Here is a 115,343-nt window from a genome sequence, read left to right on the forward strand (position 1 = left end):
GCCACCCAGCTGGCCAAGCCGCTGGGCGCCAAGGCCGCACAAAAGGAAGTCGAGCAAGCACTGCGCGACCTCTACCTGCCGTTCGACGAACGCCGCCCCTATGCCCTGCGCCGCCTGCGCGACCGCATCGAAGCCAACTTGTCCGGCCTGATGGGGCCGAGCGTCGCCCAGGACATGGTCGAGACTTTCCTGCCGTACAAGTCCGGTAACGAAAACTACGTGACCGAAGACATCCACTTCATCGAAAGCCGCCTGGAAGACTACCACTCGCGCCTGACCGGGCTGGCGGCCGAACTCGATGCCTTGCGCCGCTACCATCGCCAGACCCTGCAGGAATTGCCCATGGGCGTCTGCTCACTGGCCAAGGACCAGGAAATCCTGATGTGGAACAAGGCCATGGAAGAGCTCACCGGCATCGCCGCCAAGCATGTGGTCGGCTCGCGCCTGGTCACCATCGACGAGCCTTGGCGCGGCCTGCTGCAAGGCTTCATCAACGTGCCCGACGAGCACCTGCACAAGCAGCGCCTGGCGCTGGACGGCCAGCCACGCTGGCTGAACCTGCACAAGGCAGCCATTGACGAGCCACTGGCACCCGGTAACAGCGGGCTGGTATTGCTGGTGGAGGACCTTACCGAAACCCAGGCACTGGAAGACAAGCTGGTGCACTCCGAACGCCTGGCCAGTATCGGCCGCCTGGCCGCCGGCGTGGCACACGAGATCGGCAACCCGATCACCGGCATCGCCTGCCTGGCGCAAAACCTGCGCGAGGAACGCGAAGGCGATGGCGAAATCATCGAGTTGTCCAGCCAGATCCTGGACCAGACCAAGCGCGTATCGCGCATCGTCCAGTCGCTGATGAGCTTCGCCCATGCTGGCGGCAGCCACCAGAACAGCGAGGAACCGGTGTGCCTGGCCGAAGTGGCACAAGACGCCATCGGTCTGCTGGCGTTGAACCGGCGCAATTTCGAAGTACAGTTCTTCAACCTTTGCGACCCGGACCATTGGGCCGAAGGTGACCCGCAGCGCCTGGCCCAGGTGCTGATCAACCTGCTCTCCAACGCCCGCGATGCCTCGCCGCCCGGTAGCGCCGTGCGCGTGCGCAGCGAGGTTAACGAGCACACCGTCGACCTGATCGTCGAAGACGAAGGCAGCGGGATTCCGAAGAACATCATGGACCGCCTGTTCGAACCCTTCTTCACCACCAAGGACCCGGGCGAAGGAACCGGACTGGGGCTCGCTCTGGTCTATTCCATCGTGGAAGAGCATTATGGGCAAATCACCATCGACAGCCCGGCCGATATCGAACGGCAACGTGGCACCCGGATCCGCGTGACCCTGCCCCGGCATGTCGTAGCGACGTCCCCTGAAATTCGAGACCGTCGAGAGAATTGAATCAATGCCGCACATTCTGATCGTCGAAGACGAAACCATCATCCGCTCGGCCCTGCGTCGCCTGCTTGAGCGGAACCAGTACCAGGTCAGCGAGGCCGGCTCGGTGCAGGAAGCCCAGGAACGCTTCAGCATTGCCACTTTCGACCTCATCGTCAGCGACCTGCGCCTGCCAGGCGCGCCTGGCACCGAGCTGATCAAGCTCGGCCAGGGCACCCCGGTGCTGATCATGACCAGTTACGCCAGCCTGCGCTCAGCGGTGGACTCGATGAAAATGGGCGCGGTGGACTACATCGCCAAGCCCTTCGACCATGACGAGATGCTGCAGGCCGTAGCGCGTATTCTGCGTGACCGGCAGAACGCCCCCGCTGCTGCACCGCCTGCCGAGCCACGCGCCAGCAATGGCAAGGCTACAGCGCCCGACAAAGGCAGCGCGGCAACGGCCAATGGCGAAATCGGCATCATCGGCTCGTGCCAGCCCATGCAGGACATGTACAGCAAGATCCGCAAAGTCGCGCCTACCGACTCCAATGTGCTGATCCAGGGCGAGTCCGGCACCGGTAAAGAGCTGGTGGCCCGCGCCCTGCACAACCTGTCTCGCCGGGCCAAGGCACCGATGATCTCGGTGAACTGCGCGGCCATCCCCGAAACGCTGATCGAATCCGAGCTGTTCGGCCACGAAAAAGGCGCGTTCACCGGCGCAAGCGCCGGGCGCGCCGGCTTGGTGGAGGCCGCCGATGGCGGTACGCTGTTCCTCGATGAAATTGGCGAACTGCCGCTCGAAGCCCAGGCTCGCCTGCTGCGTGTGCTGCAGGAAGGCGAGATACGCCGGGTAGGTTCGGTGCAGTCGCAAAAGGTCGATGTGCGCCTGATCGCCGCGACCCACCGTGACCTGAAGAACCTGGCCAAGGCCGGCCAGTTCCGTGAAGACTTGTATTACCGACTGCACGTCATCGCCCTGAAGCTGCCGGCCCTGCGCGAGCGTGGCAGCGACGTCAACGAGATCGCCAACGTCTTCCTCGCCCGCCAGAGCGCTCGCATCGGCCGCGACGACCTGCACTTCTCGGCCGAGGCCGAGCAAGCCATTCGTCACTACAGCTGGCCCGGTAACGTGCGAGAACTGGAAAACGCCGTGGAGCGCGCGGTGATCCTCAGCGAGAGCGCAGAAATTTCCGCCGAGCTGCTGGGCATCGACATCGAGCTGAGCGACCTGGAAGAGGATGACCTCCTCGACAATGCCCTGGTGGTGGCCAACGCGGGCAATGCCAGCCACGAGCCGACCGAAGACCTGTCGCTGGAAGACTATTTCCAGCACTTCGTGCTTGAACACCAGGACCACATGACCGAGACCGAACTGGCACGCAAGCTCGGCGTCAGCCGCAAGTGCCTGTGGGAACGCCGCCAGCGCCTGGGCATCCCACGGCGCAAGAGCAACGCTACCAGCGAATAACCCACCTGCGCACCGTACGCCGCAGCCTATGCGGCGTCGGTGAGATCGAGCGCCGCCCGCGCGGCGCTTCGCGGCTAAAGCCGCGCCTACATTTGTTTCGGGCCAGTCCCTCCTGTGCCACGCGCGCGCGACCACCTTGTTGTACGACGCAATCTCGAGCCATGCGCCAAGGCATTCGCGCGCAAATCCCACAGAAAAAATTGGCCCGAACACATGTAGGAGCGGCTTTAGCCGCGAAGCGCCGCGCGGGCGGCGCGCGGTCTCACAGGCGCTGAACGTGTCACGGCGAACACCCCAGGTAACACCTCACCTCCCGTAAAAATCTGTTACCCAAGCTTTCCGCCGTAACAGTCCCCGAGGCGTACGGTAACGAAATTGCGACATTTTCGACCTGCCAAAAATTGCAGAACCCGCTCAAGCCCTTGATTTTACTGAGTTTTGAAAAGTTGGCACGGCACCTGCTATATGTTTGGTACAAGAACAATAACAAGCACTGCAACTCAGAATAAGAACAAGACGAAACGGCTCACGCACAATAAAAACAAGATGGCGGAGGCGCAGCTAACTGATTCTTTTGGAGAGGATGCGTGTTTGGGGCTTGCCCCACAACCAGGCAGAGAACAACAAAAACTGCACTAAAAGCAGCGCCTGAACTGGTTGGATCGACAGATCAACGTGTCATCAGCGGCCAAAGCAATCCGTTTGCTCTTTACCCCCGGTTTGGGGGTCGTCCACAAGTTTCGAGATTTGTGGGCAGGGCACTCAACAAAAACAAGAAGCCCAGCAAAAAAACAATAAGAGCACGCAACGACTTCTTGGGGAGCTTAGGCTCCCCTTGTCGTTTTCTACCCTTCTGGCAGGCATCCTGCTACCCGCCTACACCATTCCCCGAGTAAATGCTAGAATCCCCGCCCATCATGCGGCCATTCTCCTATTCTTGGCCGAACATTCCTTCACACAGTGCATCCCATGCTGAAGAAGCTGTTCCAGTCTTTCCGCCCGCCCGTACCGGGCCCGCACCACAGGCGCACCACGCCCGAGGTGATCAACAAGAGCCAGCACTCGCTGCAGCGCCACCAGTTCAGCCGTCATGCGGTGAACATCGTGGAGCGGCTGCAAAGCGCCGGCTACCAGGCTTACCTGGTCGGTGGCTGTGTCCGCGACCTGATGCTGGGCATCACGCCGAAGGACTTCGACGTCGCCACCAGCGCCACCCCCGAACAGGTCCGTGCCGAGTTCCGCAACGCCCGCATCATTGGTCGTCGCTTCAAATTGGTCCATGTGCATTTCGGCCGTGAGATCATTGAAGTCGCCACCTTCCGCGCCCACCACTCCGAGGACGACCAGGGCGATGCCCACCGTTCGTCGCATAACGCCAGTGGCCGCATTCTGCGAGACAACGTGTACGGCACCCTGGAAGAGGACGCGCAACGCCGCGACTTCACCATCAACGCCCTGTACTACGATCCGGTCAGCGAGCGCATTCTCGATTACGCCAACGGTGTGCACGACGTGCGCAACCGCCTGCTGCGGCTGATCGGAGACCCGACCCACCGCTACCAGGAAGACCCGGTGCGCATGCTGCGCGCGGTGCGCTTTGCCGCCAAGCTCGACTTTGGCATCGAAAAGCACACTTACCTGCCGATTCGCGGTCTGGCCCCGATGCTGCGCGAGATTCCACCCGCGCGCCTGTTCGAGGAATGCCTCAAGCTGTTCCTCAGTGGCCAAGGTGCCATCGCCTTCGAAATGCTGGTTGACCTGGAGTTGTTCGAACCGCTGTTCCCGGCCAGTGCCCACGCGCTGGATGAGCGGCCAACCTACACCCACACGCTGATCAGCCAGGCACTGAACAACACCGACCTGCGCGTGAAGCAGGGCAAGCCAGTGACGCCAGCCTTCCTGTTTGCTGCTCTGCTCTGGCCAGCCCTGCCGGCCCGTGTGCTGCACCTGCAGAACCAGGGCGTGCCGCCGATCCCGGCCATGAACGGTGCAGCCCACGACCTGATCGCCGAGCAGTGCGCGCGCATTGCCATCCCCAAGCGTTTCACCCTGCCGATCCGCGAGATCTGGGACATGCAGGAGCGCCTGCCACGCCGCAGCGGCAAGCGCGCCGACATGCTGCTGGACAACCCGCGTTTCCGCGCCGGTTACGACTTCCTGCTGCTGCGTGAAAGCGCCGGGGAAGAAACCGACGACCTGGGCCAGTGGTGGACCGATTACCAGGAGGCAAACGACAGCGAGCGCCGCGAGATGATCCGCGAGCTTGGTAGCCGTGACGAAAGTGCCGGCCCGCGCAAGCGCAAGCGCAGCGGCAGCAAACGCAAGCGCAGTGGCGACGAGGCGTTCGAGTGACCATTCGCGCCTACGTAGGTCTGGGCAGCAACCTGGACGCACCTGCCGAGCAGCTGCGTAGCGCCTTGCAGGCGCTGGACCAGGTCGAAGCCACGCGCCTGGTAGCCGCCTCGGCCCTGTACACCAGCGATTCGCTGCTGCCCGGCCAACCGCGCTACACCAATGCTGTCGCCGCCCTGGACACCGCCCTGGCACCACTGGCATTGCTCGATGCGCTGCAGGCCATCGAAAACGACCAGGGCCGCGTGCGCAAAGAGCGCTGGGGCCCACGCACGCTGGACCTGGACATCCTGCTGTTCGGTGACCAGATGCTCGACCAGCCACGCTTGAAAGTGCCGCATTACCACATGCATGCCCGCCCGTTCGTGCTGTATCCGTTGGCCGAACTGGTACCGGAGGATTTCCGCCTGGCCGATGGTCGCGCCCTCGCGCAACTGCTCGACGAATGCCCGTTCGTCGGCCTGGAACGCCTGTAGACCGGGCGTTCCAGCCTGCATTGCCACCTCGGTAACGCCAGTAACACCCTGATCGTAACAATGCGGTAACAGGGTGATTGACTTCCCCCACCTCGCTCACGACTATAGGCGTCCCGTGTGGCACCAAAGTGCCGCATACCCGTATTTAGGCCCGGACGGACCTGTGCCCGAACATCACGCGCGATGATGTGCCGCTCCGGAAGATGACTACACGCGTTGAATGCAGTCGTTTTTTACAGCGCCTGAACGAGGAATTTCCTACATGCCTGAAGTAACCCTTACCACCCTTAACGGCCTCAAGGCCAAGGGTGAAAAAATCACCATGCTGACCTGCTACGACGCGACCTTCGCCAAGGCCGCCAGCCAGGCCGGCGTTGAAGTGTTGCTGGTGGGCGACTCGCTGGGGATGGTCCTGCAGGGCCACGACAGCACCTTGCCGGTCACCACGGCGGAGATGGCCTACCACACCGCCAGCGTCAAACGCGGCAACGACGGCGCGCTGATCCTCACCGACCTGCCGTTCATGGCCCACGCCACGCCGGAGCAGGCCTTTGCCAACAGCGCCACACTGATGCAGGCCGGCGCCCACATGGTCAAGATCGAAGGCGCAGCCTGGCTGGCCGAAACCATCCGCTTGCTGGCCGAGCGTGGTGTGCCGGTGTGCGCGCACATGGGCCTGACCCCGCAAACCGTCAACGTGCTGGGCGGCTACAAAGTGCAGGGCCGCCAGGAGGCCCAGGCCCGGCAGATGCGCGCCGACGCCATTGCCCTGGAACAGGCCGGTGCGGCCATGCTGCTGCTCGAGTGCGTACCCAGCGAACTGGCGGCGGAAATCACCAATGCCGTTGGCATCCCGGTAATCGGCATTGGCGCCGGCAGCGCCACCGATGGCCAGGTACTGGTACTGCACGACATGCTCGGCCTGTCGCTGAGCGGCCGGGTACCGAAGTTCGTGAAGAACTTCATGCAGGGCCAACCGGATATCCATAGCGCCCTCGTCGCTTACGTCGAGGCAGTCAAGCAAGTCAGTTTCCCAGGCAGCGAACACGGGTTCAGTGCATGAATACAGTCAAGACCGTCCGCGAACTGCGCGCGGCAGTGGCCCGCGCGCGCGGTGAGGGCAAACGCATCGGTTTCGTGCCGACCATGGGCAACCTGCACAGCGGCCATGCAGCCTTGGTGACCAAGGCTGCCCAGCGCGCCGACTTCGTGGTCGCCAGTATCTTCGTCAACCCGCTGCAGTTCGGCGCCAACGAAGACCTCGACAAATACCCACGCACCCTGGCAGCCGACCAGGAGCGCCTGGTGCAGGCCGGCTGCAACCTGCTGTTCGCGCCCACGGTGGAAGAGATGTACCCCGACGGCATGAGCGTGCAAACACGCGTCAGCGTGCCCCGGCTTTCCGAAGGCCTGTGCGGCGCCAGCCGGCCTGGGCATTTCGAGGGCGTGGCCACCGTGGTCAACAAGCTGTTCAACATGGTCCAGCCAGACCTTGCCGTGTTCGGCGAGAAGGACTATCAGCAGTTGGCGGTGATCCGCGCCATGGTGCGCGACCTGAACATGCCGATCCAGATCATCGGCGAACCCACCGTGCGTGCCGAAGATGGCTTGGCGCTGTCGTCGCGCAATGGCTACCTCACGCCAGAGCAGCGTACTGCTGCGCCAGCGCTGTACCGCACACTGCAGCACATTGCAGCGGGCATCGGCCGTGGCCAGCGGGATTTTGCCGCGCTGGTCGCTGAAGGCCAGGCGCAACTGAGCGCAGCGGGTTTCCGCCCGGATTACCTGGAAGTACGCCATGCCGTAAGCTTGCGCCCGGCAGTGATCGATGATCGAGACCTGGTGGTGATTGCGGCGGCTTACCTGGGTAACACACGGTTGATCGACAACCTCTACCTGCATTTGGAAGAGAAGACCGCATAACGGTCTTGGGCTGCCTTGCAGCCCATTCGCGGGCAAGCCCGCTCCTGCACGTTTACCTGTAGGGGCGGGCTTGCTTGCAATGCCCCACCAAAATCCCCCTGCCATACCCATTCCCAGCACGTGGCCTTTGCCTATAATGGTGCCAGCCTGAACCCGGCAACGACTGCCGTGTCCAAGCCCTCACCACGCACCAAGGGAACCCCGCGCAATGGCGTATTACCGTACACCCCACGATGTGACGGCCCTGCCCGCCTGGCAGGCGCTTCAGAAACACCGCGACGCCATGCAAAGCTTCAGCATGCGCGAAGCCTTCGCCGCCGATGCCAAGCGCTTCGACCAGTTTTCCCTCAGCGCTTGCGGCCTGTTCCTCGACTACTCAAAAAACCTGATCACCGAGCAAAGCCGCGACCTGCTGGTCAGCCTGGCCAATGAAGTGGGCCTGCAAGACGCCATCAAGTCGATGTTCAGCGGTGAGATCATCAACGCCTCCGAAGGCCGCCCGGTGCTTCACACCGCCTTGCGCCGGCCCGTAGGTGACAAACTCAGCGTCAACGGCGTGAACGTCATGCCGGAAGTGCACAAGGTGCTCAACCAGATTACCGAACTGGTCGGCCGCATTCACGATGGCCTGTGGCGCGGCTACAGCGAAAAACCGATCACCGACGTGGTCAACATTGGCATTGGCGGTTCGTTCCTCGGCCCCGAGCTGGTGTCCGAAGCGCTGCTACCCTACGCCCAGCGCGGCGTGCGCTGTCACTACCTAGCGAATATCGATGGCAGCGAGTTCCACGAACTGTCGGCCAACCTGCGCGCCGAAACCACCCTGTTCATCGTCTCGTCGAAGTCGTTCAACACCCTCGAGACGCTGAAAAACGCCATGGCCGCGCGTACCTGGTACCTGGCCCAAGGCGGCTCGGAAGCCGAGCTGTACCGCCATTTCATTGCAGTTTCCAGCAACAAGGCCGCTGCTGTAGCGTTCGGTATCCGCGAAGAAAACATCTTCCCGATGTGGGACTGGGTGGGCGGGCGCTACTCGCTGTGGTCGGCCATCGGCCTGCCGATCGCCCTGGCCATCGGCACTGCCAACTTCAAGGAACTGCTGTCCGGCGCCTACACCATGGACCAGCACTTCCAGACCGCACCGTTCGACAAGAACATGCCGGTGCTACTGGCCCTGCTGGGCGTGTGGTATGGCAACTTCTGGGACGCGAACAGCCACGCGATCCTGCCGTACGACCACTACCTGCGCAACATCACCAAGCACCTGCAGCAGCTGGACATGGAATCCAACGGCAAGAGCGTGCTGCAAGACGGTACCCCGGTGAAGACCGACACCGGGCCGGTAATCTGGGGCGGCGTGGGCTGCAACGGCCAGCATGCCTACCACCAGTTGCTGCACCAGGGCACCCAGTTGATTCCGGCCGACTTCATCGTGCCGGTGGTGAGCTTCAACCCGGTGGCCGACCACCACCAGTGGCTGTACGCCAACTGCCTGTCGCAGAGCCAGGCGCTGATGCTGGGCAAAACCCGCGAGGAAGCCGAAGCCGAATTGCGCGCTAAAGGCCTCAACGAAGCGGACATCGAAAAGCTGGCCCCGCACAAGGTAATCCCGGGTAACCGCCCGAGCAACACGTTGGTGGTCGAGCGCATCAGCCCGCGCCGCCTGGGCGCGTTGGTGGCGATGTACGAGCACAAGGTGTTCGTACAGAGCGTTATCTGGGGTATCAACGCCTTCGACCAGTGGGGTGTTGAGCTGGGCAAGGAACTGGGCAAGGGCGTTTACCAGCGCTTGGTCGGCAGCCTGGAAGACAGCGCCGAAGACGGTTCCACCCAAGGCCTGATCAACTACTTCCGCGGCCGTCACCGCGGTTGATCCGAAGCCTGTACCGGCCTCTTCGCGGGTAAACCCGCTCCTACCAGGCAACGCGTTACCTCGTAGGAGCGGGTTTACCCGCGAAGAGGCCGGCCCAGGTTGAACACCGCTCCCAGCTACACTGTCCTATCGAATAGCCGTTGCAGTCCATCGCCCCTTACAAGAGCAGGACCACCCGCCATGTTCGATATCCGCAAATACCCCCAGGCCCTGGCCGTCAGCCAGTCCGCCGCCCTCACCCCCGAAGACTACCGCCGCCTCTACCGCCAGTCGGTCGAAGACCCAGACACCTTCTGGGCCGAACAGGCCAAACGCCTGGACTGGATCAAGCCTTGGTCAAGCGTGCAGCAATGTGACCTGCATACCGGCAAGGCCCGCTGGTTCGACGGTGCGCAACTCAACGTCAGCTACAACTGCATCGACCGTCATCTGGCCCAGCGCGGCGAGCAAACGGCCTTGCTGTGGGAAGGCGACGACCCCAAGGACTCCAAGGCCATCACCTACCGCGAACTGCACCGTCAGGTCTGCCGCCTGGCCAATGCAATGAAAGCGCGCGGTGTGAAGAAAGGCGACCGGGTGTGCATCTACATGCCAATGATTCCCGAGGCCGCGTTCGCCATGCTCGCCTGCACCCGCATCGGCGCCATCCACTCGGTGGTGTTCGGCGGTTTCTCCCCCGATGCCTTGCGAGACCGTATTCTCGATGCCGACTGCCGCACCGTGATCACCGCCGATGAAGGCGTGCGTGGCGGTAAACGCATCCCACTGAAACAGAACGTCGACAAAGCCCTGGCCAGTTGCCCAGCGGTCAGTAGCGTATTGGTGGTGCGCCGCACTGGCGGCGATGTTGCCTGGGCCGAGGGCCGCGACCTCTGGTATCACGAAGCGACGAAAGAGGCCGGTGACGACTGCCCCCCTGAACCGATGGAGGCCGAAGACCCGCTGTTCATCCTCTACACCTCCGGCAGCACTGGCAAACCCAAAGGGGTGCTGCATACCACCGGCGGCTACCTGCTGCAGGCAACGATGACCTTCAAGGTGGTGTTCGATTATCGTGACGGCGAGGTGTTCTGGTGCACCGCCGATGTCGGCTGGGTGACTGGCCACAGCTACATCGTCTACGGCCCGCTGGCCAATGGCGCAATCTCGCTGATGTTCGAAGGCGTGCCCAACTACCCAGACACCTCGCGCTTCTGGCAGGTGGTGGACAAACACCAGGTGAACATCTTCTACACCGCCCCGACCGCCCTGCGCGCACTGATGCGCGAGGGCTCTGCGCCACTGCAGAGCACCTCACGCAAAAGCCTGCGTCTACTGGGCAGCGTCGGCGAGCCGATCAACCCGGAAGCATGGGAATGGTATTTCGAAGAGGTCGGGCAGAAGCGCTGCCCGATTGTGGATACCTGGTGGCAGACCGAAACCGGCGGCATCATGCTCACCCCACTGCCCGGCACACAGTCACTCAAACCCGGCTGCGCCACCCAGCCAATGTTCGGCGTGCAACCGGTGCTCCTGGACGAAAAAGGCAAACTGATCGAAGGCCCAGGCGCCGGCGTGCTGGCCATCAAAGCCAGCTGGCCCGGGCAGATCCGCAGCGTCTACGGCGACCACCAGCGGATGGTCGACACCTACTTCAAGCCCTTGCCCGGCTACTACTTTACTGGCGACGGTGCCCGCCGCGATGCCGATGGCGACTACTGGATCACCGGGCGCATCGACGATGTGATCAACGTTTCCGGGCACCGCATCGGCACCGCTGAAGTGGAAAGCGCACTGGTTCTGCATGACAGCGTGGCCGAAGCTGCGGTAGTCGGTTACCCACACGACCTCAAGGGCCAAGGCGTCTACGCCTTCGTCACGACCATGAATGGCGTGACACCAGATGACACGCTAAAGGCCGAGCTGCTGGCCCTGGTCAGCAAGGAAATCGGCAGCTTCGCCAAGCCTGAGCTGATTCAGTGGGCGCCAGCGCTACCCAAGACGCGCTCAGGCAAGATCATGCGGCGTATACTGCGCAAAATCGCCTGCAATGAGCTGGAAAACCTGGGCGATACCTCGACCCTGGCCGACCCAAGCGTGGTACAGGGCCTGATCGACAAACGCCTCAACCAGTAACCGGCGGCCGCAAATCTGGCCGCCCTGTACAGCAGGTCGCCATGGAAGCCCTTCGTCGCCGTATCGAAACCCAGGTCATGAGCCTCACCGGGCTGGCCCTCGGCCAGCTCGACCTGGAATCGCCCAAGGGCGACCCCGGCCTGTTCGGCCCGCACAGTATTAGCTGGCGGGTACATGGCGACTTCCCGAGCATGCTGGTCGGTGGCATCAGCGCGCTGATGCTGCAGTTGTTGCATCCCCTGGCCTTGGCCGGTGTGTGGGACCACTCCAATTTTCGTGAAGACCTGCTCGGCCGCTTACGCCGCACCAGCCAGTTCATTTCCGGCACCACCTTTGGCGCCACTGGCGATGCCGAGTGGCTGATCGACAAAGTGCGCACCATTCACCTGCAGGTCGCCGGCACTGCACCGGATGGCCGCCCTTATGCGGCCAGCGACCCGGATCTGTTGACCTGGGTGCATGTAGCGGAGGTCAGCCGTTTCCTCGCCGCCCACCTGCGTTACCGCAACCCACACCTGCCACGCGCCGAGCAGGATGCCTATTACAACGAAATCGCCCTGATCGCCGAGCGCCTTGGTGCCCGTGACGTGCCGCGCTCGTGCCAGCAAGTTGAAGACTATCTGCAACACATACGCCCGCAGCTGCACTGTGATGCGCGCAGCCATGAGGTCATGCGAATCCTGCTCGACGCCCCTGCCCCCAGCCGCCTGGCACAGCCGGTTGGCAAACTGATGCTGCACGCGGGTATCGACTTGCTGCCCGGCTGGGCCCAGGCCCTGCTCGGCCTGCAGCACGGGCCCCTGCAGCAGCGCCTGATCCGCCTGGGCCTGCGCCGCACCGCGCCGGTACTGCGCTGGGCAATGCGCGACGGTTCGGCACACCGAGCCAAACGGCGCATGGGCATTGATTGAGCGCAAAGGGTGGCCCCTGCGGAACTGATTTAACGTGCCATACTCCAAGCACTCCTGCTTAGACTGACGAAGCGACACATGTACAAAGGATTGACTCGCGCCGCTGGCGCAATCGTGGCCTTGGTAGCCCTGTATAGCCTGCTCGGCTTTCTCATTCTTCCCGGTGTCGCACTGCGCATTGCCAACCAGCAGTTGGCCCAATACGCCACCGTGCCGGCCCACCTTGAACGGATCGAACTCAACCCCTTCAGCCTCGAGCTGACGCTGTGGGGCCTGCAGGTCGGCGAGCCGGGCAAGGAGCAGGTCGGTTTCGAGCGTCTTTACGCTAACGCCTCACTCGACAGCCTGTGGACAAAAGCCCTGCATCTGGAAGCGGTGGAACTCGACAAACCGCGCAACGAAGTGCTGTTCGCCAAGGACGGTACCCTCAACCTGACCGGGTTGTTCAAACTACCGGCCAGCGAAGCCAAACCCGAAGAGCCGCCCAGCGACCCGTTCCCGCTGCGTATTGGCAGCATCAAACTCGTCGACGGCTACCTGCACTTCGAGGACCTGCGGCCCAGCGAGCCGATCGAGTTCCTCTACGACAACATGAATCTGGAGCTGAAAAACCTCAGCACCCTGCCCAACGACAATGCCGACATGACCTTGGTGGCCAGCGGCCCCAATGGCGGACGCATCGACTGGAAGGGCCACCCTGAGCCTGTCGCCGATCGCCTCCGAAGGCACACTGAAGGTCACTGACGGTAAGATGAAGCTGTTCTGGCCCTACGTGCGCGATGCCGTGCCACTGGTGCTGGAAGACGGCGTGGTAAGCCTCGATACGCATTACAAGCTCAACCTCGCCAAACAGACCGAGCTGCTGCTGGATAACGTCTCCGTGCGCATCGCGCCATTCGCCATCAAGGCGCCGGATGGCCGACCGTTGGCACGCCTGGCCAGCCTGGAGGTTAGCGAAACCTCCATTGATCTGGTCAAGCAGCAGGTCACCGTGGGCAAGGTTCGCAGCGAAAAGCTCGAAACCTGGGCGGCGCTGGAAAAAGATGGCCAGCTCGACTGGCAGAAGCTGTTTGCCAGCCAACCCACCAAGGCCACGCCGAAGGAAAAGGCCGAGCCGGCTGCCGCAGAACCTACGCCTGAAGAGAAAGCTGCCAAAGAGCCAAGCAAACCCTGGCAAGTGCTGCTCAAGGACGTGCAGTTGCGCAACTACCTGGTGCATCTGGCAGATCGCAGCCAGAAGGAACCGGTAGCCTTGGACATTGGCCCCCTCAACGCCGACCTGCAAGGTTTCGACAGCCTCAACCAGTCGCCCTTCACCCTCAAACTCGATACCGGTGTGGGCAAGCAAGGCAAGCTGCAGGCCGCAGGCCAGGTCAACCTGGCACCGATATGGGCAAAACTGGATGTGAGCACCCGCGACATCGACCTGCGTGTGGCCCAGGCCTACATCAGCCCGTTCATCCTGCTGGAGCTGCGCAGCGGCATGCTCTCGAGCGACCTCAAGGTCGACCTGAAGAACACCGCGCCGCTGGCCTTCAATGTGATCGGCAAGGCGCAGGTCAGCCAGTTGCACACCCTCGATACCATCAAGAGCCGCGACTTCGTCAAATGGCAGCAGGTGAACGTCGACGGCTTGTCCTACGTGCACGGCGATGCTCTGTCGATCGACAAGGTGACCCTGCTGCAGCCCTATGCACGCTTCATCATCAACGAAGACCGCACCACCAATGTCAATGACCTGCTGATCCCGCAACCGGCCGACGCCCCGGCGAGCAGCCAGCCCAAGCCGACCACGGCCAGCAACAACAAGCCGCTTGGCATCCATATCGGGCAGATTGACATCAACGACGGCTCGGCCAACTTTGCCGACCTGTCGCTTACCCCCAACTTCGCCACGGCCATCCAGCAACTCAACGGGCATATCGGCACCATCGACAACCGCAAGCCACAGCCGGCCAAGGTCGACGTCAAGGGCAAGGTAGACCGCTACGCACCGGTCACCATCAAGGGCGCACTCAACCCGTTCAACCCACTGGCCAGCCTGGACATTGCCACCAGCTTCAAGCGTGTCGAACTGACCACGCTGACGCCCTACTCCGGCAAGTTCGCCGGTTTCCGCATACGAAAGGGCCGGCTGAACCTGGACCTGCACTACTTGATCACCAACGGCCAACTCAAGGCCGAGAACAAGGTAGTAGTGGAACAACTGCAGCTGGGCGAGAAAGTCGACAGCCCGGATGCGGTCGACCTGCCGATCCGCCTGGCGGTGGCATTGCTGAAGGATACCGAGGGCAAGATCTCGATCGAACTGCCGGTGTCTGGCGACCTCAACAACCCGCAATTCAGCGTGATGCCGATTGTTTGGCAAACCCTGCGCAACCTGGTGCTGCGCGCGGCGCAGGCGCCATTCAAATTCATTGGCGGGCTGATCAGCGGCGGCAGCTCGGAAGACCTTGGCAACGTGGCGTTCGCCCCCGGCTCCAGCGAACTCAGCGGCGAGGCCCAGTCGTCCTTGGACAAGCTGGCATCCGCGCTGAAAGAGCGCCCGGAACTGCGCCTGGAAATCGAAGGCACCAGCGCCCAGGCCAGTGATGGCCCGCTCATCGCGCAACAACGCCTGGAGCGTGAGTACCAGGCCACCTGGTACAAGATCCTGCAGCGACGGGGTGACAAGGTGCCGGCTAATGCCTCGATGCTGGTGGTTGACGACAGTGACAAACCGGCGATGCTCGAAGGCATCTACCGCACCCGCCTGAAGCAGCAGCCGCCTGCCGAATGGGAGCAGTTGGGCCGTGACGAGCGCGCCGCCAAGCTGCGCGAGGCCGTGATCAAGTCGTGGGCCGAGAGTACCGCCTTGCTGCGTACCTTGGGGCAGGAGCGGGCCAGCAGCATCAAGGACTACCTGGTCGACAAGGGCAAGCTGGAAGACGACCGGGTGTACTTCATCGATACCAGCCTGGGGCAGCCTCAAAGCGATGGCCGGGTGGTGACACCGATGCACCTGGATGCCGAGTAATCCCCTCTGGCAGGCCTGGCCTGTTCGCAGGCACGCCTGCCCCCACAGGCCTGCGCACTAACTGTGGGAGCGGGCGTGCTCGCGAAGAGGCCAGCACGGGCTTTAAACCAAGCGCTGCCCCGACACCGCCGGGTGATACAACGGTTGAACCTTGTTCCCGGCCGGGTCCAGCAGGTGGAAGCTGCGTGCGCCGTCACCATGGTTGAACGGCCGGTCGAGCAAGGTCACGCCACGGGCCTTGAAGTAGGCATACCAGGCCTCCAGCTCCTCCACACTGTCGACAACGAACCCGTAGTGATCCAGGGTCTGCAACCCGTTGGCCGCCCCTGCCCCACGTCCCAATGACAGGTTGTCGTTACCGCAAGTGAGGTACACCAGGTCCTCATTGGCGCGATTCAGCACTTCCATGCCCAGCACATCGACGTAGAAGCGCTCACACTCTTCCAGGTTAGGCACCAGCAGGGCGATGTGGCGCAAGCCATTCAGGCGGCCAGGGCGTGCAGGCAATTCGGACATTGGCGAAGCTCCATTTTTGTATACAATTCATTATTGAATTTAAAACAAAAGGAGAGATTTGTGTATAGCCTGTTCATCAAGACCCGAGTGAAGCCTGGATGCGCCGACGCTTTCCTGAGTGCAATCAAGGTCAATGCTGCAGCTTCCGTGGCGAGTGAGCCTGGCTGTCTGGTGTTCGATGTGTCGCAGGACCGGGTCGATCCGGAGGTGATCTACCTGTACGAAATCTACCGCGATGATGCTGCGTATGAAGCGCATACCCAGACCGCGCATTTTCGCGACAGCCGCCCATTGGTGGAGCCTCTGATCCTTGAGCAGGAATGCTTCGAAAGCGATGTGATCGCGCGCAACCCGGTGTATTGAGCGCAAGAAAAAGCCCTGGCACGGGCCAGGGCTTCGATGAAAGTGGCCAAATCCATTTGGCCGACGGGACATTCCTTATTCGGCTTTCAGGCCGTCAGACATTACGCTCTTGACGCCTTTGATGTTCTTGGTAATGCGCACCGCTTCGGCTTTCTGCGATTCGGTAACCTTCACATCAGAAGACAGCGAAACAACACCTTGGCTGGTCTCGACTTTGATGTCGCTGCCTGGGATGCCTTTTTCAGTCAGCAGATCAGCTTTGACCTTGGTAGTGATCCAAGTGTCGGAGCCTTCTTGCTTGGCGTTGTCGACGGTGTTGGCCGCCAACATGACTGGAGCCTGGGTTGGCTCAGCGGCGAATGCACCGTTAGCCATGGTCAGGGTCAGAGCGGTAGCAGTAGCGGCAGCAATGGCGAACTTCTTCATGTGGGTCACTCCTGTTTTTCGAAGGGTCTGCGCCGTATGTCCTGGCGTCAGGTATGAAGGTAGTTGCATGGGCTGTGCCAGCTTAGCCTCTCCGTTTATTTCCTTTTAAATCAATAAGTTAGCAAAGCACCGTCACTGCTGGGGTCGTGCATTTTGCAATCTGCGCGGTAAACCTGCATGCAAGATGCAAGTCCGCAAAAGGTTCCCGTCCCCATGAAAAAAGGGCCCCGAAGGGCCCTTTCTCTATTGCGTGACGGTCGCTTAGACGCCCGAGGCCTTGGCCGCAGCGACGTCTTTGATCGACAGCTTGATACGGCCGCGGTTGTCCACGTCCAGTACCAGCACTTCGACTTCCTGGCCTTCTTTGAGGATGTCGGTGACTTTCTCGACGCGAGCATCGCTCAGCATGGAGATGTGCACCAGGCCATCCTTGCCAGGCAGGATGTTGACGAAGGCGCCGAAATCGACAATGCGCTCGACCTTGCCGACGTAGATCTTGCCGATCTCGGCCTCGGCGGTGATGCCCAGGATGCGCTGCTTGGCAGCATCTGCCGCTTCCTTGGTTTCGCCGAAGATCTTGATCGAGCCGTCGTCTTCGATGTCGATCGAAGCCTTGGTCTCTTCGCAGATGGCGCGAATGGTGGCGCCGCCTTTACCGATGACGTCACGGATCTTGTCGGTGTCGATCTTCATCGCGATCATGGTCGGGGCGTTGGCCGACAGTTCGGTACGCGACTGGCCAATGATCTGGTTCATCTGGCCGAGGATGTTCAGGCGCGCTTCCAGGGCTTGGCCCAGGGCGATTTCCATGATCTCTTCGGTGATGCCGTTGATCTTGATGTCCATCTGCAGCGCGGTGACGCCTTTGGCGGTACCGGCTACCTTGAAGTCCATGTCGCCCAGGTGGTCTTCGTCACCCAGGATGTCAGTCAGGACTGCGAACTTGTCGCCTTCCTTGACCAGGCCCATGGCGATACCGGCAACTGGCGCCTTCATCGGCACACCGGCGTCCATCAGGGCCAGGGAAGCACCGCAGACCGAAGCCATGGAGCTGGAACCGTTGGATTCGGTGATTTCCGAAACCACACGGATGGTGTACGGGAACACGTCAGCAGCAGGCAGCATGGCCTGAACCGAACGGCGGGCCAGACGGCCGTGGCCGATTTCGCGACGGCCAGCACCGCCCATGCGGCCACACTCACCTACCGAGAACGGTGGGAAGTTGTAGTGCAGCATGAAGGGGTCTTTCTTCTCGCCTTCGAGGGTGTCCAGCAGCTGGGCATCACGGGCAGTACCCAGGGTCGCAACGACCAGGGCCTGGGTTTCGCCACGGGTGAACAGTGCCGAACCGTGAGTTTTCGGCAGCACACCCACTTCGATGTTCAGCGGGCGTACAGTCTTGGTGTCGCGGCCGTCGATACGTGGCTTGCCGTTGACGATGTTTTCGCGAACGGTGCGGTATTCGATTTCGCCGAAGATGTCTTTTACTTCGGAAGCCGAAGGCTGGCCTTCTTCACCGGAGAACTTGGCAACCGCCTGGTCACGCAGCTCACCCAGACGCGCATAGCGGTCGGCTTTGACGGTGATGGTGTAACCCTGCGAAACCGCTTCGCCGAACTCGGCGCGGATAGCATTGAACAGCTCGGTGTTGGCAACGGCAGGTTTCCAGTCCCAAGTCGGCTTGCCAGCTTCGGCAGCCAGCTCTTTGACAGCCTGGATAACAGCCTGGAATTCGTCGTGGGCGAACAGTACGGCACCCAGCATCTGGTCTTCGGTCAGCTCTTGAGCTTCCGATTCAACCATCAGTACGGCGTCGGAGGTACCGGCAACGACCATGTCCAGGCTCGAGGCAGCCAGTTGCTCATAGGTCGGGTTCAGCAGGTAGCCAGTGCTTTCGTGGAAGGCAACGCGGGCAGCGCCGATCGGGCCTTCGAACGGAATACCGGAAATGGCCAGGGCAGCCGAGGTACCGATCATCGCTGCGATGTCCGGGTCGGTCTTCTTGCTGGTGGAAACCACGGTGCAGACGACCTGCACTTCGTTCATGAAGCCTTCCGGGAACAGCGGACGGATCGGACGGTCGATCAGGCGCGAGGTCAGCGTCTCTTTCTCGGAAGGACGGCCTTCACGCTTGAAGAAGCCACCTGGGATCTTGCCAGCGGCGTAGGTCTTTTCCTGGTAGTGAACCGACAGCGGGAAGAAACCCTTGCCTGGATCAGCCTGTTTGGCGCCTACCACAGTCACCAGCACGGTGACGTCGTTGTCGACGGTAACCAGCACGGCGCCGGTTGCCTGACGGGCAATACGGCCCGTTTCGAGAGTGACGGTCGATTGACCGAACTGGAAAGTCTTGATTACCGGGTTCACGGTTTCCTACCTTTTTCAGTGGCTCTTGGGGGAACTGGTTTCTTGCGAATTCTTGGGCAGAACGGGGAATCGGCCCCATTGACCGTCCAGATACAACACGAGGCTGGGAGCCTGGCACCAAGCGGAAAAACCGCTCAGCATTGCCAGGCTGCCAACCTCGGAGATACGCGTGAAGTGCCCAACGGCAGCGCTGCAAAACAGCCCTGCCGAAGCCTGCGACACCCCACGCACACCACTGACCAGGCCGCTATTAGCGACGCAGGCCCAGGCGACCGATCAGGGCGCTGTAACGAGTGGTGTCTTTGCCCTTCAGGTAATCCAGCAGCTTACGACGCTGGTTGACCATACGGATCAGACCACGACGGGAGTGGTGGTCTTTATCGTTGGCCTTGAAGTGGCCTTGCAGCTTGTTGATGTTGGCGGTCAGCAGAGCAACCTGCACTTCCGGGCTACCGGTATCGCCGGCGGCTTGCTGGTATTCGGCAACGATCTGAGCTTTTTCTTCAACGCTGAGGGCCATTTGGCTTCTCCTGATAACGGATCCCGCATGCGGGGTCCAATAGGCCAGGGACAAATCCCTGTATTAATAAAAAAGGTGTGACCGTGCCTACTGACAGCCACCCTTGATGCCGTGGGGCTCGGCAACTGCCTGACCCCGCGGTTTCGGTCATTCCGACCGAATCAGCCGACGCGGCGCAATGCGCCCGTCTTCGCTCACTTCACCGATACCGATGAAGCGTGCGTTGTGATCCTGTACCCGAACCATGCCAAATTGTGGCGCGTCCGGCGCGCGTACCGCCTGGCCATGCAGCCAGTAGAACGCACTGTGTTCCGACAGGCTGACCAACGGCCAGTCCTGCAGCCCGCTGTCCGATGGCATCAGGAAGCGGTCGAGCGCTTCGTTACCACCTTCGGCATGGGCCTGTTCGAGTTCCTCGAGGGTGACCGTCTGTGCCAGCGCAAAGGGCCCTGCCTGGGTCCTGCGCAGCTCGGCGACATAGGCGCCGCAACCAAGGGCTTCACCGATATCCTCCACCAGCGTGCGGATATAGGTGCCTTTGCTGCATCCTACGCTCAACCGTGCACGGGTGCCTTCGCACTCGAGCAACTCCAAGCGGTTAATAGTAACAGAACGCGCCTCGCGCTCCACTACCTCTCCTGCACGTGCCAGCTTGTACAACGGCTGGCCGTCACGCTTGAGCGCCGAGTACATAGGCGGTATCTGGCTGATCGGGCCGCGAAAACGTGGCAGCAGTGCTTCGATGTCGGCGCGACCAACGGTCACGTCGCGGGTCTGCAGCACCTCACCCTCGGCATCGCCGGTGTTGGTAGTCTGCCCCATCTGCATGACGGTTTCGTAGCCCTTGTCGGAATCCAGCAAGTACTGCGAAAACTTGGTCGCTTCACCGAAGCACAGCGGCAACACGCCGGTCGCCAGCGGGTCGAGGCTACCGGTATGGCCGGCCTTTTCCGCGTTCAGCAGCCAACGCACTTTCTGCAAAGCGGCATTGGACGTGAAGCCCAGCGGCTTGTCGAGCAGGATGATGCCGCTGACATTGCGGCGGATACGTTTGACCTGGGCCACCGCTTACTCCTTGGTGTCCGACTCGTCGGCATCCTTGTGCAGGCGGTCTTCGGCCACTGCACGCTCGATCAGCGCCGACAGGTGCACACCACGGCTGACACTTTCATCGAAATGGAAGTGCAGCTGCGGCACGCTGCGCAGTTGCATCGAACGCCCCAGGTGCAGACGCAGGAAGCTGGCAGCGCTATTCAATGCCTTGAGCGATTGCTGCACGGCATCCGGGGTTTCCTCGCCCATGACGGTGATGAACACCTTGGCATGGCCCAGATCACGGCTCACGTCCACGGCGGTGATAGTCACCAGACCGACACGCGGGTCCTTGACTTCGCGACGGATCAGCTCGGCCAGCTCGCGCTGCATCTGATCGCCAATACGTTGGGTACGGCTATATTCTTTGGCCATTCTTGCTACCTGTAACTTAAAGCGGCAAACGCCCGGACAGACGAATGCCTGACCGGGCGCTACCTGAAGAGGTACCGCAAGCCGCCCTGTAGCAGGCGCTTGCGGCTCGCTCGCCCTTAAAGGGTACGAGCCACCTGGACTTTCTCGAAGACTTCGATCTTGTCGCCGACCTTGACGTCGTTGTAGCTCTTGACGCCAATACCGCACTCCATGCCCGAACGGACTTCGGAAGCATCGTCCTTGAAGCGACGCAGCGATTCCAGCTCGCCTTCGAAGATCACAACGTCATCACGCAGTACGCGAATCGGACGGTTGCGGTACACGGTACCCTCGATGACCATACAGCCAGCGATGGCGCCGAACTTCGGCGAACGGAACACGTCACGTACTTCGGCGACACCCAGGATGTTCTCGCGAACATCGCTGCCGAGCATGCCGGTCAGGGCCTTCTTGACGTCTTCGATGATGTCGTAGATCACGTTGTAATAACGCATATCCAGACCTTCCTGCTCGACGATCTTGCGCGCACCGGCATCGGCACGCACGTTGAAGCCGAACAGTACTGCATTCGAAGCCAGCGCCAGGTTGGCATCGCTCTCGGTGATACCACCGACGCCACCACCAATCACGCGCACTTGCACTTCGTCGTTGCCCAGGCCGCCGAGCGAACCCTGCAGCGCTTCCAGAGAACCACGCACATCGGTCTTGAGAACGATGTTGAGGGTTTTCTTCTCTTCCTGACCCATGGTCTCGAAGATGTTTTCCAGCTTGCCGGCGTGAGCACGGGCCAGCTTGACCTCGCGATACTTGCCTTGACGGAACAGGGCAACTTCACGGGCTTTCTTCTCGTCGGCAACCACGGACAGCTCGTCACCGGCTTCCGGAGTACCGTCCAGGCCGAGGATCTCGACCGGGATCGACGGGCCAGCTTCCTTCACAGGCTTGCCGTTCTCGTCGAGCATGGCGCGAACGCGGCCATAGTTGGAACCGCACAGGACCATGTCGCCCTGACGCAGGGTACCGTCCTGAACCAGGATGGTCGCCACCGGGCCACGGCCCTTGTCCAGGCGCGATTCGACAACCACACCACGACCTGGCGCGGTTGGGGTAGCGGTCAGTTCGAGGATCTCGGCCTGCAGCAGAACGGCTTCGAGCAGCTCGTCGACACCGGTACCCATCTTCGCCGAAACCTTGACGAACGGCGTGTCACCACCCCAGTCCTCGGAGGTAACGCCTTCGACGGACAGCTCGTTACGGATGCGATCGAGGTCAGCACCTGGCTTGTCGATCTTGTTCACTGCAACGACCAGCGGAACACCGGCTGCCTTGGCATGCTGAACGGCTTCGCGGGTTTGCGGCATCACACCGTCGTCCGCCGCCACCACCAGGATGACAATGTCGGTCGCCTTGGCACCACGGGCACGCATCTGGGTAAACGCAGCGTGACCTGGGGTATCGAGGAAGGTGACCATGCCGCGGTCGGTTTCCACGTGGTAGGCACCGATGTGCTGGGTGATACCACCGGCTTCGCCAGCGGCAACCTTGGCACGACGGATGTAGTCGAGCAGCGAGGTCTTACCATGGTCAACGTGACCCATGACGGTAACCACCGGCGCACGCGACTCGGTCTGGCCTTCGAACTTCAGCGATTCGGCCAGGGAGTCTTCCAGGGCGGTGTCGCTGACCAGCGTGACCTTGTGGCCCAGCTCTTCTGCGATCAGCTGAGCGGTTTCCTGGTCGAGCACCTGGTTGATGGTGACCGGGGTCCCCATCTTGAACATGAACTTGACCACTTCAGCGCCCTTGACGGACATCTGGTTGGCCAGCTCGGAGACGGTGATGGTCTCGCCGATGGTCACGTCACGGATGACGGGGCCGGTCGGGTTCTGGAAGCCGTGCTGATTACGCTTTTTCAGCTTGCTCTTGCCACCACGACCACGACGAGCGCCATCGCTCTCTTCGTCGGTAGTGCGCGGAGCGGCACGCGGAGTCGGCGCCTTTTCCTTCTCCTTGACCTTGACCTTGATCGACACACGAGGTGCCTCGCCACGACGACGGTCGTCATCACGGGTACGGCTTTCGTTGCGACGGGTCTCGTCTTTCTTACGCTCGGCAGCACGGGCTGCGGCGTCTTCAGAGGCCGGGGCGTCTGCGACTACCGGGGCCGGAGCAGCGACCGGAGCAGCGGCAGGAGCCGGCTCTGGCTTGGCAGCAGGCGCAGGGGCGGCGGCTGCGGAGCCGGCGGCCTGACGGCGAGCCTGCTCTTCGTTGCGCTGGCGAACTTCGGCCTCGACCTTGTCGCGAGCGGCATTTTCAGCCGCGCGGCGCTCATCCAGCTCACGCTTCTGCTCAGCCTGGATTTCTTCAGGGCTGCGCTGAACGAAAACTTTCTTCTTGCGTACTTCTACGCTGATGCTCTTGCTACCGGCGACACGCAGGGTGCTGGTGGTTTTGCGCTGCAAGGTAATCTTGCGCGGCTCTTCCGCCTTGCTCTTGTGGCTGCTTTTCAAATGAGTCAGCAAGGTCTGCTTCTCATTGTCGGTCACTACCTGACCGGCGTCGGTGTGCGGCAGACCTGCCTCACGCATCTGCTGCAGCAGGCGCTCTACCGGTGCCTCGACCTCTTGGGCCAGTTCTTTCACCGTGACTTGCGTCATGCACTTCTCTCCTCAGGCCGCGCCTAATTACTCGAACCAGTGGGCTCGGGCGGCCATGATCAACTTGCCGGCACGCTCTTCGTCGATGCCGTCGATGTCGAGCAGATCGTCGATCGACTGCTCGGCCAGGTCTTCGCGGTTAACCACGCCGCGCACCGCCAGTTCAGCCGCCAGGTCTTTGTCCATGCCCTCAAGGGAGAGCAGGTCTTCGGCCGGGTGGGCGTCTGCCAGTTTTTCTTCGGTAGCGATGGCCTTGGTCAACAAACGGTCCTTGGCTCGAGCGCGGAGCTCATTGACGATGTCTTCGTCAAAGCCATCGATGTTGAGCATTTCTTCCAACGGTACGTAGGCAATTTCTTCAAGGCTGGTGAAGCCTTCGTCGACCAGCACTTGGGCCAGCTCCTCGTCGACTTCCAGTTCCTCGATGAAATTGCGCAGGATGTCACCGGTTTCGGCCTGTTGCTTGGCCTGGATGTCCTTCTCGGTCATCACGTTCAGGGTCCAGCCGGTCAACTGACTGGCCAGGCGAACGTTCTGACCACCACGGCCAATGGCCTGGGCCAGGTTGTCCTCGGCGACGGCGATGTCCATGGCATGGGCATCTTCATCAACGATGATCGCCGCGACTTCAGCCGGCGACATGGCGTTGATGACGAACTGCGCCGGGTTATCGTCCCACAGGACGATATCCACACGCTCACCACCCAACTCCCCGGATACGGCCTGGACGCGCGAACCACGCATGCCGATACAGGCACCTTGCGGATCGATACGCTTGTCCTTGGAGCGGACGGCAATCTTGGCTCGCGAACCCGGATCACGGGAAGCAGCCATGACTTCGATGAGGCCCTCGGCAATTTCCGGCACTTCAATGCGGAAAAGCTCGATCAGCATCTGCGGCGCGGTGCGCGACAGAATCAGCTGTGGGCCACGGTTTTCGGTGCGAATTTCCTTGAGCAGCGCACGCAGGCGCACGCCAACACGGAAGGTTTCGCGCGGAATGATGTCTTCGCGAGCCAGCAAGGCCTCGGCGTTGTTGCCCAGGTCAACGATGACGTTGTCGCGGGTAACCTTTTTCACGGTACCGGAGATAATCTCGCCAACGCGCTCACGGTAGGCATCGACCACCTGGGCACGCTCGGCCTCACGGACCTTTTGCACGATGACCTGCTTGGCGGTCTGGGCGGCAATACGACCGAACTCGATGGACTCGATCTTCTCTTCGATCACGTCACCAACCTTGGCTTCAGGGTGGGTGTCCTTGATCTTGTCCAGCCAGGTCTCGATCGCCGGATCATCAAGATCGGCTTCGTCGACCACGGTCCAGCGACGGAAAGTCTCGTAGCTACCGGTGTGGCGGTTGATTTCCACACGTAGGTCGACTTCGTCTTCAAAACGTTTTTTGGTTGCAGTGGCCAGGGCCACTTCCAGCGCTTCGAAAATGACGCCGGGCGGTACACCTTTTTCGTTGGATACCGATTCAACAACCAGCAGTACTTCTTTGCTCATCGTACGCCTCGCCTTGCGCAAGCCATTGGGCCCGGATAGTCCGCCGGGCCCGGCACGTCTCAGTCAAAACTGGGAATAATATTGGCCTTGTCGATCGAGTCGATCGGTAACAGGAACTCCTGGTTGTCCACCTGGACCACCACATCCTGCTCCTCCACACCGCGGAGAAGGCCCTGGAAGTTACGACGACCCTCGAAGGGTGAGCGCAGCTTGATCTTCACTTGTTCGCCGGCATGCGAGGCAAACTGTTCCAGCGTGAACAGTGGGCGATCCATGCCTGGAGAAGACACCTCGAGGGTGTACTCACTGCTGATTGGATCTTCCACATCGAGGATTGCGCTGGCCTGACGGCTGACTGCTTCGCAGTCGTCCACCAGAATACCGCCTTCCTTGTCGATGTAGATGCGCAGTACCGAATGCTTACCCTGGGAAACGTATTCGATCCCCCAGCACTGATAGCCCAGACCCTCGACAACCGGGGCCAACAAGGCCTGCAACTGTTCTAGCTTGCTCGACACCTGAACCCCCTCGTGCATGCTGTGCAAATAAAAAATGGGCGAAGCGCCCATCCCTGAAAGCGCCGTAGGACAACGACGCCGAAACTGTTCGGTTAGCAAAAAGCCCCTGAAAAGGGGCTCCGCTGAAGCTGGTTGCGGGGGCTGGATTTGAACCAACGACCTTCGGGTTATGAGCCCGACGAGCTACCAAGCTGCTCCACCCCGCGACAAAGCTGGGGCAAAAGTATAAGACCGAACCCTGTTGAGGGTCAAATCCAAACATTCACCTACAAGAAAGCCCGCTAAAGCGGGCTCTCAAGCTTTAATTGGTACCGAGAAGGGGACTCGAACCCCTACACCCTATGGGCACAACCACCTCAAGGTTGCGTGTCTACCAATTCCACCACCTCGGCAATACTACTACTTGAAACCCGTTACTTCTGCTCTTGAGCCGGAGGAGGTACATCACCCGTGTTATTGGTGGTTTCGCTCTTCTGCTGTTGGAGCACCGGTACATCATCATTAACTGCCGGTTTTTGCGGCTCTTTCACTTCTAGCACTGCTGGATCTGGAAGACCTGCTTGGCTAAGCTGGTGAGCTTGTTGCTTCGCGAAGTATCCTAACCCAAGTGCTGTCAAAAAGAAAGTGGCAGCGAGTATAGCAGTTAATTTACTTAGGAACGTTGCAGAGCCTTGGCTCCCGAACACGGTATTTGAAGCCCCCGCGCCGAAAGATGCACCTGCTTCAGCACCTTTACCCTGTTGCAACAGAACCAGCACTACAAGCGACAGCGCTGCCAACAGATGAAAAACAACGATGACTGTTTCCAGCATTTGTTCAGTTTCCTGCGGCGCGACAAATTGCACCGAATTCGTCTGCGTTCAGGGAAGCCCCACCAATGAGCCCCCCATCGATATCCGGCATGCCGAACAGTTCGGCCGCATTGGCCGCCTTCACGCTGCCGCCGTATAGCAACTGCACCTTCGCAGCCACTTCAGCATCTTCTGCCGCCAACTGGCCGCGGATGGCGGCGTGCACATCCTGGGCCTGCTGTGGCGTGGCCGTAAGGCCCGTACCGATGGCCCATACAGGCTCATAGGCAATTACTGCATCGGCAAAAGCCTTAACACCGAATGCTTCGATGATACTGCTTAGTTGACGCCCGACAACTTCGAGCGTTTTGCCAGCCTCGCGCTCCTCAAGGGTTTCCCCTATGCAAAGCACTGGCTTCAAGCCTTTGGCCTGGGCCGCTGCAAACTTGCGATTGAGCACTTCGTCGGTTTCACCAATAATCTGGCGACGCTCCGAGTGACCAATCAACACCAACTTGCAACCTGCTTCAACCAGCTGCTCCGCGAGCAACTTCCCCGGTCAGCGCACCCTGTTCGGGTTGTACAGCAGAATTCTGTGCGCCGACAGTAATTTCTTTACCTGCCAGGCCATCAATCACCTGATTGATGAACAAGGCCGGTGGAAATACGGCGACTTCCACTCCGCTCGGCAAGGCGAGATTGCTCAAGCCTTTGGTCAGCTCAGCGACGCTAGCGCGGGTACCGTGCATTTTCCAGTTACCAGCTACCATAGGGCGACGCATGCTTTACCTCGTCGGTCAAAGTGGGCGCAGATCTTACCCAACCAGATCTGCGCTGGCAAGCGCCTTCAGACACAAACTTCGCTGACCAGTTTGGCCAGTGCTTCAGCATGGGCCCGCACCTGGCTTTCGTCTTCGCCCTCAACCATGACCCGCACCAGCGGCTCGGTACCGGACTTGCGCAACAGCACGCGACCACGCCCCGCCAGCGCATCGGTAACCTTTGCACTGGCTTCCTTGACGGCGGGGTGCTCCAGCGGGTCGACCTTGCTGGCGCCAAAGCGCACATTGATCAGCACCTGCGGGCACTTGCGCAGGGCCTGACGGGCCTGGGCCAGGGTTTCACCCCGGCGCTTGAGCGCCATCAGCACCTGCAGCGCGGCAATGATCGCATCGCCGGTTGTGGTGTGGTTGCAGCACACGACGTGACCGGAGTTTTCACCGCCGACCAACCATTCACGCTCCAACAGCTCGGCCATGACGTAACGGTCGCCGACCTTGGCTCGCACAAACGGGATGTCCAGGTCCTTGAGCGCCAGCTCCAGGCCCAGGTTACTCATCAGCGTGCCGACCACCCCGCCTTGCAGCTTGCCATGTTCCTGCAGGTCGCGAGCAATGATGAACAGCAGCTCGTCACCGTCGACGATGGCGCCCGTGTGGTCGACCATCAGCACGCGATCGCCGTCACCGTCAAAGGCAATGCCGAGATCGGCATGCCCGACCAGTACAGCGGCCTGCAGCGATTCGATGTGTGTCGAGCCGCAACCTTCGTTGATGTTCAAGCCGTCCGGTTGCGCATGCAGCACGGTCACGTCGGCACCCAGCTCACGGAATACGCTGGGCGCAACCTTGTAGGTAGCACCATGGGCGCAGTCGACCACCAGCTTGAGGCCGTCGAAGCTGGTGCTGCTCGGCACGCTGCTCTTGCAGAATTCGATGTAGCGGCCGGCGGCATCGTTGATACGCGAAACCTTGCCCAGCTTGCCCGACTCGACAACGGTCATCGGTTGGTCGAGCAGCTCTTCGATCATCAGCTCGACCTCGTCCGGCAGCTTGGTGCCCTGGCCCGAGAAGAACTTGATGCCGTTGTCATCGTGCGGGTTGTGCGAGGCACTGATGACGATACCGGCTTCGGCGTGGAAGGTACGCGTGAGGTAAGCGATGGCCGGTGTCGGCATCGGCCCGAGCAGCATCACATCGGCACCTGCCGCGGACAGGCCGGCTTCGAGTGCGGACTCGAACATGTAGCCGGAGATACGCGTGTCCTTGCCCACCAGCACGCGGCAATGGCCTTGCTTGCGGAAGGCCATGCCGGCCGCCCAGCCAAGCTTCAGCATGAAGTCAGGCGTGATCGGGTATTCGCCGACGCGGCCACGAATGCCGTCGGTACCAAAATACTTTCTGCTCATAGGGACTCCAATGTTCTTATTCGGCGTTTTGCACCGCAGCGATCATGCGTACCACATCAACGGTTTCGGCCACGTCATGTACCCGAAGGATGCTCGCTCCCTTGGTCATGGCCAACGCCGCCAGCGCAAGGCTGCCGTACAAGCGCTCGCCGACCGGACGTTCCAGCGTCAGGCCGATCATGCTCTTTCGTGAAACGCCCACCAGCAGTGGGCGCCCAAGGCGATAGAGCGCTTCCATGTGCTTGAACAGGCTCAGATTGTGCGCCAGTGTCTTGGCGAAACCGAAGCCCGGGTCAAGGATGATTCTGTCAGCATCAATGCCCGCTGCGGCGCAGGCGGCCATCCGCTGTTCAAGATAACGGGTGACGTCGGCGGTCACGTCCTGGTAATGCGGATCGTCCTGCATGTTACCCGGCTCGCCACGCATGTGCATGAGGCACACCGGCAGACCGGTGTCCGCCGCAGCGTCCAGGGCGCCATCGCGCTCCAGGGCCCGCACGTCGTTGATCAGCCCGGCACCCAGGCGGGCTGCTTCACGCATGACAGCAGGCGTGGAGGTATCGACCGAAATGACCACGTCGAGGCGACTGTTGATGGCCTCGACCATTGGCGCCACACGCTCCAGCTCCTCGGTCACCGAGACTGCACGCGCACCCGGGCGCGTGGACTCGCCACCGATGTCGATCAGCGTTGCGCCGGCGGCAACCATCGCTTCGGCGTGGCGCAGGGCCTCGTCGCGCTGACTGAAGCGACCGCCATCGGAGAAGGAATCGGGGGTGATATTGAGAATACCCATGACATGGGTATGCGACAAATCAAGAACCCGGCTGCCGCAAGGCAACCGGGTCGGGTACTGCACTGAGCTCATAGATGCCCTTAGTGTTCAGCCGCTGGGCCGCCGATTGGCGATTCCGGACGCTCATCCTGGGCCGCAGGCGTGCCCGAGTGCTTGTCATCATCCCAATCACGCGGCTCACGTGGTGTGCGCCCAGCCATGATGTCGTCAATCTGATCGGCATCGATGGTCTCGTACTTCATCAGCGCTTCGGTCATCGCCTCGAGCTTGTCGCGGTTGTCGATCAGCAACTGCTTGGCAGTGGCGTAGCACTGATCGATGATGCTGCGCACCTCGGAGTCGATCAATTTGGCAGTCTCGCCGGACACGCTGGCATGCTGGCTACCAGCACTACGGCCGAGGAACACCTCGCCCTCTTCCTCTGCATACATCAGCGGGCCGAGCTTCTCGGACAGGCCCCATTTGGTCACCATGTTACGGGCGATCTGGCTGGCGCGCATGATGTCGTTGGACGCGCCGGTGGTCACGCCATCGAAGCCCAAGGTCATCTCCTCGGCGATACGGCCGCCATACAGCGAGCAGATCTGGCTGATCAGCGCACGCTTGGAGAGGCTGTAGCGGTCTTCTTCCGGCAGGAACATGGTCACACCCAAGGCACGACCACGCGGGATGATCGAAACCTTGTAGACCGGGTCGTGCTCAGGCACCAGGCGACCGACAATGGCGTGGCCAGCCTCGTGATAGGCCGTGTTTCTCTTTTCCTTCTCGGACATGACCATGGTCTTGCGCTCAGCGCCCATCATGATCTTGTCCTTGGCCAGCTCGAACTCTTTCATTTCGACCAGGCGCTTGTTGGAACGCGCGGCAAACAGCGAAGCCTCGTTGACCAGGTTGGCCAGGTCGGCGCCGGAGAAGCCTGGAGTACCCCGCGCGATGACCGCCGGGTTGACGTTCTCGCCGATCGGCACCTTGCGCATGTGCACCTTGAGGATCTGCTCGCGACCACGAATGTCCGGCAGGCCAACCACCACCTGGCGGTCGAAGCGGCCGGGGCGCAGCAGCGCAGGGTCGAGCACATCCGGACGGTTGGTGGCGGCGATGACGATGATGCCATCGTTCATCTCGAAGCCGTCCATCTCCACCAGCAACTGGTTGAGGGTTTGCTCACGCTCGTCGTGACCGCCGCCCATGCCGGCGCCACGATGGCGACCAACGGCGTCGATTTCGTCGATGAAGATGATGCACGGGGCGTGCTTCTTGGCCTGTTCGAACATGTCGCGCACACGGCTGGCACCGACACCCACGAACATTTCCACGAAGTCCGAACCGGAAATGGTGAAGAACGGTACTTTCGCCTCGCCCGCAATGGCCTTGGCCAGCAGGGTCTTACCGGTACCGGGTGGGCCAACCATCAGCACACCGCGCGGGATACGGCCGCCCAGGCGCTGGAACTTGCCCGGATCGCGCAGGAACTCGACCAGCTCGCCAACCTCTTCCTTGGCCTCGTCACAGCCCGCAACGTCAGCCAGCGTGGTCTTGACCTGGTCTTCGGACAGCAGGCGTGCCTTGCTCTTGCCGAAGCTCATCGGCCCGCCCTTGCCGCCCGCGCCCCCTTGCATCTGACGCATGAAGAACATGAACACGGCAATGATCACCAGGATCGGGAAGCTCGCCACCAGCAACTGCGTCCAGATGCTCTGTTGCTCAGGCTGCTTGCCTTCGACGACCACATGGTTGTCGACCAGATCGCCGATCAGGCCATTGTCGGTGATGGCCGGGCGCACAGTCTTGAAGTTGTCGCCATCGGTGCGCTTGCCAGTAATGATGTAGCCATCGACGGTCACACGCTCGACCTTGCCATCCTTGACCTGCTGGATGAAGTCGGAGTAGTTGAGGGTCTGCGGCTCGTTAGGGCTGGAGAAGTTGTTCATCACTGTCACCAGGACAGCTGCGATGATCAACCACAGGATCAGATTCTTTGCCATGTCGTTCAATTAGCTACCCTCTGAGGCCGGCGCACGACGCAGCCGTGCCTCGCATGATATTCATCGCCCTAACTTACTACATTACCTACGCAGCCGCAGGCACCGTCTGTAACCCTTTGTGAAAGCTAGACTACACGAAGTTCGGACGATCCTGACGCAGTGGCCGATTGGAATTAACTATCGACCACCCCGCTTCACACCTTTCATTACCCTTTGAAGCCCCTGCCCAACAGGTATTGCTCGCGGGAACGGTCCCGTGACGACGATGGCTTGCGCATTTGCACCTTGTCGAACTTGCTGCGCACATCCTTCAGGTACACGTCAAAACCTTCGCCCTGGAAAATCTTGATCAGGAAGTCGCCCCCGGGCTTGAGCACGCGGGTCGCCAGATCGAGGGCCAGCTCGCAGAGGAACATGGCACGCGGAATGTCCACCGCGGGCGTACCACTCATATTGGGGGCCATGTCGGAAATCACAAGGTCTACATGCGAATCGCCCACCGCTTCGAGAATGCGCTGCAGCACTTCGTCGTGGGTGAAGTCACCTTGAATGAAGGTCACGTCGGCGATCGAGTCCATTTCCAGAATGTCGGAAGCGATCAGGCGACCCTGGCCACCAATCAGACGACTGGTCACCTGGGACCAGCCACCAGGGGCCGCGCCGAGGTCGATCACGCTCATGCCTGGGCGGATAAGGCGGTCCTTCTCCTGGATCTCCAGCAGTTTGTAGCTCGCACGCGAGCGATACCCATCCTTCTGCGCCTGCTTCACAAAAGGGTCGTTGAAATGCTCTCGCAGCCAGTTTGCGCTGCTTTTGGAACGTTGTACCACGGGGCACCTCGATGATATGCGTCGTGATTGACTGGGCGGAGCCGGTGGCCCTCGGGTAAAATGCCGGTCAATTTTACAGAATCAGACGGAAAGGGTCAGATTATGCCGCTCAATAACGAGCAGAAGAAGCAATACAAGTCCATTGGTCATGACCTGAAGCCGGTCCTGATCGTTGCTGGCAACGGTTTGAATGAAGGCGTGATCGCCGAACTGGAGCGCGCTCTGGTCGACCATGAGCTGATCAAGGTCGAAATTCGCTCGGAAGACCGCGAGGAACGCGCCGAGACCATCGCCGAGCTGTGCAAGGCCGGCCGTGCCGAGCTGGTGCAGACCATCGGCAAGAAAGCCCTGATCTACCGCAAGAACCCACAGCCGAACAAACAGCTGTCCAACATCCACCGTTACAAGTAACGGTGGCTCCGATCAGTGGCGCGGTGAACGCGCCCTGACCGGTACCGGCTGGGCCACCAGCACGATGCCGGAAAAGCCCAGCACCAGGAAGCAGAACATCTGCCAGCGCTCGCCCACGGAAATACCGTAGCGCAAGGTGTAATACCCCACGCAGGCACCAAAGCCGAGCAACAGCATCTGGCCGCGGAACTGCCGCCACCAGGCCGCCAGGCCGTCCACCCTCGCCAGCACTGCCAGCTGAGTCAACAAGCCAAGCAACGCCACGCCGATCAACCAGCGGTCGATCTGCCCGGCGATATCCTGCACCAGCAGCGGGGCCAGGCCACTGACCTTGAGCGCAGGCACCAGCCCTACATGGAACACCCACAGGCCACCGACCCAGAAAACCTGGGCCAGTTGCCAGAGGATCCCCTCAAGGGACGGCGCCCGCAGGCGTCGGTCAGATGTGCTTGACTTCGACAATCTCGTACTCGACCGTGCCACTAGGCGTCTTGACGACGACAGTATCACCTTCTTCCTTGCCGATGATGGCACGGGCAATGGGTGCACCGCTCGACAGCTTGCCCTGCTTCACGTCAGCTTCATCCTCACCAACGATCTGGTAGGTCACCTCTTCATCGGTTTCGGTGTTGGCCAGTACCACGGTGGTACCGAAAATCACCTTGCCGGTGTGAGGGATGGTGGTCACATCGATGACCACCGAATTCTGCAGACGGCCTTCGATATCACGGATACGCGCTTCGACCATGCCCTGCTCCTCACGGGCGGCATGGTATTCGGCGTTTTCCTTGAGGTCACCCAGCTCACGCGCTTCACCAATGGCCTGACTCAGGCGCGGACGCTCAGTCTTGCTCAGGAACAGGTGCTCTTCTTCCAGGGCGCGAGCGCCCTGGACGGTCATCGGGTATTTGGTAATGCTCATGCTTTCAGTCCTGCATGCAGATCCTGCAAGCGACGAACGGTCTTTTCCGGACCGAATTTCAGCGCTTCGCAGATGGCTTCACCAGCCGCAATGGTAGTGGTGCAGTAAATCTTGTGCTGCAGCGCATTGCGACGAATCGAGTAGGAGTCGGCGATCGACTGGCGACCTTCGGTGGTATTGATGATCAGCGACACTTCGTCGTTCTTGATCATGTCGACCACATGAGGGCGACCTTCGGTCACTTTGTTCACACGGCGCACTTTCAGGCCAGCCGCCTCGATAACCTTGGCGGTGCCGGCAGTGGCAACCACTTCGAAGCCCAGGGCGATCAGGTCGCGGGCAACGCCAGCCACTTGCGGCTTGTCGTCGTCGCGCACGCTGATGAACGCAGTACCGCCCGTCGGCAGCACTTCGCTGGCACCCATCTGGGCTTTGGCGAAGGCTTCACCGAAGCTGTCACCGACACCCATGACTTCACCGGTCGATTTCATCTCAGGGCCGAGGATCGGGTCAACCCCTGGGAACTTGGCGAACGGGAAGACGGCTTCCTTCACGCTGTAGAAGTTCGGGATGATTTCCTGGGTGAAGCCCAGCTCTTTCAGGGTTTTACCCGCCATGACACGGGCCGCGATCATCGCCAGGGACGTGCCGATGCACTTGGACACGAACGGTACGGTACGCGAGGCACGCGGGTTGACTTCGATCACGTAGATCTTGTCGCCCTGCAGGGCCAGCTGCACGTTCATCAGGCCGACCACGCCCAGCTCCAGCGCCATTTTCTTGACCTGAACGCGGACTTCGTCCTGCACTTCCTTGCTCAGCGAGTAAGGTGGCAGCGAGCACGCCGAGTCGCCGGAGTGTACGCCGGCCTGCTCGATGTGCTGCATGATCGCGCCGATGACCACGTCGGTGCCGTCGCACACCGCATCCACGTCCATCTCGATGGCGCAGTTGAGGAAGTGGTCGAGCAGTACCGGGCTGTCGTTCGACACTTGTACCGCTTCACGCAGGTAGCGCTTGAGCTCGTCCAGCTCGTAGACGATCTCCATGGCACGGCCGCCCAGTACGTAGGACGGACGCACGACCAGCGGATAGCCGATGCTGCCCGCAGCACGGATAGCCTCTTCTTCGCTGCGCACGGTGGCGTTTGGCGGCTGCAGCAGGTTCAGGCGCTGAACCATCTGCTGGAAGCGCTCACGGTCTTCGGCGCGGTCGATGGCGTCAGGGCTGGTACCGATGATCGGCACGCCAGCTTCTTCCAGAGCGCGGGCCAGCTTCAGCGGGGTCTGGCCGCCGTAGTGAACGATCACGCCCTTCGGCTTCTCGACGCGGCAGACTTCCAGCACGTCTTCCAGGGTCAGCGGCTCGAAGTACAGGCGGTCGGAAGTGTCGTAGTCGGTGGAGACGGTTTCCGGGTTGCAGTTGACCATGATGGTCTCGTAACCGTCGTCACGCAGCGCCAGGGCGGCGTGTACGCAGCAGTAGTCGAACTCGATACCTTGGCCGATACGGTTCGGGCCGCCACCCAGGATCATGATCTTGTCGCGGGTCGACGGGTTGGCCTCGCACTCTTCCTCGTAGGTGGAGTACAGGTAGGCGGTGTCGGTGGCGAACTCGGCGGCGCAGGTGTCGACGCGCTTGTACACCGGGAACACTTCCAGCTTGTGGCGGTGGCGACGCAGGTTCTTGTCGGTGATGCCCAGCAGTACTGCCAGACGCTGGTCCGAGAAGCCCTTGCGCTTGAGGCGCAGCATGTAGTCCTTGTCGATTGCCGACAGGGCCAGGGTCTTGACCTTCTCTTCTTCCTTGATCAGGTCTTCCATCTGCACCAGGAACCACATGTCGATGCCGGTCAGATTGAAGATTTCTTCGCAGGTCATGCCCGAACGCATGGCGTCAGCCACGTACCAGATACGCTCGGCACCCGGCACGGTCAGTTCACGCTTGAGGATGCTGGCGGCTTCCGGGCTGGCCAGGTCGACTTTCGGGTCGAGGCCGCAGGCGCCGACTTCCAGGCCGCGCAGGGCTTTCTGCAGGGATTCCTGGAAAGTACGGCCGATGGCCATGACTTCACCCACGGATTTCATCTGGGTGGTCAGGCGGGCGTCGGCTTTCGGGAATTTCTCGAAGGCGAAGCGTGGCAGCTTGGTGACGACGTAGTCGATCGACGGCTCGAAGGACGCAGGGGTGCGACCGCCAGTGATGTCGTTCTGCAGCTCGTCGAGGGTGTAACCAATGGCCAGCTTGGCGGCGATCTTGGCGATCGGGAAGCCGGTGGCCTTGGAGGCCAGGGCGGACGAACGCGATACGCGCGGGTTCATCTCGATGACGACCATGCGGCCGGTGTTCGGGCAAATGCCGAACTGGACGTTGGAACCGCCGGTTTCCACACCGATTTCACGCAGCACCGCCAGCGAGGCGTTGCGCATGATCTGGTATTCCTTGTCGGTCAGGGTCTGTGCCGGGGCAACAGTGATCGAGTCACCGGTGTGCACACCCATCGGGTCGAAGTTCTCGATCGAGCAGACGATGATGCAGTTGTCCTTCTTGTCGCGGACCACCTCCATCTCGTATTCCTTCCAGCCGATCAGCGATTCGTCGATCAGCAGCTCTTTGGTCGGCGACAGGTCCAGACCACGGGTGCAGATTTCTTCGAACTCTTCACGGTTGTAAGCGATACCGCCGCCGGTGCCGCCCATGGTGAACGACGGGCGAATGATGCATGGGAAGCCGAGCTTCTCGAGGACCGCATTGGCCTCTTCCATGCTGTGGGCGATACCGGAGCGCGGGCACTCCAGGCCGATGTCTTTCATGGCCTTGTCGAAGCGCGAACGGTCTTCGGCCTTGTCGATGGTGTCAGCGTTGGCACCGATCATCTCTACGCCGAACTTCTCCAGAACGCCGTGGCGCTCCAGGTCCAGGGCGCAGTTCAGGGCGGTCTGGCCACCCATGGTCGGCAGGACGGCATCCGGGCGCTCTTTCTCGATGATCTTGGCCACCGATTGCCACTTGATCGGCTCGATGTAGGTGGCGTCGGCCATGGCCGGGTCGGTCATGATGGTGGCTGGGTTGGAGTTCACCAGGATGACGCGGAAACCTTCCTCGCGCAGGGCCTTACAGGCCTGGGCGCCGGAGTAGTCGAATTCGCAGGCCTGGCCGATCACGATCGGGCCAGCGCCGAGAATCAGGATGCTTTTGATGTCTGTACGTTTTGGCATGGTGGTCACTCAAATCCGGGGTCAGTCGGCAAGCCGCTTTGAACAATCTGGGTCAGGCGCTGCCGGGCGCGGCAGGTGCCGGCCCGGGGCCTTGAAGCAGGATGCTCAGCGGCGCTTGGCCATGGCATCGGTGAAACGATCGAACAGAGGCGCGACATCGGTCGGGCCCGGGCTCGCTTCAGGGTGGCCCTGGAAGCTGAACGCGCTCTTGTCGGTACGCTCGATACCCTGCAGGGTGCCGTCGAACAGCGACTTGTGAATGGCGCGAACGTTACCCGGCAGGGTCGCCTCGTCAACGGCGAAGCCGTGGTTCTGGCTGGTGATCATGACCACACCGGTATCCAGGTCCTGGACCGGGTGGTTGGCACCGTGGTGGCCGTGGCCCATTTTCACGGTCTTGGCGCCGGAAGCCAGGGCCAGCAGCTGGTGGCCGAGGCAGATGCCGAATACCGGAATCTCGGTTTCGAGGATTTCCTTGATCGCCTGGATCGCGTAGTCGCACGGCTCAGGGTCACCCGGGCCGTTGGACAGGAACACGCCGTCCGGGTTGAGTGCCAGCACTTCGCTGGCCGGGGTCTGGGCTGGCACCACGGTCACGCGGCAGCCGCGGGCCACCAGCATGCGCAGGATGTTCAGCTTGACGCCATAGTCGAAGGCAACCACGTGGTACGGCAGGTCGGCAGCGTCGATGGTCGGGTGGCTGTCGGTTTTCAGCTCCCACACACTGGAGCGCCACTCGTAACGTTCCTTGGTGGAGACGACCTTGGCCAGGTCCATGCCCTTCAGGCCCGGGAAGCCGCGGGCAGCGGCGATGGCCGCTTCTTCGCTGATGTTGTCACCTGCCAGAATGCAGCCGTTCTGGGCGCCCTTTTCACGCAGGATACGGGTCAGGCGACGGGTGTCGATGCCGGCGATGGCGACGACGTTGTTGGCCTTGAGGTACTCAGGCAGCGACTGGGTGTTACGCCAGTTGCTGGCCAGCAGCGGCAGGTCACGGATGACCAGGCCAGCGGACCAGACACGGTTCGACTCGGCGTCTTCCGGGGTAGTACCGGTGTTGCCGATGTGCGGGTAGGTCAGGGTAACGATTTGCTGCGCGTAGGAAGGGTCTGTAAGGATTTCCTGGTAGCCGGTCATAGCGGTGTTGAATACCACCTCACCAACGGTCTGACCGTCGGCACCGATGGCTTCACCGCGGAAAATACTGCCGTCGGCAAGGGCGAGTATGGCTGGCTTTGTCAAGAAGACCTCCCGTAAATCAAGCATGAAAGGGCGATCGCAGGTTGCAAAAAAGCGGAGTGACGTATGGACACGTCACCCCGCTTTCATGTGCTGAATTCAATTCGCTGCGCGCTTTTAGTGGACACACTAAAGCTGTAGCTTACAGAAAAGTGTGTTTTCGGTCTACCGTGGATGTGTCTCTAAAACACATGATTGCGACAGACTGACATCGGCAGTGGCTTCTTCGCGAGCTTGCCCGCGAAGAAGCCACTGCCGATAGAACGGCTTAACGCAGTTCAAGCACATCCTGCATGTCGTACAGCCCAGGCTCGCGCCCATCCAGCCACAGCGCCGCACGTACGGCACCCTTGGCGAAGGTCATGCGGCTGGAGGCCTTGTGGGTGATTTCCAGGCGCTCGCCTTCAGCAGCGAACAACACGGTGTGATCGCCCACCACATCGCCGGCACGCACGGTAGCGAAACCGATGGTCTTGCGATCGCGCGCACCGGTCTGCCCTTCACGACCATACACGGCCACTTCCTGCAGATCACGGCCCAGCGCATTGGCAACCACTTCACCCATGCGCAGTGCAGTACCCGACGGCGCATCGACCTTGTGCCGGTGGTGCGCCTCGATGATTTCGATATCGACATCATCGCCCAGCACCCGCGCAGCCATATCCAGCAGCTTGAGGCTAAGGTTGACACCCACGCTGAAGTTGGCGGCGAACACGATTGGAATGTCCTTGCCAGCTTCGGCCAACAGCTGCTTCTCTTCGACTGTAAAACCGGTCGTGCCGATGATCATCGCCTTGCCATGCTTGCGGCAGAACGCCAGGTTTTTCAGGGTCACCGAGGGGTGAGTGAAATCGATCAGCACATCGAACTCGTCGGCAACCTTGGCCAGGTCGTCGGACAACAGCACGCCAATTCGGCCAAGTGCCGCCAGCTCTCCGGCATCAGCCCCGACCAACGAGCTGTCTGGGCGATCGATCGCCGCAGTCAGCCCCGCGCCCGGGGTTTGTTGCACGGCTTCGATGAGGGTTTTGCCCATCCGCCCCGCCGCGCCCATCACTGCAATACGTCGCATAACCTGTTCCTTGTCAGAGATCGCCGAAGAAGCGCTTCACACCATCGAACCAGCCGCTGGCCTTGGGCGAGTGGGAACTGTCGCCTTCCAGCGAATCACGCAGCTCTTCGAGCAGCTCACGCTGACGGCGACTGAGATTGACCGGGGTTTCTACGGCCACACGGCACAGCAGGTCACCCGCACCACCACCACGCACCGGGGCAACACCCTTGCCACGCAGACGGAACTGCTTACCAGTCTGGGTGCCTTCCGGAATCTTCAGCTTCACGCGACCATCCAGGGTCGGCACTTCCAGCTCGCCGCCCAGGGCAGCATCGGTGTAGCTGATCGGCACTTCACAGTACAAATGCTTGCCATCACGCTGGAAAATCTCGTGCTCACGCACGCTGATCACCACGTACAGGTCGCCAGTCGGGCCACCATGAGTACCGGCCTCGCCCTCACCCGACAGACGGATGCGGTCGCCGGTATCGACACCTGCCGGCACCTTGACCGACAGCGTCTTGTATTCCTCGACACGCCCTTCACCGTGGCACGAAGTGCACGGGTCGGTAATGATCTTGCCTTGGCCATGGCAGCGCGGGCAGGTTTGCTGCACCGAGAAGAAGCCTTGCTGCATGCGCACCTGGCCGATGCCGCCGCAGGTCGGGCAGGTCGACGGGGTCGAGCCCTTCTTGGCACCGGAACCGTCGCAAGGCTGGCAGTTGACCAGGGTAGGCACGCGGATGCTGACCGTGGTGCCACGCACCGCTTCTTCCAGGTTCAGCTCCAGGGTGTAGCGCAGGTCGCTGCCGCGCTGGGCACCGCCTCGACCACCACCGCGGCCGCCGCCGAAGAAGTCGCTGAACACATCGCCGAAGATGTCGGAGAAATTGGCACCACCAAAGCCTGCACCACCGCCACCCATGCTTGGGTCGACACCCGCATGGCCATACTGGTCGAAGGCCGCACGCTTGCTCGCGTCTGACAGCACTTCGTAGGCCTCGTTGGCCTCCTTGAACTTGTCTTCCGATTCTTTATCACCCGGGTTGCGGTCCGGGTGGTACTTCATCGCCAAACGGCGGTAAGCCTTCTTGAGGTCCGCTTCAGTGGCGCCGCGCTCGACACCCAGGACCTCATAATAATCACGCTTGGACATAGGTCATTTGCACCTTGTTGGGCGTGTGGCATCTGCGCCACGCCATCAGCACCCGCGTGCGACCCCCCAAGAGCCGCTGACAGATGCTGTAAAAATTCTCGAATTCCAGATACGCCAACGCGGGAGCAAGCCCCCGCGCGGCGACATCCTACCAGCTCACCGGCAAACGACGGTGAACCGGCCGACAACATGCAGGGATTACTGCTTGTTGTTGTCTTTCACTTCTTCGAACTCGGCGTCAACCACGTCATCGTGCTTGGCTTCCGGCTCGGCCTGCTGCGCGCCACCCTGAGGCTGTTCAGCCGACTGCTCGGCGTACATCTTCTGGGCAACCGGGGCAGAGACCTTGGACAGCTCTTCAACCTTGGCGTCGATGGCAGCCTTGTCGTCGCCTTTGACAGCGGCTTCCAGGGCAACAACGGCGGCCTCGATGGCGGTTTTCTCTTCAGCGGTAACCTTGTCACCTGCGTCAGCGACCATCTTGCGGGTCGAGTGCACCAGCGCGTCACCCTGGTTACGGGCAGCCGCCAGCTCTTCGAACTTGCGGTCTTCCTCGGCGTTGGCCTCGGCGTCACGCACCATGCGCTCGATCTCTTCGTCCGACAGGCCGGAGTTGGCCTTGATCACGATCGACTGAGTCTTGCCGGTGGCCTTGTCTTTCGCACCTACGTGCAGGATGCCGTTGGCGTCGATGTCGAAGGTCACTTCGATTTGCGGCACGCCACGCGGTGCTGGCGGAATGTCAGCCAGGTCGAACTTGCCCAGCGACTTGTTCTGCGCAGCCTGCTTACGCTCACCTTGCAGCACGTGAATGGTCACGGCGCCCTGGTTGTCGTCGGCAGTCGAGAACACCTGCGACTTCTTGGTCGGGATGGTGGTGTTCTTCTCGATCAGCGCGGTCATCACGCCGCCCATGGTTTCGATACCCAGGGTCAGCGGGCTGACGTCCAGCAGCAGTACGTCTTTCACGTCACCGGCCAGTACCGCACCCTGGATGGCAGCGCCCATGGCAACCGCTTCGTCCGGGTTCACGTCCTTGCGCGCTTCTTTACCGAAGAAGTCGGCCACTTCTTTCTGCACCAGCGGCATGCGGGTCTGACCGCCGACCAGGATCACGTCGTCGATCTTGCTGGCGTCGATGCCGGCGTCTTTCAGGGCGATACGGCAAGGCTCGATGGTACGCTTGACCAAGTCTTCGACCAGCGACTCCAGCTTGGCGCGGGAGATCTTCACGTTCAGGTGCTTAGGACCGGTGGCATCTGCAGTGATGTACGGCAGGTTGACGTCGGTCGACTGAGCGGACGACAGCTCGATCTTGGCTTTTTCTGCGGCTTCTTTCAGGCGCTGCAGGGCCAGAGGATCGTTCTTCAGGTCCATGCCCGACTCTTTCTTGAACTCGTCGACAAGGTAGTCGATCAGGCGCATGTCGAAGTCTTCGCCACCCAGGAAGGTGTCGCCGTTGGTAGCCAGTACTTCGAACTGGTGCTCACCGTCGACTTCGGCGATTTCGATGACCGAAACGTCGAAGGTACCACCACCCAGGTCATAAACGATGACGGTGTGGTCGCCCTTGGCCTTGTCCATGCCGTAAGCCAGTGCAGCGGCAGTCGGCTCGTTGATGATGCGTTTTACGTCCAGGCCAGCGATGCGGCCGGCGTCTTTGGTGGCCTGACGCTGGCTGTCGTTGAAGTAGGCCGGAACGGTGATCACCGCTTCGGTGACTGGCTCGCCGAGGTAGTCTTCGGCGGTCTTCTTCATTTTCTTCAGGACTTCGGCGCTGATCTGCGGCGGAGCCATTTCCTTGCCAGCAGCCTCGACCCAGGCGTCACCGTTGTTCGCCTTGACGATCTTGTACGGCACCAGCTTGATGTCTTTCTGCACGACATCTTCTTCGAAGCGGCGGCCAATCAGGCGCTTCACTGCGAACAGGGTGTTGTGCGGGTTGGTGACAGCCTGGCGCTTGGCCGACTGGCCAACCAGGATTTCGCCATCGTTGGCGTAGGCCACGATCGAAGGGGTAGTACGCGCACCTTCGGCGTTTTCGATGACTTTGACGTTACCGTTTTCCAGAATGGAGACGCACGAGTTAGTGGTCCCCAGGTCGATACCGATGATTTTACCCATGTTAACTCTCCCGAAACTTGAATTTGGTAGCAGCGACTACTTTGGCCAACTGCGGTAATACTTGAAGGCTTGACACCTAGATGGGGATGCCCCGAAGGATTTCAAGCCTTTTCATTGATCGAGGGTTGCGCCGCGCTCGGCGCCTTGCTGACCACCACCATGGCGGGGCGCAGCAGGCGGCCGTTCAGCAGGTAACCCTTCTGGAACACGTTCAGCACGCTGTTTGGCTCGACCTCGGCGTTTTCCTGCATGGCCATGGCCTGGTGGTGCTCAGGGTTGAACGGCTGGCCGTGCGGATCGACAGCTTCAAGGTTGTAGCGCTTGAGGGTGTCCTGGAACATCTTCAGGGTCAGCTCGACACCTTCGCGGATCTGCTTGACGTGCTCATCGTCGGCACTGGAGTGAGCCAGGGCCAGTTCCAGGCTGTCGATCACCGGCAGCAAGTCGCCGGAGAACTTCTCCAGGGCGAACTTGTGGGCTTTCTCCACATCCTGCTCGGCACGACGGCGTACGTTCTGCAGGTCGGCAACGGCGCGCAGCGCCTGGTCCTTGGCTGCGGCCAGCTGTTCCTCGAGCTCCAGAACACGGGTATCAGCTGCATTGCCTGCACCGGTTTCTTCCACGTTAAGGTCTTTCTCGTTCAGCTGCTCATCAGCCATGGGGTCTCTCCTGCGCAATTTTGTGGACTGCGAGCCAGGCTCGCCTTGGATGTCGGCTATATGGGGCCGGAAAAACCAGGTTCAAGGGGCAAGGTGGTTTTCAAGGCTGCATCAGAATCTGCGAAGGGGCATTGGCAGGCCTGAAAAAAGTACTGTATAAATAACCAGACCTGATTTCCGGGAGCCGCCCCCATGCTGGTGCACCTGTCCATTCACAACTACGCCATCGTCGAGCACCTCGACCTCGAAATCGCCCGTGGCATGTCCGTCATCACCGGCGAGACCGGTGCCGGCAAATCGATCATGCTCGACGCCCTCGGCCTTGCCCTGGGCGACCGTGCCGACAGCGGCGTGGTGCGCCCCGGCACCGACAAGGCAGACATCCTGGCCACCTTCGACCTGGTGGACATTCCCGAAGCGCACACCTGGCTGGCCGAGCGCGACCTGGACAACGAAGGCCTGTGCATCTTGCGCCGGGTGATTACCGCCGAAGGCCGCAGCCGCGGCTACATCAACGGCACGCCCTGCCCGCTCGGCGACCTCAAGGCGCTGGGCGAACTGCTGATCGATATCCACAGCCAGCACGAGCACCAGTCCCTGCTCAAGACCGACACCCACCGCCGCCTGCTTGACGAGTATGCCGGCGCCGTCGACCTGGCCCGCCAGGTACAGCTTGCAGCCAAGCGCTGGAACCAGACCCGCCTGGAGCTGGAGCGCCTGTCCAACTCGGGCGACGAGCAGCGCGCCCGCCACCAGTTGCTCAGTTACCAACTGGAAGAACTGGACAACCTCGGCCTGGGCGAGCACGAACTGGAGCAGCTGGAACAGGAACACAAGAACCTGACCAGCGCCGAAGCCCTGTTCGGCATCTGCCGCCAGGTCATCGACCAGTGCAGCGAGAGCGATTCGGGCAATGTGCTCAGCGCCCTCACCTCCAGCCTCAACCGCCTGGGTGCCGCCACCAACTCGCCCAAGGCACTGAACGAAGCGGCCAACCTGATCGCCAGCGCGCAGATTCAGGTCGAGGAAGCCGTGGGCGAACTCAACCGCTTCCTCGACAACTTCGACGCCGACCCGATGCGCCTGCAAGCCCTGGAAGAGCGCCTGGACACCATCTACACCCTGGCACGCAAACACCGGGTGCACCCCACCGAACTGCCCCACCTGCAACAGCAACTGATGGAGGAGCTGGAAGGCCTTAACGCCAGTGACGAGTCGATCGAGCGGCTGGGCGAAGAGCTTGCCGCCTACGCCCAGCACTATAAAGAGAAGGCACGCGAACTCAGCGGCCTGCGCCAGCAAGCAGCGCAGCAGCTGGCAGGCGCGGTGGAGCAGGAAATCCAGCGCCTGGGCATGCCTGGCGGGCGCTTCTGCATCGAACTGACAGCGAACGAAGGCGCCGAACTGTCACCCCATGGCCTGGAGCAGATCGAACTGCTGGTCAGCGCCAACCCTGGCCAGCCGCTCAAGGCCCTGGCGAAGGTGGCGTCGGGTGGCGAACTGTCGCGCATCAGCCTGGCGATCCAGGTCATTACCGCGCAGACCTCGCGCATTCCTACCCTGGTGTTCGACGAAGTCGACGTGGGTATTGGCGGGCCAACGGCAGAAATCGTCGGCCAACTGCTGCGGCGCCTGGGCGAGCGCGGCCAGGTACTGACCGTGACCCACCTGCCGCAGGTGGCGGCGCAGGGGCATCACCATTTGTTCGTGCACAAGGTGCGCAACAGCGACACCACCCACACCGCCGTGGCTAGCCTTGGCAAGCGTGAGCGCGTGGAAGAAGTGGCGCGGATGCTCGGCGGGATTGACCTGACCAAGGAGTCCCTGGCCCATGCACGCAAGATGGTGGTGAGCGGCAAGGCCTGAGCCCTTCTTTTCCAAGACGATTCGCGGGCACGCCCGCTCCCACAGGGTGATCACAGGATCTGAAACCTGAGGTGTACCTGTGGGAGCGGGCGCGCCCGCGAAGAGGCCGGCACGGACAACACATCTTTCAGCCCCAGAAAGCACAAAGGCGACCCGAAGGTCGCCTTTGCTATCCATAACGAAAAATCGTTACTTCTTCTTACGCACGTACAGGACCAGATTGTGGTCCACCAGCTCGAAGCCATGCTCGGCCACGATTTCGCGCTGGCGCTTCTCGATTTCGGCGTCCATGAATTCGATGACTTCACTGGTATCCACGTTCACCATGTGGTCGTGGTGACCGCCATCGGCCAGCTCGAACACTGCATGACCGCCGTCGAAGTTGTGGCGAACCACCAGACCCGCCGCCTCGAACTGGGTCAGCACGCGATAGACGGTGGCCAGGCCTACATCCTCGCCAGCCTCCATCAGCGCCTTGTAGACATCCTCTGCACTCATGTGACGCTGCTCGGTAGAGTCGAGCATCTGAAGGATCTTGACTCGAGGCAGGGTCACCTTGAGACCGGCTTTGCGCAATTCGCTATTTTCAACCATGGTCAGCTTTCTCGCCGATGCTGCTTCGCAGCTTCTCTTAATACGGGTATGATCGGGGTTTACGTTGTCCAGCCAAGATAGTGGAAGTCGCCCACCGATGCAAAACACCAAGCTCTTGCTAACCAGCCTCACCCTAGTGGGACTGCTCGCACTCGCCGGTTGCTCGTTTCCCGGGGTTTACAAAATCGACATCCAGCAGGGCAATGTCGTCACGCAAGACATGATAGACCAATTACGCCCGGGAATGACCCGCCGGCAAGTAAGGTTTATCATGGGCAACCCGCTGATTCAGGACACCTTCAACACCAATCGTTGGGATTACCTGTACAGCCTGCAGCCTGGTGGCGGTAAGCGCCAGCAAGAACGCATGAGTGTATTTTTCAACGAAAGCGATCAACTGGTCAGCCTGTCTGGCGACTTCATGCCAGGCGTCAGCCGCGATCAGGAAATCCTCGGTGGCAGCAGCGACACCACCGTCAGCCCGGCCACCGAGCCAGGCCAGGCCGAACAGCCGGCAGCGCAACCTGTAGAAAAACCGGCCAAGCCTGGTTCGACCGAAGAGTCCATCCAGCGCGAGATCGACACCATCGAGACCACCCCGGTCCCGACCCCGGCACCGCTGGAAACCCGCTAAGCGGGAACAGCAGATGCAAAAAAGCCCGGACCTGGTCCGGGCTTTTTGTTTGCGCCTTATCCGTCAGGCATTCAATTGCTTGGCACGCTGGCAGAACGCATCGACCAACGTATTGGCCGCCTGATTGAATAGCGGGCCCAACGTGGCGCGCACAATCGGCCCAGCGTAATCGAAGGACAGGTCCAGGCTGATCTTGCAGGCTTTTTCACCCAGCGGCTTGAACACCCAAACACCATGCAGCTGGGTGAACGGCCCTTCTTCGAGGTTCATCTCGATGGACTGCCCCGGCACCAGCACGTTACGCGTCACGAAGTGCTGGCTCATGCCCCCCTTGGCCACTTCGAGCTTGGCACGCATGTGTGTATCGCTGGTTTCGATCACCGTCGAGGCCGAGCACCACGGCAAAAACTCAGGGTAGCTGGCCACATCGTTGACCAGATCGTAAAGCGCCTGGGCGGGGTATGGCAGCAGGGCGGAGCGTTGAATATGGGTAGTCATCCAGGCGTCACTTCCAAGGCTGGGTGGCGGCGCTTCGCAGCGTGCCGAAAACAGGTTCTGTGCGTATGACAGGGTTTGTATTGTCCGGTATTCATTCCAGTGGCTCAAGCACACCGAAATCCCATAGCGGACGACGCGCGGACTTGCCTATAATGCCGCCCCTATGGCTAAGCAAAAAAAACATCCGACCGGGACCATCGCGCAAAACAAGAAAGCGCGACACGATTACTTCATCGAACACAAGTTCGAGGCCGGGCTGGTCCTGTCCGGCTGGGAAGTAAAAAGCCTGCGAGCCGGCAAGGCGCACCTGACTGACAGCTACGTGCTGCTCAAGGACGGTGAGGCCTGGCTGTTCGGCAGCCACATCACCCCGCTGACCACGGCCAGCACCCACGTCATCGCCGACCCTACACGCACCCGCAAGCTGCTGCTGAACAAGCGCGAGCTCGAGCGCGTGGAAGCGGCTGTGGCGCAAAAAGGCTACACCTGTGTGGCTTTGGCGCTGTACTGGAGCAAGCACCTGATCAAGTGCGAAATCGCACTGGGCAAGGGCAAGAAGGAATTCGACAAGCGCGACACCATGCGCGAACGCGATTCCAACCGCGAGCTGCAGCGGGCTGTGCGGAACAAGGGCAAGGAAGAGTAACCAGCCTGCCCGGCCGCTGTGGGAGCGGCCTTGTGTCGCGAAAGGGCTGCGAAGCAGCCCCAGCAATCTGCGCATCGACGCCGATCCTGGGGTCGCTCTGCGACCCTTTCGCGACGCAAGGCCGCTCCCACAGGGCCCGCGTTACAGCTCAAAGAGCGTGCCCTCAGCGCCCGCTGCGCCGCTCCGCCCGTGCCACACGCTGCGCTTCTTCGTGCGCCTCATGCAGCACCTCCTGCACATACAAAATGTGCCGGCTGGACACCTCTCGCGCATCTTCCGCCCTGCCCTCGACAATCGCCAGGTACAGTTCCCGGTGCTGGCTGATCAGCATGTCCCGGGTTTCGGTGCGCTGCTGGTACATGCCGCCGATGTTGGTCACCACATTACGCTTGAGCAGGTCGAACAAACCCCGGATGGTGTGCAGCAACACCGCGTTATGGCTGGCCTCGGCGATCGCCAGGTGGAAGCGCGCATCAGCCGCGCCCTCTTCCGCACGGGTCACCTCATCGACCCTGGCATAGCAGTCCTGCAGCGTATCGAAGGCCGCCTTCAACCGTGCCCGGTCCGGCTCGGTGGCACGCTGGGCTGCGTAATAGGCGCAGGACGCCTCCAGGGTATGGCGGAACTCGAGCAGGTCACGCTGCGCTTCGGCACTGTGCTCGAGCAACTGCAGCAACGGATCGCTGAAGGTGGACCCCAACGACTCCGCCACAAAATTGCCCCCGCCCTGACGGCTAACCAGCAGCCCCTTGGCCACCAGCTTCTGGATCGCCTCACGCAGTGACGGGCGGGACACACCAAACTGCTCGGCTAGGACGCGCTCGGCCGGCAGCCGCTGCCCCGAGGTCAGCGTGCCTTCCAGAATCATCCCTTCCAGCCGATCGACAATGTCGTCGGACAGGCGCCGTTGGCGTACCTGATCAAAAACCATCACATGCTCTCCACAAACCCCCGGCAAATTTCAGGGGGTGTCTATTCTCGCCGATCCAGGCCACGCAAACACCCATCAAGCCGTGATTTTCCCAGCACATCAGATGCCCGCTCATCGGTACGCGACCAAAGTTTTGCACAGGACAAATTGACACACCCACGGCAGCGCTTTTAACCTAGCGTCCAGCCATTGTAAATTGGTCTTACCAATTGTCCAATGCCAGTGCCTGACCAACAACAATTAGGGGCCACCCCATATGCAAACCTGGCAACAACTCTATAGCCCGCTTGGTAGTCTTGGCCTGTCCGCACTGGCGGCGGTCATCCCTATCGTGTTCTTCTTCCTGGCCCTCGCCGTGTTCCGCCTCAAGGGCCACGTAGCGGGCAGCATCACCCTCGCGCTGTCGATCCTGGTGGCGATTTTCGCCTTCCAGATGCCTATCGACATGGCCCTCGCCGCCGCGGGTTACGGCTTCCTCTATGGCCTCTGGCCAATTGCCTGGATCATCGTTGCCGCGGTGTTCCTGTACAAACTCACGGTCAAGAGCGGCCAGTTCGAGGTGATCCGCAGCTCGGTGCTGTCGATTACCGACGACCAGCGCCTGCAAGTGCTGCTGATCGGCTTCTGCTTCGGCGCCTTCCTCGAAGGTGCGGCAGGCTTTGGCGCACCGGTGGCCATCACCGCCGCACTGCTGGTGGGCCTGGGCTTCAACCCGCTGTACGCTGCCGGCCTGTGCCTGATCGCCAACACCGCGCCAGTGGCCTTCGGCGCCCTGGGCATCCCGATCATCGTGGCCGGCCAGGTCACCGGTATCGACGCCTTCCACATCGGCGCCATGACCGGCCGCCAGCTGCCGCTGCTGTCGCTGTTCGTGCCGTTCTGGCTGGTGTTCATGATGGACGGCCTGCGTGGCGTGAAGGAAACCTGGCCTGCCGCCCTGGTTGCCGGCCTGAGCTTTGCCGTCACCCAGTACTTCACCTCGAACTTCATCGGCCCGGAACTGCCAGACATCACCTCGGCACTGGCCAGCCTGATCTGCCTCACCCTGTTCCTGAAAGTCTGGCAGCCCAAGCGTGCGTTCAGCGAGGCCAAAGGCAGTGTCGGCGCAGCCGTTGTGCAGCCAAGCGGCAGCCAGCCTAGCCCGTACAGCTTTGGCGAGATCTTCAAGGCCTGGTCGCCGTTCCTGATCCTCACCGTGCTGGTCACCATCTGGACCCTGAAGCCCTTCAAGGCGGCTTTCGCTCCGGGCGGCGCGATGTACAACTTCGTGTTCAACTTCGCCATCCCGCACCTCGACCAGCTGGTGATCAAGACCGCACCGATCGTTGCCGCGCCAACCGCCATGCCAGCGGTGTTCAAGCTGGACCCGATCTCCGCCACCGGCACCGCGATCTTCCTTTCGGCGCTGATCTCGATGGCGGTGCTGAAGATCAACTTCAAAACTGGTCTTACCACTTTCAAAGAAACCTTCTGGGAACTGCGCTGGCCAATTCTGTCGATCGGCATGGTGTTGGCTTTTGCCTTCGTCACCAACTACTCGGGCATGTCCTCGACCATGGCCCTGGTGCTGGCCGGTACCGGCGCCGCGTTCCCGTTCTTCTCGCCGTTCCTCGGCTGGCTGGGCGTGTTCCTGACCGGCTCGGACACCTCGTCCAACGCCCTGTTCAGCTCGCTGCAGGCCACCACCGCGCACCAGATCGGGGTCAACGACACCCTGCTGGTGGCGGCCAACACCAGCGGCGGCGTAACCGGCAAGATGATCTCGCCGCAATCGATCGCCGTGGCCTGCGCCGCTACCGGCCTGGTCGGCAAGGAATCCGACCTGTTCCGCTTCACCGTCAAGCACAGCCTGTTCTTCGCCACCATCGTCGGCCTGATCACTCTGATCCAGGCTTACTGGCTGACCGGCATGCTGGTTCATCACTAAAGTGAAAGGGGCCGGGCGCCGTCGCGCGCCCGGCACTCCCACAAGCAACGCTGCGAGAATCCATGATCATTTCTGCCTCTACCGACTATCGCGCCGCGGCCCAACGCAAGCTGCCCCCCTTCCTGTTCCACTACGCTGACGGCGGCGCCTACGCCGAGCACACCCTGCGCCACAACGTCTCGGACCTGGCCGGCATCGCCCTGCGCCAGCGCGTGCTGAACAACATGTCCGAGCTCAGCCTGGAAACCAAGCTGTTCGACGAAACCCTGAGCATGCCGGTAGCCCTGGCCCCGGTCGGCCTCACCGGCATGTACGCCCGCCGTGGCGAAGTGCAGGCCGCACGCGCGGCCGCCGCCCATGGCATCCCGTTCACCATGTCGACTGTGTCGGTGTGCCCGATCGAAGAAGTGGCGCCCGCCATCAACCGGCCGATGTGGTTCCAGCTGTATGTGCTCAAGGACCGCGGCTTCATGCGTAATGCCCTGGAGCGGGCCAAGGCCGCCGGCGTCAAGACCCTGGTGTTCACCGTGGACATGCCCGTACCCGGTGCCCGCTACCGCGACGCCCACTCTGGCATGAGCGGCAAGAACGGCCCGCTGCGCCGCGTGCTGCAAGCCATGACCCACCCCGAGTGGGCATGGGACGTGGGGGTGATGGGCCGCCCGCATGACCTGGGCAACATCTCCAAATACCGTGGCAACCCCACCGGCCTTGCCGACTACATCGGCTGGCTGGGCAACAACTTCGACCCGTCCATTTCCTGGAAAGACCTGGAGTGGATCCGCGAGTTCTGGGACGGTCCGATGATCATCAAGGGCATTCTCGATGCCGATGACGCCCGCGATGCGGTCAAGTTCGGTGCCGACGGTATCGTGGTGTCCAACCACGGCGGCCGCCAGCTCGACGGCGTGCTGTCCAGCGCCCGTGCCCTGCCGGCCATTGCCGACGCGGTCAAAGGCGACCTGAAAATTCTGGCCGACTCGGGCATTCGCAGTGGCCTGGACGTGGTGCGCATGATCGCCCTGGGTGCCGACACCGTACTGATCGGCCGCGCCTTCCTCTATGCCCTTGCCGTGCATGGCCAGGCCGGCGTGAAAAACCTGCTTGAGCTGTTCGAAAAGGAAATGCGCGTGGCCATGGTGCTGACCGGTGCCAAGTCGATCAGCGAGATCACCCGCGACTCGCTGGTACGCGAACTGGGCGCCTGAACGCCTGCAAGAACCACCGCCTGAATGACCCGGGGCATGTAGCGCACAGACGCCACAGCCCCGCGAGGAGACTGCATGAGCCTGCCCGCCGCGTTCCTGCGTGATGCCGAGCGCCTGATCCCCGCCGAACGCCGCTTCGACGACCCCACCTCCACCCTGGCCTTCGGCACCGACGCCAGCTTCTACCGCTTGATCCCCAAGCTGGTGGTGCGCGTCGAGTCCGAGGACGAAGTGGTCGGCCTGATCAAACTGGCCCAGCGCGAGCGGGTGCCGGTCACCTTCCGCGCTGCCGGCACCAGCCTGTCTGGCCAGGCCATCAGCGACTCGGTGCTGATCGTGCTCGGCGATAACTGGAACGGCCGCGAAATCCGTCGCCAGGGTGAGCAGATTCGCCTGCAACCCGGCGTGATCGGCGCCCAGGCCAACGCCTGGCTGGCCCCCTTCGGGCGCAAGATCGGCCCCGACCCGGCCTCGATCAACGCCTGCAAGATCGGCGGCATCGTTGCTAACAACGCCAGTGGCATGTGCTGCGGCACCGCGCAGAACACCTACCACACCCTGGCGGGCCTGCGCCTGGTGCTGGCCGACGGCACCCGCCTGGACAGCGAAGACCCGGCCAGCGTCGCCGCCTTCGAAAGCAGCCACGCCGAGCTGCTGGAAGCACTGGCCCGCCTGGGCCGCGAAACCCGCGCCAACACCGCGCTGGCCGAGCGCATCCGGCACAAATACCGGCTGAAGAACACCACCGGCCTGTCACTGAACGCACTGGTGGACTACGACCAGCCGCTGGACATTCTGCAGCACCTGCTGGTCGGCTCCGAAGGCACCCTGGGCTTCATCAGCGCCGTCACGTACGACACCGTGCCCGACCACCCGCACAAGGCCAGCGCCCTGCTGGTGTTCCCCAGCGTCGAAAGCTGCTGCCGCGCGGTACCCGTGCTCAAGCAGCAGCCGGTCTCGGCTGTGGAACTGCTCGACCGCCGCAGCCTGCGCTCGGTGCAGAACATGCCCGGCATGCCGCTGTGGGTAAAAGGCCTGTCGGACAATGCCTGCGCCCTGCTGATCGAATCCCGCGCCGCCAGCCAGAGCCTGCTGCACGAGCAACTGCAGCAGATCATGGCCTCGATCGCCGACTTCCCGCTGGAACAGCAAGTGGACTTCAGCGAAGACCCGGCCGTGTACAACCAGCTGTGGAAAATCCGCAAGGACACCTTCCCCGCTGTCGGTGCCGTGCGCCAGACCGGCACCACGGTCATCATCGAAGACGTGACCTTCCCCGTCGAGCAACTGGCCGAAGGCGTCAACCGCCTGATCCAGCTGTTCGACAAGCATCACTATGACGAAGCGATCATTTTCGGCCACGCGCTGGAAGGCAACCTGCACTTCGTCTTTACCCAGGGGTTCAACAGCGCCGAAGAAGTCGCCCGTTACCAGGCGTTCATGGACGACGTGGCGCAACTGGTGGCGGTTGAGTTTGGCGGCTCGCTCAAGGCCGAACATGGTACCGGGCGCAACATGGCGCCTTTCGTGGAGCTGGAGTGGGGCCACGATGCCTACCAGCTGATGTGGAAGCTCAAGCGCCTGCTCGACCCCAACGGCATCCTCAACCCCGACGTGGTGTTGAGCGACGACCCGGATATCCACCTGAAAAACCTCAAGCCGCTGCCTGCCGCCGACGAAATCGTCGACAAGTGCATCGAGTGCGGCTTCTGTGAACCGGTGTGCCCGTCCAAGGGCCTGACCCTCAGCCCGCGCCAGCGCATCGTCATGTGGCGTGACATCCAGGCCAAGCAGCGCGGCGGCATCGATACCCGCGCACTGATGCAAAGCTACCAGTACCAGGGCATCGACACCTGCGCCGCTACCGGCCTGTGCGCCCAGCGCTGCCCGGTCGGCATCAACACCGGCGAGCTGGTGAAGAAACTGCGCAGCCAGGCCGCCGACCACGCTAAAACCGCCGACTGGCTGGCCGAGCATTTCCACACTGCCCTAAGCGGTGCGCGCCTGACCCTGACCGCCGCCAACACCGCACGCAAGCTGCTAGGCGCCCCGCGCCTGGGCCGCCTGAGCGCCTCGCTGAGCAAAGCCAGCAAAGGCCGCCTGCCCCAATGGACCCCGGCCATGCCGCAACCGCTGCGCCCCTTGGCCTTCGGCGCCACCAGCAACGACGCCCGCCCCCGCGTGGTGTACCTGGCCGCCTGCGTCTCCCGGGTAATGGGCCCGGCCTATGCCGACCGCGAACAAAGCTCGCTGCTGGACAAAACCCGCGCCCTGCTGGAGAAGGCCGGTTACCAGGTGGTGTTCCCGGACAACGCCGACAGCCTGTGCTGCGGCCAACCGTTCGCCTCCAAGGGCTACCCCGAGCAGGCCGAACACAAACGCCAGGAGCTGATCACCGCCCTGCTGCACGCCAGCCGCGGCGGCCTCGACCCGATCTATTGCGACACAAGCCCCTGCACCCTGCGCCTGGTGCAGGACCTGAGCGACACCCGGCTGGACCTTTACGACCCGGTGCGCTTCATCCGCACCCACCTGCTTGACCGACTGGAGTTCACCCCCCAGGACGAACCGGTAGCCGTGCACGTAACCTGCAGCACCCAGCACCTGGGCGAAAGCCAGGCCTTGATCGACCTGGCGCGGCGTTGCAGCAAACAGGTGGTGATCCCGGAAGGCATTCACTGCTGCGGGTTTGCCGGTGACAAAGGCTTTACCACCCCCGAGCTGAACGCCCACTCGCTGCGCAGCCTGAAGGACGCCGTGCAGTATTGCAGCGAAGGTATTTCCACCAGCCGCACCTGCGAGATAGGCCTGTCGAGCCACAGCGGCATCGACTACCACGGCCTGGTGTACCTGGTAGACCGCGTCACCCGGCCACGCAGTCTCTAACGCGTTGATATAGGTGGGGAGCGCTGCGTAGGAGCGGGTTTACCCGCGAAAGGGCCGGCCCTGCTGGCCAATCTCCACCCGCTGTCCACCGTCGCAGCCACCACCGCATTCGCGGGTAAACCCGCTCCTACACCGATTGATGGTGCCCACACATCGGTGGTTGTACACAGCCCCCCCCGTAGGAGCGGGTTTACCCGCGAAGAGGCCGGCCCTGCTGGCCAATCTCCACCCGCCGTCCACCGTCGCAGCCACCACCGCATTCGCGGGTAAACCGCCCCTACACCGATTGGTGGTGCCCACACATCGGTGGTTATGCACAGCCCGCCGCATTCGCGGGTAAACCCGCGAACACCGGCAACGCCGGTGCCATCCCCACCTCAATATCGCCCCGCCACCATCCCGATGGAACCCCCGCCAATCCCCCGCAGTCCACCTTACAGGCCCACCTTCCAGAGGCCCCAGAGGAGACACCCATGAAAGGTACCGCACTTTCGGCCCTGTTCGCGGCCGCCACCCTGCTGGCTTCGCCGGTGTTCGCCGCCGATGACCTCTGCGCCGCCAACCTGCAAAAGATCGACGACAGCATGGCCACCGCCGGCGCCACTTCCGAAGGCCTGGACAAAGCCATCACCGAGCACGTCGACAAAGCCAAGGCCGCCCAGGCCTCGGGCGACACCAAGGAATGCATCGCCATTACCAGCAAAGTGCTGGAGCGCCTGGAAAAAACCGAGAAAGGCAGTAGTGGCAACGGCGGCGCGTGAGCCCAAAAGCGGGCGACTGGACCGGCTGTCGACGTCGCCCGCGCAATGGCGTATACTCCGTTCTACGCGCCGTAAGGTGCGTTAGCCAAGAGCTAGTGCGGGGCCGGTTAGGATTCGACGCCGGTAGCGAAACTCTAGGTGCATGCCGAGTTGGTAACAGAACTCGTAAATCCACTGTTGCAACTTCTATAGTTGCCAATGACGAAACCTACGGCGAGGAATCCTACGCTCTCGCAGCGTAAGTGACCTTTGCTTCTGGTAGCTTCGGCTCCAGCAATCACTAGGGGATGCCTGTAAACCCGAAATGATTGTCATACAGAACAGGATCGTCGCGTAGCACGTTGTGGGCGAAGTGACTAAAACTTACACAACTCATCCAAAGCACCCTGCCCGTCGGGCGGCTGCGGATTAAATCAGTAGACACGGCTAAGCATGTAGTACCGACAGCGGAGTACTGGCGGACGGGGGTTCAAATCCCCCCGGCTCCACCAAATCCAAAGAAGAAGACGCCCTCGGGCGTCTTTTTTTGTGCCTGGTATTTGGGCGCTGCGGGTCGAAAAAACGGATTTAACCTCTTTCTTGTAGGGCGTTTCCCAAACCACATCGAAGCCGGCATTCCTTGCCAAAACGCCCGCGAACAGGCCTCGGAACTGATGGGCTATGAATAGGGTAGGCAACGCGTTGAGATCAGCAATTTGACTCACCAAAGCGCAGTCGCCCTCACCCCACCAGCGACAATTCCCTACCCACCCCACCACGCGGCAGATCCTCAAGCCCGTCGATACCATTGGCCAGGTACCGACTACGCCACTTGAACACCACTGGTGCGGTAACGTTCAGCCGCAAGCTGACCTCCTTCGGTGTCAGTCCACTGTCCAGCAACAGCAGAATCGAGGCCCGGGTAACGCTACGATAGGGCATTCGCCCGGAGCGGGCAGTCTTCCTCAGATGTGCGCGGTCGTCATCCGACAGCAGGAATTCCAGTGCCTTCCTGGCCATGCAGCCTCCTGGTTACATTCAAAACGGTTCATTTGCTGGCCGACGCCATCAGCATGCCAAAACAGAAGAAAGTGACGCCCGAAAGCTTGCCGACAATCCGCGCGCCGCGGTTGGTCGACAACCAGCCCCTGGCGCCGTTGGCCATCAGCGCATAGCCGGTGTGCACCAGCACCACCAGCAGGGCGTAGGACGACACCAGTATGAAGAACTGGCTGTAGTAGCTGTCCTGCGCACGGATGAACTGCGGGAAAACCGCCAGGAAGAAAAATCCTGCTTTGGGGTTGAACAACTGGATCGACAGCGCCTCGACAAAACGGCGCCAGGGTTGCGTGGCGGTCACCGTGAGCTCGGGGATGAAGCGCTGCGTGCGCCACATCTTGACCCCCAGGTACAGCAGGTACAGGGCACCAACATATTTGAGCACGGTGAACGCCGTCGCCGAGGTCGCCAGGATCAACCCGACACTGCTGGCCGAGAGTCCGGCGACGATGAAGGCGCCCAGGGCGATGCCGAGGATACCCGGCAGCGCGCCGCTCCATCCATGGCGCAGGGCGTTGGAAAGTGTCAGCACCACTCCGGGGCCAGGGCTGAGTACGGTAAGCGTCGCGAGAATGAGGAACAGTCCATAACTAGCCATGCAGCATGCCTCCTGGCAGCAGGTTCAACAACGTCCGCGCCGCCCAGAGCAGGTATTGCCCCAGCAGCCCGGTGAACAGCAGGCCGGCACCGACCACATAGAGGTACGGTTGCAAGCCTTGATAACGCCTCCACCCCCGCTCGCCACACAGCGTCTTAATACAGGTGGCGCCATCCAGCGGCTGCATCGGCAGCAACAGATACAGCAGGACATCGCCGGGCAGGCACAAGCCAAGTATCCCGGCAGCGCGCAGCGTCCCGATCGGCAGCTTGGGTGGTGTTCACAGACATGGGCGGCGGCCAGGGCAGAAAGAGCGGCCTTAAGGGTGGCGCGATGCGCGACTGCTGACAAACGCTTTAATTGCGCCTCTGATGTGACTAAATTAGACAGATGATCGCCGACCTCCCCCCCTTGAACGCCGTCCGTGCCTTTGCCTCGGCTGCGCGTCACCAGAGCTTCAGCCGTGCCGCCGAAGAGCTGCACGTTACCCACAGCGCCGTCAGCCGCCATATCCGGCTGCTCGAGGAACACCTGGGGGTGGTGCTGTTCGAACGCCGCAACCGGCAATCGCTGCTGACCCCGATCGGCCAGGCCTATTTCGAACAGATCAGCCAGGGCCTGGCGCAGATCGCCAACGCCACCAACGCCCTGACCCGCGGCAGTGCGTCGCGCAAGGTAGTGATCAATGTCCGACCGTCTTTCGCGGTGCGCTGGCTGATCCCGCGTCTGCCCGATTTCATGGCGCAGCATCCGGACATCCAGCCTGAGGTGGTCACCAGCACCCTGGCCCCGGACCAGTCACGGGAAGCCTTCGATGTGGTGGTACGCCGTGGCAGCTCGGGCTGGGCGGCCAACGTGGAACCGCACGTCCTGCTCGAGGACGACATGCTGCTGGTCGCCGCACCCGCCCTGCTGCAGGCGATACCGGTAATTGCACCGAGCGATGTGCTGCGCCATACCCTGCTCTCGGGCCGCACCCGCAGTGGCGACTGGGCGGCCTGGTGCAAACTGGCCGGCATCAGCCAGCCGCAGCGCCAGCCAAGCCTGCAGTTCGACCACATGCACCTGGTGCTGCAGGCCGCCGTCGATGGACTTGGCGTGGCGCTGTGTCCGGCCTCGCTGCTGGGCAAGGACCTGGCCACCGGTCGCCTGCACAGCCCACTGCCACACCTGCGCCTGCCACTGACCCGTTACTACTACGGGGTATCCCAGGATGCGGTCGCCGAGACCCAGGTGTTCATCGACTGGATGTTCTCGCAGTTCAGTCCAGGCAGCGACCCGTTGCCGTTATGAGCGCCACTGACCCGCAGCGCTCAGTCCTGCACCGGTAACGGCGCATCGAGAAGACACCTGCTGTGATATCGAAGGGGGCCTCGGGCGTCTTTTTTTGTGCCTGGCATTTGGGCGCTGCGGGTCGAAAAAATCGGATTTAACCCCTTTCTTGTAGGGCGTTTCCCAAAGATACTGCCTGCGCCTGTTTTCCGTTGCGGTCATTTTTTCAGGGTTTTAGTCTCAGTGGGTCGTTGCTCATCAACGGCATGACTTTGACAGGTCGCGACGGTAAACAACAAAACGGCTCGTCGTTATGGCGGCTGTACGTGCGGGCACGCTTGCGTGCGCCGGAACTTGTTGTTTCCGCCGGTCTGTCAACCCGCGTGCAGCTGCCACCCTCTGTTTGACAGCAGATGGTGACAGCCCTGAAATGGAAGCAATCATGTTGAAGATAGTCCCCGACCCACCCCACCACCTCCATTCCCTGGAAGACACGATCATGATGGCCTCGGACTACGCGCTCTGTGCAGAAGCCGTAGCCCAGCAGGCAATTCTGATGCAGCCCAAGTCACCCGCATCGGTTTTGATCATGGCCTCGATGCACGAGCTTGAAACCCTGCGGCGGCTACTCGAATCCGCGCTGACGCAAATACAGCAAACAGCCAACCCGCAACCGATGCATTGATTCGCATACCGAGCGAAAAGCCTGTGCAAGCCCGGCTTACCGGCGCATCAGCAGAACCAGGGAGATTGATCAATGACAACCGAAGACACCCCATGCACAGTTGGTAAAACCATCTTCTTTCAAGGCGAAAACCAGACCCACCCACTGTTCCGCATCGAAGCCGGCATTCCTTGCCAGAACGCCCGCGAACAGGCTTCGGAACTGATGGGCTACGCGCGGGACCTGACCATCGACGGGCTGATGGAAGACAAGCCAAAACTGATCTGGGCGGCGCACTACCTCTGTGCTTTGGGCAAAGCGCTACTGGATGATGCAGAACTCGGCATGATGCGTTGAATCACGCACCGCGATGCTAAAAGGGGTCAGCGTCAGCCGCTTGGCCCCTGTCACACCAATCGATCAACGCCGAGGGATGCGGTCTTCCTCAGCAACCGTCGCATTGATGCGCCGCAACATTGCCATCAACCCACCATGCAATCCGGTACGCGTCGGCTTACGTCCCGCCAGTTGCTGCTGGATTAGCGCTCCCGGTCCGTTGTAGGGGCAAAACAGGTATTGATGCTTCCGGAAAGGTTCTGGCTAGGAGGCTGTCGTAGGACGACAGCAGTCAGTCGCAATCGGCAGCTATTGGCATAAACCATACTGGTGAACTCGGTGCCACTGAAGCGCTGGGCTACCTCAACCCTCGACCACCCAGCTGCGTAACTCGTCGAAAACGGCGTCACTACTAACCAGCACACCCGCCAGATCAATGCTGAAGATCGCCAGCTGAACATCCGATCCATCGATTGTAAGCTTTTGACGAAGCCCAGGGCTGACACCTTCCATAGCCGGGTAAATTAAAGCCAAATTCTGGCATTGGTATCGCAAGGCATAACTAACAAGCTGATAAAGATCAGCCGAGGCAATGCCTAACTTGCGCTCTTCAGGGCTCAGGATCTTCCACTTAGCATCGGCAATAAGAACCACCTGCGTGCCCTTCAATACAGAAATATCAGGCCGCAACTGAAACACTCCTGTCCCCACCTGATTGGTAGCAAGAAAACGACGCGGCCCCTGCGGCTGGACCTGCAGTCCGTTGAAAGTGCGGCGCGCCCTCCAAGTGACGTAGCTTTCAAAAAGTCGGTTCATGTCAAACATTAACGCCAGAGCAGGCATACCACCTGCAGTAACGTTAGGATGCAAACCACGCAGAAATTCTGCACAACGCTTGAAGATTGGCTGCCAGCGCTGATTGAGCCGATCGAAAACCAATGCGTCCACCTGCTCAGGCGTAAAGGTACGATTTGATGCAGGTGCCAGGTGCGCAAGTAGCTCATTTAGCCCACGCTTAATGGCCGGGTGATGAGTTCGATGCAACAGCATGCCCACCACATAGCGCAGTACCTGGTTGTATGGATTGTCGATATCGAACTCATCGAAACGGCAATGTATACGCTGAGGCGTGAAGGCATTGAGGCGCACCTGCCTGACCAGATCGATACGCCCGCGCACGGTTGCCAACTCATCCTCCATCGGAACATATCGACGGATCAGCCCAAGTTGCATCTGCTGAGCGACCATGCCGCGAAAGTGCTCGATGAAGACATCAAGCAATGCATGTCGCTGTTGACCTAGCGTCGCCTCCCCAACCTGTTGCGGCGGCAGTGCCCCGGTCACCTGCAACAGACGCACCAGTACCTGTTGGCAACGCAGCACGTCGCGCTCCTGGCGGGCGATCTTTGGGAGCACCTCGATTGTAAGCTCTCCGAGCTGAATGACCCCGCAAAACTGGGTGAACTTTACAGCAGCCCGTCGCCACTCAAGCGCACGCGCTGGCAGAGAATCAGCAAGCCGTTCTAGAACAGCTGCTTGGTGCACATTGAGTGCCTGACCACCTCCAGATCGAATGGGCAACCACTCGTGCTCGAGAACCATCATCAACGTCATACCAGTGGCTCATAAATCTTGCGGATAGCCTCCGGGGTGATTTCATCAGGCGCACAAATCTGAAAGCGCTGCGTCTCTGGCAAGCCATCTTCCAGCTCGCCAAAAATATCGATCGCTGAGTCCGTGAACTCGCGGACAATTTGCAACTCAAGGGGAGCCTTTACATCTCCAAATATCAGCCGAATCCGCTGCCAGTCGTTATAGAAGGTTTCCTGGAGGAGCGGGATGACTTCCCGAAAAAGCACGCCCCGTAGCCCTTGCATGTCTCGAACACGAGTAAAAAAGGCATGGCCGATGGTCTGATCCCGATGCAACAGGTAGGAAATGCGGCGATTAAGCGTGTCTAGCAGTGCTCGTAGGTTCAGCACACCTCCCTCACCATCCGGAATATAGCCATCGCCCTGCGCCCCAGAAATCACTAACGAGTCTGGCATCAGCTCGCGGAACTGAAAGCGCCGCCGCAATGCCGCATCCAGCAGCGCAATTGAACGATCCGCAGTGTTCATACTGCCGTAGATATCCAGATTGCGCGGCACCCCGAAACTTTCCCCGGAGTAAGGCAGCGTCAGCTCCATACCATCGAGTAAACGGCCGTCCGAGTCATAGTGCGCTCGCTTATCGACCTCGATCAGCGTGATCAGCTCACCCAAAATCTTGGCCACATTTCCGCGATTGATCTCATCGATAAAGATCGCATAGCGATGTTGGGGATCTTTCCTTGCACGCTCGCACAGGCGTTTAAAAACACCAGGCTTGACCTCATAAATAATCCCCTGCCCCCCAGCCGCGGGTTGAGGGCGAATCCCTTCGATAAAGTCCTCATAGCTGTAAGACTGGTGAAAAGTGACAAATTCATAACGCTTGAATTGCTGCTCAGCGGCGTTATGAGGCCCCCTCTTGATCAGCTCTGCACGTTCGACCCACTCAGCACAACTCTCCTTCCAGTCCCCCGCAAGGATCCAGTTGCCCTGGTGATCCCTGTCGAATACATACGGCGCTCGTCGCGCTGATGCGTCTCGTTGAACGGTTGTCGAATCCAACACTGCATGACTCTGCAAAGCCTCCCAACAGGTAGACCTCAAACTGCTATTACCCGCTCTGAACTTAGCCTTGGCGAGAAAATAATCATGCTCAAGAAGCTGGTTAACATTCGCTTTGCCATCCAGCAAATACAGCGTCATGAAGAGGACCTGCCACCAGGCAGCATCTTCCACGTTGACCCCAACCCACTCCGCCGCTGTAAGCTTGCTGACTGGATCTTCATACATGGGAAGGCGTGATCTTAGGCTATGCGTCTTGCCAGTACCGGGCGGGCCGAAGAAAATTAGATTTCGAGCTGGTTCAACGAGCAGCGGCTTGCTGCTGCGAGGCTGCGCAGGCGGAGCAGGTATTGCCAGTGCACTCCAGCGCTTCATGAGTGCAGCAGCAGCTTTAGGCTTGACTTCGATACCTGAGGACTGGGGGTTCCATTGCTGATCGTCGACACCCAAAGTTTTCAGTTCACTAAAAGGAACATAGCTATCCTGGTGGGGATCACGCAGATCAGTGATATGGATATCTACGTAATCCAGCATGCCGCCCTGCGCAGCTTTCGCCTCATCCCAATGAGCATCCTGATAAGGGCCATTTACGATGCTGCCACAGGCGATGATGCCCTTCGCTTCTACACCCGTGCGTAGCAAAAACGCAGAGTCTCCGAGCTTCATCTTGCTGCAGGAACAACTCCAGCGAATGATCAGCTCGCCACCTTCCAATACCTTTTGACGATCCTGCGCAAACTGACTCCAGGCATAGCGGGATGGATTCCAACTAAATAGCCAAGTACCAGGCTGAGGCCGCCAGCGCTCAAGCCAGGGGCTCTCGTAAAAATCCACCTCTGGACCACTGCTCGCCTCTGCAGTTTGGCGAATCGCCAGCAAGCTCTGATCCAAGTTGATCAGAGACCAAGCCTTGACCGTGGCGACCGGCAGCTCTTTGAACGCAGCCACTACTGCGGCCTTATCATTCGGACTCGCCATCCGCTCAAAGGCTTCAGGGAAAAGCAGGTGTAGCATGATATGCCGCATCTGCCGGCCACGAGCCCATGGCTGAGCATCCAACCATTCTGCAAAAGCCCAAGGTTCGCTTAGATATCGCTCCCGCTGCCCCTGAGGCAGCATATTGAAAGCGTCGACCATCCGGATCAACCAAGTTAACTCATCGGCGCGATACCGATTGAAACCCTGCCCAGCCGATCCAAGCCCCGAAATGACCTCATCAGTCATTAAAGGCTGAGCAACTGGGAAATCGCTTCCGGACCAGCTCCACACGAACTCAATATTCTCGCGCTTCTTACTCGCGCTCACATTGCTCTGGAAAAGCATTAGCACCCAGAGCATTTCCGCCATCAGCTGAATAGCCTCCGGCGAGGCCTCAGCCAGCTGCCCTTTGAGCTTTTGCAGAAATACCGCAGAGGACTCATCAGGACTCTCTACGAATCGCTGCCGCAACTCATCCAGTAGGTCAGCCGTCCAGCGCGGACCGACTGCAAAGAGTGATTGTCCACTGATGAGGCATTCCTGCTTCCACTGCTCGAAAGCGGCAAAGATGGGCATTGCATTGTGAACGGGGTTGTAACGCGACATAACACTCCTTTATTTCAACGCTCGCTCTCGATTGCACGCGTATGATCAAGCTGGTTGCACGACAGCCAACACTTCCCTCGCACCTCGCTCACCGGCTATAGAAGCCCCATAACACCGGCTGCCCTTGTACATCGCCCGCTTCCAGCTCGACCACGGATGAAGCGTCTGCGATGGCGCGCAATTGCTGCATGACCAGATTCACTTCGTTTTTCCCTTGTGCGCTCATCTCATCCCTCATTTCAATGCTTCGAAGCGCGAACAAAAAACTCAGAGGCAAGCCGCTCATACTCCGCCATTACCCGTACCTGAGTCCGGTACTCGCCGAACGCGGCCAACTCCTTCCGTTTGAGGCCTGGGAAGGTGACGGAGGGGTAGTTCTCGGGCATGACGTTTTGCGGATCGAGAATGTAGAGCAGCTCGTCGCGATCCAGACCATAGAGGTGGGCGTAGTAGGCGTCGAGCTCACACTTGAGCTGGTGGCGGCGGTCCAGATTCCAGGAGAACGGCTCGCCGTGGTAGCCCATATCCTCCGCAAAGGGCTTGAGGTCGTGAGCGGTGTAGGCCAGTTCCAGTACGCGCGGGACGATATAGTTCAGGTCAGCCTCACTATAGGCGTCCGGGGGCAGCGTTGTGACCTGCTTCTTGACGTGGTACTTAAGGTGAGTGCCACCGATCTTTTGCCTAGCCACGTAGTCATGAACCAGTGAGTCCTGGTCGGCCAGCAGACAAGCGACCTTGCGTCGATCCGCAACCTTCGGGAACATTAGCAGGAAAGTATCTCCCACGGCCGCCAACGGAATTACCCCCGCAATCACCGTCCGCTCATTCGTGGCATTTGTAATATCCCGCCACCCCAAAAGATATTTCGGACAACGTCCCCGCAGCAACTGCTGCCCCCAGCGCAATGCCGTTTCCTTATCCTCATGCAGCACCCCGGACAGCAAGCCATGCAGCTCCTCTGCATCCAGTGGCGAGGCGGCATGCAGGGCTTCGGCGGCCAGGACGTCACGATGAGTGAATAGATCCTTGCCGCGGGCTGGGGCGAAGCGCTCCGACAGCTTGTCCACTACCGGAAGCTCCTCCGCCATCGCCGCGCCCAGCGCCCACTGGCCGAGCAGCTCGAAGGCAGTGTCCAGATCACCCTTGTTGTAGGCCTTGACTAGCCCCTCCGGTGCGGTGCTGGTACGCAGCACCACCTGCCACTCCTCCACCCAGTAGCGCGGCAGCGGCAGGCAGTCGGGCTCCTGCTTTTCAGCATCGGTCATGTCGTGAGAAGTCTCGCCATCGCGCTCGTAAGTGGCCCAGCGGTGGTCATAGTGATGAACCATCTTGGCCTCATAGAGCGGCTGGTAGCGCACGCCATGCAGGGAGATAGTGTTGCCCTTGAGGATGCCATCTTGCTCCATCAGTTCTACATAGTTGCGGAACAGGTGACTGGCACTGGTCATGTTGAACAGCCCTTGCGAGAACGTGATGCCCCACGGGTTCTGCGGAGTATCGCCTTCTCGCATCAGCACGGGAAGGCGCCGATAGATCTTCTGGGTCAACTCGGCATCAGCGCGGGACCGGAACACTGGGCAGGTCAGAGTGTTCGGATTAAGTAGCGCGAAGTCCTCCGCAAGCAAGCTGAAGCGACGTTGCGAATCGTTTAGCTGCTCGGTAGTAGTCGCGAAGAAAACGAGATCCGCTTTGGCCGCTTCATCCCCGAGCGTTAGGAGTGAAAACTTGACTCGACTATCCACAGCAGCGAATAGTTTAGCTCTGTTCTCGAAATCCAAGAGAGAAACCAAGCGCTTCTTGCTGGTGATATGGGCGAAGTAGAGCTTATTGCCGTCATCAGTTGCGATGCCCGTTGGAACGATTACTCCGGCACGCCCCTGCTTGCCGATCATGTACAGCATCTGCTCAGCAAACAGGCTGTAGAGATTGAGCTTACCAACAGCCGTCATGTTGAATCGGCCCGAGCCACGTGTGAAAGCATTGCTCGCCTCGATCGACTGCTGCTCATCCAAATATTGCTGCCATAAATGAGGATTCTGCGCCTTCAGAGCGGCAATAGCTGCCTTACGCTTGGCGCCCGCCAGAGCGGCCACCTCTGGTGCGCGGGAGGCAAAAAATTCTTCCTCGGACAGCTGTGAAACGTCCCACGGCGGATTACCCAGCACTACATCAAAACCACCCTGCTCGCGCTCGAATACCTGTGGAAACGCCAATCGCCAGTGGAAGAAACGCTGACGTCGGGCAATGCTCTGTACTAGTTCGGCTATCTCAGGGTCAATCTGCCCTTGATGAGCGGCATTCAATGTTTGGTTGGTGGGAATCAGCTGCTCATGCTTTGCATTCTTGGGCACAAAGAACGCTGCTGTATATAGATCCTCCAACAGCCGCACCTGCTGAGCATCGTCCCCCCGCTGCGCCGCCAGCCAGGCTGCCTGCTTTGCAGCGACCTGTTCTACAGTATCTTCCGGCAAGGACTCCCAATTGCTAGCAAGGACGCCACCCATACGCAGACTGCGCGCAACTTTTTTGGCCACCTGCTTGTTCAGTTTTTTCGCTGCGCCTGCAATGGATTTATCATCACCAGTTAGCGCTTTGTAGGCGTCATCCGGAATGCCCGCCTCCAATACTGCCGGATCGAACACACCAATCAACGCGTTACCGCACTGGATGTGCGCATCGAGAAAACCCAACGGTTTTCCTGGTTCCAGCGCCTCCAGCCACAGCGCGGTCTTGCAGAGCTCGATGGCCATCGGGTTGAGGTCGACGCCATGAATGCAGTGCTGCACCACTTCACGCAGAGAGTGGCGATACTGCTCTTCTGTGTACTGGTTCCCTTGAGCGTCCAGCTCTGCCACTTTCGCGGCCAAACGTCGGGCTGCCGCGAGCAAGAAATGGCCGCTGCCACATGCGGGGTCACACACCTTGATCGACAGCAATGCGGCGCGCGGCTGCTCGGGGTTAGCCTTGAGGCGCTGCTCTATAACTGGCACAAGCGCGGACTGAATCAGCTCCTGGACCAGACTGTCCGGGGTGTAATACGAACCACTGGTTTTACGCGCATTACCCTGATCACTCTCACCTTCAGCATCGCCGATAAAACCGAACTGCCAGGGTGAAGTCGCCGGATTGACGCGCGGGATAAGTTCAAGCAACGATTCGTACACCGAACCCAGTTCCTCGGTATCCATGTCCCGATAATTGATACGAGTGGCGCCAGTTTTCCGTTGTACCCAGGTCACGGCGCGAATGGCGCTTAGCAGCGCCTTGTTGTCGAGCTGGGCTGTGTACAGGTCCGGGCATTGGTCGCAGGCGAACAATCCACCTAGCGCGGGCAGTCCAAGCAGAGGCTGACCACTGTGCAAGGCCGTAAAAGTGGTACTCAGAGCCTGCCAGAGATCCGCATAGCTGTCGTAGTAGCGCCGTTTGCGTGCCCGCTCGCGCAAGAGGCTTAGACTGTAACCTTGGACATACAACCAGCGAGTCTCTGCTGTAGCGGTAGCCGGATCGTGCAGTATGTTGCGATCCTCAGCGGTGAGCAGGAACAGCAGGCGATAGACCAGGCGTAGCAACTGTTGAAAGTAGGCATTCGAGCTGAGCTGCCCACTGGTCAGCATTTCGCGTAGCACATGATTGGCCGGATGAGCGACAAAGCCTGTGCCCAGCGCGCGCAGCGCCTGCTCCACTCCGGCTCGCAGTTGCTCGCGCGCTCGCTCGCCCTCTTCAACTGCCTGCTGGCGCCACTGTTCCAGCCAGCACTTTGCAATTTTTCCGTTTTGGGATACGAAGCGACTGCCATGCAACGTTAACCAGAGCGCAACAAAATCGGAGTACAGGTCGTCTTCGAACAGGCGGGCCAGGTCCACTTCGACAAAGGCAGGGCGCGTCATCGATGGATTATCACGCAGAATGCGCAGAACCAGACCGTTACTCACGATGCCCCAGAGTGTCTCAGGGCTAGCGTTCAGATACTCCTGCAGTAAACCTTGGGGCGAGCGACGGCGGCCCTCATCACCGAAAGCCGGATGGCTCATATCGAGGCTGAAATCAGGGCTCGTCAGTACCAACGGAATATGGGCTACGCGGCGGGGCTCGTGACTGACGTTATCACCCAATGCAAAGCTGGAGTCGGCCGAGTCCTGCACGACAAAGCCTGCCTCGTGGGTCAGTGGAAAACGCCGCTCTCCCATACAGCGTAGATTGCGGCAGGGTTGCAGATCAGTGAAGGCGAACACATGCTGCAGTAAGGGAACCAGAAAACCCTCTATAGCCAATGTAGTTCGGTCTGTATCTTGTCGTTGGCGGGCTTCGTTGAATACCTCCCACTCCGCCTTGGCGATACGCCAGTAACGACTGATCTCATCGCGGAGCTTCAGTGTGCGATGCAGACCATAATCTGTGCTGCCTTGCCCTTTGAGCTTGAGCTCGCGCACGGCATTAAGAAATTCGCCGGGGAAAATACCGCCTTCGATACGCAGGCTGTCGAATTCGCGGTGGGTAGTGCGGGTCATGGGAGGATTTCCATTTCTAGCTTGCCGGCCTTGGCCGGCAAACGATCATTCATTGCTGTTGGGGCGCTTCAGATCAGTCGAGCGTCCGGCATCAGCACGTATAAGCCGACCACATCAACTGGCAGCTGCGGATAAACGTCATAGGTACCCTTAGCTTTGGCGGCATCACGCACTCGACGGTGATCTTTCAGTAGCTCGTTGGCACGCTGACTAGCAATCTCGTCGAGTGCCAGCTGCCAGGTCTGCACCTGCTGCAAGGCTTGTTCAACCTGGCGCTGGCGCATCTCCGGAGCCATGTTGCGGCTCACTGGCTGCTGCATCAGCGTCAATACCTCCGACGGGGAAATCACTTGCGGGGCGTTTTGCCCGCTTACGACAACCGCGATGGCCTCCTCAGCCAGCAGCTCACGGCGCTGGCTGGCACGGGTCATTGTCAGTTGGGTTCGCAGCCGCACCAGTAACACAGTGGTCCGAATACCAACCGCTTGGGTGAACCAAGCCCCTGCTCGACTGGCAACTGCATTGCCATCCCCTTTTAGTGCTTCCTCAGCCAACTGATCAGCCAACCCAGCCACTAGTGGATGCGTGCGGTGTACATGCTCCGCTGCGCCTGCCGGCGGGTAGTTGAAATCGATATTGCGTAGGTTATCGATACCCGACTGGGCCAAACGCTCACGCAGCGACTCGGGTAGTTCGCCGTACGGAAGACGCATAATTTTCTGGTACTGCCCTAGCGGCGCTTTCAGCGCCTGACAGGCAGCGGTAACGAAACGACGTACATCCGCCTCGTTGCCCAGCACCTCGGACATGCGTGCGAACTCTGGGATCACGTCCTCTGGCTTGAGTGCCCGTTGAGCGAAAATAGTTTGGTTGCGGCGCGCCTTGTCTTGGGCGTTCTGCCATTTGCTCTCAAGGTCGTCCTCGATCGACTGTTGACTGTCGAAGCCAAAATCCAAAGAAAAGTTGTGTTTCATCTCATCACGAGTCATCAGCACCGTCTGCATAATGGCTTGGCTGATGCGGGCTTCGTCCTCAGGCATTGGTACAGAAATGCCCAGCGCCTTGCGGATGCTCTCGGCCTTACGAATGATGACTTGCAGTACAGCACCGTCGACCGGATTGTCTTCGCCATAAAGGGTCATTGCCCTCACTTTGATTGCGCGCTGGCCAAAACGATCAACACGGCCTTCACGCTGCTCGTGACGAGTCGGGTTCCATGACAGGTCGTAATGCACGACAGCATCGAATACGTCCTGCAGGTTGATCCCCTCGGAGAGACAGTCTGTGGCAACCAGAATCGACGGCTTATCGATGTCACGTAGAGCGAGGATCTGTTCTTCACGCTCGCCGGGACTTAGCTCACCGGTGACACTTACTACTTCGTGCTCTTTGAAAAGTGGCTTTAGTGCCGTCGCCACGTAGTGAGCTGTAGCGATGTAGCGACAGAACACTACCGGCTTGTAGCCTTGTTTGGTTAGCGCCTTGATCTCGACGATCAACTGCTGCAGCTTGGGATCGTTATCACCGGCCAGGCCATCTGCCTTACTCACTAATTTGCGCAGACGCTCAGCATCCTCGCCGACCACCGCACCGGGCTCAATATCGTCGGTCGACAGCCCCAGCTCACTGGATCCATCAAGTACGGTATTGATGCCCATAGCCTCGATATCGGCTAGCTGGTTGGCATCACTAAAAGCCCCATCAGCTTCGGCGCGTCTGAGGCGAGTCTGCAATGCACGCACAGCGGCGGCAGGCGATGAAGAAATACACCTCAACAGCGCGAGCGCTGCCCACCAATTTAGACGCTGGTGTAGCGTACCCAGTCCTTCAGACTCCCGAACCAACTCGCGAGCGTAATCGAGTACTTCGTTGAAGAGCGCACCCCAGGTGCCACTGAGCTTGTAGGTTGACTCGGCTGTTTCCCGCTGCGGAAAGCTGGTGCTGTCCTGCCATTCACTGATGTCAATGCGGCGGCGTTGAACCAGGTGATCACCGAGCTGCTTATAAAGAGGGTGGTCGGCACGGGGCACATCCTTCAAACCCACAAATGCCGGATTCAAAAGGCCGAGTAGGTTGTAGTAAGCGTCCTCGTTGCCGCTGTGGGGAGTGGCGGTGAGCAGTACTAGGTGACGCTCGGTATTATCGGCCAAAGCACGAAGCAGACGGTAACGCTGATGTTTGCCGCGGCTAATGCCTTCGGCACAGGTGTGCGCTTCGTCGACGATAACCAGCTCAGGACAGGCGTTCTGAAACTCATCGCGACGCCGGTCAGACTTGATGTAATCGAGGCTGACCACAGTGAATGGGTATTCCGTGAAAATCGAGGTGTGAGTCTGCAGACCACGCTCCAATCGCTCGACAGTACCAGTTGTTACCACTTCTGCGCGGATGTTGAACTTACGCTGCAATTCGTCTTGCCACTGCTCACACAAGTGTGGCGGGCAAAGCACGGTGAAACGCTGAATCTCACCCCGATCAAGCATTTCCCGTGCGATCAGCCCTGCTTCAATGGTTTTACCGATACCGACATCGTCAGCGATCAGAAGGCGAATCACTTCGTGCTTGAGCGCCATCAGCAGCGGCACCAACTGGTAGGCTCGCGGCTCGACATTGATGCGCCCGAGCGCGCGGAACGGGCCAGCTCCAGCGCGCAGTTTTAGCAGCAACGCATCGCGCAAAAGCAAAGCTGAGCTCTGGGTGCCACGTTGAGCTTGGCTGGCATCAGGCAACGGAAAAGTAGCAGGCTTGGGCGGGTCTCGTTCAAGCAGCGCGTGGATGACGATCACATCGTCCTCCGAACCACCGAGTGAGCGCAGGTGCAAGCGTGGCCCGTCGGATTCGGGTAACACAATCCATTCACGCCCGCGGGCACTCACGATGCTGCCGGGTTGAAACTCCTGAAAAGCGCTCATGCGCGAATATCTCCAAAAATGTCCGGATAGCGGCGCACGACATCGGGCCAGCAACTAGTATCACGGGTAAAGCGAATAACGGTGAAACCTTGATCAGTGAGATCGTTAGTCAGCCGCTCATCAAAAGCACGCTGCCCGAGCTGCTCATGGTGAGGGCCGTCGATATAGATCAGCGCTAGGGTTTCCCGGTAGACAAAATCGGGGCGAGTCTGCTGTCCTTCCAAGTAATGCTGGGCTAGATCTGGCTTACGCAGCTGGTGCTGTTCAATGAAGTCCAGCCAGGCTTGTTCCAGACTGCTGGCGGACTGCTGGCGCAGATTAGCCATGTGATCCTCCCCCTCACCATTGAGGTGACCGACCTCCAATGTGCCCTCCGCCAGTGAGCAAAGCAGATTAGTGACTTCGCTGAGCTTGCGATCCAACAACTTATGGTCAGGCTGGTTGTAATAACTGAGCAGGCAGCGATAGCAGGCGGCATCGCAATCCTCGTTGGAGTTCTCCAGCGTCGCAGCGGACCAACTATCGTCAGGGCTACGGTAGTGCATGATCTCTAGTGCCCGACGTGCCACGCGCGGAAGGCCTGCAGGATCCGTAGCTAGGCGAGTGAGGACACCGGCCCCCCCCTCAGCGGATTCGTAGAATAACATGCTGTTACGCTCATCTCGCCCGGGCAGCGGTTCAACCATCAGCTCGCTTTCCTCAAGCTGAAACTCTGCTTCAATCCCACGCTTGAACGCATATTGCAGACTTGCCATTGCGCTCTCTTCAAGCGGACAGGCTGGTTTGATTAGCAGAATGTTGCGGCGGTCTTCGACAAAGGGAGAAATGCGCTGGGCCTGGATCTTGTCGAGCTCTGCGTTTTCATTCTCATCTTTAGGGGCTTGCTCATCGTTGCTCCAGTAACCACTCACTGGATCGATTTTAAAGCCGTAGATTTCCTCATCTTTGCGACGCCGCCAGCCCAAATTCATGCGCCACACAGTGGCGGCTGGTGCATATTGAAGATCCAGCAGTGGTGATTCGTTCTGCAGCATCAGGCTGCGGACCACCTTGGGCACCCCGTTCTCTTCCTGGAACTGCAGCGTAGTACGCACTTCATAACCCTGGCGCATACGCTCTTCTTCATCGCAGGTGATGCGAGTGGCTCGCTGGGTACTGACGTTCTCAATGCGGAAAAGGTTGTTGATGACCTTCCCACCGACCAGGGGCGCCTGGCAGGACAGGCATTGCTCATAGTGACGCTGATTGCGGAAGTGACCGTAACCGCAAGCCGGGCACAGCAGCGCCTCTTCGGTGACGATCCGCGCGTCGTTGGCGTCCTGGTTGCGTACGCCGAGGATCACCCGCTTGACTCGGTATTGACTGCCTTCGTGGTAAATCAGACTCAGCGGCCCAAACTCAGAAATGGCCAGGAAACGTGGACGGGACAGCACACTGTCGCGCCCCACACCTCCCATGCGTCCAGGAATGAAAGCAGAAAGTGGTAGGCGCGGGAAGTTGTAACCGGGCAGGAAGCCTTGACTGGCTAGATAGCGATAGGTCTCGAAGTCCGAGTGGCTGCCGCCGCTGGTTTCTAACAATAGGTTGTGCTGAATCATCGCCTCGCGATGTCGGCGCTCGGCAATCTTACGCTCTTTCTCGGGCGCAGCTGGATTGGTCATGATCGCACTGGCTTCGTCAATCTGTCGGCGAGTAGAGGCGTAGAGATCACGCCAGCGCTGCAAGGCCTTGTCGAAACGCAGGTACGCAGAGCCCAGCTTGGCGTTCAACCATCGCGCAGAAGCCTCCTCAACCGACTTACCACGATCCAGCCAAATTCCCTGTGCAGTGGCCAACTCGGTTTGGAGCATACCCAGCAATCTCGTACCACGTCGGCTAGCGCGGGCGAGGGCATCTTTGTTACCCAGGGCGACAACATAGTCATCGAGCAATGACATATCACTGGGGTTTTCCATATCCAGCATGGTGTTGATGGTCGAGGGTAGCTTGCAGCCTGTCTCTGCCAGCCAGGTGGCAAACAAGTGGCTTTCAACCAGGTCCTCATTGGCCAGATCGAGTGTCGGCGGGCTTACCTCGCCGTAAACCATACGCCGGGGCTCCTGAAAGAAGTACTGGTCGTGCGGGCTGAGGGCAGCGCAATAGGTAATGATCAACGCTGGCTGACCGGAACGGCCTGCCCGACCACTGCGCTGGGCGTAGTTAGCTGGGGTCGGCGGAACGTTGCGTAGGTAAACGGTGTTGAGCGTGGCAATGTCAACGCCCAACTCCATAGTCGGTGAGCAGAACATGGCTCGCAGATCACCTGCACGGAAGCGCTCCTCTCGTTCCTCGCGCAACTCAGCTGGCACCTGCGCAGTGTGTTCACGAGCTTCGAGCGTAAACAAATCCCGCTGCTGGCTTTCCAGCATGTCGGCCACGCCGTTGTAGAGCTGCTGGAAGTAGGGATTGCGACTGACCGTCTGATTGAGCAGATCAGGCTGTGGGTTCCTCTCACCAAGGCGCCAGAGCAGCGCCTCACCGAGCACTTGATAACCACGAACTCCTCTCTCAAGCTCCACGCTCTCGATCAGCCCGTAGCTCTCGACAATGTCCAGCAAATCCTGGATGAACTGTGCGTAATTGGCTTCCTTCAGTGGTTCGTATTGTCCACCCTCCCAGAACGAAGCACTCTTCACGACCTGCCCAAATCGGGTACGAAGCCCTAAAGTCACAGTGTTAAGATCTTTGCGCGGCTTGCTGATTGTGACGTAACCAGCTTCGGCGAGCTGCTCGTCCTCAGTGAAAGCCCAAGGTTCCTTGAGATGCTGTCGGCACTTGTTCTTCCACTCTTCGAGGTTGTAGCGGTCGAGGTAGCGCGTCTTGATGCATAGGTTGCGACGCATGACGTCCAGCAGCATTTGAACCAGCTTCTGACGCACGGCTGAGCTAGCCAGTGCTAGCATCGGGTGTACCTGACGCTCACCCGACGATCCCGGACTGGCCGTTTTCTGCCAGCGTGCATCATCGCTGCACAGAGTCGGTAGATCCTCATACTCGATGCGGAGCAAATCGAGCTGTTCCAGATTGGGGTTGTTAAAGCGCCACCCGCGGCGAAGGTCGAAATACAGCCGATAACCTAAGATGTTGCGCATGGTTTCTTCGGCATCTCGGCGCAGGCGCGGTGCGACGTTGCCGGGATTCTGCAGGTATTCACCCCGGATCAGCGGGTCGTCGATGGCAAAGCCGAGAGCATGAAAGACCTGTTGTGTGATCTGACTGTCACTGAGTGGATCGTTGCCACGCTGGCGCACACAGCTAAACAACGCGCTACGCATCAGCAGGATCTGCAGAAAGTCGTTGAAGTGCCCTGCCTGCAGAGAGGCATCCTGGCGGTTGTCAGTAAAACCAAGCAATTTACGTGCGTCGGCTGCCAGATCGCTTTCAGCTCCCAACATGTAGCGCAGAGCAGAAATGCTCAAGATTGTGGTCGCCGAGCTACGCCCCTCACCAGAAAGACCGGATAAACGTGTCCAGTCTCGACCGCGTGACTGGTTGGCGCCGCAGCCCAGGCAAAAGCGGAAGCTGCCGGGAATGAACCAGCTACGCACTCCCTGCAGGTGGCTCTGGCCATTACTGGCGACAAACACCTCCTGTGGCTGGTACTTACGGTAGGTCGACTTGATACGCGGCTCCTTGCCGGCCAAGTCTAGCCAGTTTTCCGGGTAGTTTTCGAGGTTCTCCCCATCCCAGCTGCGCTCAGGATCCATCATCAGGAAGCCGTGATTTACGTCCTCGTCGTCGTGACTGGTCTCCTTAATACTGCGCGGTGCGAAGGCACGTTCTCCTTCCTCTATCTCGTCCCAGACCGGGTAGTACTCCTGCCCACAATTGCGGCAGAAATGCACGCTATAAAAACGCCGGTCACGCTCCCCGGCGACAGCGAGCTGACCGGACAAGTCGAGCTTACGAACTCCAGGGGTTTCAAGAGTAGCGAAGAGATCGGCAGCGCCAGAAACGAACTGATGGAGGCGGAAAGCAAAAAGCGGCTTACCGTTTACGTCTTTGCACTGATAAGCCGCTAGCAGGAACTCGGATAGATAAGTACCGCAGTGCTCACTCGACACGCCACTGCACTCGGCAAGGCGTGCCGCTGCCTCCTCGATACTCAAGGGTTTGGCACGGACCCAGCGGCTCTCGGTATATGACAATCCAAGAGTCAGCTCAACCCAAGCAGAAATCGGATGCTCACGCAGACTCTTGAAGTCGGGGTTCTGAGGCACGCCAGCGCTGATCGCTTTAGCCAAGGTGGCTGATGCAGGAATGTCTGAGACCGGCGTAACCCGCTGAAGAGTTTCAATGATGATATTTTCAGGTTTGACTGGGGCACCAAAAATCTTGCTTGCGACCTCCGCCACCACCTCATTGCGCTCTGCAAGCGAACCTTGAGTCGACATCGTGGCCGAGGTACCAATACACAGTAAATTGCTGTTGAGACGCTCGCGCACCCGGCGAACCAACATCGCAACATCAGCGCCCTGACGTCCGCGGTAGGTGTGAAGCTCATCCAGGACAAGGAACTGCAAGCCATCTGCTGCCCCCATGATCGCTCGATCTTGCTCACTCTGACGAGTCATCAGCAGTTCGAGCATCATGAAGTTTGTGAGGATGATGTCCGGAGGATTCACGCGCATCCGCTCGCGCTCTTCGGACTTCTCCTGGCCCGTATAGCGACCGTAGGTCACCGGGCGTTGGCCCTCCGTATAGCTGGCCAGAAACTTCTCCAACTCCTCGCACTGACTATTCGCCAACGCGTTCATTGGATAAATAATGATCGCCTTAATGCCCGGTTGAGCGCCCTGCTCCTTGGCCTTGAGAATCGCATCGAAGATAGGAATGAAGTAGCTCAGCGACTTACCTGAGCCCGTACCGGTGGTTAGGACATAACTCTCACCAGCCTGGCAGCGACTGATGGCTTCCTGCTGGTGCTTATGCAAGCTGGCCGGTACTCCGGGGTTTCCGCCCTCCTTGCCGAAACGGAAAATATGAGCACATTCCGGATGCAAGATGCGGCTGGTGACCAGTTGCTCCACGTTCTGGCCGGCAACGAAGAAAGGATTGACCTGAATGAGCGGAGACGGCCAGTATCGCCCAGTACCGTACTCGGCATCCAGATAGTTGCGGATATCTTCCGACCTCGGATTGGTGAAGCTGCGAGCAAACTGCTCGTAATCACGAATGACCTGATCGCGAAAGCTAAATGCATCCACTTGATGCGCTCCTTAGGCTCAAAAGCTAGTGGGACATCAGCCCCTTATATCAATGCCACATCTTAACTGCCCAGGAATCACTGCGCTTGGATATGTCACATCGCCACGCCCAGAGCAGATCAGGGTAAGACCAGGCTGGCGAGTTCGGATTGAGCAACCGAATCCGCATCAAACCAAGACGATACCGACGCCAGGCCTTTGCGCACGCTCAAGCGCTGACTAATCCTTACCCGCCGTGCTCTGGTCAAGGAAATGATGCAAGCTTTCATCAAGAGCATGGCCCTGGCTGAGCTCTGGCTGATTCCGTTCATGTACCGACTGGTAATGGTTTCGGCAGCGCTCTTCATTTTTCGTCATACCTCACCGATGCTTGAATACCGCTCCACCGGCGGAGACCATGAGATGAGCCACAAGCAGCGCCACGGCATCCTGAGTTCAAATCCAGCGGCTGGTTTTCCAAAAGGTATTCCAGAAAATAAAAACAACGGACTTTTTGTATATATTTTAGTCAGATGGGTAATCATTTCAGATCCCCCCGGCCCATCAACTGCAGCGGACCTGCAGTCCCGGACACGCCGACCTGCTAGGAATCAAACGTTTTTTGGCCTAGCCGCCAGTAGCAAAGAGTATGACTACCCCACCTGCCCCATAAACGCATCGTACGCCGCTACCGGCAAGCTGATCCCCTCACAAACCGCACGAGCATAAGCTTGCTCTTTCCCCTTCCCCGGCAAGTAAACCCCCAAGGCTTCAAGCCGAGCCATCTGCTCGCCCAGCCTTAAAGCAAAGCACTCATCCAGCAACCTGGGAGCAATACCAACCACCAGCATCCCAGCCCCAGGGGATTCACTACCAGCACGAAAATCCGCTGCATCCAGCGACCAATTGGCCCCCGTCACCCCCGCCGCAAGCACCTCAACCATCAACGCAATATTGGCCCCACGACCGCCCCCAAACGCCAGCAACGTCCCATGCAATGCCTCTCGCGCGCTGCGCGTTTCATTCCCTTGTGCATCAACCGCCCAGCCTGCCGGTATCACCTCCCCCGCTTCAGCAGCCCGCAACAGGTTCACGTAGGCCGTGGCGCTGCTGGCTTGGTCAATCGCCAGTAACCGCCCCGTGTCACTGGCGGCGGCAAATGCGATGGGGTTGGTGGAGTACAGCGGCCGGCTCTGGCCGGCCACGGTGAGCAGCGGTGAGCCATTGGTGAACGCCAACGCAACCAGCCCCTCCCGCGCCAGGCGACGGGTGTAATAGCCCAACTCGCCGCAGGTGAACGCGTTGAACTGCGCAAACAGGGCGATACCCAGTTGATGCGCATTGCTGCACAGCGCTGGGAAGGCGCGATCGAACCCCAGTTGCGCGATGCCTCGGGCGGCGTCGCAGCGGATCATGGCCGGCGCGACCTGGGTCACGATGGGCTCGGCAGCCGTGGCGATTCGGCCAGTGGCAAAGCCGCTGAGGTAGTCAGGCAAATGGCCGAAACCAACTTCGTGTTGGCCATGGGCCTGGGCTGATACGGTGGCGTTGGCAAGCGCCGTGGCCACGGCGTAGCTGGTGCCGTGGGCCAGGCAGAGCTGCTGTGCGAAGGCGGTGGCATCGGTCAGCGACAGGCGCTTTTCGGGTTTGTCGTCGTCCATGGGGGCTTCGGTGCTCTCGGAGTGTAGGTGTGCCGCAGCCTCAGAACCTGCAGGGGCGGTGTTAGCCGCGAATGAACGATAACGCGTCATTCCTGAGAGCTCGCGGTGCGTTCATTCGCGGCTAAAGCCGCGCCTACGGGATTTGATTGTCTTTACTGAATCATCCTGGGCTCACCCACTTTTGCAGCCTCGCGGTCCAGGCCAAACGAGGCGAGGATTTCTGCGATTTCGCCCGAGGCGTGCAAGGCCTGGATGTTCTTGCCCAGTGCCTCGCCCAGGGCTGCGTTGGCCTTGGTGTACGGGAAGGCGCTCTGCCCAGGCTCAAGCGTGGCCTTGACCCGTTGATCGGGCTCGGACACCTTGATGCTCTTGCCGGGGTAGCCGCCCTTCTGCTGCGAAGACACGGCCACCGCGAAGCTGTCCGCGCCAACCTGGATGCGCCTGGACGCCAGGTCCTGGGCCATGGCCACGGGGTTCGGGTAGAGCACCAGGTTATCGCCAAAGGCTTTCTTCAAATCGTCCACCCACAGGTAGCCCTGCACGGTGCCGATACGCTTGCCATCCAGTTCAGAAATCTTGGTGTAACCCTCATCCGAAATGATGCCCATCACGTCTAGGTACAACGGTGCCGACAAGCCCAACGCCTTGCTGCGCTCTGCCGTGCGATACCAATCGCCAATGCCGACATCGGCGCGCTTTGCCACCACTGCCTGGACGACGGCTGCCGTGTCCACCACCATGGTTTTGACTTTCAGGCATTCGCGCTCGGCGATGCGCTTGATGATCTCGCCGTCCACGCCGCTCAACTGGTTGTTCGGCCCGGGTATCGAGTAAGGCGGGAACACATACGCCGCCACGGTCAGCACACCCGGGGTGATGGTTTCAAACTGGTTCGCGGGGGTGCATTCGGCCAGGGCGTACGGGGCGCCGGCCAAGGTCGAGCACAAGAACATCCAACGGGTAAAACGCTTGAATGAGCGAGTCATGACGTCACCTTTGCAATAAGAGAGCAGCAGCCGAAATCGGCGCGAGTGGATTTGTTGTTATGGCTGGCTGGGGGCCAGTCTTTTTTCCAGCGCTGCCACACCCAGGGTCGCCGGGGCGCAGACAGCGGCATACATCAAACCGGCCAGTATCAGCACCGGCATGTACTCGAACGTGGAAGAGCCAATGGAGGACGCCCGGCTGACAATTTCTGGCAGGGCGATGGTGAAACACAGCGACGAGGCCTGGAACATCATGATCGAGAACCCCAACAGCGATGGCAGCGCCACCCGCAAGGCCTGAGGCAGGATCACAAAGCGCAGCGCGTCGAACCGGTTGAGGCCGATCACTTCGGCGGCCTCGGTTTGCCCTGCGGCCACCGACTCGATGCCACCGCGAATGATTTCACTGGTGTAGGCCGCCGTGCAGTACGCCATGGCCAGCGCAGCAGCCCAGAACGAGGTCAGGGTGAGGTTGACGCTGGGCAGGCCAAAGTAGAAATACTGCAGCAGGATCAACGCCGGTGCGCCACGCCCCAGTTCCACCACCACCAGGGAGGGGTAACGCAACCAGCGGCTCGGCGACGAAACGCCCAGTGCCAGCAACAGCCCCAGCACAACGCCCAGGCCCAGGCTCACGGCCGTGACCTGCATCGACAGCACAAAGCCCTTCCACAACTCCGGCAACCATTGCATCCACATCGTCAGCAGTTCGCTCATCGGGCAATCCTCTGTTTCAACGTGGCCGACAGCCAACGAGAGAACAAGGCCACTGGTACGCTGAGCACCAGGTACACCACCGCCGCCGCGCTGTAGACGCTCAGGCCCTGAAAGGTTTGCTGTGAAACCTGGTAAGCCTGAAAGCTGATTTCACCAACGCCAATCGTCGAGGCCACGGCCGAATCCTTGAGCAGGCCAATGGCGTAGGTGGCTGAGGTGGGAATGGCGATACGCACCAACTGCGGCAACACCACATCGAAAAACCGTTGCGGCGCCGACAGGTTAAGCACATAGGCGGCTTCGAACTGGCCGGCGGGAATGGCCGCGAACGCACCGCGGTACACCTCGGACATATGCGCCGCCGTGATCAACCCCAGGCCAACCACCGCTGCGGTAAACGGCGACAGGCTGATATAGCCGCCACCGATGCCGAAGAAGATGAAGAACAGCCAGACAATCGGGGGGATTGAGCGCAGGGTCAGCACCAGCATGGCAGCCAGAATGCTCAGCACCTTGACCCTGGACATGCGCAGGGCACAGATGGGAAACCCCAGCACTACGCCGACACAGAATGCGAGCACGGTAACGGCAATGGTCCAGGGTATGCCGTTCAACAGCATCATCAGGATGTCTTTCATCAGCGATTCCTCACTGCCTGGAGGAACTGGATCACCCGTTCATGCTCGGGCTCGCGCATCACTCGCTGGCTCGGCCCGTTTTCGATGATGCGCCCGTCAGCCATGACCACCACCCGGTCGGACACGGTTTCGGCGAAGTGCATCTCGTGAGTCACGACAATCATCGACATGCCTTCGCCGGCCAGCTCTTTCATCACCGCCAGCACCTCCAGGCCCAACTCGGGGTCCAGCGCCGAGGTCGGCTCATCGAACAGCATCAGCTCAGGGTCCAGTGCCAGGGCGCGGGCGATGGCGATACGTTGCTGCTGGCCACCAGAGCAGCGCGCCGGATAATGCTGGGCCTTGTCAGCCAGCCCAACGCGTTCGAGCAGTTGCAAGGAGCGGGAGTCGGCTTCCTTGGCGCTGCGGCCCAAAGTGCGGATTTGCGCCAGGCTGACGTTGCGCAGCACCGTCAGGTGCGGGAACAGGTTGAACGACTGGAACACCATGCCAATGCGCCGGCGCAACTTCAGCAGCTCTGTACGGGGCAACGCCTTGCCAGCTTCGATGTGCACGCCATCCATGCTGACCCGCCCCTTGGTCGGCGGCTCCAGTTGGTTGATGCACCGCAGCAAGGTACTTTTGCCCGACCCACTGGGGCCGATAATGGCCACCACCTCGCCCTTGTTCATTTCAAAACACACGTCGTGCAGAACGGGGTAAGGGCCAAACTGTTTATGAATGCCTTCCAGGCGCAAGAACGGTTCGGCGCTGGCCACCGGGCGCGGCGCCAAGGTGGGTGCGCTTTCGATCACGGTCATACTGCTCATGGTTTTGCTCCAGCTATCGATCGCCGTCGACCAAGGGTGTGCGCGAGAGTTTGATCGGCCCGTTGGCGCTGATCAGCACCTGTTCTTCGAGCTTCACCCCTTCCCCACCGCCTTGCTCACCGATGTAGCTTTCCACCGACACCACCATGTTTTCCTCGAACAGGCCGTCGTACCCCCACTCGGCGAAATCCACGGCGTAGGCGACGCTGGGGTACTCGTCCACCAGCCCGACGCCGTGCAGCATCATCATGTAGCGGTTGTGCTCGAAGCGCTGGGGCACCGGCCAGCAGCGCTCGGCGAACTCGCGAAAGGACAGGCCCGGGCGCAGCAGTTCGACGTTGTGGTTGATCTGCTGCGAGGCGATGTCCAGCAAGTCGCGTTGGGCCATGGTCGGCGCCTTGCCGGGGCAGATGAAGCTGCGCGAGATGTCTGAAAGGTAACCGCCGGGCCCGACCATGTCGGTGTCGAAACAGACCATTTCACCAGCCTTGATGACCTTGTCGGTGGCGTCCTGAAACCACGGATTGGTGCGCGGCCCGGAGCTGAGCAGGCGGCTTTCGGCCCACTCTCCGCCGTGCGCGACGTTGGTGCCGTGCATGATGCTCCACAGCTGGTTTTCAGTAACCCCCGGCACCAGGCTTGTGCGCATCCGGGCGATTGCCAGGTCGCACACGCCCATGGACACCCGGTGGCTGGCCACTTCTTCAGCCGATTTGATCAAGCGTGCCTGCTCCATCAATGGCTGCGCATCGAACAGTTCGATGCCTTGGTGTGTCAGGCGCTGCGCGCCCCAAGGGTCGCAGCGGTCGACCGCCAAGCGGCGATTGCCGCCACCGTGACGGGCCATCAGGTCCGCCACCTCCTGTGCCCAGCGCTCGGCTTTTTCCTGCACGCGGGGGCCGGCGAGGAAATACAGCCAGGGAATCGCCGGGCGAATTTCATCGATGGTTTCAACGTGCTCGCTGTTGTGCCGGCTGCTGGTGAACTCGAACAGCACCACCGGGCCGTCGGTGGCCACGAACACATAGCGGCTGGGCGAGTGCATCACCCACAAACCAAGGTTATTGGTGTCGGTGGCATAGCGAATATTGATCGGATCGGCCAACAGAATGCCGGCGTAATCCTGGGCGCGCAGTTGCTCGCGAATGCGCTCCAGGCGGTAATGGCGCAAGGCTTTGCGATCGATGGCGGCATACGCATCGAGTAACGCCGTGTCGACCGGCGCGATGGCATGTTCAGTGACCTTGGCATCGCTGCGAAAGCGCAGGTCGCGTTCGGTTAACGCCGTGAGCAGCTCAATGGAATCAGAACCCGTTTGCATGCAACAACCTCCGCTGAGTCAGACCAACTTTCGGGGCAGTAACTAAAAGGTTTCTAAATCTGGTGACGGCTGTCTTTATTGTTGTGGGCGAGATGCGGCAGCTAGAGGTCCTTGACCAGCCGCAGGGCATCGTAGATGGCCGCATGGGTATTGCGCGACGCCACTGCATCACCAATGCGGAACAGCTGGAAGCGCCCTTCGGGGTTGCTGAGAACATTTTGCGGCTTGCCGACAATCAGGTCCATGTACTCCAAGGCACCTTCGTTGCTGGCCAGGGGCTTGAGGTCGAAATACAGCTCGTCCAGCGGCCGGGTGCCGTGGTTGACCACCACCTGATCCACCAGGCGCGTTTTGGTCAGGTCGCTGTAATCGGTGCCGATCGTGGCCAGCAATTGGTCGCCTTGTTTCTCCACGGCCTTGAGCCGGTAGGTGACGGTAAAGGTGGTGTCCAGGTGCTGTAACGCGCGCATGTAGGGCACCAGGTTCATGCCCATGACTTCTGGCGCGAACGAGCGGTCGGGGGTCATGATTTCTGTCTTGGCGCCACTGCGGGCTATGAATTCGGCGGCTTGCAGGCCGGCGTGGTCGCCCGCATCGTCGTACACCAGCACATTGCGCCCAGGCTTCACGTCGCCGGAAATGATGTCCCAGCTTGAAACCAGAAACTGATTGCCATGCTCCAGCACTTCGGTGTGCGGCATGCCCCCGGTCGCCACGATCACCACGTCGGCGTTTTCATCGAGCACAATCGCGGTGTCTGCCCAGGTATTGAAGTGGAACCTCACGCCAAGGCGCTCGCATTGCGCCATGCGCCAGTCGATGATGCTGATCATTTCCTTGCGCCGCTCGGACTGTGCGGTCAGGCGAATCTGCCCGCCGGGTTTGTCCGCCAGCTCGTACACCACCACCTCGTGGCCGCGCTCGCCTGCCACACGTGCCGCCTCCAGGCCGCCAGGGCCGGCGCCGATAATCACCACTTTGCGCTTCTGCACAGCCTTGGGTATTTCATGAGGCATGGTGGTTTCACGCCCGGTCGCGGCGTTGTGGATGCAGTAGGCCGCGCCTGCGTTGTAAATGCGGTCCAGGCAATAGTTGGCGCCTACGCAAGGGCGGATATCGTCTTCACGGCCTTCGATGATCTTGCGCACGATGTGCGGGTCGGTCATGTGCGCGCGGGTCATGCCGACCATGTCTACCAACCCCGAGGCAATGGCATGACGCGCCGTGGCCACGTCGGGAATTTTTGCTGCATGGAAGGTCGGGAAGCCGGTCAGCGTCTTGATTTCGCCGGCAAAGTCCAGGTGCGGGGCATTGCGCATGCCCTGGATCGGGATGATGTCGGTCAGCCCGGCGTCGGTGGCGATGTTGCCGCGAATCACATTGAGGAAGTCGATCATGCCACTGTCTTTCAACAGTTGAGAGATCTGCAAGCCCTCCTCTTTTTGCAGGCCTCCGGCGAGCACTTCGTCCCCGGTGTAGCGAATGCCGACAATAAATTCCGGGCCCACGCGTTTGCGAATGGCCGTGAGCACATCGAAGGTGAAGCGCAGGCGGTTTTGCAGCGAGCCGCCGTACGGCCCTTCCAGTTCGTTGGTCAGTGGCGACCAGAACTGGTCCATCAAGTGGCCGTAGGCTTGCAGCTCGATGCCATCCAGGCCGGCGGCCTTCATGCGTTCGGCGGCATCGGCATAGTCGCGAATGATGCGGTCGATGTCCCACTGTTCAAGCTGCTTGGGGAAGGCGCGGTGTGCGGGTTCCTGATTGTGGGAGGGCGACACCACCGGTAGCCAGTCGCCTTTGTCCCAGCGGGTACGCCGGCCCAGGTGAGTGAGCTGGATCATCACCGCTGCACCATGTTCGTGGCACTCGTCGGTCAGGTCTTTCATCCAGCCGACCACTTCGTCCTTGTAGGCCAGAATGTTGTTGAACACGGGTGGGCTGTCACGGGAGATCGCGGCGGAGCCTGCGGTCATGGTCATGGCTACGCCGGCTTTGGCACGTTCAACGTGGTAGGCACGGTAGAGCTTTTTCGGCATCCCGTCTTCCGGGTAGGCCGGTTCGTGGGAAGTGGTGATGATGCGGTTGCGCAGGGTCAAATGCTTGAGGCGATAAGGCTGAAGTAGCGGATCGTTTTTCATATCGGTCTCGCAAACAGGTCATCAGGCACGCCGACAATATGCCCCTGTGTACACAGGTGTCAATACTCTTGACGATGGTGTACATTTGCCACAAAGCGCACATTGAAAAGGGAAGAAATGCCCATGAAAGAAACCACCTCAAAGGCGGAAGCAGCAGGCCGAGGCTCACTGGAAGGCTGGCTTAATGCGGCCTATGAAAGCCTGACCGAGTCAGGTGTGGATGCCGTGCGCGTGATGCCGCTGGCCAAAAAACTGAATTTGTCGCGCACCAGCTTCTACTGGTTTTTCGAAGACCGCGATGCCTTGCTCGTGGCCTTGATCGAGCAATGGAAAAACAAGAACACCTTCAACCTGGTGACCAAATCCCAGGCCTATGCCGAGTCCATCACCGAGGCGATTCTCAACGTCTTCGACTGCTGGCTGAACAGCGAATTGTTCGACTCGCAATTCGAGTTCGCCATGCGCAGTTGGGCGCTGCAGTCGCCGGAAGTGGCGCAGGAAATCGGCCAGGCAGACGCGCAACGCGTCGAGGCATTGCGGCAGATGTTCGACCGTTTCGGCTTTGAACACGATGCTGCGATTACCCGCGCCCGTTCCATCTACCTGACGCAAATCGGCTACATCAGCATGAAAACCCGGGAGCCCCTGGCCCAGCGCATGCGCTACATCCCCGAGTACCTGAAGATATTCACCGGCAGGGAACCGGAAGCCCGTGAGCTGGAGCGCTTTTATCAGCGCAACGGTTTTAGCGGCGCCGATTTGAAGGTCTAAAAACACCGGCTCAACAGTCAGTCTCTTTGAAGATACGGGGGTTCATTGCAAGCTTCAGGATCTTGCGCACCTGTGGGCACGGGTTTACCCGCGAACAGGGGCGCAACCCGTGCCATCCCCTGGCCGCCTTACCAGCTATAACTCACCTTCGCCGTCACCTCCCGCCCCGGGTTGTAGTAATTCGCCGTCCCCGACCCCACCACATGCTGCTCGTCAAACAGGTTGCTCACATTCAGCGCCAGGTCGGTCCCTTTGGCGATCTTGTAGTTCAGCGCCGCATCAAACAACGTGGTCCCATCGCTCTTCTTGGTATTGGCAGCATCCATGTAGTACGCCCCCACATACCGCGCGCCCAGGCCGACGCTCACGTCAGTGCCCGGTATGTCGTAGTAGCTCCACAACGATGCGGTGTGTTTGGGCGCCGTGGTGAACTCATTGCCCTTCAAGGAAGAGCCGTCATACAGCGACCCGCGCAGCACCTCGGACTCCATGTAGGAGTAAGCACCAATCACGCTGATGTCTTGCGTGACTTGTGCCTTGGCTTCCAGGTCAAGGCCACGCACGCGTGACTCGCCCACCGTCTGCTGCTCGATGATGCCGCTTGGCAACACCACGGCAATGGTGACGTTCTCTTGGGTCAGGTCATAAACAGCGGCGGAGAAGAGTGCGTCCATGCCCATGGGCGAATACTTGATGCCCACTTCGTATTGCTTGCCGGTCTGCGGGGTAACGCCCACTTGCGGGGGCGAGACGGACTCCACCATGCTCACGTAGGTCGACACTTCATCGTTGACGATATAGGTCAGTGCCGCGCGGTAGGAGGTTTCGGAGAAGTTGTCCTTTTCCGTCTGCTCGCCACCGATGTATTCCTTGCTCGACAGGTCCATTGAGTCATTGCGCACGCCTGCGGTCGCGATGACGCGGTCAAAGAACGACAGGTTCTGCTGCAGGAAAACCGCCTTGGTGGTGGCGTCATTCTTTTTGCGGGTATAGGGCGTGATGCCGCCAGGCACGCCGGTGAATACCGGGTTGGCGATGTCGATGGAGGGCGCCAGGCCGTAGACCGAGCTCTGTTTGGTCGTCGAGTCGAGGTACTCGACGCCCACCAGCGTGCTGCTGTCGATGTGCTCGAACTGGGCATCGTACTGCAGCATCAAGTTGCCATTGAGCTGGTCGGCATCGCTGTCGGTGCCGAAAACGTAACGCGGAATGGTGGTGCCAACACGCGAGGCGTTGTCGCTCAGGTAGGCGTAGCCAAAGTCATCGGTCAGCTCGCTGTAGCGCAGGTTGCTGCGCAGGGTGAAGCCGTTGTCGAAGTCGTGGGTAATGTTGCCGCTCAGGCTGGTGCGCTCGACATCGTGGAAGTTGTAGCCTGGCTCGCCGTAGAAGTCGCTGCGGTCGTACTCCTTGTCCAGCGGGTAGCCACCGCTGTTCGGCGAGCTGTTGGTCTTCAGGTAATCCAGCACCACCGTGGCCGAGGTGAAGTCGGTCGGCGCCCAGGTCAGGCCGCCCATCACGAAGCGGTTATCGTCCTGCGAATGGTCGTACTCGCGGTCGCTGTTCTGCATCTTGGCCGTGAAGCGGCCGGCCAGGGTTTGTTCGTCGTTCAGCGCATCGCCTACATCAATCCCGGTTTCGGCATGGTCATAGGAGCCGTAGGTCACGTAGCCTTGGCCAAACTTCTCGAAGCGCGGTTGCTTGGTCACGAAGTTGACCGAGCCACCCGGGTCTGCCGGGCCGAACAGGGTGGAGTTGGCACCCCGCAGAATTTCGATACGCTCGTAGGCGTAAGGGTCTTCGCGCACACCGCGCATCGAGCTGAGGGTCAGGCCGTCTCGGTAGGTGGTGGCCTGGAAGCCGCGGATCAGGAAGTAGTCGTTGCGGTCGTCCGAACCGTAGTAGTCGCTGACCACGCCGGGGGTGTACTGCAGCGCCTCTTCGGTGGTGCTGACGCTGCGCTGCTGCATTTCCTTGTTGGTCACCACAGACACGGACGCGGGCGTGTTAAGGATGCTGGTCGCCACCTTGCCCCCTACCCACAGCTCCTTGGCAACCACCGAGTTGGCGTCATCGTCGGCGCTGGCCTTGACCTTGGCATTGATGATGACTGGCGCCAGGCGGTAGTCCTCGGTCGCGCCCAGTTCCAGCGGGCCGGTAGGCTTTGGTTGCGGTATTACCAGGTACGCATTCGGGCCCTGCGGCTCAATCTGCAACTCGGTTCCGCGCAGCAGCGACGACAGTGCCGTCCTTGTATCCAGCGCGCCCTGCACCCCGTTGGTATTGCGGTTGGCCACGTTCTGCGCATCGAACGAAAGGCTGATACCCGCCTCGCGCGCAAAGCGGTCCAGTGCCGGCGCCAGCGGGCCCGCGGGAATGCTCCATTGCTTGAGCGGGCTGTTGTGATCAGCGCTCAAAGGCTGTGCAAGCGACGGCAGTGCGTAGGTGCTGACTGCCAGGCCCAACAGTGCAGCATGCAGGGCACGACTCAAGGGGTGGCGCTGTGGAACCGGGGTAAAACTCATTCTCTCGCTCCGTGTCGGGGGTCGGCGGGCTGGCCTGTAATCCGGCCTTCTCTACATGCCGAACGAGAATGAGAAAACACCTCATTTATTTTTACACTGGGCATCTTGCGCGAACCACCCGCCTACCCCGATACGAAACCGCGTGGTGGATGGCCTTGCGTTGACCCAATCGTTGCAGGGAATGGACGGCACACGGGCTGCGAAGCGAGCGTACCCCGATCGACCCGCTTGACCTTAGGGCGCATGGCGTTCTTGGCCATTTCGTCAAGTCGTCCCGCAACGCCCAGCGCTACGAGAGGCAGCAATACCCCGCCCAGGTGTGCGCGGCCTGGGTCTGTATGCCTGTCGAGGCCCTGGCTGCTGGCGCCACGAGCCCCCCAACCGCCTCCGACAGCCCCGCCAGCGGAACAGCCAGCACCCTGGCCCCTGAGGGCTGATCAATTACATCTGGCGCAATCCCTGTAGCGGCCTTGTGTCGCGCATGTCATTCATGGCGCCGGGGCAGATTCGTCACCATCCTGTTCGGGAGCAGCCGACTGCAGCATGTCCATGATGAACCGCTGCGTTTCCGGCAGCTGCTTGCCGAACACCTCATCCAGTTCAGGGGCGACCTGGATTTCGCCTGCACGCAAATCCCTTGCAACCTGGTCCTGGTAACGCTTCACAAAGCGTTGCCGGATGTCCCGCGCTTCGGGGTTATCGCCGCGAACCAGTTCTTCCAGTAGCCCTTGCACCGCCCGCATGAAGACCAGGCTGCGCTTGTATTGCAGCTGCCTCAGCCTGGACTGCTCGAGCGCAGCTGCATAATGCATGTCCATCACCTCGAGCCTTGCCTGCAGCAACTCATTACTGCTCTGCAAGGCTGCAAATGCTTCGGACTCGCTAGCCGTCGGTTTAGCCTCAGCGCGCTTGGCCGCGCCGGCGACCTGGGACAATTGCTGGTACATCAGGTCGATGATGGTTTTCTGGCGCTGCACAACAGCCCGAAGCTGCACCGCCTCCTCGAAGTACTGCCTCACGTACCCCCTGAGCGGCTCCAGTTTCTGGTTAGCACATGCCACCCCTGCGTCCCAGCCTTGCGCATAGCCTTGAGAGCGCCCCTCGTCGAAGCCCTCTTTACGACCTTGCTGGCGCCCCTGACTGCGCCCGACATGCAGGTTGGAGATTGCATGATCGAGCGACCCGGTATATCCACCATCCAGGCCGCCGCCCGCTCTACCCGTACCCCAGTTATTGTCCATTTCGCCATCTCCCTGATTCGACGCGTCCCTAAAAAATGCGCCGCTAGATTCTGGTCAATGCCAAACCCGATACTGTCGACCGGGTTCAACGCATGATCTTTACCTCGCTCCCAACTGCTTGCTGGGCCTCGGCCTGAGGCAAGGCAAAATTGCCCAGCCGAGTGCCACGCAGTAACGCCACGCAAACCTGTATGCGCTGAAAGGCGTCACGCCATGAGCTTCAGGACACTGGCTGCAAGTTTCTGAAAACGGTCAAGGACGCCCTGGGTATCCCTGCCCGTTTACGCCAGGTCATCGCCGCCGCCACCAAGCTACGCATGCAGGTGCATAACACCGCCCGTCATCGCCTCATCACGCATGGTGCGCTGGCAGGTGTGGTCGCAGCGTATCGGTTTCGACCAGGGCAGCGAGCGCAACGGTGAGGTCAGGGACGGGCGTGGTAGTGACGGACACTACGAGGGTGAACATCGGCAGATCATCAGCCCTGATTCAACTTCAGAATATGCGTCTTTATGGCCTGCCCGGCGGCATCGACAAGGCTCATATAGAACGCCTTGCCCAGGCCGAGCAACGGTGATCCCTTCAATGATTCAGCCGTTGCCTTCAGCGTGATGACGCCGAATTGCTCTGCGATGGTCTCAATACTGCGCTGGCGCTTCCCAGGCTGGTCGTACGGCTTTTGATACCACGTGGCAATCTGGTACTGGGCGTCCTCTCTTTCGAATGCCGCGTACAAGTGCTGGGCCAGCGCAGTAACCGTTTCACGAATCAGCCCAGGGTCGGTATCGTGATTATTCAGCAATGCCTCGAAAGGGGCATTGGCTACCGCCAGAAGATCTCCGATGGTGTAGCCCGCCATCGGTGGAAACACACCAGGCGGCAACTCGACGGCTGCGCCATTCGCTATAGTTGAACTGCCTTCGTCGTGCATAAAAAGCTCCTTTCTCTTAGCGCGAAGCGCTCTTGTATCCGTGCAAAGCATCCCTGCACGAGAGTGACGAAACGGTGAAGCGAACCACATACTGCATAAAGTCACCAGGCGCAATATTGGCCGGGCGCGCGCCTCTGTCGACAGCCGAACCGTGGGTAAGTACGGCATCACAACTCTCCACGGCGGCCAGCACGGGCAGGATGAGTTTACACGTGGTCATGCCAGTTTCCTTACTTGAAAAGTCTGCTGGAGCACACCAGGAGAACCGCCCCATGTCTTGCTGCTGAACCTTCGTCTGGCCCAAAAAAACAAAGGGCACCCATCCTCGGGTGCCCTTTGCCTTACAGCCAGGTGAACTGAATCACCCCATCGATCGCGCTGCCACCGGTTGCGCATGGCCCCTCGACGTCACGATCCCCAGGAAGGAAATCACGATCGCCAGGCCCAATGTCGAGCTCACTTCCGCCCGATGCTCAGGCGTGTACATCATCACCGCCAGCGCCCCGGCAATGAAAATGATCACCGCCCAGGTCAGGTACGGGAACAGCCACATGCGGAACTTCAGTTCGGTGTTCTCGCGCTCCAGTCGGCGGCGCATGCGCAGCTGCGAGATGGCGATAACCATGTACACCAACAGGGCGATGGCGCCGGAGCTGGCCAGCAGGAACTCGAAAACGCCCTTCGGCGCGAAGTAGTTGAGGACTGCGATGGCCGCACCGATCAGGGTGCTGCCGAACACCGCAGCACGCGGTACACCGACCTTGGAGGTCTTGTTGAGGAAGGCCGGGGCGTCACCGCGCTTGGCCAGCGAAAACATCATCCGCGAAGCGATGTAGATGGACGAGTTCATGCAGCTGGTAACGGCTACCAGCACCACCAGGTCGACCATGAACGCGGCGTTGGGGATGTTCATGATTTCCAGCGCACGCTGGTACGAACCCACCACCGCCAGCTGCGGGTCGTTCCACGGCACCACCGAAATGATCACGAAGATCGACAGGATGTAGAAGGTGCTGATACGCCAGATCACCGAGCGGGTGGCCTTGGCGATGTTGCGCGACGGGTCGCTGGACTCGGACGCGGCGATGGTCACTGCCTCGGTGCCGATGAAGCTGAACATCACGGTGATGAACGCACCCACCACTGCCGACCAGCCTTTCGGCGCAAAGCCGCCGTACTCGGCCATCAGCCCGCTCAGCCCACTGACCTCGCGGTTGGGCAGCCAGCCCATCAGCGCGGCAAAGCCCAGGCCGATGAAGCCCAGGATGGCGGTGACCTTGAGGATGGCGAACCAGAACTCGAACTCGCCGTACTTGGCCACGCTGAACAGGTTGGTGCAGGCCAGCAGCAGCACCGACGCCAGCGCGAAGATCCAGCTGTCCACCTGGGGGAACCAGGCGTTCAACACATGCCCGGCGGCCAATGCTTCGATAGGAATGACCAGTACCCAGAACCACCAGTACAACCAGCCGATGGTGTAGCCGGCCCAACGGCCGATCGCCTGGTCGGCGTAGGTGGAAAACGATCCGGTGTCAGGGTGTGCCACGGCCATTTCGCCGAGCATGCGCATGACCAGTACCACCAAGGTCCCGGCCACGAAATAGGAAATTATGGTTGCTGGGCCGGCTGCCGCGATGGCATGGCCAGAGCCGACGAAAAGTCCGGCGCCGATGATGCCGGCGATGGACAGCATCGTTACGTGACGTGGCTTGAAACCTTGTGCAAGGTTGCCATCAGATCCCACGGTGTTCATTGATGTTGTTCTCTTTTTGCTGACACAAGGAAGGACGGGCAGGCGTAGGCGAAAAATATCTCCTTTGAAATCAATAAGTCGACACGTTGTTCGCGCGCTGTTGTTGATATTTGGCACGCGTCACAGAGCAAGGTGTCAGTGCGGTTCGGGGTTCATTTAATCCCCGCATGGCTGTGGGGAATTACACGAGAACGCCACGGAACTGTTCGATCACGACAGGGCATTTCCATCAACGCCAGATGTCGCGAATGGCATATCCGATCGCGCCACAGGCCCAAATGGAGCTTTGGTTTTTCATTTGAATGTGTGTTGCCTGTGCCGGCCCTTTCGCGGGTGAACCCGCTCCTACGATGGTGCGTGGCGACGGTACCGATTGGTGGATGCGGTGGCGGGTGCGGCGGTGAATGACTGGGGATATTGGTCGGCAGGTCCGGCCTATTCGCGGGTGAACCCGCTCCTACAACGGAACCTGGCGATGCCACCGATTGAGGAATGCGGTGGCGGGTGCGGCGGTGAATGACTGGGGGGATTGGCCGGCAGGTCGGGCCTATTCGCGGGTGAACCCGCTCCTACAACGGAACCTGGCGATGCCACCGATTGATGAATGCGGTGGCGGGTGCGGCGGTGAATGACTGGGGTTATTGGTCGGCAGGTCGGGCCTATTCGCGGGTGAACCCGCTCCTACGATGGTGCGTGGCGACATCGCCGATTGATGAATGCGGTGGCGGGTGCGGCGGTGAATGACTGGGGGTATTGGGCGGCAGGGTCGGCCTATTCGCGGGTGAACCCGCTCCTACGACGGTGCGGGGCGACACCACCGGTTGATGGACTGCCCCCAAGAAGTTGGACACCAATCCAACCCTTGGGGGATCTATGGGTAAGTACACCGAGCAATTCAAGCTCACAGCGATCACAGCCTACCTGGATGGCAGCAACGGTTTCCGAAAGGTGGCTCAACACTTAGGTATCGATTTCAGCCTGCTTCGACGCTGGGTGGCCAGTTATCAGGCCAATAATGGCATTGGTCCAGGCTCGCATGGGCGGCGCTATACCAGTGATTTCAAACAGCAGGTGCTTAGCTATATGCACGAGCATCGGCTTTCGCTGCGCCAGACCGCTGCCCACTTTGGTCTTGGGCAGTCCTCTCAGATAGGCATTTGGCAGCGGCAGTACTACAGTGGCAGTCCTGCACCCTCTACTGCCATCAAGCCAAGAAAGCCAATCGACGTGTCGAAGAAGATCAAGCCTGCCAAACCCACCGATACCAATGATGATCAGAAGTCTCGAGATCAGCTGATGGCTGAACTTGAGTACCTGCGCATGGAGAATGCTGTCCTAAAGGAGCTCAAGGCTCTGCGCGAGGAAAAGGAACGAACACGCGGGAAAAAGTCCTGATCGTTTCCAAACTCAAGCGCAGATTTCCTTTGCCTGACCTCCTTCAACTGGTCGAGCTGGCGCGCAGCACCTTCTACTACCAGCTCAAAGCTCAGCAGAAGCCAGATCGGCATGCTGAGCTCAAGGCATTGGTGCATCGCGTCTACCACGAGCAGAAAGGGCTTTATGGTTATCGCCGTATCGCACTCGTAATCAGGAAGGAAAAGCGGGTGAACAAGAAGGTCATTGAACGGCTGATGGCTGAGCAGGGATTGAAATCAGTAGTGCGCCCCAAGAAATATCGCTCCTATCGAGGTACCGTCGGTAAAGTGGCAGCGAATGTACTGGAGCGAAATTTTATCGCTCAACGCCCAAACCAAAAGTGGGTGACTGACGTAACCGAGTTCAAAGTAGCTCAACAGAAGCTCTATCTGTCGCCCGTGATGGATTTGTACAACGGCGAAATCGTGGCCTACGAAATGGCCAGCCGCCCGTGCTATAGCCTGGTTGGGAACATGCTTGGCAAAGCGCTCGATTGCCTGGGAGAGAAACCGAAGCTCGTGCTGCATTCGGATCAGGGATGGCATTACCAGCAGGCGCAATACCGCCGTAAGCTAAGCGAATGTGGGGTAAAGCAGAGCATGTCTCGAAAAGGCAATTGCCTGGACAACGCGGCCATGGAAAGCTTCTTCGGCACGCTCAAGTCTGAGTTTTTCTACCTGAAGCGTTTCGAGAGCATTGATGAGCTGAGAGCGGGTCTGGATGAGTACATTCACTACTACAACCATGATCGCATCAAGCTGAGGCTCAATGGCCTGAGCCCTGTGGAGTACAGGGCTCAGGCTGCAGCTTAAAACTGTCCAACTTTTGGGGGGCAGTCCATTGATGTAGGAGCGGGCTTGCCCGCGAAGAGGCCCGCAGCCTCAACGCACCAGGCAAGGCCGTTTGTTATCGAAGCTCCAACCCGGAATCAGGAACTGCATCGCCACGCTGTCATCCCGCGCGCCCAGCCCCATGTTGCGGTAGCACTCATGGGCCTTGGCCAGCTGGTCTTCATCCAGTTCCACGCCCAAGCCCGGCCGTGCTGGCACTCGCACATGCCCGTCGACAATGCGCAGCGGCTCACGGGTCAGGCGCTGGCCATCCTGCCAGATCCAGTGGGTGTCGATCGCCGTGATTTCACCCGGCGCCGCAGCCGCCACCTGGGTGAACATCGCCAGCGAAATATCGAAGTGGTTATTGGAATGAGAACCCCAGGTCAGCCCCCAGTCGTTGCACATCTGCGCCACCCGTACCGAACCCTGCAAGGTCCAGAAGTGAGGGTCGGCCAGCGGAATGTCCACCGACTGCAACTGAATGGCATGGCCCATCTGTCGCCAGTCGGTGGCAATCATGTTGGTTGCGGTAGGCAGCCCGGTGGCGCGGCGGAACTCGGCCATCACCTCGCGGCCCGAGTAACCGTTCTCGGCGCCACAGGGGTCTTCGGCATAGGCCAGCACATCGTGCTTGTCACGGCACAGGGCGATGGCCTCCTTCAGCGACCACGCGCCATTGGGGTCGAGCGTGATGCGCGCTTCGGGGAAGCGTTCGGCCAGCGCTGTCACGGCCTCCATCTCTTCTTCACCACGCAGTACGCCGCCCTTGAGCTTGAAGTCGCTGAAGCCATAGCGCTGCTTCGCCGCTTCGGCCAGGCGCACGACCGCCTCAGGGGTCAGGGCCTTTTCGTGGCGCAGGCGGAACCAGTCGTCCTCGCTGTCGGCTTCGTTGCGGTAGGCCAGGTCGGTCTGCTGGCGGTCGCCGATGTAGAACAGGTAGCCGAGCATCTTCACCGCATCACGTTGCTGCCCCTCGCCCAACAATGCTGCCATCGGCACGTTCAGGTGTTGGCCGAGCAGGTCGAGCAACGCCGACTCGATGGCCGTTACCGCATGCACGGTGATGCGCAGGTCGAAGGTCTGCAGGCCGCGGCCCGCCGAGTCGCGGTTGGCGAAGGTCTGGCGCATGGCATTGAGCACACGCTGGTAATGGCCGATTGGCTGGCCGACCACCAGGCTGCGGGCGTCCTCCAGGGTCTGGCGAATCTTCTCGCCGCCGGGCACTTCGCCCAGGCCGGTGTTGCCGGCGCTGTCGCGCAGCACCACCACGTTGCGGGTGAAGTACGGGCCATGGGCGCCACTGAGGTTGAGCAGCATGCTGTCATGGCCGGCCACGGGGACCACGCGCAGGTCGGTGACCACCGGGGTGCTGGTGTGAAGGGTCTGCATATTCATGAGGGTTGTCTCGCAGTCATCAGTGGGTCTGGCCCAGGGCCGAAGGGGCCTTGAGGTCATCGGAAGGGACGCCCTTGGGGCGAATGCGTACGAAGAAGATGGCAATCGCCGCCAGCACCGAGGTCACCGCCAGGCCGTACAGCCCGCCCTGGATCGAGCCAGTCTGCTGCTCCAGCAAGCCGAAGGTGGTGGGGGCAACGAAGCCGCCGAGGTTGCCGACCGAGTTGATCAGGGCAATCACCGCCGCAGCGATGCGGGCGTCCAGGTAGCCTTGGGGGATTGGCCAGAACAGTGACGACGCTGACTTGAAGCCGATCGCGGCGAAGCACACGGCGACGAAGGCGAACACCGGCCCACCCGTGGTGGACATGAACATGCCCGTGGCAGCGACCAGCAGGGCGCCGGCCACCCAGGCCTGCTGGAACTTCCAGCGAGCGGAACCGGCAGCGAAGGCGTACATGGCCAGGATCGAGATCAGCCAAGGGATCGAGTTGAAGAAGCCGACCTGCATGTCACTGAGGTCGCCCATGCGCTTGATGATGCTGGGCAGCCAGAAGGTGGCGGCATAGATGGTCAGCTGGATGCAGAAGTAGATCAGGCAGAACAGCACGATCTGGCGGTCCTTGAGCAGGCTCCAGGCCGACGGCCTGACCGCGCCGATGGCCTCACGCGCTTGCTGCTCGCGGTCGATGGTGGCGACCAGCGCGTCCTGCTCGGCCTTGCTCAGCCACTTGGCGTCCTGCGGCTTCGAGTCGAGCCAGAAGAACACAAAGAAGCACAGCGCCACCGAGGCCATGCCTTCAATGAACAGCATCCACTGCCAACCATGCAGGCCCAGGCCCTGGATCTGCATCAACGCCCCGGCCAGCGGCCCGGAAATCAACGAAGCCAGCGCCGAGCCACTGAGGAAGATGGCAATGGCCTTGCCGCGCTCTGCCGCCGGCAGCCAGCGGGTGAAGTAGTAGATCACGCCAGGAAAGAAGCCTGCTTCGGCCACCCCGAGCAGAAACCGCAACACGTAGAACTGGGTTTCGTTCTGCACGAAGGCCATGGCCGTGGCCACCAGCCCCCAGGTGAACATGATACGGGTCAGCCACAGCCGGGCACCGACCTTTTGCAGCAGCATGTTCGAAGGGACTTCGAACAGCGCGTAACCGATGAAGAACAGCCCGGCACCAAAGCCAAAGGCCGCAGCGCTGATGCCCAGGTCGCTTTCCAGGTGCGGGCGGACGAAGCCGATGTTGACGCGGTCGAGGTAGTTAACGATGAACATGATGACGAACAGCGGCAGGACGTGGCGCTTGACCTTGGCCACGGCACTGGCCAACGCGTCGCCTTCATGCCGGGCAGACGGAGCGAGGGTGTCGTTCACTTGCGGATCTCCCACTAATTGTTTTTGTGCGGGTCGGGTTGTCTGACATGGCAGTGGGGAGGAGCTTATGCGCAGCGAGGTTGTACGACAAGATCACAAACGTCGGCAAAACAGCAAAATACAAGCTGTCACAATGCCAATTTGATCCGAACATGCAAAAACACATCAACTACATGCTGAATTGGATGCGCGAAAAATCGGCAAAAAATATTTCTATCGATTAACTTGTCGTACAAGCTAATCAAGAAGCGGATCACACATGGAACCGGAACACGCTCGCAAACGCGGCCATAGCCGCGCCCATGACCTGGTTTCCAGCCTGACCCAGCAGATTCTGCTGGGCACCTTCAAACCAGGCGACAAACTGCCTTCGGAAAACACCTTGGTGCGCGAGCACGGGGTCAGCCGCACAGTGGTTCGCGAAGCCTTGTCGAAGCTGCAGGCCTCTGGGCTGGTGGAGCCGCGCCACGGGATCGGTACGTTCGTGATGGAGCGCCAGGCCCAGGCCGGGCTGCGCGTAGCGGCGGAGAGCGCGGCGAATGTGCGCGATCTGCTGGAGCTGCGTATTGGCCTTGAGGGCCAGGCTGCCGCGCTGGCCGCACTGCGTCGTGACGAGGGGCAACTGGCGCGCATGCGCCAGGCGCTGGATGACTATCAGGACCTGGCCGCTGCCGGCGACAGCTGTATCGAAGCCGACCGGCGCTTTCACCTGCTGATTGCCGAGGCCACCGGCAATCTGTATTTCACCGAGATGCTGCTGCAACTGGGTAACGGCCTGATACCGCGCAACCGCATGGCCTTGGCCGAGCGCGCGGGGGCCAAGCTGGCGCGGCAAGCGTACCTGGCCAACCTGGAGCATGAGGCAATCCTCAATGCCATCCGCCGACAAGACCCGGATGCGGCACGGGCGGCGGTATGCCTGCACCTGTCCAACAGCCGCGACCGGCTATTGCCGGACTGACTGTCAGGCAGTGCAAGGCCTCGGGCTTGATGCTACGAACAGAGTGGCGTGCAGGGTGGCCGTTACAGCCAGCTACCCTGCCTTCACTTCACCAGGTCAGGCAGATCTTGCCGAAATGCCGGTTGCTCTCCTGGTAACGGAACGCCTCGACGATCTGTTCCAGTTCGAAATGCTTGTCCACCACCGGCCGCAGGCCGTTGGCATCGATCGCCCGCACCATCGCCTGCTGCTGCGCTCGGCTGCCAACCAGCACCCCTTGCAGCCGAATCTGCCGCACCAGCGCCTGCACCAGCGGCAACTGCCCGGCCACCCCGGTAAGGATGCCGATCAGCGAAACATGCCCGCCAATGCGCGCAGCAATCATCGACTGCTCCAGCGTCGCCGGGCCGCCCACTTCAATCACATGATCGACACCGCGGTTGCCAGTCAGCTCGCGCACCTTCTCACCCCAGGCCGGGGTGCTCTTGTAGTTGATCAGGTGGTCGGCACCCAGGGCCTTCAGGCGCTCCAGCTTGGCATCGCTGGACGAGGTGGCGATCACGGTCGCGCCCGCCAGCTTGGCGAACTGCAGGGCGAAAATCGACACACCGCCGGTACCCTGCACCAGCACCGTGTCGCCGGGCTTGAGGTGATCATCGCTCATCAACGCGCGCCAGGCGGTAAGGCCGGCGGTGGTCAGGGTGGCAGCCTCGGCATGGCTGAAACCCTGGGGCGCCAGGGTGAAGGCGGTGGCGCGGGCAGTCACCTGCTCACGGGCGTAGCCATCGATGCCGTCGCCGGGCACCCGGGCAAAGCCCTCGACATTGGCCTGGCCATCGAGCCAGTCGGGGAAGAAGGTGCTGACCACATTGTCGCCGACCTGGAACTCAGTGACGCCAGCCCCCACCGCAACCACCTCGCCGGCGCCATCGGCCATGGGGATGCGTCGCTCGCTTGGGCCCCACATGCCGCTGACCACGGCGAAATCGTGGTAGTTGAGGGAACTGGCGTGCAGGCGCACGGTAATCTCGCCGGCCTGGGGGGCCTGGGCCTCGCAGGTGCCTACCTCGACCTTGTCGTAGCCGCCGCCGGGTTGTACGTAGATGGCCTTGCTGCTCATGGGTGGGTCTCCGTATCAGAGCAAAGAATGGGGTTCAGCATAGACAGATCCGGCCCTTTCGCGGGCACGCCCGCTTCCACAGGGGCACTACAGGACCCGAGACGTGCGCAATACCTGTGGGAGCGGGCATGCCCGCGAAGAGGCCCGCATGGCCAACACACGCATCAGCCCAGCATCACCTTCAACGCTCGGCAATCCGCCGCATGCCAATCCACCAGTTCCGGCCAGGGATTGTCCGGCAGGTTCACCAGCACCGTGCGCGCCCCCGCCGCCCGCCCGCAGTCCAGGTCAAAGCGGTAATCCCCCACCATCACCAGTTCGCTCGGTGTCACGCCCCAGGCGCTGGCAATCTTCAGCAGCCCATCCGGGCTCGGCTTGGGCGCAGCCTCGTCACGCCCGAGAATGTGTTCCACCGGGAAGCAGTCCGCCAGGCCGATGGCCTCCAGCGTTACATGCGCCAGCTCACGCGCATTGCGGGTCAGAATACCCAGCCGGCACCCGCGCCCGGCCAACTCGCGCACCAGTTCCACCGCCCCGGTGGCCGCCGTGGAGGCCGTTGCCAGGTCCCTTTCGTGCTCCAGCAACCAGGCATGCTTGGCCGCCGCTTCCGCCGTCGGCAAGGCCGCCAGGTGGGTGAGGATGTCGTGTTCGGCCGGGATGTCCAGCGCCACCCGAATGGCGGCGAAGTCGTGCACGGCCACGGTCAGGGTGCCGTCCATGTCGAACACCCAGTTGCGCACCTCGCCCAGGCTCATGCCCAGTCCTTGCGATGGCGAATCAGGCCTTCCTGGCTCGACGATGCCACCAGTTGCCCGGCCTGGTTGAAAATGCTGCCGCGGCAGAAGCCACGGGAATTACCGGCCCAGGGGCTATCGGTGGCGTACAGGAGCCACTGGTCGGCGCGCAGGTTGCCGTGAAACCACAGCGAATGGTCCAAGCTGGCGATCTGCATGTCGCGCTGCCACACCGATTTGCCATGGGGCAGCAACGCCGTGGTCAGCAGGCCGAAGTCCGAGGCGTACGCCAGCATGTACTTGTGCAAGGCAGGCACGTCCGGCAGGTTGCCGTCGGCGCGGAACCAGGCGTACTTCACCGGGTCGCCCGGCTTGGGGTTGAACGGGTCGCGCTCGGTGACCGGGCGGATCTCGATCGGCTTGGCACACAGCACCTTGTCGCGAATGCGCTCGGGCAACTGGTCGGCCATGGCACGGGCCAGTTCGACTTCGGTAGGCAGGTTTTCCGGGCCGACCACGTCAGGCATCTGCGCCTGGTGCTCGAAGCCTTCCTCGTCGTACTGGAACGATGCACTGCAGGTGAAGATGGTCTGGCCCTTCTGGATCGCCGTCACCCGTCGTGTACTGAAGCTGCCGCCATCGCGCACGCGGTCTACCGAGTACACCACTGGAAGGCTGGCATCGCCCGGGCGCAGGAAGTAGCCGTGCAACGAATGCACATGGCGCGCGTCCTCGACTGTCTGGCTGGCAGCCGACAACGACTGGCCCAGCACTTGGCCACCGTAAAGCTGGCGGAAGCCCAGGTCCTGGCTACGTCCACGGAACAGGTTCTCCTCGATGGATTCGAGGCTCAACAGGTCGACTAGGTCGTCCAACACATGACTCATCGGCGGTTCTCCGTAGGAGCGAGCCTAGCTCGCGATGCGCCGCCCGAGCGGCGCTCGATTTCACAGGCGCTGAACGTGTTACGGGCAAGCGCCTTCCAAGTAGGCAAATGATACAGCGTTTGTCATTCGCGCCGGGCATGGCAGTGCATTCAGGCGCGCAGGGTGCGCTCCCAGTGCGCGCGATCGATCCGGTACAGCACATGCGGGCGCAGCGGGTGGCCGATGGGCAGGCGGGGGTGTTCGAAGCTGCCGTGCAGGTCCTGCTGCATGCCGATAGCTTGCATCACCTTTTGCGACGGCAGGTTGCATTCGCTGGTGAACGACACGACCTCCTCCAGGCGCAATTGGGCAAAAGCACAACGCAGGCAGGTCCACGCCGCCTCGCTGGCAAAGCCCAGGCCCCAGTGGCGACGTGCCAAGCGCCAGCCGATCTCCACCGCCGGGGCAAAAGGCGCGTCGAAGTTGACATTGAGCAACCCGGTCATGCCGATGAACGCGCCACTGTCCTTGCGCTCCAGGGCCCACAAACCAAAACCGTATTCATTGAAATGCCCACGCACGCGGCCGATCAACGCAGCCGCCTCAACGCGCGTCAGCGGCGCCGGAAAGTAGCGCATTACCTGTGGGTCGGCGCACAGCGCGGCGAACTCGCGCAAGTCATCGTCATGCCATTGGCGCAGCACCAGCCGTGCGCTTTCCAGTTCGAGGATGGGGGTCATCGGGCCTGCTCCGGTTTACCGCCTTGCAGTTTACAGCGTAGGCGCGGGCGCGGGTTTCACCCAGCCGGCAGCCGCCAAATGCAATTTTCACACGCCCTTCACCGGCCCCCGACAGGCCGCTTGGCAGGATGCCGCCATCCACCACCGCGCCAGCCGCGGCACTGCCAACGGAGCAACGCATGCTATCGAGCAACACCCTGGGGCACCCCGCCATTCATGCCCGGCGCAAGCGACGCCTGACTCGCAAAGCCGTCGGAGCCGCCCTGGGCCTGTGCATGGTCGTGGCGGCGTTGACCACCTGGCTGGCGACGAGGACGCATATCGTGGACCTTGGCAACGAGCAACAACTGACTGACAGTGGCCTGCTGCAGGACTGGGCCGACGGTGCGGTGATCGTGATGATTCGCCACGCCGAACGCTGCGACAGCGCCCCCGGCCCCTGCCTGGACGACCCCACGGGGATCACCCTGAGCGGTAGCCAGGCCGCTGCCCGCGTTGGCCAAGGGCTGCACCAGCTGGGCCTGATCAAAGCCGACCTGCTCAGCAGCCCTAAACTGCGCACCCGGCAAACCGCGCACTTCATACTGGGTCAGGCGGTGGCCAGCGAGGACTGGCTCGAAAGCTGCGACAACCAGTTCGCCACCGAAGCGCTTGCACACAAACGCGCGGGCCACAACCTGGTGCTGGTGACTCACAACGGCTGCATCGACCACTTTGCCCGCCAGCAGCACGTTGCTGGCGGCGAACGTCAAAGCAACTATGCCAGCGCCCTGTTTGTATCGGTGGATGGCAATGGCAAGGCACGCATCCTGGGGCGCTTGAACGAACCGGACTGGCAACGGGTATTGGCCAGCACAGGAAAATAGCCTATGTGGGAGCGGCCTTGTGTCGCGATTGGGCTGCGCAGCAGCCCCAAAATTTCAGCGCAGATGCACACATTGCTGGGGCTGCTGCGCAGCCCAATCGCGACACAAGGCCGCTCCCACAAAGGGCCGGTACCGGCGCAAGAAACAGGTACTCCCATTGCAGTCACCCGTCATGGCAAGATCAGCACTGGCCCTGATTGCGACCCCATCCATGCCGTTGCCGTTGATCTACCACGAAGATTACAGCCCGGAGTTCCCCGCTGAACACCGCTTCCCGATGGACAAGTTCCGCCTGCTGCACGACCACCTGGTTGGCAGCGGGCTGACCACCGACCAGGCCCTGCTGCGCCCGGACATCTGCCCCAACGACATCCTCGCCCTGGCCCACGACCGCAGCTACATTGAGCGCTACATGAACGGCGAACTGTCGCGCGAGGACCAGCGCCGCCTCGGCCTGCCCTGGAGCGAGGCCCTGGCCCGGCGTACCGTGCGCGCCGTCGGTGGCTCACTGCTGACTGCCGAGATGGCGCTGCAGCACGGCATCGCCTGCCACCTTGCCGGTGGCACCCACCACGCCCATTACGACCACCCCGCCGGCTTCTGCATTTTCAACGACCTGGCGGTCATCAGCCGCTACCTGCTGGAAGCAGGCCGGGTACACCGGGTGCTGATCTTCGACTGCGACGTGCACCAGGGTGACGGCACCGCGCGCATCCTGCACGACACGCCCGAGGCCATCACCGTGTCGCTGCACTGCGAGCAGAACTTCCCCGCCCGCAAGGCACAAAGCGACTGGGACATCCCCCTGCCCCGAGGCATGGGCGACGCGGCCTACCTGAAGGTGGTGGACGACGCTCTCAACTACCTGCTGCCGCTTTATCAACCCGACCTGGTGCTGTATGACGCCGGTGTCGATGTGCACAAGGACGACGCCCTGGGCTACCTGCAGCTGACCGACGCAGGCGTTGCCGCCCGTGACGAAGCCGTGCTGCGCCACTGCCTGGGCCGCGACATCCCGGTGATGGGCGTGATCGGCGGAGGCTACAGCAAGGACCGCACAGCCTTGGCCAGACGCCACGGCATCCTTCACCACAGCGCGGCACGTGTCATAGGTTGTTCACAATGACTGTGGAACCGCTTGTGGATAACCTGCGCGAAAGGCGCTGTAGCCCTTTACTGGCAAGGCCTGCATAACACTGGCTATTTTTTGATCAGTGCTTCCATGGGCAGCGCTGCGGTAGAATGCGCCTCTTTTCCACAGCCTGCTGCCCACCATGCCCGATCTGACCCCCGCATCCCCTCCCCCCGCTGTCGTCATCGGTGGCGGCCCCGCCGGCCTGATGGCTGCCGAAGCACTGGCCAAGGCAGGCTTGGCGGTCGAGGTGTTCGATGCCATGCCTTCAGTGGGCCGCAAGTTCCTGCTGGCGGGCGTCGGCGGCATGAACATCACCCATTCCGAGCCCTACCCGGCGTTCGTGGCACGCTATGCCGAACGCCAGGGCGAAATCGAGGCCCTGCTACGCGACTTCGATGCGGACGCGTTGCGCCAGTGGATTCATGGTTTGGGCATCGAAACCTTCGTCGGCACCTCGGGCCGGGTGTTCCCCACCGACATGAAAGCCGCACCGTTGCTGCGTGCCTGGCTCAAGCGCCTGCGCGACAACGGGGTAGTTATCCACACCCGCCATCGCTGGCTGGGCTGGAACACCGATGGCAGCTTGCGAATTGCTTATCCACAGGGCGAACGTCAGGTGAAAGCCTCGGTCGTGGTGCTGGCGCTGGGTGGCGCCAGCTGGGCGCGCTTGGGTTCTGACGGCAGCTGGCAACCGCTGCTGGCAGAACGGGCTGTGGATATCTCGCCTTTGCAGCCGAGCAACTGCGGTTTTGAAGTAGAGGGCTGGAGCGCGCTGCTCAAGGACAAGTTCGCGGGCGCACCGCTGAAGAACATAGCCCTCAGCGTCCCGGGCAGCCCACCGCGCAAGGGCGAGTTCATCCTCACCGCTCAAGGCGTGGAAGGCAGCCTGGTGTATGCCTGGTCGGCACCGGTACGCGAGGCCATCCACCGTGAAGGCCGCGGGGTACTGTTGCTCGACCTGCTGCCGGACAAGCCTGTGGACAAGATTGCCCAGGCACTGGCCAAACCACGCGGTTCACGCTCCATGGCCAAGCACCTGCACAGCCAGCTGGGGATTGATGGGGTCAAGGCGGCACTGCTGCGCGAACTGACCGATCAGGCGACCTTTGCCGACGTTGATGCTCTGGCCCGGGCCATCAAGGCATTGCCCATCACCCTGGTACGCACGCGGCCGCTGGATGAAGCGATCAGCAGTGCCGGCGGGGTCCGCTTCGAGGGGCTGGATGAGGGGTTGATGGTCAAGGCCGTGCCGGGGGTGTTCTGTGCCGGCGAGATGCTGGACTGGGAGGCGCCGACCGGGGGTTATCTGCTCACGGCGTGCTTTGCCAGCGGCTTGCGCGCCGGGCGGGCCGCGGCGGATTGGGTGCGGGATTCCTGACAGATTGCCTGGGCGGCTTCCACAAGTACTGCGTCAATCCAGATTGTGCAGCCCATGTGGGAGCAACTGTCTTGCTCAATTTCTGAAAGCTGGCGCGATCCGTGTGGGAGCGGCCTTGCGTCGCGAAAGGGCTGCACAGCAGCCCCGGGGTTTCAGCGTCGATGCAAATAATGCCGGGGCCGCTTCGCGGCCCTTTCGCGACACAAGGCCGCTCCCACAGGCCGGTGTTCAGCCTCAGCCCAGCGCAGTGTAGAGAAACATCATCACCGCAAACCCGCCCATCAACCCTGGGTAATGGAGCTGGGTGCAGCGCTGGGCATCAAGGTCGAGCCGGCGCTGGAAGCCCTGAAAGTCGCCGTACACATCTAAAGCCTGGCGCAGTCCTTGTGGGAGCGGCCTTGCGTCGCGAATGGGCCGCAAAGCGGCCCCAAAACCTCAAGGCTTGCGCTTGCGCGGCCCACCATTGAAGCTCGGCACCTTGCGTACAGCCTTCACCGCCGGTTCCGCACTGCCGGCTTCACTGCTGTCCATCCAGCGCCCCAGCCCGCGCTTGGCGCTGTTTTCTTTCGGCTTCTTGGGCTTCTTCGGTTTCTTGATAACCTGCCCACTGGCATCGGTCATCGGCACCCGGTGCTCGGGGATGAAATCCGGCTCTTCATGACGCGGCAGGGTTTGCCGGGTCAGCACCTCGATAGCCGCCAGCAGTTGCACTTCATCCGCACACACCAGCGAAATCGCCTCGCCCTTGTTGCCCGCCCGCCCGGTACGCCCGATGCGGTGCACGTAGTCTTCGGCAACGATCGGCAGGTCGAGGTTGACGACCAGCGGCAAGTCATCGATATCCAGGCCGCGGGCCGCCACATCGGTCGCCACCAGCACTTGCACCTCACGGGCCTTGAAGCTGTCCAGCGCACGCTGGCGGGTCGCCTGTGGGCGATCACCGTGGATGCCGTCGGCATTCACGCCTTCGGTCAGCAAGCGCTCCACCAGCTGATCGACGCCATTGCGGGTCTTGGCGAACACCAGCACCTGCTTCCAGCGCTGCTTGCGCAGCAGGTGGCAGAACAGGTCGGCCTTGCGCTTCTTGTCCACAGGCACCAGCCACTGCTTGACGCTGGTGGCCGTGGCGTTGCGCGGGCTCACTTCGATACTGAGCGGGTCATTCAGCGCCAGCCCCGCCAGCATGCGAATCTGATCGGAGAAGGTGGCGGAAAACAGCAGCGTCTGGCGCTTGCGCGGCAGTGCCGCATACACCGACTGCAGCTCTTCGGCAAAGCCCAGGTCCAGCATGCGGTCGGCTTCATCCAGCACCAGGGTCTGCACCTGGTTGAACTTCACGGCGTTCTGCCGGAACAGGTCGAGCAAGCGGCCAGGGGTAGCCACCAGCAGGTCGACACCCCGGCGCAGGCGCATCATCTGTGGGTTGATACTGACCCCGCCATACACCGCGTAAGTACTCAGCGGCAGGTTCTCGGCGTATTCGCGCACGTTGTTGTGCACCTGCTCGGCCAGCTCGCGAGTGGGCACCAGCACCAAGGCGCGGATCGAGTTGCTGGCCACCTTCTCGCCCTCCAGCGCCAGGCGCTGCAGCACAGGCAGGGCAAAGCCTGCGGTCTTGCCGGTACCGGTCTGGGCTGCGGCCATCAGGTCGCGGCCGGCCAGCACGGCGGGGATGGCTTTGGCCTGCACCGGGGTCGGGGTGGTGTAGTCCAGTTGCTGCAGCGTGCGCAGCAGCGGTTCGATCAGGCCGAGTTTGGCGAAATTCATGGCAATACCGTCAGGGGGTTCAGCGAAGGCGGCAAGTTTACCGCATCGCCCCTGCCTACTTGCAGATTTCACCTTTCAACGGTGGCACAGGGTCAGGCGCCTTGCGCCACTGCGGCAGGCCGATCAGCACCACCGCACCGATGATCACTGCCATCGCCACACACTCTTCAGCGCCAATCTGCTCACCGGCAAAGACGATCCCCAGCAGCACCGCCACCGCCGGGTTGACGTAGGCGTAGCTGGTGGCCGCTGCCGGGCGCACGTGCTTGAGCAGGTACATGTAGGCACTGAACGCCAGGATCGAACCGAAGAACACCAGATAGGCCAGCGCCCCCCAGCCAGCGGCGGTCGGCAGCTGTGTCATGCGTTCGCCCGATAGCACACTGCCCAGCAACAGCACCGCACCCCCGACCAGCATTTCCGCTGCGCTGGCCATCGGCCCCTGGGGCAGCGGCAAGGTCTTGCTCCACACCGAGCCGAACGCCCAGGACGCCGCCGCGAAGATGATCAGCGCCGCACCTATCGGGCTTGCCTGCAGGTTGGAGCCCAGGTTCAGCAGGCCGATGCCCACCAGCCCAAGGGCTATCCCCGCCCATTCCAGCTTCGAATTGCGGTGCCCGAACAACAGGCCGAACAGCAAGGTGAACAGCGGCACCGTCGCCACCGCCAAAGCCGCCACCCCCGAAGCCACGCCGGCATGCTCAGCCACGGTTACCCCGCCGTTGCCACAGCTGAGCAACAAGAAACCGATCGCCCCTGCCGCCCGCCATTGTGGCCAGGTAGGTGCCGGCACGCCGCGCCAACGCAGGAAGCCGTACAGCAGGCCACCGGCGATCAGGAAGCGCACACCGGCCATGAGCATCGGAGGCCAGCTCTCGACGCCGATGCGAATGAACAGGTAAGTGGAACCCCAGACCAGATACAGGGCCAGGAAGGCGCCAATCAGCAGCAGCGGGAAACGACGGGAGGCAGGCATGGGGAAAACTCGAAATCCGTTTACGGGTGCCTCAGTTTAACGGCCTGCCTGGGTGAAGGGACGTTACAGAACGGGTTCAAATGAGCGGCACAATTCTGGTGCATCCGGTGTGGTTGGCTTATCGCCTGGGACGATCACCTGCCAGCCCCTGACCGTACTTGGCCAGCGCTTCGCGCACTTTCGCAGCCGGGGTCTTCTGCAGCCGGCAAAGCAGCTCGTGCGACAGTTGCTGAACCCCGTGGTCCTGGCGCAACACACCCGCCAGATGCTGCAGCAGGTTGGCGGCCATTTCGGCATCGGCCATGGCCCGGTGCGCGGTCCCCGTGTCTGGCAACCCAGCCCAGCGTGTCAAAGTGCCCAGCTTGTGGTTCGGCGCGGCGGGCAGCAGCCGCCGTGACAGCAACAGGGAACACGCGAAGGGCTGGCTGCGGCTGCGGCCAATACGGCTCAGCTCGTAATCCCAGAACTTCTGGTCGAAAGCAGCGTTGTGCGCCAACAATGGGGTGCCACCGACGAACTCGGCCACCTCGTCCATCACTTTCTCCACCGGCGGCGCACTGCGCAGCATGGCGGTGGTGATGCCGGTCAGCCCTGCGACGAAAGCCGGCACCGGCACGCCAGCGTTCATCAGGCTCTGGTAGCGCTCGACAATGCGCCCACCCTCGAGCATTACCACCGCCACCTCGGTGGCACGGCAGCCGGTACCGGGGGAAATGCCGGTGGTTTCAAAGTCGATGACAGCGATACGTTCCATGAAAAGACCTTAGTGTTTGAGCAACAGCGCGCCTTCGATGGGCACGTAGCGGGTGGCAGCACGGATCAGTGACAACGCCGTCAGCCCCGGCACGCCATACACCACCGCTTCGGTGCCATGGCGCTGGATTACCCGCTCCAGCAGCAGGTCGAAGTCACCGTCACCGGAGGCCAGCACCACCTGGTCGACCCGGCTGGCCGCGTCGATCACATCCAGGGTAATGCCCACATCCCAGTCACCTTTGGCCGAGCCATCGCTGCGCTGGATGAACGGTTTGAGGCGCACCTCGAAACCGAGGTTGCGCAAGATCTGCTGGAACTGCTGTTGTTTGCTGTCGCCACGGTCGATGGCATAGGCCACCGCCTCGACGATCTGGCCTTCGCGGCTGACATCGGCCCACAGGGCGGTGTAGTTGAAATGGCAGCCGTGGGCCTGGCGCACGGTGTAATAGAGGTTCTGCACATCGGCGAACAGCGCGATCTTTTTCACCTGGGAACCTCATTTTTGGCCTGGAGTGCTGGGGGGCTGCTGCGCAGCCCTTCGCGGGCACGCCCGCTCCCACAGGTATCGCGCGTACACCTGTGGGAGCGGGCGTGCCCGCGAAGGGGCGCAAAGCGCCCCCGGAAATGCCAGCAGTATGCCAGACCTGTCAGACGTAAGAATCGTCGTCCGAGAAGAACCCGCCGTCATCGTTGCCGAAACCACCGTCGGCGTATCCACCCTGGTCACTGCCCCAGCCACCGTTGTCAGCCACTTGCTGCTGCCCACCCTGGTCGTTCCAGCCGCCACTGTCGCTGGCTGGCGCCGGCTCTTCCTTGATGACCTCGACCACTTCTTCCGGTTGCGAGTTGTGGTTGAACAGGCTGCTGATACCCTGCGCCAGCAGCACACCACCGGCCACACCGGCGGCGGTCTGCATGGCCCCGCCAAGGAAGCTGCTGGCCCCGCTGCGCGCAGGCGCGGCGCCATAGCCAGGCTGCGGCGCCTGAGGCTGGGCGAAACCCGGTGCCGACGGCTCGCGCCAGCCACCACCGGACGCTACAGGGGGCGCCGAAGGGCGCTGTGGCTGCACCGCCGGCGCTGCGTTGCGCCCACCCGAACCAAAGATGCTGGACAAGAAACCACCCCCGCCATTGCTCGGCGCACTGCTGGTGGCTTGTGCCGCCTGAGCCTGGGCACGGGCCTGCTGCAGCTCGGCTTCCAGCTGCTTGTTCTGTTCGTCGAGGCGCTTGATTGCGGCCTCCTGCACCAAAATCGCCTGGGCCATGTAGTAAGGCGCCGCCGGTTGCTGACGCACGTGCTGCTCGATGCACGCCTGGGCTTGCGCGTCACGCGGCTGGCTCGGGTCTTCGGCTTGCTTGAGGCGGCCGAACAGGCCGTCAATCAGGGTTTGTTCTTCAGTGTTCATGGGGCGACCTCGTGGGGTAGCGGGACATCGGACAGCGTCAAAGATGGGGCGTACAGGCGCGGGATTCAATCACTGCTGCGGTGAAACTTTTTTCAGCAAGTGACAGCCCCAGGCCTGCTTTGGGCTAAAGTTAGGCCCCTGTTTTTACTGCCATGCGATGTTGACTGATGAATCCGCTGAGCGTTTTGCGCGACTCCTTGTACTTCTTCCGCCGTCACCTGCCAAACATCCTGCAGCTGTGCCTGCCGCTGGTGGTGGTGGAAGCCCTGGTCACCCAATTGCTGTACCGGCAGCTGGGCGACCAGGCATCACCGGCCTACGGCATGCTGGTCAGCCTGTTGTTCTACCCGCTGTACAGCGCAGCCCTGATCCTGTACCTGGACACGCGCAGCAACGGCCAGGAAATCGCCAAGCGCGACCTGTTCGCGCGCGCCCTGCAGCTGTGGCCGCAACTGGCCCTGCTGATCCTGATCAGCTCGCTACTGATCATGGCCGGCCTTGCGCTGTTCATCTTCCCGGGGGTGTGGATCATGATCAACCTGGTGTTCGCCGAGTACCTGCTGGTGCTGCGCGGCCGGCCGGTGGTGCAGGCGATGCGCGAAAGCGCAAGCATGACCACCGGGCATTTCATGCGCATCATGATCTGCGTGGTAGGCGTGCTGGCGCCGATCTGGCTGATCGACGGGCTGCTGCTGATGGCCTTCCCCGAGCCATCACCTGGGATGGAACTGGCCATGGACAGCCTCAGCGGCTTCCTGCAACTGTTCAGCACCGTGGTGCTGTATCGCCTGTTCATGTTGCTGGAAGGCGAAGCCAGCACCTGAGGCCACCGGGGAATGTTTTCGGCCTGCCGGGCTGCCCAGCCTTGGCGCCAGAGTGCACATCCTCAATGCTGTTCTAGGAGTGCACCATGAACGAAACCATTCAGGCCAGGTACGCCAGGTCTTTTCGCGGCAAGCTGTACATGCGCGCCGTCGACCGGGACATCCCACTACGCCTCAGCCGCAGTTCAGACAAGTTCAGCTGGGGCATTACCCCAGAGGATGACTGGTTGCAGGCGGGGGGAAGGCAGGACTCGCCGGTGATGGACTTTCATTACCACTCGCGGACCAACGATCGCCTGCACTACCGCATCAGCATGCCTGGGCGCCCGGAGACCAAGAAACTAGGGGTCAGCCGCAATGGTTATCTGGGCTTTTACTGGCATGCAGACGTTAGCGAATACTGGAAAATCGAGCCGCTGGCGCTGACAGATGAAGGCCTTGTCTGCCATCTGCGCGACCAGCGGGGCTACAGGGTCGGCGCCCTCACGGATACGCCGCACAGGAGTGGGGAGTGGGTAGCCTTGCTCAACGTCGAGGAAGGCGAAGTGATCACTTTCCTATTGAGGCAGGCAGATCAAGCTGCACTGGCGGGTGCAATACGATGAATGGCACGACCACTGACACGTCGTGGCCAGCGCATGATTTTTTCGGCCTGCCGCACTCGGTGGTGTGCATCAGCTCCCTCTCGGCTTGGCCCTGGCGGTAGCCTCGGCCACCAGAGGGTCGTCCGGCCAGTAATGCTTCGGATAGCGCCCTTTCAGGTCTTTCTTCACCTCGGCATAGGTCGTGCGCCAGAAGCTGGCCAGGTCCTGGGTCACCTGCACCGGCCGACGTGCCGGTGACAGCAGGTGCAGCTTGACCTGCTGCCGGCCGTTGGCGATGCGCGGGGTATCGGCAAGGCCGAACAGTTCTTGCAGACGCACGGCGAGAATCGGCGGGGTTTCGCTGTAATCCAGGCGGATGTTCGAGCCGGACGGCACGGCCAGATGCGCCGGGGCCTGTTCTTCCAGGCGTTGCGGCAGCGGCCAGGGCAGCAGGTTGCGCAGCATCGACGGCAAGTCCAGCGCGGCAAAGTGGCTGAGGCGCGATACTTTGCTCAGGTAAGGCTGCAACCAGTCTTCCAGGCTGGCCAGCAGGGCTTCGTCCCCCAGGTCAGGCCATTCGCTGTGGCCATCCTTCTGCAGGTCGAGCTGACGCAACAGCGCCACACGTGCCTGCCATTGCCGCAGTTCCGGCGTCCAGGTCAGCAGGTTCAAACCTTTGCGCCGGACCAGGCCAAGCAGCGCTCGGGCCCTGGCTTCATCATCCAGCCCGGGCAGCGGCTCGCGGCTGAGGACCAGTTCGCCAACCTTCACCTGGCGCTCGGCGCGCAACACCTGCTCGCGCTCGTCCCAATCAAGGATATCGACCCGCTCGACCTGTTCGGCCAGCACACCCTCGAGCAACGCCGGATCGAATTCGGCGGCCAGATAGATCCGCTCCTCACGCTGCCCCTGGCGGCTACCCAGGTCGGCGATCACCAGCCATGGGCACTTCATCAATGCATCGACTTCGCCAAACAGGGCCGCACGGCCGTTGGCGAGCCGATACTCCGCCCCGCCCGCCCGGCGCTGCTGGGCGACCCGGTCAGGGTAGGCCAGCGCCAACAGGGCGCCCAGCCAGCGCGGGTGGTCCGGGTCGGCAACCGGTGCACCGACCTTGCCACGCAACAGGCCACGGTATTGCCGGGCCAGCTGACGAGCACGCTGCACACCCCCCTGGCCGCCACGCGCAGCCTTGCTCTCACCGCTGACCAGCGCAAGCCGGCTGTGCAAGTCGGCACCACCGCCACGCTGGATGTCCCGCTCCCCCAGCAGTGCAGCCACATCGCATGCCATCTGTGCCAGGCCCAGGTCCTGGCCGCGCAGCAACAAGTGCGCGATGCGTGGGTGAGCCGGCAGTTCGGCCATGGCCTGGCCATGTTCGCTGAGGGTGTCGCGGCTGCCCGGCCGGAAGGCGCTGAGTCGCGCCAACAGGTCCTGTGCCTGGGCGAACGCTGCAGCTGGCGGCTGGTCGAGCCAGCGCAACTGCTCGGGGGTTACACCCCAGCGCGCCAGCTGCAGGGCCAGCCCGGCCAGGTCGGCCTGGAGAATCTCGGCACTGCCATGGGCGGCCAGCTGGTCATGCTGGGCCTCGGACCAAAGGCGGTAGCACACGCCGGGCTCCAGGCGGCCGGCACGCCCAGCGCGCTGGGTGGCACTGGCGCGGGAAATGCGCTGGGTGTCCAGGCGGGTCATGCCGCTGCCGGGGTCGAAGCGCGGCACCCGGGCCAGGCCTGCGTCGATCACCACGCGCACGCCATCGATGGTCAGGCTGGTCTCAGCGATGTTGGTGGCCAGCACCACCTTGCGCAACCCCTTGGCCGGCGGATCGATAGCGGCACGCTGGGCATTGAGGTCGAGTTCGCCATGCAGCGGGCACAGCAGAATCTCGGGTCGCGCCCCCAGGGCGTCCTGAAGGCTTTGGTGAACCCGGCGGATCTCGGCTTGCCCAGGCAGGAACACCAGCACGCTGCCGGTCTGGTCAGCCAGCGCATGCAACACGCTGTCCACCACCCGTGGCTCGATGAACTCGCCTGGCTGGAACGGCCGCCCCCAGCGGATATCCACCGGATGCATGCGCCCTTCGCTGCTGACCACCGGGGCGTCGTCCAACAGCCGCGACAGGCGCTCACCTTCCAGCGTCGCCGACATCAGCAGAATCTTCAGGGGCGGGTCGTCACGCAGCAACTCGCGGCCGTTAAGGCTCAGCGCAAGCGCGAGATCGGCATCCAGGCTGCGTTCGTGATATTCGTCGAAAATCAGCAGGCCCACCCCTTCCAGCGCCGGGTCGGCTTGCAGGCGGCGTGTGAGGATGCCTTCGGTCACCACTTCAATACGGGTTTTCGGGCCGACCTTGCTGTCCAGACGGATGCGGTAACCCACCGTTTCCCCAACCTGCTCGCCCAGCTCACTGGCCAGCCGTTCGGCCGCTGCCCGCGCAGCCAGGCGCCGTGGCTCGAGCATGAGGATGCTCTGCCCGGCCAGCCACGGTTCGTGCAGCAGCGCCAGTGGCACGCGGGTGGTCTTGCCAGCGCCAGGCGGCGCTTCAAGCACCACTTCGTCACGGTTTTCCAGAGCCTGGCGCAGGGCGGGCAAGGCAGCATCAATGGGTAATGAAATCATGGTGGTCCTCGAACAGTCTCGCGAGTATAACGGCGAACCCAGCCTGCTCTATCATGGTCTTAGCATCAGGCGCAGGCGCTTCGCTTGCCCTGCTGAATACTTTTCGGAGATTTACATGCGTATCTCGACCCGCGTCATCGGTGGCGCCCTCATCGCCACCCTGCTGACCCAACTGACGGCCTGCGGCACCATTTTCTACCCGGACCGGCGCGGCCAGATCGGCGGCAAGATCGACCCTGTGGTTGCTGCAATGGATGCCATCGGTATCCTGTTCTACGTGATCCCGGGGCTCATTGCCTTCGGCATCGACTTTGCCACCGGCGCCATTTACTACCCAGGTGGCCGCACTGCCCAGGTTGACCCGGCCAAACTGCAGGAAGCCGTCAGCCCCGATGGCAAGGTCGACAACCTGAAGCTGCAAGCCATTCTGGAAAGCGAACTGGGCCAGCGCCTGCCGCTGAACGACCCACGGCTGATCCAGCACCGCGGCAGCATCGAACAACTGGCCAGTATGGGCCTGGTTCCGGCAGCCTGAGCCACACGGACACTGACCACGGATGATCACTACTCCGGCTGAACACCAGCGCCTGCTCCGCCTGGCCACGCGCGCGTCATTGGCGGTGGCCAGCATCTTGGTGCTGAGCAAGGCGCTGGCCTGGTGGCTGAGTGGTTCGGTGAGCCTGCTGGCCGGGCTGACTGACTCGGCACTGGACGCAGTGGCCTCGTTCCTCAACCTGCTGGCGGTGCACTACGCCCTGCGCCCGGCAGACGACGATCACCGGTTCGGCCATGGCAAGGCCGAGGCCTTGGCCGGTATGGCGCAGGCGCTGTTCATCGGTGGCAGTGCGGTGCTGATCGGGGTGCAGGCGGTCGAGCGCCTGTCCACCCCGCAACCGCTGGGTGATACCTCCATCGGTATCGCGGTGATGCTGCTGTCGCTGGTGCTGACGGTCGCCCTGCTGGCGCTGCAGTACAAGGTCATCCGGCTCACCGGCTCTACTGCGGTACGGGCAGATTCCCTGCACTACCGTTCTGACTTGTTGCTCAACGGCAGCATTCTGCTGGCCCTGTTGCTGGCGCGTTTTGGCTGGCCGCAGCTGGATGCGCTGTTCGGCCTTGGCATCGCCTTTTACATCCTCTGGAGCGCGTTGCAGATTGCCCGCGAAAGTACGGCGATCCTGATGGACAAAGCGTTACCCGGCGACGTTGGCGAGGACATGGCCGCGCTGGTGCTGGCCGTTGCAGGCGTGAAAGGCGTGCATGACCTGCGCACGCGCGTGTCGGGCAACCAGTGGTTTGTGCAACTGCACCTGGAGCTGCCGGGGCAACTGCCGCTGCATGAGGCGCACAGCTTGTGCGTGGAGGCCTCGCGGGTGATCCGCCAGCGTTACCCACAGGCGGACGTGATGGTGCACGCCGACCCGGTATGAGGTAATTAATCCCTACCCCTGCAGGGTTCAGTTGATGCTGTAACCCCGACCACTGAAACAGGCCCCCAGCGCCCGCTGGTAGTGGCTGAGCACAGTGGCCGCCGGTGCGTACGTCGCCGTCGCCGGGTCGAAGCCCGACTGGCTCACCGCCCAGCGATGGCACTGGTAGCGGTCCTGCTCCTGCTGTTCCTGACCCTGGCCATACATCGGATAGGCCACCACGTCATACCCACCATTTGCCGGGGCCACCGGCACGGGCGACGGCACGCCGACCGGCGGATTGACCACCACATATTCCTGGCTGTCTGCCAGGTACTGGTAATAGGTATCGGCCACCAGAAAGAACAGCGCGCCCCCCAACCACACTTCCCGCGCATAAGGCGGCAGGTAATTGACCCGCACGCCGTACGGCGGGGTCACCACGATGTAACTGCCCCCGTGCGGGCGGTACCAGTAACCCCCCGAGTAGAAATAATCAGCCCCCCGGTAGGGTACTTTCCAGTAGCGGTCAGAAAAATGGTCCACCGTGTGCCCCGGGCGATACTGCGGCCCAGGCCCCCAGCCATTGCCGTGGCCATCCGGGCGCCCGTGCCAGTCGCCACCGGGCCGTTGCCCCGGGCCACCGGCTTGCCAATGGTGATCATCACCGTGGCGGCGGGGAATGTCCTGGTAATACCCCTGGCGCGGCGGTTGGGTCTGGCGCACTTCGTCGCGCGAGTTGAGCGAGCGCCCCGG

Annotated in this window: 90 protein-coding genes, 2 tRNA genes, 1 other RNA gene and 3 pseudogenes (2 of these 96 cut by a window edge); 34 read left to right on the forward strand and 62 right to left on the reverse strand. The window is 61.1% G+C overall.

The features are described 5' to 3' along the window. The 10 genes and pseudogenes from ACZ889_RS00275 to ACZ889_RS00320 form a co-directional block, all read left to right on the forward strand. A protein-coding gene (locus tag ACZ889_RS00275; protein WP_012053738.1) for a sensor histidine kinase crosses the window boundary here: on the forward strand, positions 1-1,392 show its 3' portion. 1,584 nt of this gene lie to the left of the window's left edge; 1,392 of the gene's 2,976 nt are visible here — the last part of the coding sequence; its start codon lies off the left edge, out of view; its stop codon occupies positions 1,390-1,392. Between the two features lie 4 nt (positions 1,393-1,396). Next, positions 1,397-2,839: a sigma-54-dependent transcriptional regulator gene (locus ACZ889_RS00280; RefSeq protein ID WP_014754467.1), complete on the forward strand. Its 1,443-nt coding sequence runs from the start codon at positions 1,397-1,399 to the stop codon at positions 2,837-2,839. Positions 2,840-3,808: 969 nt separating this feature from the next. Continuing rightward, complete coding sequence (locus ACZ889_RS00285; RefSeq protein ID WP_070096298.1) at positions 3,809-5,191, forward strand: polynucleotide adenylyltransferase PcnB; 1,383 nt, start codon at positions 3,809-3,811, stop codon at positions 5,189-5,191. Continuing rightward, complete coding sequence (folK, locus tag ACZ889_RS00290; RefSeq protein ID WP_070096297.1) at positions 5,188-5,667, forward strand: 2-amino-4-hydroxy-6-hydroxymethyldihydropteridine diphosphokinase; 480 nt, start codon at positions 5,188-5,190, stop codon at positions 5,665-5,667. Before ACZ889_RS00285 ends, folK begins: the two co-directional genes overlap by 4 nt. A 262-nt stretch (positions 5,668-5,929) precedes the next feature. Next, complete coding sequence (gene panB, locus ACZ889_RS00295; protein ID WP_003249992.1) at positions 5,930-6,730, forward strand: 3-methyl-2-oxobutanoate hydroxymethyltransferase; 801 nt, start codon at positions 5,930-5,932, stop codon at positions 6,728-6,730. Continuing rightward, positions 6,727-7,590: a pantoate--beta-alanine ligase gene (panC, locus tag ACZ889_RS00300; protein ID WP_070096296.1), complete on the forward strand. Its 864-nt coding sequence runs from the start codon at positions 6,727-6,729 to the stop codon at positions 7,588-7,590. Before panB ends, panC begins: the two co-directional genes overlap by 4 nt. A gap of 208 nt (positions 7,591-7,798) precedes the next feature. After that, positions 7,799-9,463, forward strand: a complete 1,665-nt coding sequence (pgi, locus tag ACZ889_RS00305) for a glucose-6-phosphate isomerase (protein ID WP_012053741.1) — start codon at positions 7,799-7,801, stop codon at positions 9,461-9,463. Positions 9,464-9,643: 180 nt separating this feature from the next. Further along, the gene (gene acs, locus ACZ889_RS00310; protein WP_004575782.1) at positions 9,644-11,578 is read left to right on the forward strand and encodes an acetate--CoA ligase; all 1,935 of its coding nucleotides are present in this window, start codon (positions 9,644-9,646) and stop codon (positions 11,576-11,578) included. Between the two features lie 41 nt (positions 11,579-11,619). Then, positions 11,620-12,489, forward strand: a complete 870-nt coding sequence (locus tag ACZ889_RS00315; RefSeq protein ID WP_180689234.1) for an oxygenase MpaB family protein — start codon at positions 11,620-11,622, stop codon at positions 12,487-12,489. Positions 12,490-12,567: 78 nt separating this feature from the next. Next, positions 12,568-15,505: pseudogene (locus tag ACZ889_RS00320) on the forward strand (DUF748 domain-containing protein). A 102-nt stretch (positions 15,506-15,607) separates the two neighbouring features. Here the strand turns inward: ACZ889_RS00320 and ACZ889_RS00325 are convergent. Further along, the gene (locus tag ACZ889_RS00325; protein WP_003249980.1) at positions 15,608-16,021 is read right to left on the reverse strand and encodes a VOC family protein; all 414 of its coding nucleotides are present in this window, start codon (positions 16,019-16,021) and stop codon (positions 15,608-15,610) included. Between the two features lie 60 nt (positions 16,022-16,081). On the opposite strand from ACZ889_RS00325, the gene ACZ889_RS00330 reads away from it, so the two are divergent. Further along, positions 16,082-16,384 carry a heme-binding protein gene (locus tag ACZ889_RS00330; protein WP_003249978.1) on the forward strand — a complete coding sequence of 101 codons (303 nt, stop codon included), beginning with the start codon at positions 16,082-16,084 and terminating at the stop codon, positions 16,382-16,384. Positions 16,385-16,459: 75 nt separating this feature from the next. On the opposite strand, the gene ACZ889_RS00335 is transcribed toward ACZ889_RS00330, so the two are convergent. The 16 genes and pseudogenes from ACZ889_RS00335 to rlmE form a co-directional block, all read right to left on the reverse strand. Continuing rightward, positions 16,460-16,810 (reverse strand): BON domain-containing protein, encoded by a 351-nt coding sequence (locus tag ACZ889_RS00335; protein ID WP_003249976.1) that lies wholly within the window; start codon positions 16,808-16,810, stop codon positions 16,460-16,462. 261 nt (positions 16,811-17,071) lie between these two features. Further along, positions 17,072-19,177, reverse strand: coding sequence for a polyribonucleotide nucleotidyltransferase (pnp, locus tag ACZ889_RS00340; protein ID WP_014859357.1), 2,106 nt, complete (start codon positions 19,175-19,177; stop codon positions 17,072-17,074). 250 nt (positions 19,178-19,427) lie between these two features. Beyond that, complete coding sequence (rpsO, locus tag ACZ889_RS00345) at positions 19,428-19,697, reverse strand: 30S ribosomal protein S15 (protein ID WP_003249971.1); 270 nt, start codon at positions 19,695-19,697, stop codon at positions 19,428-19,430. A 147-nt stretch (positions 19,698-19,844) separates the two neighbouring features. Next, complete coding sequence (gene truB, locus ACZ889_RS00350) at positions 19,845-20,762, reverse strand: tRNA pseudouridine(55) synthase TruB (protein WP_003249968.1); 918 nt, start codon at positions 20,760-20,762, stop codon at positions 19,845-19,847. 3 nt (positions 20,763-20,765) lie between these two features. Next, the gene (gene rbfA, locus ACZ889_RS00355) at positions 20,766-21,164 is read right to left on the reverse strand and encodes a 30S ribosome-binding factor RbfA (RefSeq protein ID WP_003249967.1); all 399 of its coding nucleotides are present in this window, start codon (positions 21,162-21,164) and stop codon (positions 20,766-20,768) included. Positions 21,165-21,280: 116 nt separating this feature from the next. Then, a complete protein-coding gene (gene infB / locus ACZ889_RS00360; protein WP_003249965.1) occupies positions 21,281-23,821 on the reverse strand; it encodes a translation initiation factor IF-2 in 2,541 nt (846 codons plus the stop codon). A gap of 27 nt (positions 23,822-23,848) precedes the next feature. After that, positions 23,849-25,330: a transcription termination factor NusA gene (nusA, locus tag ACZ889_RS00365; RefSeq protein ID WP_003249963.1), complete on the reverse strand. Its 1,482-nt coding sequence runs from the start codon at positions 25,328-25,330 to the stop codon at positions 23,849-23,851. A gap of 59 nt (positions 25,331-25,389) precedes the next feature. Then, the gene (gene rimP / locus ACZ889_RS00370; RefSeq protein ID WP_003249960.1) at positions 25,390-25,848 is read right to left on the reverse strand and encodes a ribosome maturation factor RimP; all 459 of its coding nucleotides are present in this window, start codon (positions 25,846-25,848) and stop codon (positions 25,390-25,392) included. 129 nt (positions 25,849-25,977) lie between these two features. Further along, positions 25,978-26,054, reverse strand: a tRNA-Met gene (locus tag ACZ889_RS00375). A 100-nt stretch (positions 26,055-26,154) separates the two neighbouring features. Beyond that, positions 26,155-26,240, reverse strand: a tRNA-Leu gene (locus ACZ889_RS00380). Between the two features lie 21 nt (positions 26,241-26,261). Beyond that, on the reverse strand, positions 26,262-26,660 hold the full coding sequence (secG, locus tag ACZ889_RS00385; protein WP_020193781.1) for a preprotein translocase subunit SecG: 399 nt from the start codon (positions 26,658-26,660) through the stop codon (positions 26,262-26,264). Positions 26,661-26,664: 4 nt separating this feature from the next. Then, positions 26,665-27,421: pseudogene (tpiA, locus tag ACZ889_RS00390) on the reverse strand (triose-phosphate isomerase). A gap of 65 nt (positions 27,422-27,486) precedes the next feature. Continuing rightward, positions 27,487-28,827 carry a phosphoglucosamine mutase gene (glmM, locus tag ACZ889_RS00395; protein WP_239606833.1) on the reverse strand — a complete coding sequence of 447 codons (1,341 nt, stop codon included), beginning with the start codon at positions 28,825-28,827 and terminating at the stop codon, positions 27,487-27,489. A gap of 16 nt (positions 28,828-28,843) precedes the next feature. Continuing rightward, on the reverse strand, positions 28,844-29,695 hold the full coding sequence (folP, locus tag ACZ889_RS00400) for a dihydropteroate synthase (RefSeq protein ID WP_003249952.1): 852 nt from the start codon (positions 29,693-29,695) through the stop codon (positions 28,844-28,846). An 8-nt stretch (positions 29,696-29,703) separates the two neighbouring features. After that, positions 29,704-31,608 carry an ATP-dependent zinc metalloprotease FtsH gene (gene ftsH / locus ACZ889_RS00405; protein ID WP_003249950.1) on the reverse strand — a complete coding sequence of 635 codons (1,905 nt, stop codon included), beginning with the start codon at positions 31,606-31,608 and terminating at the stop codon, positions 29,704-29,706. A gap of 206 nt (positions 31,609-31,814) precedes the next feature. Then, positions 31,815-32,438, reverse strand: coding sequence for a 23S rRNA (uridine(2552)-2'-O)-methyltransferase RlmE (rlmE, locus tag ACZ889_RS00410; protein WP_003249947.1), 624 nt, complete (start codon positions 32,436-32,438; stop codon positions 31,815-31,817). A gap of 102 nt (positions 32,439-32,540) precedes the next feature. On the opposite strand from rlmE, the gene yhbY reads away from it, so the two are divergent. Continuing rightward, positions 32,541-32,849: a ribosome assembly RNA-binding protein YhbY gene (gene yhbY / locus ACZ889_RS00415; RefSeq protein WP_003249945.1), complete on the forward strand. Its 309-nt coding sequence runs from the start codon at positions 32,541-32,543 to the stop codon at positions 32,847-32,849. A gap of 12 nt (positions 32,850-32,861) precedes the next feature. On the opposite strand, the gene ACZ889_RS00420 is transcribed toward yhbY, so the two are convergent. From ACZ889_RS00420 to grpE, 8 genes are all read right to left on the reverse strand, one after another. After that, positions 32,862-33,311, reverse strand: coding sequence for a hypothetical protein (locus tag ACZ889_RS00420; RefSeq protein WP_012053750.1), 450 nt, complete (start codon positions 33,309-33,311; stop codon positions 32,862-32,864). After that, positions 33,289-33,765, reverse strand: coding sequence for a transcription elongation factor GreA (greA, locus tag ACZ889_RS00425; protein ID WP_024717413.1), 477 nt, complete (start codon positions 33,763-33,765; stop codon positions 33,289-33,291). Before greA ends, ACZ889_RS00420 begins: the two co-directional genes overlap by 23 nt. Positions 33,766-33,767: 2 nt before the next feature. Beyond that, on the reverse strand, positions 33,768-36,989 hold the full coding sequence (gene carB / locus ACZ889_RS00430) for a carbamoyl-phosphate synthase large subunit (RefSeq protein ID WP_003249937.1): 3,222 nt from the start codon (positions 36,987-36,989) through the stop codon (positions 33,768-33,770). Between the two features lie 105 nt (positions 36,990-37,094). Further along, positions 37,095-38,231: a glutamine-hydrolyzing carbamoyl-phosphate synthase small subunit gene (gene carA / locus ACZ889_RS00435; RefSeq protein ID WP_003249935.1), complete on the reverse strand. Its 1,137-nt coding sequence runs from the start codon at positions 38,229-38,231 to the stop codon at positions 37,095-37,097. A gap of 265 nt (positions 38,232-38,496) precedes the next feature. After that, positions 38,497-39,300 carry a 4-hydroxy-tetrahydrodipicolinate reductase gene (dapB, locus tag ACZ889_RS00440; RefSeq protein WP_003249933.1) on the reverse strand — a complete coding sequence of 268 codons (804 nt, stop codon included), beginning with the start codon at positions 39,298-39,300 and terminating at the stop codon, positions 38,497-38,499. A gap of 13 nt (positions 39,301-39,313) precedes the next feature. Continuing rightward, positions 39,314-40,438, reverse strand: coding sequence for a molecular chaperone DnaJ (gene dnaJ / locus ACZ889_RS00445; RefSeq protein ID WP_003249931.1), 1,125 nt, complete (start codon positions 40,436-40,438; stop codon positions 39,314-39,316). Positions 40,439-40,636: 198 nt separating this feature from the next. Beyond that, a complete protein-coding gene (dnaK, locus tag ACZ889_RS00450) occupies positions 40,637-42,562 on the reverse strand; it encodes a molecular chaperone DnaK (protein ID WP_003249929.1) in 1,926 nt (641 codons plus the stop codon). A gap of 101 nt (positions 42,563-42,663) precedes the next feature. Next, positions 42,664-43,221, reverse strand: a complete 558-nt coding sequence (gene grpE, locus ACZ889_RS00455) for a nucleotide exchange factor GrpE (RefSeq protein WP_003249927.1) — start codon at positions 43,219-43,221, stop codon at positions 42,664-42,666. Between the two features lie 192 nt (positions 43,222-43,413). Between grpE and recN the strand changes: the two genes are divergently transcribed. Next, positions 43,414-45,087, forward strand: a complete 1,674-nt coding sequence (gene recN / locus ACZ889_RS00460) for a DNA repair protein RecN (RefSeq protein ID WP_003249924.1) — start codon at positions 43,414-43,416, stop codon at positions 45,085-45,087. 189 nt (positions 45,088-45,276) lie between these two features. Here the strand turns inward: recN and fur are convergent, their stop codons facing one another. After that, positions 45,277-45,681: a ferric iron uptake transcriptional regulator gene (fur, locus tag ACZ889_RS00465; protein WP_003249922.1), complete on the reverse strand. Its 405-nt coding sequence runs from the start codon at positions 45,679-45,681 to the stop codon at positions 45,277-45,279. Positions 45,682-45,778: 97 nt separating this feature from the next. Between fur and ACZ889_RS00470 the strand changes: the two genes are divergently transcribed. Then, entirely contained in the window at positions 45,779-46,315 is a 537-nt protein-coding gene (locus ACZ889_RS00470; RefSeq protein WP_003249918.1) for an outer membrane protein assembly factor BamE, read from the forward strand. A 63-nt stretch (positions 46,316-46,378) separates the two neighbouring features. Here the strand turns inward: ACZ889_RS00470 and ACZ889_RS00475 are convergent, their stop codons facing one another. Further along, positions 46,379-46,813, reverse strand: coding sequence for a type II toxin-antitoxin system RatA family toxin (locus ACZ889_RS00475; protein WP_003249916.1), 435 nt, complete (start codon positions 46,811-46,813; stop codon positions 46,379-46,381). A gap of 163 nt (positions 46,814-46,976) precedes the next feature. On the opposite strand from ACZ889_RS00475, the gene smpB reads away from it, so the two are divergent. After that, complete coding sequence (smpB, locus tag ACZ889_RS00480; protein WP_003249914.1) at positions 46,977-47,459, forward strand: SsrA-binding protein SmpB; 483 nt, start codon at positions 46,977-46,979, stop codon at positions 47,457-47,459. 163 nt (positions 47,460-47,622) lie between these two features. On the opposite strand, the gene ACZ889_RS00485 is transcribed toward smpB, so the two are convergent. Continuing rightward, on the reverse strand, positions 47,623-48,390 hold the full coding sequence (locus tag ACZ889_RS00485) for an FCD domain-containing protein (RefSeq protein ID WP_003249911.1): 768 nt from the start codon (positions 48,388-48,390) through the stop codon (positions 47,623-47,625). A gap of 256 nt (positions 48,391-48,646) precedes the next feature. On the opposite strand from ACZ889_RS00485, the gene ACZ889_RS00490 reads away from it, so the two are divergent. From ACZ889_RS00490 to ssrA, 5 genes are all read left to right on the forward strand, one after another. Further along, positions 48,647-50,317, forward strand: coding sequence for a lactate permease LctP family transporter (locus tag ACZ889_RS00490; protein ID WP_476257098.1), 1,671 nt, complete (start codon positions 48,647-48,649; stop codon positions 50,315-50,317). 62 nt (positions 50,318-50,379) lie between these two features. Continuing rightward, entirely contained in the window at positions 50,380-51,525 is a 1,146-nt protein-coding gene (lldD, locus tag ACZ889_RS00495) for an FMN-dependent L-lactate dehydrogenase LldD (protein WP_003249907.1), read from the forward strand. Between the two features lie 75 nt (positions 51,526-51,600). Next, the gene (locus ACZ889_RS00500) at positions 51,601-54,411 is read left to right on the forward strand and encodes an FAD-binding and (Fe-S)-binding domain-containing protein (protein ID WP_476257099.1); all 2,811 of its coding nucleotides are present in this window, start codon (positions 51,601-51,603) and stop codon (positions 54,409-54,411) included. Positions 54,412-54,884: 473 nt separating this feature from the next. Further along, positions 54,885-55,172, forward strand: coding sequence for a hypothetical protein (locus tag ACZ889_RS00505; protein ID WP_003249902.1), 288 nt, complete (start codon positions 54,885-54,887; stop codon positions 55,170-55,172). Between the two features lie 99 nt (positions 55,173-55,271). Further along, positions 55,272-55,663, forward strand: a transfer-messenger RNA (tmRNA) gene (ssrA, locus tag ACZ889_RS00510). Between the two features lie 259 nt (positions 55,664-55,922). On the opposite strand, the pseudogene ACZ889_RS00515 reads toward ssrA, so the two are convergent. The 3 genes and pseudogenes from ACZ889_RS00515 to ACZ889_RS00525 all read right to left on the reverse strand — a co-directional run. Beyond that, positions 55,923-56,072, reverse strand: a pseudogene (locus ACZ889_RS00515) (helix-turn-helix domain-containing protein); the annotation flags it as partial. Positions 56,073-56,199: 127 nt separating this feature from the next. Beyond that, complete coding sequence (locus tag ACZ889_RS00520) at positions 56,200-56,808, reverse strand: LysE family translocator (protein ID WP_476257100.1); 609 nt, start codon at positions 56,806-56,808, stop codon at positions 56,200-56,202. Continuing rightward, positions 56,801-57,037 (reverse strand): hypothetical protein, encoded by a 237-nt coding sequence (locus ACZ889_RS00525; protein WP_476257101.1) that lies wholly within the window; start codon positions 57,035-57,037, stop codon positions 56,801-56,803. The genes ACZ889_RS00520 and ACZ889_RS00525 overlap by 8 nt, the downstream gene beginning before the upstream one ends. A 161-nt stretch (positions 57,038-57,198) precedes the next feature. On the opposite strand from ACZ889_RS00525, the gene gcvA reads away from it, so the two are divergent. From gcvA to ACZ889_RS00540, 3 genes are all read left to right on the forward strand, one after another. After that, positions 57,199-58,101, forward strand: coding sequence for a transcriptional regulator GcvA (gene gcvA / locus ACZ889_RS00530; protein WP_476257102.1), 903 nt, complete (start codon positions 57,199-57,201; stop codon positions 58,099-58,101). Positions 58,102-58,522: 421 nt separating this feature from the next. Beyond that, complete coding sequence (locus ACZ889_RS00535) at positions 58,523-58,765, forward strand: hypothetical protein (protein WP_003249899.1); 243 nt, start codon at positions 58,523-58,525, stop codon at positions 58,763-58,765. Between the two features lie 72 nt (positions 58,766-58,837). Beyond that, positions 58,838-59,101: a DUF3077 domain-containing protein gene (locus tag ACZ889_RS00540; protein WP_061202863.1), complete on the forward strand. Its 264-nt coding sequence runs from the start codon at positions 58,838-58,840 to the stop codon at positions 59,099-59,101. A 342-nt stretch (positions 59,102-59,443) separates the two neighbouring features. On the opposite strand, the gene ACZ889_RS00545 is transcribed toward ACZ889_RS00540, so the two are convergent. The 6 genes from ACZ889_RS00545 to ACZ889_RS00570 all read right to left on the reverse strand — a co-directional run bounded on the left by ACZ889_RS00545 (position 59,444) and on the right by ACZ889_RS00570 (position 75,984). Further along, positions 59,444-60,694, reverse strand: a complete 1,251-nt coding sequence (locus ACZ889_RS00545) for an McrC family protein (RefSeq protein ID WP_476257103.1) — start codon at positions 60,692-60,694, stop codon at positions 59,444-59,446. Continuing rightward, positions 60,691-63,318, reverse strand: coding sequence for an AAA family ATPase (locus ACZ889_RS00550; protein ID WP_476257104.1), 2,628 nt, complete (start codon positions 63,316-63,318; stop codon positions 60,691-60,693). Before ACZ889_RS00550 ends, ACZ889_RS00545 begins: the two co-directional genes overlap by 4 nt. 88 nt (positions 63,319-63,406) lie before the next feature. Further along, entirely contained in the window at positions 63,407-63,544 is a 138-nt protein-coding gene (locus tag ACZ889_RS00555; protein ID WP_476257105.1) for a hypothetical protein, read from the reverse strand. 13 nt (positions 63,545-63,557) lie between these two features. After that, positions 63,558-67,826, reverse strand: coding sequence for an Eco57I restriction-modification methylase domain-containing protein (locus tag ACZ889_RS00560; RefSeq protein ID WP_476257106.1), 4,269 nt, complete (start codon positions 67,824-67,826; stop codon positions 63,558-63,560). A 68-nt stretch (positions 67,827-67,894) separates the two neighbouring features. Next, positions 67,895-70,738: a helicase-related protein gene (locus tag ACZ889_RS00565; RefSeq protein WP_476257107.1), complete on the reverse strand. Its 2,844-nt coding sequence runs from the start codon at positions 70,736-70,738 to the stop codon at positions 67,895-67,897. Continuing rightward, on the reverse strand, positions 70,735-75,984 hold the full coding sequence (locus tag ACZ889_RS00570; RefSeq protein ID WP_476257108.1) for a DEAD/DEAH box helicase: 5,250 nt from the start codon (positions 75,982-75,984) through the stop codon (positions 70,735-70,737). The genes ACZ889_RS00565 and ACZ889_RS00570 overlap by 4 nt, the downstream gene beginning before the upstream one ends. A 255-nt stretch (positions 75,985-76,239) precedes the next feature. Between ACZ889_RS00570 and ACZ889_RS00575 the strand changes: the two genes are divergently transcribed. After that, positions 76,240-76,692, forward strand: a complete 453-nt coding sequence (locus tag ACZ889_RS00575) for a hypothetical protein (protein ID WP_476257109.1) — start codon at positions 76,240-76,242, stop codon at positions 76,690-76,692. Here the strand turns inward: ACZ889_RS00575 and ACZ889_RS00580 are convergent. The 7 genes from ACZ889_RS00580 to ACZ889_RS00610 all read right to left on the reverse strand — a co-directional run bounded on the left by ACZ889_RS00580 (position 76,617) and on the right by ACZ889_RS00610 (position 84,233). Beyond that, positions 76,617-77,624 (reverse strand): Ldh family oxidoreductase, encoded by a 1,008-nt coding sequence (locus ACZ889_RS00580; RefSeq protein ID WP_476257110.1) that lies wholly within the window; start codon positions 77,622-77,624, stop codon positions 76,617-76,619. The genes ACZ889_RS00575 and ACZ889_RS00580 overlap by 76 nt on opposite strands. Before the next feature lie 152 nt (positions 77,625-77,776). After that, on the reverse strand, positions 77,777-78,610 hold the full coding sequence (locus tag ACZ889_RS00585) for a substrate-binding periplasmic protein (RefSeq protein WP_004576158.1): 834 nt from the start codon (positions 78,608-78,610) through the stop codon (positions 77,777-77,779). Between the two features lie 57 nt (positions 78,611-78,667). After that, a complete protein-coding gene (locus ACZ889_RS00590) occupies positions 78,668-79,327 on the reverse strand; it encodes an amino acid ABC transporter permease (RefSeq protein ID WP_004576157.1) in 660 nt (219 codons plus the stop codon). Next, complete coding sequence (locus ACZ889_RS00595) at positions 79,324-79,965, reverse strand: amino acid ABC transporter permease (RefSeq protein WP_319006444.1); 642 nt, start codon at positions 79,963-79,965, stop codon at positions 79,324-79,326. The genes ACZ889_RS00590 and ACZ889_RS00595 overlap by 4 nt, the downstream gene beginning before the upstream one ends. Beyond that, on the reverse strand, positions 79,965-80,774 hold the full coding sequence (locus tag ACZ889_RS00600) for an amino acid ABC transporter ATP-binding protein (protein WP_476257111.1): 810 nt from the start codon (positions 80,772-80,774) through the stop codon (positions 79,965-79,967). Before ACZ889_RS00600 ends, ACZ889_RS00595 begins: the two co-directional genes overlap by 1 nt. A 13-nt stretch (positions 80,775-80,787) precedes the next feature. After that, positions 80,788-82,095 (reverse strand): M24 family metallopeptidase, encoded by a 1,308-nt coding sequence (locus ACZ889_RS00605; protein WP_014592431.1) that lies wholly within the window; start codon positions 82,093-82,095, stop codon positions 80,788-80,790. Positions 82,096-82,196: 101 nt separating this feature from the next. Continuing rightward, entirely contained in the window at positions 82,197-84,233 is a 2,037-nt protein-coding gene (locus tag ACZ889_RS00610) for an NADH:flavin oxidoreductase (protein ID WP_266031217.1), read from the reverse strand. Positions 84,234-84,356: 123 nt separating this feature from the next. Here ACZ889_RS00610 and ACZ889_RS00615 point away from each other — a divergent pair, with 123 nt between their 5' ends. Then, positions 84,357-85,004, forward strand: coding sequence for a TetR/AcrR family transcriptional regulator (locus ACZ889_RS00615; protein WP_004576152.1), 648 nt, complete (start codon positions 84,357-84,359; stop codon positions 85,002-85,004). A 128-nt stretch (positions 85,005-85,132) separates the two neighbouring features. On the opposite strand, the gene ACZ889_RS00620 is transcribed toward ACZ889_RS00615, so the two are convergent. The 4 genes from ACZ889_RS00620 to ACZ889_RS00635 all read right to left on the reverse strand — a co-directional run bounded on the left by ACZ889_RS00620 (position 85,133) and on the right by ACZ889_RS00635 (position 91,451). Further along, positions 85,133-87,526, reverse strand: coding sequence for a TonB-dependent siderophore receptor (locus ACZ889_RS00620; protein WP_367244113.1), 2,394 nt, complete (start codon positions 87,524-87,526; stop codon positions 85,133-85,135). Between the two features lie 488 nt (positions 87,527-88,014). Further along, the gene (locus ACZ889_RS00625) at positions 88,015-88,767 is read right to left on the reverse strand and encodes a FliH/SctL family protein (RefSeq protein ID WP_047603375.1); all 753 of its coding nucleotides are present in this window, start codon (positions 88,765-88,767) and stop codon (positions 88,015-88,017) included. A 478-nt stretch (positions 88,768-89,245) separates the two neighbouring features. Beyond that, entirely contained in the window at positions 89,246-89,698 is a 453-nt protein-coding gene (locus ACZ889_RS00630; RefSeq protein WP_003249866.1) for a hypothetical protein, read from the reverse strand. Between the two features lie 361 nt (positions 89,699-90,059). Then, entirely contained in the window at positions 90,060-91,451 is a 1,392-nt protein-coding gene (locus tag ACZ889_RS00635) for an amino acid permease (RefSeq protein WP_476257112.1), read from the reverse strand. Between the two features lie 873 nt (positions 91,452-92,324). Here ACZ889_RS00635 and ACZ889_RS00640 point away from each other — a divergent pair. Continuing rightward, positions 92,325-93,679, forward strand: a protein-coding gene (locus tag ACZ889_RS00640; protein ID WP_085983016.1) for an IS3 family transposase whose coding sequence is annotated in 2 segments (ribosomal slippage) — positions 92,325-92,798 and positions 92,801-93,679 — 1,353 coding nt in all. Because the reading frame shifts where the segments join, the coding sequence is not laid out codon by codon here. A 69-nt stretch (positions 93,680-93,748) separates the two neighbouring features. On the opposite strand, the gene gudD is transcribed toward ACZ889_RS00640, so the two are convergent. Together gudD and ACZ889_RS00650 are read right to left on the reverse strand one after the other, a co-directional pair. Next, positions 93,749-95,095, reverse strand: a complete 1,347-nt coding sequence (gudD, locus tag ACZ889_RS00645; RefSeq protein ID WP_476257113.1) for a glucarate dehydratase — start codon at positions 95,093-95,095, stop codon at positions 93,749-93,751. A gap of 19 nt (positions 95,096-95,114) precedes the next feature. Then, entirely contained in the window at positions 95,115-96,467 is a 1,353-nt protein-coding gene (locus tag ACZ889_RS00650; RefSeq protein WP_003249859.1) for an MFS transporter, read from the reverse strand. Positions 96,468-96,726: 259 nt separating this feature from the next. Between ACZ889_RS00650 and ACZ889_RS00655 the strand changes: the two genes are divergently transcribed. Then, a complete protein-coding gene (locus tag ACZ889_RS00655; RefSeq protein WP_003249857.1) occupies positions 96,727-97,428 on the forward strand; it encodes a FadR/GntR family transcriptional regulator in 702 nt (233 codons plus the stop codon). A gap of 88 nt (positions 97,429-97,516) precedes the next feature. Here ACZ889_RS00655 and ACZ889_RS00660 read toward each other — a convergent pair whose 3' ends face one another. The 4 genes from ACZ889_RS00660 to ACZ889_RS00675 form a co-directional block, all read right to left on the reverse strand. Further along, positions 97,517-98,527, reverse strand: a complete 1,011-nt coding sequence (locus tag ACZ889_RS00660; protein WP_010955388.1) for a zinc-dependent alcohol dehydrogenase family protein — start codon at positions 98,525-98,527, stop codon at positions 97,517-97,519. A 164-nt stretch (positions 98,528-98,691) separates the two neighbouring features. After that, entirely contained in the window at positions 98,692-99,282 is a 591-nt protein-coding gene (locus ACZ889_RS00665) for an HAD family hydrolase (RefSeq protein WP_180689211.1), read from the reverse strand. Beyond that, the gene (tesB, locus tag ACZ889_RS00670) at positions 99,279-100,148 is read right to left on the reverse strand and encodes an acyl-CoA thioesterase II (RefSeq protein ID WP_014859384.1); all 870 of its coding nucleotides are present in this window, start codon (positions 100,146-100,148) and stop codon (positions 99,279-99,281) included. The genes ACZ889_RS00665 and tesB overlap by 4 nt, the downstream gene beginning before the upstream one ends. 149 nt (positions 100,149-100,297) lie before the next feature. Beyond that, entirely contained in the window at positions 100,298-100,867 is a 570-nt protein-coding gene (locus tag ACZ889_RS00675) for a GNAT family N-acetyltransferase (protein WP_003249850.1), read from the reverse strand. 179 nt (positions 100,868-101,046) lie between these two features. Between ACZ889_RS00675 and pmrG the strand changes: the two genes are divergently transcribed. The 3 genes from pmrG (at position 101,047) to ACZ889_RS00690 (ending at position 104,246) form a co-directional block, all read left to right on the forward strand. Beyond that, positions 101,047-101,733: a lipopolysaccharide core heptose(II)-phosphate phosphatase PmrG gene (gene pmrG, locus ACZ889_RS00680; protein WP_476257114.1), complete on the forward strand. Its 687-nt coding sequence runs from the start codon at positions 101,047-101,049 to the stop codon at positions 101,731-101,733. A gap of 211 nt (positions 101,734-101,944) precedes the next feature. Next, positions 101,945-102,859, forward strand: coding sequence for a histone deacetylase family protein (locus tag ACZ889_RS00685; protein WP_088513249.1), 915 nt, complete (start codon positions 101,945-101,947; stop codon positions 102,857-102,859). 148 nt (positions 102,860-103,007) lie between these two features. Continuing rightward, the gene (locus ACZ889_RS00690; protein ID WP_476257115.1) at positions 103,008-104,246 is read left to right on the forward strand and encodes a TIGR03862 family flavoprotein; all 1,239 of its coding nucleotides are present in this window, start codon (positions 103,008-103,010) and stop codon (positions 104,244-104,246) included. A gap of 234 nt (positions 104,247-104,480) precedes the next feature. Here ACZ889_RS00690 and ACZ889_RS00695 read toward each other — a convergent pair whose 3' ends face one another. From ACZ889_RS00695 to ACZ889_RS00720, 6 genes are all read right to left on the reverse strand, one after another. After that, positions 104,481-104,609: a hypothetical protein gene (locus tag ACZ889_RS00695; RefSeq protein ID WP_256873205.1), complete on the reverse strand. Its 129-nt coding sequence runs from the start codon at positions 104,607-104,609 to the stop codon at positions 104,481-104,483. 72 nt (positions 104,610-104,681) lie between these two features. Next, a complete protein-coding gene (locus ACZ889_RS00700; RefSeq protein ID WP_476257116.1) occupies positions 104,682-106,013 on the reverse strand; it encodes a DEAD/DEAH box helicase in 1,332 nt (443 codons plus the stop codon). Between the two features lie 55 nt (positions 106,014-106,068). Further along, positions 106,069-106,989: a drug/metabolite exporter YedA gene (yedA, locus tag ACZ889_RS00705; protein WP_476257117.1), complete on the reverse strand. Its 921-nt coding sequence runs from the start codon at positions 106,987-106,989 to the stop codon at positions 106,069-106,071. Positions 106,990-107,107: 118 nt separating this feature from the next. Beyond that, positions 107,108-107,743 (reverse strand): 3'-5' exonuclease, encoded by a 636-nt coding sequence (locus tag ACZ889_RS00710; protein WP_003249812.1) that lies wholly within the window; start codon positions 107,741-107,743, stop codon positions 107,108-107,110. A gap of 9 nt (positions 107,744-107,752) precedes the next feature. Then, positions 107,753-108,232, reverse strand: coding sequence for a LabA-like NYN domain-containing protein (locus tag ACZ889_RS00715; protein ID WP_010955394.1), 480 nt, complete (start codon positions 108,230-108,232; stop codon positions 107,753-107,755). 160 nt (positions 108,233-108,392) lie between these two features. Next, complete coding sequence (locus ACZ889_RS00720) at positions 108,393-109,151, reverse strand: DUF2076 domain-containing protein (protein ID WP_476257118.1); 759 nt, start codon at positions 109,149-109,151, stop codon at positions 108,393-108,395. Positions 109,152-109,318: 167 nt separating this feature from the next. Here ACZ889_RS00720 and ACZ889_RS00725 point away from each other — a divergent pair, with 167 nt between their 5' ends. Continuing rightward, on the forward strand, positions 109,319-109,975 hold the full coding sequence (locus tag ACZ889_RS00725; RefSeq protein ID WP_392492504.1) for a YciC family protein: 657 nt from the start codon (positions 109,319-109,321) through the stop codon (positions 109,973-109,975). A gap of 86 nt (positions 109,976-110,061) precedes the next feature. Continuing rightward, positions 110,062-110,580 carry a hypothetical protein gene (locus ACZ889_RS00730; RefSeq protein ID WP_179053268.1) on the forward strand — a complete coding sequence of 173 codons (519 nt, stop codon included), beginning with the start codon at positions 110,062-110,064 and terminating at the stop codon, positions 110,578-110,580. Positions 110,581-110,649: 69 nt separating this feature from the next. On the opposite strand, the gene hrpB is transcribed toward ACZ889_RS00730, so the two are convergent. Then, positions 110,650-113,178, reverse strand: coding sequence for an ATP-dependent helicase HrpB (hrpB, locus tag ACZ889_RS00735; RefSeq protein ID WP_476257119.1), 2,529 nt, complete (start codon positions 113,176-113,178; stop codon positions 110,650-110,652). Positions 113,179-113,293: 115 nt separating this feature from the next. On the opposite strand from hrpB, the gene ACZ889_RS00740 reads away from it, so the two are divergent. Continuing rightward, the gene (locus ACZ889_RS00740; RefSeq protein ID WP_003249801.1) at positions 113,294-113,713 is read left to right on the forward strand and encodes a hypothetical protein; all 420 of its coding nucleotides are present in this window, start codon (positions 113,294-113,296) and stop codon (positions 113,711-113,713) included. A 22-nt stretch (positions 113,714-113,735) separates the two neighbouring features. Then, positions 113,736-114,608 (forward strand): cation diffusion facilitator family transporter, encoded by an 873-nt coding sequence (locus ACZ889_RS00745; RefSeq protein ID WP_003249799.1) that lies wholly within the window; start codon positions 113,736-113,738, stop codon positions 114,606-114,608. A 27-nt stretch (positions 114,609-114,635) separates the two neighbouring features. On the opposite strand, the gene ACZ889_RS00750 is transcribed toward ACZ889_RS00745, so the two are convergent. After that, positions 114,636-115,343: the 3' portion of a DUF6515 family protein gene (locus tag ACZ889_RS00750; RefSeq protein ID WP_004576861.1), read on the reverse strand. Its footprint extends 129 nt past the window's final position; 708 of the gene's 837 nt are visible here — the last part of the coding sequence; its start codon lies off the right edge, out of view; the stop codon is at positions 114,636-114,638.

Source organism: Pseudomonas sp. TE3895 (genome assembly GCF_056278855.1).

Bases quoted from the DNA above. Each gene is read 5' to 3' on its own strand.
- ACZ889_RS00280 (WP_014754467.1), top strand. From the start codon at position 1,397: ATGCCGCACATTCTGATCGTCGAAGACGAAACCATCATCCGCTCGGCC.
- ACZ889_RS00285 (WP_070096298.1), top strand. From the start codon at position 3,809: ATGCTGAAGAAGCTGTTCCAGTCTTTCCGCCCGCCCGTACCGGGCCCG.
- panB (WP_003249992.1), top strand. From the start codon at position 5,930: ATGCCTGAAGTAACCCTTACCACCCTTAACGGCCTCAAGGCCAAGGGT.
- panC (WP_070096296.1), top strand. From the start codon at position 6,727: ATGAATACAGTCAAGACCGTCCGCGAACTGCGCGCGGCAGTGGCCCGC.
- pgi (WP_012053741.1), top strand. From the start codon at position 7,799: ATGGCGTATTACCGTACACCCCACGATGTGACGGCCCTGCCCGCCTGG.
- acs (WP_004575782.1), top strand. From the start codon at position 9,644: ATGTTCGATATCCGCAAATACCCCCAGGCCCTGGCCGTCAGCCAGTCC.
- ACZ889_RS00315 (WP_180689234.1), top strand. From the start codon at position 11,620: ATGGAAGCCCTTCGTCGCCGTATCGAAACCCAGGTCATGAGCCTCACC.
- ACZ889_RS00325 (WP_003249980.1), bottom strand. From the start codon at position 16,021: ATGTCCGAATTGCCTGCACGCCCTGGCCGCCTGAATGGCTTGCGCCAC.
- ACZ889_RS00335 (WP_003249976.1), bottom strand. From the start codon at position 16,810: ATGAAGAAGTTCGCCATTGCTGCCGCTACTGCTACCGCTCTGACCCTG.
- rpsO (WP_003249971.1), bottom strand. From the start codon at position 19,697: ATGGCCCTCAGCGTTGAAGAAAAAGCTCAGATCGTTGCCGAATACCAG.
- rbfA (WP_003249967.1), bottom strand. From the start codon at position 21,164: ATGGCCAAAGAATATAGCCGTACCCAACGTATTGGCGATCAGATGCAG.
- infB (WP_003249965.1), bottom strand. From the start codon at position 23,821: ATGACGCAAGTCACGGTGAAAGAACTGGCCCAAGAGGTCGAGGCACCG.
- nusA (WP_003249963.1), bottom strand. From the start codon at position 25,330: ATGAGCAAAGAAGTACTGCTGGTTGTTGAATCGGTATCCAACGAAAAA.
- secG (WP_020193781.1), bottom strand. From the start codon at position 26,660: ATGCTGGAAACAGTCATCGTTGTTTTTCATCTGTTGGCAGCGCTGTCG.
- glmM (WP_239606833.1), bottom strand. From the start codon at position 28,827: ATGAGCAGAAAGTATTTTGGTACCGACGGCATTCGTGGCCGCGTCGGC.
- folP (WP_003249952.1), bottom strand. From the start codon at position 29,695: ATGAGCTCAGTGCAGTACCCGACCCGGTTGCCTTGCGGCAGCCGGGTT.
- ftsH (WP_003249950.1), bottom strand. From the start codon at position 31,608: ATGGCAAAGAATCTGATCCTGTGGTTGATCATCGCAGCTGTCCTGGTG.
- yhbY (WP_003249945.1), top strand. From the start codon at position 32,541: ATGCCGCTCAATAACGAGCAGAAGAAGCAATACAAGTCCATTGGTCAT.
- carB (WP_003249937.1), bottom strand. From the start codon at position 36,989: ATGCCAAAACGTACAGACATCAAAAGCATCCTGATTCTCGGCGCTGGC.
- dapB (WP_003249933.1), bottom strand. From the start codon at position 39,300: ATGCGACGTATTGCAGTGATGGGCGCGGCGGGGCGGATGGGCAAAACC.
- dnaJ (WP_003249931.1), bottom strand. From the start codon at position 40,438: ATGTCCAAGCGTGATTATTATGAGGTCCTGGGTGTCGAGCGCGGCGCC.
- dnaK (WP_003249929.1), bottom strand. From the start codon at position 42,562: ATGGGTAAAATCATCGGTATCGACCTGGGGACCACTAACTCGTGCGTC.
- grpE (WP_003249927.1), bottom strand. From the start codon at position 43,221: ATGGCTGATGAGCAGCTGAACGAGAAAGACCTTAACGTGGAAGAAACC.
- recN (WP_003249924.1), top strand. From the start codon at position 43,414: ATGCTGGTGCACCTGTCCATTCACAACTACGCCATCGTCGAGCACCTC.
- fur (WP_003249922.1), bottom strand. From the start codon at position 45,681: ATGGTTGAAAATAGCGAATTGCGCAAAGCCGGTCTCAAGGTGACCCTG.
- ACZ889_RS00470 (WP_003249918.1), top strand. From the start codon at position 45,779: ATGCAAAACACCAAGCTCTTGCTAACCAGCCTCACCCTAGTGGGACTG.
- ACZ889_RS00475 (WP_003249916.1), bottom strand. From the start codon at position 46,813: ATGACTACCCATATTCAACGCTCCGCCCTGCTGCCATACCCCGCCCAG.
- smpB (WP_003249914.1), top strand. From the start codon at position 46,977: ATGGCTAAGCAAAAAAAACATCCGACCGGGACCATCGCGCAAAACAAG.
- ACZ889_RS00485 (WP_003249911.1), bottom strand. From the start codon at position 48,390: ATGGTTTTTGATCAGGTACGCCAACGGCGCCTGTCCGACGACATTGTC.
- ACZ889_RS00490 (WP_476257098.1), top strand. From the start codon at position 48,647: ATGCAAACCTGGCAACAACTCTATAGCCCGCTTGGTAGTCTTGGCCTG.
- lldD (WP_003249907.1), top strand. From the start codon at position 50,380: ATGATCATTTCTGCCTCTACCGACTATCGCGCCGCGGCCCAACGCAAG.
- ACZ889_RS00500 (WP_476257099.1), top strand. From the start codon at position 51,601: ATGAGCCTGCCCGCCGCGTTCCTGCGTGATGCCGAGCGCCTGATCCCC.
- ACZ889_RS00505 (WP_003249902.1), top strand. From the start codon at position 54,885: ATGAAAGGTACCGCACTTTCGGCCCTGTTCGCGGCCGCCACCCTGCTG.
- ACZ889_RS00520 (WP_476257100.1), bottom strand. From the start codon at position 56,808: ATGGCTAGTTATGGACTGTTCCTCATTCTCGCGACGCTTACCGTACTC.
- gcvA (WP_476257102.1), top strand. From the start codon at position 57,199: ATGATCGCCGACCTCCCCCCCTTGAACGCCGTCCGTGCCTTTGCCTCG.
- ACZ889_RS00535 (WP_003249899.1), top strand. From the start codon at position 58,523: ATGTTGAAGATAGTCCCCGACCCACCCCACCACCTCCATTCCCTGGAA.
- ACZ889_RS00540 (WP_061202863.1), top strand. From the start codon at position 58,838: ATGACAACCGAAGACACCCCATGCACAGTTGGTAAAACCATCTTCTTT.
- ACZ889_RS00545 (WP_476257103.1), bottom strand. From the start codon at position 60,694: ATGACGTTGATGATGGTTCTCGAGCACGAGTGGTTGCCCATTCGATCT.
- ACZ889_RS00550 (WP_476257104.1), bottom strand. From the start codon at position 63,318: ATGTCGCGTTACAACCCCGTTCACAATGCAATGCCCATCTTTGCCGCT.
- ACZ889_RS00555 (WP_476257105.1), bottom strand. From the start codon at position 63,544: ATGAGCGCACAAGGGAAAAACGAAGTGAATCTGGTCATGCAGCAATTG.
- ACZ889_RS00560 (WP_476257106.1), bottom strand. From the start codon at position 67,826: ATGACCCGCACTACCCACCGCGAATTCGACAGCCTGCGTATCGAAGGC.
- ACZ889_RS00565 (WP_476257107.1), bottom strand. From the start codon at position 70,738: ATGAGCGCTTTTCAGGAGTTTCAACCCGGCAGCATCGTGAGTGCCCGC.
- ACZ889_RS00575 (WP_476257109.1), top strand. From the start codon at position 76,240: ATGCAAGCTTTCATCAAGAGCATGGCCCTGGCTGAGCTCTGGCTGATT.
- ACZ889_RS00580 (WP_476257110.1), bottom strand. From the start codon at position 77,624: ATGGACGACGACAAACCCGAAAAGCGCCTGTCGCTGACCGATGCCACC.
- ACZ889_RS00585 (WP_004576158.1), bottom strand. From the start codon at position 78,610: ATGACTCGCTCATTCAAGCGTTTTACCCGTTGGATGTTCTTGTGCTCG.
- ACZ889_RS00590 (WP_004576157.1), bottom strand. From the start codon at position 79,327: ATGAGCGAACTGCTGACGATGTGGATGCAATGGTTGCCGGAGTTGTGG.
- ACZ889_RS00595 (WP_319006444.1), bottom strand. From the start codon at position 79,965: ATGAAAGACATCCTGATGATGCTGTTGAACGGCATACCCTGGACCATT.
- ACZ889_RS00600 (WP_476257111.1), bottom strand. From the start codon at position 80,774: ATGAGCAGTATGACCGTGATCGAAAGCGCACCCACCTTGGCGCCGCGC.
- ACZ889_RS00605 (WP_014592431.1), bottom strand. From the start codon at position 82,095: ATGCAAACGGGTTCTGATTCCATTGAGCTGCTCACGGCGTTAACCGAA.
- ACZ889_RS00610 (WP_266031217.1), bottom strand. From the start codon at position 84,233: ATGAAAAACGATCCGCTACTTCAGCCTTATCGCCTCAAGCATTTGACC.
- ACZ889_RS00615 (WP_004576152.1), top strand. From the start codon at position 84,357: ATGAAAGAAACCACCTCAAAGGCGGAAGCAGCAGGCCGAGGCTCACTG.
- ACZ889_RS00620 (WP_367244113.1), bottom strand. From the start codon at position 87,526: ATGAGTTTTACCCCGGTTCCACAGCGCCACCCCTTGAGTCGTGCCCTG.
- ACZ889_RS00625 (WP_047603375.1), bottom strand. From the start codon at position 88,767: ATGGACAATAACTGGGGTACGGGTAGAGCGGGCGGCGGCCTGGATGGT.
- ACZ889_RS00630 (WP_003249866.1), bottom strand. From the start codon at position 89,698: ATGCACGACGAAGGCAGTTCAACTATAGCGAATGGCGCAGCCGTCGAG.
- ACZ889_RS00635 (WP_476257112.1), bottom strand. From the start codon at position 91,451: ATGAACACCGTGGGATCTGATGGCAACCTTGCACAAGGTTTCAAGCCA.
- gudD (WP_476257113.1), bottom strand. From the start codon at position 95,095: ATGAATATGCAGACCCTTCACACCAGCACCCCGGTGGTCACCGACCTG.
- ACZ889_RS00655 (WP_003249857.1), top strand. From the start codon at position 96,727: ATGGAACCGGAACACGCTCGCAAACGCGGCCATAGCCGCGCCCATGAC.
- ACZ889_RS00660 (WP_010955388.1), bottom strand. From the start codon at position 98,527: ATGAGCAGCAAGGCCATCTACGTACAACCCGGCGGCGGCTACGACAAG.
- ACZ889_RS00665 (WP_180689211.1), bottom strand. From the start codon at position 99,282: ATGAGCCTGGGCGAGGTGCGCAACTGGGTGTTCGACATGGACGGCACC.
- tesB (WP_014859384.1), bottom strand. From the start codon at position 100,148: ATGAGTCATGTGTTGGACGACCTAGTCGACCTGTTGAGCCTCGAATCC.
- ACZ889_RS00675 (WP_003249850.1), bottom strand. From the start codon at position 100,867: ATGACCCCCATCCTCGAACTGGAAAGCGCACGGCTGGTGCTGCGCCAA.
- pmrG (WP_476257114.1), top strand. From the start codon at position 101,047: ATGCTATCGAGCAACACCCTGGGGCACCCCGCCATTCATGCCCGGCGC.
- ACZ889_RS00685 (WP_088513249.1), top strand. From the start codon at position 101,945: ATGCCGTTGCCGTTGATCTACCACGAAGATTACAGCCCGGAGTTCCCC.
- ACZ889_RS00690 (WP_476257115.1), top strand. From the start codon at position 103,008: ATGCCCGATCTGACCCCCGCATCCCCTCCCCCCGCTGTCGTCATCGGT.
- ACZ889_RS00700 (WP_476257116.1), bottom strand. From the start codon at position 106,013: ATGAATTTCGCCAAACTCGGCCTGATCGAACCGCTGCTGCGCACGCTG.
- yedA (WP_476257117.1), bottom strand. From the start codon at position 106,989: ATGCCTGCCTCCCGTCGTTTCCCGCTGCTGCTGATTGGCGCCTTCCTG.
- ACZ889_RS00710 (WP_003249812.1), bottom strand. From the start codon at position 107,743: ATGGAACGTATCGCTGTCATCGACTTTGAAACCACCGGCATTTCCCCC.
- ACZ889_RS00720 (WP_476257118.1), bottom strand. From the start codon at position 109,151: ATGAACACTGAAGAACAAACCCTGATTGACGGCCTGTTCGGCCGCCTC.
- ACZ889_RS00725 (WP_392492504.1), top strand. From the start codon at position 109,319: ATGAATCCGCTGAGCGTTTTGCGCGACTCCTTGTACTTCTTCCGCCGT.
- ACZ889_RS00730 (WP_179053268.1), top strand. From the start codon at position 110,062: ATGAACGAAACCATTCAGGCCAGGTACGCCAGGTCTTTTCGCGGCAAG.
- hrpB (WP_476257119.1), bottom strand. From the start codon at position 113,178: ATGATTTCATTACCCATTGATGCTGCCTTGCCCGCCCTGCGCCAGGCT.
- ACZ889_RS00740 (WP_003249801.1), top strand. From the start codon at position 113,294: ATGCGTATCTCGACCCGCGTCATCGGTGGCGCCCTCATCGCCACCCTG.
- ACZ889_RS00745 (WP_003249799.1), top strand. From the start codon at position 113,736: ATGATCACTACTCCGGCTGAACACCAGCGCCTGCTCCGCCTGGCCACG.